100 protein-coding genes, 1 tRNA gene and 1 pseudogene (1 of these 102 cut by a window edge) are annotated in these 114,731 nt (G+C 65.5%); 47 read left to right on the top strand and 55 right to left on the bottom strand.

The window, feature by feature from the left end:
* Positions 1-56 carry the 5' portion of a cupin domain-containing protein gene (locus AB4118_RS01040; protein ID WP_441487970.1) on the bottom strand. It extends 373 nt beyond the left edge of the window, so the window shows 56 of its 429 coding nt (coding positions 1-56); it begins with the start codon at positions 54-56; the stop codon falls past the left edge of the window.
* 95 nt (positions 57-151) lie between these two features.
* Here AB4118_RS01040 and pdxR point away from each other — a divergent pair, with 95 nt between their 5' ends.
* The 4 genes and pseudogenes from pdxR to catB all read left to right on the top strand — a co-directional run bounded on the left by pdxR (position 152) and on the right by catB (position 5,095).
* The gene (pdxR, locus tag AB4118_RS01035) at positions 152-1,570 is read left to right on the top strand and encodes a MocR-like pyridoxine biosynthesis transcription factor PdxR (RefSeq protein ID WP_441487969.1); all 1,419 of its coding nucleotides are present in this window, start codon (positions 152-154) and stop codon (positions 1,568-1,570) included.
* Positions 1,571-1,779: 209 nt separating this feature from the next.
* On the top strand, positions 1,780-3,072 hold the full coding sequence (locus AB4118_RS01030; RefSeq protein WP_113517094.1) for an adenylosuccinate synthase: 1,293 nt from the start codon (positions 1,780-1,782) through the stop codon (positions 3,070-3,072).
* 31 nt (positions 3,073-3,103) lie between these two features.
* Complete coding sequence (locus tag AB4118_RS01025) at positions 3,104-4,330, top strand: histidine kinase (protein WP_441487968.1); 1,227 nt, start codon at positions 3,104-3,106, stop codon at positions 4,328-4,330.
* Positions 4,331-4,462: 132 nt separating this feature from the next.
* Positions 4,463-5,095 (top strand): annotated as a pseudogene (catB, locus tag AB4118_RS01020) (type B chloramphenicol O-acetyltransferase).
* 104 nt (positions 5,096-5,199) lie between these two features.
* Here the strand turns inward: catB and phbB are convergent.
* Genes phbB through AB4118_RS01005 form a run of 3 tightly spaced genes read right to left on the bottom strand, consistent with a single transcriptional unit; the run spans position 5,200 to position 7,359 of the window.
* The gene (gene phbB, locus AB4118_RS01015; RefSeq protein WP_441487967.1) at positions 5,200-5,922 is read right to left on the bottom strand and encodes an acetoacetyl-CoA reductase; all 723 of its coding nucleotides are present in this window, start codon (positions 5,920-5,922) and stop codon (positions 5,200-5,202) included.
* A gap of 33 nt (positions 5,923-5,955) precedes the next feature.
* Entirely contained in the window at positions 5,956-6,171 is a 216-nt protein-coding gene (locus AB4118_RS01010; RefSeq protein ID WP_441487966.1) for a DUF1737 domain-containing protein, read from the bottom strand.
* Positions 6,172-6,180: 9 nt separating this feature from the next.
* Positions 6,181-7,359, bottom strand: a complete 1,179-nt coding sequence (locus AB4118_RS01005; protein ID WP_441487965.1) for an acetyl-CoA C-acetyltransferase — start codon at positions 7,357-7,359, stop codon at positions 6,181-6,183.
* A 299-nt stretch (positions 7,360-7,658) separates the two neighbouring features.
* Here AB4118_RS01005 and phaR point away from each other — a divergent pair, with 299 nt between their 5' ends.
* Complete coding sequence (gene phaR, locus AB4118_RS01000; protein WP_441487964.1) at positions 7,659-8,255, top strand: polyhydroxyalkanoate synthesis repressor PhaR; 597 nt, start codon at positions 7,659-7,661, stop codon at positions 8,253-8,255.
* A 95-nt stretch (positions 8,256-8,350) separates the two neighbouring features.
* On the opposite strand, the gene AB4118_RS00995 is transcribed toward phaR, so the two are convergent.
* Positions 8,351-10,042 (bottom strand): EAL domain-containing protein, encoded by a 1,692-nt coding sequence (locus AB4118_RS00995; RefSeq protein WP_441487963.1) that lies wholly within the window; start codon positions 10,040-10,042, stop codon positions 8,351-8,353.
* A 177-nt stretch (positions 10,043-10,219) separates the two neighbouring features.
* Between AB4118_RS00995 and AB4118_RS00990 the strand changes: the two genes are divergently transcribed.
* The gene (locus AB4118_RS00990) at positions 10,220-10,423 is read left to right on the top strand and encodes a hypothetical protein (protein ID WP_441487962.1); all 204 of its coding nucleotides are present in this window, start codon (positions 10,220-10,222) and stop codon (positions 10,421-10,423) included.
* A gap of 196 nt (positions 10,424-10,619) precedes the next feature.
* Here the strand turns inward: AB4118_RS00990 and rpmF are convergent, their stop codons facing one another.
* Together rpmF and mtgA are read right to left on the bottom strand one after the other, a co-directional pair.
* Positions 10,620-10,805: a 50S ribosomal protein L32 gene (rpmF, locus tag AB4118_RS00985; RefSeq protein WP_043233137.1), complete on the bottom strand. Its 186-nt coding sequence runs from the start codon at positions 10,803-10,805 to the stop codon at positions 10,620-10,622.
* Positions 10,806-10,924: 119 nt separating this feature from the next.
* Positions 10,925-11,644 (bottom strand): monofunctional biosynthetic peptidoglycan transglycosylase, encoded by a 720-nt coding sequence (gene mtgA / locus AB4118_RS00980; protein WP_441487961.1) that lies wholly within the window; start codon positions 11,642-11,644, stop codon positions 10,925-10,927.
* Between the two features lie 80 nt (positions 11,645-11,724).
* Here mtgA and AB4118_RS00975 point away from each other — a divergent pair, with 80 nt between their 5' ends.
* Complete coding sequence (locus AB4118_RS00975; RefSeq protein ID WP_441487960.1) at positions 11,725-12,660, top strand: polyprenyl synthetase family protein; 936 nt, start codon at positions 11,725-11,727, stop codon at positions 12,658-12,660.
* Positions 12,661-12,989: 329 nt separating this feature from the next.
* Positions 12,990-14,102 carry a branched-chain amino acid ABC transporter substrate-binding protein gene (locus tag AB4118_RS00970; RefSeq protein ID WP_441488337.1) on the top strand — a complete coding sequence of 371 codons (1,113 nt, stop codon included), beginning with the start codon at positions 12,990-12,992 and terminating at the stop codon, positions 14,100-14,102.
* Between the two features lie 722 nt (positions 14,103-14,824).
* Here the strand turns inward: AB4118_RS00970 and AB4118_RS00965 are convergent.
* The 3 genes from AB4118_RS00965 to AB4118_RS00955 all read right to left on the bottom strand — a co-directional run bounded on the left by AB4118_RS00965 (position 14,825) and on the right by AB4118_RS00955 (position 19,311).
* Complete coding sequence (locus tag AB4118_RS00965) at positions 14,825-16,561, bottom strand: cache domain-containing protein (protein WP_441487959.1); 1,737 nt, start codon at positions 16,559-16,561, stop codon at positions 14,825-14,827.
* 33 nt (positions 16,562-16,594) lie between these two features.
* Positions 16,595-17,575: an ABC transporter substrate-binding protein gene (locus tag AB4118_RS00960; RefSeq protein WP_441488336.1), complete on the bottom strand. Its 981-nt coding sequence runs from the start codon at positions 17,573-17,575 to the stop codon at positions 16,595-16,597.
* Positions 17,576-17,820: 245 nt separating this feature from the next.
* Positions 17,821-19,311: an amidohydrolase family protein gene (locus tag AB4118_RS00955; protein WP_441487958.1), complete on the bottom strand. Its 1,491-nt coding sequence runs from the start codon at positions 19,309-19,311 to the stop codon at positions 17,821-17,823.
* A gap of 310 nt (positions 19,312-19,621) precedes the next feature.
* Here AB4118_RS00955 and AB4118_RS00950 point away from each other — a divergent pair, with 310 nt between their 5' ends.
* The 6 genes from AB4118_RS00950 (at position 19,622) to yddG (ending at position 26,774) form a co-directional block, all read left to right on the top strand.
* Complete coding sequence (locus AB4118_RS00950; RefSeq protein ID WP_441487957.1) at positions 19,622-20,644, top strand: amino acid ABC transporter substrate-binding protein; 1,023 nt, start codon at positions 19,622-19,624, stop codon at positions 20,642-20,644.
* An 85-nt stretch (positions 20,645-20,729) separates the two neighbouring features.
* On the top strand, positions 20,730-21,902 hold the full coding sequence (locus AB4118_RS00945) for an amino acid ABC transporter permease (protein WP_441487956.1): 1,173 nt from the start codon (positions 20,730-20,732) through the stop codon (positions 21,900-21,902).
* Between the two features lies 1 nt (position 21,903).
* Complete coding sequence (locus AB4118_RS00940; RefSeq protein ID WP_441487955.1) at positions 21,904-23,025, top strand: amino acid ABC transporter permease; 1,122 nt, start codon at positions 21,904-21,906, stop codon at positions 23,023-23,025.
* A 47-nt stretch (positions 23,026-23,072) separates the two neighbouring features.
* Positions 23,073-24,347 (top strand): NAD(P)/FAD-dependent oxidoreductase, encoded by a 1,275-nt coding sequence (locus AB4118_RS00935; protein WP_441488335.1) that lies wholly within the window; start codon positions 23,073-23,075, stop codon positions 24,345-24,347.
* 194 nt (positions 24,348-24,541) lie between these two features.
* Positions 24,542-25,753 (top strand): alpha/beta hydrolase, encoded by a 1,212-nt coding sequence (locus tag AB4118_RS00930; RefSeq protein WP_441487954.1) that lies wholly within the window; start codon positions 24,542-24,544, stop codon positions 25,751-25,753.
* A gap of 169 nt (positions 25,754-25,922) precedes the next feature.
* The gene (gene yddG / locus AB4118_RS00925; protein WP_441487953.1) at positions 25,923-26,774 is read left to right on the top strand and encodes an aromatic amino acid exporter YddG; all 852 of its coding nucleotides are present in this window, start codon (positions 25,923-25,925) and stop codon (positions 26,772-26,774) included.
* 6 nt (positions 26,775-26,780) lie between these two features.
* On the opposite strand, the gene AB4118_RS00920 is transcribed toward yddG, so the two are convergent.
* From AB4118_RS00920 to argH, 4 genes are all read right to left on the bottom strand, one after another.
* Positions 26,781-29,459, bottom strand: coding sequence for a TIGR02302 family protein (locus tag AB4118_RS00920; RefSeq protein ID WP_441487952.1), 2,679 nt, complete (start codon positions 29,457-29,459; stop codon positions 26,781-26,783).
* Between the two features lie 130 nt (positions 29,460-29,589).
* The gene (gene lysA, locus AB4118_RS00915; protein ID WP_441487951.1) at positions 29,590-30,882 is read right to left on the bottom strand and encodes a diaminopimelate decarboxylase; all 1,293 of its coding nucleotides are present in this window, start codon (positions 30,880-30,882) and stop codon (positions 29,590-29,592) included.
* A 7-nt stretch (positions 30,883-30,889) separates the two neighbouring features.
* The gene (gene lptM, locus AB4118_RS00910) at positions 30,890-31,150 is read right to left on the bottom strand and encodes an LPS translocon maturation chaperone LptM (RefSeq protein ID WP_441487950.1); all 261 of its coding nucleotides are present in this window, start codon (positions 31,148-31,150) and stop codon (positions 30,890-30,892) included.
* A 165-nt stretch (positions 31,151-31,315) separates the two neighbouring features.
* Positions 31,316-32,707: an argininosuccinate lyase gene (gene argH, locus AB4118_RS00905; protein WP_441487949.1), complete on the bottom strand. Its 1,392-nt coding sequence runs from the start codon at positions 32,705-32,707 to the stop codon at positions 31,316-31,318.
* A gap of 29 nt (positions 32,708-32,736) precedes the next feature.
* On the opposite strand from argH, the gene tlpA reads away from it, so the two are divergent.
* The 3 genes from tlpA to AB4118_RS00890 all read left to right on the top strand — a co-directional run bounded on the left by tlpA (position 32,737) and on the right by AB4118_RS00890 (position 35,481).
* The gene (gene tlpA / locus AB4118_RS00900; RefSeq protein WP_441487948.1) at positions 32,737-33,366 is read left to right on the top strand and encodes a thiol:disulfide interchange protein TlpA; all 630 of its coding nucleotides are present in this window, start codon (positions 32,737-32,739) and stop codon (positions 33,364-33,366) included.
* Between the two features lie 48 nt (positions 33,367-33,414).
* A complete protein-coding gene (locus AB4118_RS00895) occupies positions 33,415-35,145 on the top strand; it encodes a carbamoyltransferase family protein (RefSeq protein ID WP_441487947.1) in 1,731 nt (576 codons plus the stop codon).
* 87 nt (positions 35,146-35,232) lie between these two features.
* Positions 35,233-35,481, top strand: a complete 249-nt coding sequence (locus AB4118_RS00890; RefSeq protein ID WP_441487946.1) for a DUF1272 domain-containing protein — start codon at positions 35,233-35,235, stop codon at positions 35,479-35,481.
* A 39-nt stretch (positions 35,482-35,520) separates the two neighbouring features.
* On the opposite strand, the gene grxD is transcribed toward AB4118_RS00890, so the two are convergent.
* The 6 genes from grxD to AB4118_RS00860 all read right to left on the bottom strand — a co-directional run bounded on the left by grxD (position 35,521) and on the right by AB4118_RS00860 (position 41,757).
* Positions 35,521-35,856, bottom strand: a complete 336-nt coding sequence (grxD, locus tag AB4118_RS00885; RefSeq protein ID WP_043233156.1) for a Grx4 family monothiol glutaredoxin — start codon at positions 35,854-35,856, stop codon at positions 35,521-35,523.
* A 46-nt stretch (positions 35,857-35,902) separates the two neighbouring features.
* Complete coding sequence (locus AB4118_RS00880) at positions 35,903-36,139, bottom strand: BolA family protein (RefSeq protein ID WP_113518613.1); 237 nt, start codon at positions 36,137-36,139, stop codon at positions 35,903-35,905.
* Positions 36,140-36,151: 12 nt separating this feature from the next.
* A complete protein-coding gene (gene purL, locus AB4118_RS00875; RefSeq protein ID WP_441488334.1) occupies positions 36,152-38,359 on the bottom strand; it encodes a phosphoribosylformylglycinamidine synthase subunit PurL in 2,208 nt (735 codons plus the stop codon).
* 167 nt (positions 38,360-38,526) lie between these two features.
* A complete protein-coding gene (locus tag AB4118_RS00870) occupies positions 38,527-38,979 on the bottom strand; it encodes an acyl-CoA thioesterase (RefSeq protein ID WP_441487945.1) in 453 nt (150 codons plus the stop codon).
* A 16-nt stretch (positions 38,980-38,995) separates the two neighbouring features.
* A complete protein-coding gene (locus tag AB4118_RS00865) occupies positions 38,996-39,877 on the bottom strand; it encodes a methyltransferase domain-containing protein (protein WP_441487944.1) in 882 nt (293 codons plus the stop codon).
* Between the two features lie 26 nt (positions 39,878-39,903).
* Positions 39,904-41,757 carry a M3 family oligoendopeptidase gene (locus tag AB4118_RS00860; RefSeq protein WP_441487943.1) on the bottom strand — a complete coding sequence of 618 codons (1,854 nt, stop codon included), beginning with the start codon at positions 41,755-41,757 and terminating at the stop codon, positions 39,904-39,906.
* Between the two features lie 165 nt (positions 41,758-41,922).
* Here AB4118_RS00860 and AB4118_RS00855 point away from each other — a divergent pair, with 165 nt between their 5' ends.
* From AB4118_RS00855 to AB4118_RS00845, 3 genes are all read left to right on the top strand, one after another.
* Positions 41,923-43,416 (top strand): sigma-54-dependent transcriptional regulator, encoded by a 1,494-nt coding sequence (locus AB4118_RS00855; RefSeq protein WP_441487942.1) that lies wholly within the window; start codon positions 41,923-41,925, stop codon positions 43,414-43,416.
* 108 nt (positions 43,417-43,524) lie between these two features.
* The gene (locus AB4118_RS00850; RefSeq protein ID WP_441487941.1) at positions 43,525-45,450 is read left to right on the top strand and encodes a L,D-transpeptidase family protein; all 1,926 of its coding nucleotides are present in this window, start codon (positions 43,525-43,527) and stop codon (positions 45,448-45,450) included.
* A 200-nt stretch (positions 45,451-45,650) separates the two neighbouring features.
* Entirely contained in the window at positions 45,651-47,420 is a 1,770-nt protein-coding gene (locus AB4118_RS00845) for a peptidoglycan L,D-endopeptidase MepK (protein ID WP_441487940.1), read from the top strand.
* Between the two features lie 18 nt (positions 47,421-47,438).
* On the opposite strand, the gene AB4118_RS00840 is transcribed toward AB4118_RS00845, so the two are convergent.
* Positions 47,439-48,047 carry a glutathione S-transferase family protein gene (locus tag AB4118_RS00840; RefSeq protein ID WP_441487939.1) on the bottom strand — a complete coding sequence of 203 codons (609 nt, stop codon included), beginning with the start codon at positions 48,045-48,047 and terminating at the stop codon, positions 47,439-47,441.
* Positions 48,048-48,125: 78 nt separating this feature from the next.
* Positions 48,126-49,127, bottom strand: a complete 1,002-nt coding sequence (locus AB4118_RS00835) for a LysR family transcriptional regulator (protein WP_441487938.1) — start codon at positions 49,125-49,127, stop codon at positions 48,126-48,128.
* 116 nt (positions 49,128-49,243) lie between these two features.
* On the opposite strand from AB4118_RS00835, the gene AB4118_RS00830 reads away from it, so the two are divergent.
* The 7 genes from AB4118_RS00830 to AB4118_RS00800 all read left to right on the top strand — a co-directional run bounded on the left by AB4118_RS00830 (position 49,244) and on the right by AB4118_RS00800 (position 54,280).
* The gene (locus tag AB4118_RS00830) at positions 49,244-49,849 is read left to right on the top strand and encodes an FMN-dependent NADH-azoreductase (protein WP_441487937.1); all 606 of its coding nucleotides are present in this window, start codon (positions 49,244-49,246) and stop codon (positions 49,847-49,849) included.
* A 147-nt stretch (positions 49,850-49,996) separates the two neighbouring features.
* Entirely contained in the window at positions 49,997-51,178 is a 1,182-nt protein-coding gene (locus AB4118_RS00825; protein WP_441487936.1) for a S8 family serine peptidase, read from the top strand.
* Positions 51,179-51,225: 47 nt separating this feature from the next.
* A complete protein-coding gene (locus AB4118_RS00820; protein ID WP_441487935.1) occupies positions 51,226-51,795 on the top strand; it encodes an RNA polymerase sigma factor in 570 nt (189 codons plus the stop codon).
* Positions 51,792-52,043 carry an anti-sigma factor family protein gene (locus tag AB4118_RS00815; protein ID WP_441487934.1) on the top strand — a complete coding sequence of 84 codons (252 nt, stop codon included), beginning with the start codon at positions 51,792-51,794 and terminating at the stop codon, positions 52,041-52,043. The genes AB4118_RS00820 and AB4118_RS00815 overlap by 4 nt, the downstream gene beginning before the upstream one ends.
* Positions 52,040-52,603 (top strand): hypothetical protein, encoded by a 564-nt coding sequence (locus tag AB4118_RS00810; RefSeq protein ID WP_441487933.1) that lies wholly within the window; start codon positions 52,040-52,042, stop codon positions 52,601-52,603. The genes AB4118_RS00815 and AB4118_RS00810 overlap by 4 nt, the downstream gene beginning before the upstream one ends.
* A 151-nt stretch (positions 52,604-52,754) precedes the next feature.
* On the top strand, positions 52,755-53,195 hold the full coding sequence (locus AB4118_RS00805; protein WP_441487932.1) for an NlpC/P60 family protein: 441 nt from the start codon (positions 52,755-52,757) through the stop codon (positions 53,193-53,195).
* A 365-nt stretch (positions 53,196-53,560) separates the two neighbouring features.
* Positions 53,561-54,280: a response regulator gene (locus AB4118_RS00800; RefSeq protein WP_441487931.1), complete on the top strand. Its 720-nt coding sequence runs from the start codon at positions 53,561-53,563 to the stop codon at positions 54,278-54,280.
* Here the strand turns inward: AB4118_RS00800 and AB4118_RS00795 are convergent.
* Together AB4118_RS00795 and AB4118_RS00790 are read right to left on the bottom strand one after the other, a co-directional pair.
* Entirely contained in the window at positions 54,244-56,934 is a 2,691-nt protein-coding gene (locus AB4118_RS00795; RefSeq protein WP_441487930.1) for an ATP-binding protein, read from the bottom strand. The two genes, AB4118_RS00800 and AB4118_RS00795, sit on opposite strands and share 37 nt — an antisense overlap.
* Entirely contained in the window at positions 56,931-57,827 is an 897-nt protein-coding gene (locus tag AB4118_RS00790) for an ABC transporter substrate-binding protein (RefSeq protein ID WP_441487929.1), read from the bottom strand. Before AB4118_RS00790 ends, AB4118_RS00795 begins: the two co-directional genes overlap by 4 nt.
* 592 nt (positions 57,828-58,419) lie before the next feature.
* On the opposite strand from AB4118_RS00790, the gene AB4118_RS00785 reads away from it, so the two are divergent.
* On the top strand, positions 58,420-60,957 hold the full coding sequence (locus AB4118_RS00785) for a methyl-accepting chemotaxis protein (protein ID WP_441487928.1): 2,538 nt from the start codon (positions 58,420-58,422) through the stop codon (positions 60,955-60,957).
* 199 nt (positions 60,958-61,156) lie between these two features.
* Here the strand turns inward: AB4118_RS00785 and AB4118_RS00780 are convergent, their stop codons facing one another.
* The gene (locus tag AB4118_RS00780; protein ID WP_043233170.1) at positions 61,157-61,399 is read right to left on the bottom strand and encodes a DUF2312 domain-containing protein; all 243 of its coding nucleotides are present in this window, start codon (positions 61,397-61,399) and stop codon (positions 61,157-61,159) included.
* A gap of 110 nt (positions 61,400-61,509) precedes the next feature.
* On the bottom strand, positions 61,510-62,304 hold the full coding sequence (locus AB4118_RS00775) for an N-formylglutamate amidohydrolase (protein WP_441487927.1): 795 nt from the start codon (positions 62,302-62,304) through the stop codon (positions 61,510-61,512).
* Between the two features lie 173 nt (positions 62,305-62,477).
* Between AB4118_RS00775 and AB4118_RS00770 the strand changes: the two genes are divergently transcribed.
* From AB4118_RS00770 to pyk, 3 genes are read left to right on the top strand one after another with little or no spacing between them, the layout of a single operon-like run.
* On the top strand, positions 62,478-63,734 hold the full coding sequence (locus tag AB4118_RS00770; protein ID WP_441487926.1) for a glycerate kinase type-2 family protein: 1,257 nt from the start codon (positions 62,478-62,480) through the stop codon (positions 63,732-63,734).
* 6 nt (positions 63,735-63,740) lie between these two features.
* Positions 63,741-64,190, top strand: a complete 450-nt coding sequence (locus AB4118_RS00765; RefSeq protein ID WP_441487925.1) for a DUF1036 domain-containing protein — start codon at positions 63,741-63,743, stop codon at positions 64,188-64,190.
* A gap of 10 nt (positions 64,191-64,200) precedes the next feature.
* A complete protein-coding gene (gene pyk / locus AB4118_RS00760; protein ID WP_441487924.1) occupies positions 64,201-65,640 on the top strand; it encodes a pyruvate kinase in 1,440 nt (479 codons plus the stop codon).
* 100 nt (positions 65,641-65,740) lie between these two features.
* Here pyk and AB4118_RS00755 read toward each other — a convergent pair whose 3' ends face one another.
* From AB4118_RS00755 to AB4118_RS00740, 4 genes are all read right to left on the bottom strand, one after another.
* Entirely contained in the window at positions 65,741-66,709 is a 969-nt protein-coding gene (locus tag AB4118_RS00755; RefSeq protein ID WP_441487923.1) for an alpha/beta fold hydrolase, read from the bottom strand.
* A 53-nt stretch (positions 66,710-66,762) separates the two neighbouring features.
* Entirely contained in the window at positions 66,763-67,419 is a 657-nt protein-coding gene (locus AB4118_RS00750) for a tetratricopeptide repeat protein (protein ID WP_441487922.1), read from the bottom strand.
* A 147-nt stretch (positions 67,420-67,566) separates the two neighbouring features.
* Complete coding sequence (gene ykgO / locus AB4118_RS00745; RefSeq protein WP_038363015.1) at positions 67,567-67,692, bottom strand: type B 50S ribosomal protein L36; 126 nt, start codon at positions 67,690-67,692, stop codon at positions 67,567-67,569.
* A gap of 177 nt (positions 67,693-67,869) precedes the next feature.
* Positions 67,870-68,661, bottom strand: coding sequence for an MBL fold metallo-hydrolase (locus AB4118_RS00740; RefSeq protein ID WP_441487921.1), 792 nt, complete (start codon positions 68,659-68,661; stop codon positions 67,870-67,872).
* Between the two features lie 122 nt (positions 68,662-68,783).
* Here AB4118_RS00740 and AB4118_RS00735 point away from each other — a divergent pair, with 122 nt between their 5' ends.
* Both AB4118_RS00735 and AB4118_RS00730 read left to right on the top strand, forming a co-directional pair.
* On the top strand, positions 68,784-69,329 hold the full coding sequence (locus tag AB4118_RS00735) for a MarR family winged helix-turn-helix transcriptional regulator (protein WP_441487920.1): 546 nt from the start codon (positions 68,784-68,786) through the stop codon (positions 69,327-69,329).
* Between the two features lie 116 nt (positions 69,330-69,445).
* Positions 69,446-70,114, top strand: a complete 669-nt coding sequence (locus AB4118_RS00730; protein WP_441487919.1) for a hypothetical protein — start codon at positions 69,446-69,448, stop codon at positions 70,112-70,114.
* Positions 70,115-70,204: 90 nt separating this feature from the next.
* Here AB4118_RS00730 and sugE read toward each other — a convergent pair whose 3' ends face one another.
* Together sugE and AB4118_RS00720 are read right to left on the bottom strand one after the other, a co-directional pair.
* Positions 70,205-70,522 (bottom strand): quaternary ammonium compound efflux SMR transporter SugE, encoded by a 318-nt coding sequence (sugE, locus tag AB4118_RS00725; RefSeq protein ID WP_113511072.1) that lies wholly within the window; start codon positions 70,520-70,522, stop codon positions 70,205-70,207.
* 25 nt (positions 70,523-70,547) lie between these two features.
* A complete protein-coding gene (locus AB4118_RS00720) occupies positions 70,548-71,297 on the bottom strand; it encodes a F0F1 ATP synthase subunit A (RefSeq protein WP_441487918.1) in 750 nt (249 codons plus the stop codon).
* A 560-nt stretch (positions 71,298-71,857) separates the two neighbouring features.
* On the opposite strand from AB4118_RS00720, the gene tenA reads away from it, so the two are divergent.
* Together tenA and AB4118_RS00710 are read left to right on the top strand one after the other, a co-directional pair.
* The gene (tenA, locus tag AB4118_RS00715) at positions 71,858-72,526 is read left to right on the top strand and encodes a thiaminase II (protein ID WP_441487917.1); all 669 of its coding nucleotides are present in this window, start codon (positions 71,858-71,860) and stop codon (positions 72,524-72,526) included.
* Between the two features lie 169 nt (positions 72,527-72,695).
* The gene (locus AB4118_RS00710) at positions 72,696-73,829 is read left to right on the top strand and encodes a serine hydrolase domain-containing protein (protein ID WP_441487916.1); all 1,134 of its coding nucleotides are present in this window, start codon (positions 72,696-72,698) and stop codon (positions 73,827-73,829) included.
* Between the two features lie 254 nt (positions 73,830-74,083).
* On the opposite strand, the gene AB4118_RS00705 is transcribed toward AB4118_RS00710, so the two are convergent.
* Together AB4118_RS00705 and cpdR are read right to left on the bottom strand one after the other, a co-directional pair.
* A tRNA-Val gene (locus AB4118_RS00705) sits at positions 74,084-74,158 on the bottom strand.
* 131 nt (positions 74,159-74,289) lie between these two features.
* Positions 74,290-74,649, bottom strand: coding sequence for a cell cycle two-component system response regulator CpdR (gene cpdR / locus AB4118_RS00700; RefSeq protein ID WP_038363805.1), 360 nt, complete (start codon positions 74,647-74,649; stop codon positions 74,290-74,292).
* A 255-nt stretch (positions 74,650-74,904) separates the two neighbouring features.
* Here cpdR and AB4118_RS00695 point away from each other — a divergent pair, with 255 nt between their 5' ends.
* Entirely contained in the window at positions 74,905-75,825 is a 921-nt protein-coding gene (locus AB4118_RS00695; protein WP_441487915.1) for an N-formylglutamate amidohydrolase, read from the top strand.
* A gap of 340 nt (positions 75,826-76,165) precedes the next feature.
* Entirely contained in the window at positions 76,166-76,948 is a 783-nt protein-coding gene (gene hisN, locus AB4118_RS00690) for a histidinol-phosphatase (RefSeq protein WP_069879102.1), read from the top strand.
* Here hisN and AB4118_RS00685 read toward each other — a convergent pair.
* Positions 76,853-77,908 (bottom strand): alpha/beta hydrolase, encoded by a 1,056-nt coding sequence (locus AB4118_RS00685; protein ID WP_441487914.1) that lies wholly within the window; start codon positions 77,906-77,908, stop codon positions 76,853-76,855. The genes hisN and AB4118_RS00685 overlap by 96 nt on opposite strands.
* Before the next feature lie 193 nt (positions 77,909-78,101).
* Between AB4118_RS00685 and AB4118_RS00680 the strand changes: the two genes are divergently transcribed.
* Positions 78,102-78,569: an Hsp20 family protein gene (locus tag AB4118_RS00680; protein ID WP_441487913.1), complete on the top strand. Its 468-nt coding sequence runs from the start codon at positions 78,102-78,104 to the stop codon at positions 78,567-78,569.
* A gap of 84 nt (positions 78,570-78,653) precedes the next feature.
* Here the strand turns inward: AB4118_RS00680 and AB4118_RS00675 are convergent, their stop codons facing one another.
* Positions 78,654-79,604, bottom strand: coding sequence for a hypothetical protein (locus AB4118_RS00675; RefSeq protein ID WP_441487912.1), 951 nt, complete (start codon positions 79,602-79,604; stop codon positions 78,654-78,656).
* An 86-nt stretch (positions 79,605-79,690) separates the two neighbouring features.
* Positions 79,691-80,755 (bottom strand): threonine aldolase family protein, encoded by a 1,065-nt coding sequence (locus tag AB4118_RS00670; protein ID WP_441487911.1) that lies wholly within the window; start codon positions 80,753-80,755, stop codon positions 79,691-79,693.
* Between the two features lie 661 nt (positions 80,756-81,416).
* Between AB4118_RS00670 and gltB the strand changes: the two genes are divergently transcribed.
* Together gltB and AB4118_RS00660 are read left to right on the top strand one after the other, a co-directional pair.
* Positions 81,417-86,090: a glutamate synthase large subunit gene (gene gltB / locus AB4118_RS00665; protein WP_441488333.1), complete on the top strand. Its 4,674-nt coding sequence runs from the start codon at positions 81,417-81,419 to the stop codon at positions 86,088-86,090.
* A 23-nt stretch (positions 86,091-86,113) separates the two neighbouring features.
* On the top strand, positions 86,114-87,535 hold the full coding sequence (locus AB4118_RS00660) for a glutamate synthase subunit beta (RefSeq protein WP_069879097.1): 1,422 nt from the start codon (positions 86,114-86,116) through the stop codon (positions 87,533-87,535).
* 147 nt (positions 87,536-87,682) lie between these two features.
* On the opposite strand, the gene AB4118_RS00655 is transcribed toward AB4118_RS00660, so the two are convergent.
* The 3 genes from AB4118_RS00655 to galE form a co-directional block, all read right to left on the bottom strand.
* Positions 87,683-88,915, bottom strand: coding sequence for an SGNH/GDSL hydrolase family protein (locus AB4118_RS00655; protein WP_441487910.1), 1,233 nt, complete (start codon positions 88,913-88,915; stop codon positions 87,683-87,685).
* Positions 88,916-88,978: 63 nt separating this feature from the next.
* Positions 88,979-90,220 carry a lytic murein transglycosylase gene (locus AB4118_RS00650; RefSeq protein WP_441487909.1) on the bottom strand — a complete coding sequence of 414 codons (1,242 nt, stop codon included), beginning with the start codon at positions 90,218-90,220 and terminating at the stop codon, positions 88,979-88,981.
* An 88-nt stretch (positions 90,221-90,308) separates the two neighbouring features.
* On the bottom strand, positions 90,309-91,298 hold the full coding sequence (galE, locus tag AB4118_RS00645; protein ID WP_441487908.1) for a UDP-glucose 4-epimerase GalE: 990 nt from the start codon (positions 91,296-91,298) through the stop codon (positions 90,309-90,311).
* 219 nt (positions 91,299-91,517) lie between these two features.
* Here galE and galU point away from each other — a divergent pair, with 219 nt between their 5' ends.
* Entirely contained in the window at positions 91,518-92,396 is an 879-nt protein-coding gene (gene galU / locus AB4118_RS00640; RefSeq protein ID WP_441487907.1) for a UTP--glucose-1-phosphate uridylyltransferase GalU, read from the top strand.
* Positions 92,397-92,494: 98 nt separating this feature from the next.
* On the opposite strand, the gene AB4118_RS00635 is transcribed toward galU, so the two are convergent.
* Positions 92,495-94,039 (bottom strand): outer membrane beta-barrel protein, encoded by a 1,545-nt coding sequence (locus AB4118_RS00635; RefSeq protein ID WP_441487906.1) that lies wholly within the window; start codon positions 94,037-94,039, stop codon positions 92,495-92,497.
* 197 nt (positions 94,040-94,236) lie between these two features.
* Between AB4118_RS00635 and AB4118_RS00630 the strand changes: the two genes are divergently transcribed.
* The gene (locus AB4118_RS00630) at positions 94,237-95,211 is read left to right on the top strand and encodes a KpsF/GutQ family sugar-phosphate isomerase (RefSeq protein ID WP_441487905.1); all 975 of its coding nucleotides are present in this window, start codon (positions 94,237-94,239) and stop codon (positions 95,209-95,211) included.
* A 4-nt stretch (positions 95,212-95,215) separates the two neighbouring features.
* Here AB4118_RS00630 and AB4118_RS00625 read toward each other — a convergent pair whose 3' ends face one another.
* The gene (locus AB4118_RS00625; RefSeq protein ID WP_441487904.1) at positions 95,216-96,082 is read right to left on the bottom strand and encodes a LysR family transcriptional regulator; all 867 of its coding nucleotides are present in this window, start codon (positions 96,080-96,082) and stop codon (positions 95,216-95,218) included.
* 121 nt (positions 96,083-96,203) lie between these two features.
* Here AB4118_RS00625 and AB4118_RS00620 point away from each other — a divergent pair, with 121 nt between their 5' ends.
* Together AB4118_RS00620 and AB4118_RS00615 are read left to right on the top strand one after the other, a co-directional pair.
* Positions 96,204-96,878, top strand: a complete 675-nt coding sequence (locus AB4118_RS00620) for an FMN-dependent NADH-azoreductase (RefSeq protein ID WP_441487903.1) — start codon at positions 96,204-96,206, stop codon at positions 96,876-96,878.
* Positions 96,875-97,201 (top strand): DMT family transporter, encoded by a 327-nt coding sequence (locus tag AB4118_RS00615; RefSeq protein WP_441487902.1) that lies wholly within the window; start codon positions 96,875-96,877, stop codon positions 97,199-97,201. Before AB4118_RS00620 ends, AB4118_RS00615 begins: the two co-directional genes overlap by 4 nt.
* 13 nt (positions 97,202-97,214) lie before the next feature.
* On the opposite strand, the gene serA is transcribed toward AB4118_RS00615, so the two are convergent.
* From serA to AB4118_RS00595, 4 genes are all read right to left on the bottom strand, one after another.
* The gene (gene serA, locus AB4118_RS00610; RefSeq protein ID WP_441487901.1) at positions 97,215-98,471 is read right to left on the bottom strand and encodes a phosphoglycerate dehydrogenase; all 1,257 of its coding nucleotides are present in this window, start codon (positions 98,469-98,471) and stop codon (positions 97,215-97,217) included.
* Between the two features lie 97 nt (positions 98,472-98,568).
* Complete coding sequence (locus AB4118_RS00605) at positions 98,569-99,015, bottom strand: NfeD family protein (protein ID WP_441487900.1); 447 nt, start codon at positions 99,013-99,015, stop codon at positions 98,569-98,571.
* Positions 99,016-99,025: 10 nt separating this feature from the next.
* Positions 99,026-100,006, bottom strand: a complete 981-nt coding sequence (locus AB4118_RS00600; protein ID WP_441487899.1) for an SPFH domain-containing protein — start codon at positions 100,004-100,006, stop codon at positions 99,026-99,028.
* Between the two features lie 125 nt (positions 100,007-100,131).
* Positions 100,132-100,590, bottom strand: coding sequence for a MarR family winged helix-turn-helix transcriptional regulator (locus AB4118_RS00595; protein WP_441487898.1), 459 nt, complete (start codon positions 100,588-100,590; stop codon positions 100,132-100,134).
* An 84-nt stretch (positions 100,591-100,674) separates the two neighbouring features.
* On the opposite strand from AB4118_RS00595, the gene AB4118_RS00590 reads away from it, so the two are divergent.
* Entirely contained in the window at positions 100,675-101,571 is an 897-nt protein-coding gene (locus AB4118_RS00590) for an alpha/beta fold hydrolase (RefSeq protein WP_441487897.1), read from the top strand.
* 49 nt (positions 101,572-101,620) lie between these two features.
* On the opposite strand, the gene hemH is transcribed toward AB4118_RS00590, so the two are convergent.
* Entirely contained in the window at positions 101,621-102,685 is a 1,065-nt protein-coding gene (gene hemH, locus AB4118_RS00585) for a ferrochelatase (protein WP_441487896.1), read from the bottom strand.
* A 168-nt stretch (positions 102,686-102,853) separates the two neighbouring features.
* Between hemH and AB4118_RS00580 the strand changes: the two genes are divergently transcribed.
* Together AB4118_RS00580 and ung are read left to right on the top strand one after the other, a co-directional pair.
* Positions 102,854-104,374 carry a bifunctional metallophosphatase/5'-nucleotidase gene (locus AB4118_RS00580; RefSeq protein WP_441487895.1) on the top strand — a complete coding sequence of 507 codons (1,521 nt, stop codon included), beginning with the start codon at positions 102,854-102,856 and terminating at the stop codon, positions 104,372-104,374.
* Positions 104,371-105,072, top strand: coding sequence for a uracil-DNA glycosylase (ung, locus tag AB4118_RS00575; protein ID WP_441487894.1), 702 nt, complete (start codon positions 104,371-104,373; stop codon positions 105,070-105,072). Before AB4118_RS00580 ends, ung begins: the two co-directional genes overlap by 4 nt.
* A 144-nt stretch (positions 105,073-105,216) precedes the next feature.
* On the opposite strand, the gene AB4118_RS00570 is transcribed toward ung, so the two are convergent.
* The 8 genes from AB4118_RS00570 to AB4118_RS00535 all read right to left on the bottom strand — a co-directional run bounded on the left by AB4118_RS00570 (position 105,217) and on the right by AB4118_RS00535 (position 114,726).
* Positions 105,217-106,449, bottom strand: a complete 1,233-nt coding sequence (locus tag AB4118_RS00570; RefSeq protein ID WP_441487893.1) for a phenylacetate--CoA ligase family protein — start codon at positions 106,447-106,449, stop codon at positions 105,217-105,219.
* A gap of 26 nt (positions 106,450-106,475) precedes the next feature.
* A complete protein-coding gene (locus AB4118_RS00565; protein WP_441487892.1) occupies positions 106,476-107,156 on the bottom strand; it encodes a zinc metallopeptidase in 681 nt (226 codons plus the stop codon).
* 24 nt (positions 107,157-107,180) lie between these two features.
* Positions 107,181-108,026, bottom strand: coding sequence for an ABC transporter ATP-binding protein (locus AB4118_RS00560; protein WP_069879081.1), 846 nt, complete (start codon positions 108,024-108,026; stop codon positions 107,181-107,183).
* 150 nt (positions 108,027-108,176) lie between these two features.
* Positions 108,177-109,508, bottom strand: coding sequence for an ABC transporter substrate-binding protein (locus tag AB4118_RS00555; protein WP_441487891.1), 1,332 nt, complete (start codon positions 109,506-109,508; stop codon positions 108,177-108,179).
* Between the two features lie 118 nt (positions 109,509-109,626).
* A complete protein-coding gene (locus AB4118_RS00550; protein WP_441487890.1) occupies positions 109,627-110,706 on the bottom strand; it encodes a branched-chain amino acid ABC transporter permease in 1,080 nt (359 codons plus the stop codon).
* 12 nt (positions 110,707-110,718) lie between these two features.
* On the bottom strand, positions 110,719-111,633 hold the full coding sequence (locus AB4118_RS00545; RefSeq protein WP_441488332.1) for a branched-chain amino acid ABC transporter permease: 915 nt from the start codon (positions 111,631-111,633) through the stop codon (positions 110,719-110,721).
* Positions 111,634-111,973: 340 nt separating this feature from the next.
* Positions 111,974-112,792, bottom strand: coding sequence for an ABC transporter ATP-binding protein (locus tag AB4118_RS00540; RefSeq protein ID WP_441487889.1), 819 nt, complete (start codon positions 112,790-112,792; stop codon positions 111,974-111,976).
* On the bottom strand, positions 112,789-114,726 hold the full coding sequence (locus AB4118_RS00535) for an AMP-dependent synthetase/ligase (RefSeq protein ID WP_441488331.1): 1,938 nt from the start codon (positions 114,724-114,726) through the stop codon (positions 112,789-112,791). Before AB4118_RS00535 ends, AB4118_RS00540 begins: the two co-directional genes overlap by 4 nt.
* Positions 114,727-114,731: the final 5 nt, after the last annotated feature.

Below are 114,731 nucleotides of genomic sequence, written 5' to 3'. Positions count from 1 at the left end.
GGAAGGGCGAGCGCGGCAAGCAGGGCCGCGCCGGCTGCAGAGGCTCGAAAGCTCATCTCCGTTCTCCGTTCATTTCGATGGCAGGAGAATGCGCGCCGGATGATGCATGAGAAAGCACCAAGATCGACAGAAACGGCTATACCATGATGTGATGACCGCTCCGCTCCGCATCCAGATCGACCGCAGCGCCAAGGCGCCGCTCGCCTTGCAGATTCACGCCGCCATTCGCGATGCGATCCGGGAGGGCCAGCTCGCCGGCGGGGCGCGCCTACCGTCCTGGCGCGATCTTGCCGCGCAGCTTGGCATCGCCCGCGGAACCGTCAGGGCCGCCTATGAGAGGCTGAGCGACGAGCAGTGGATCCTGTCGCAGGGCGCCGCCGGAACGCACGTCGCGGACAGGATGCCGGTGCTGGCGGCAGCCGAGCAACCCAAAGACAGGCCGCCCTTTCCTGAGCTGTTCCCCGATTTCGAGAACGCACCGCTCGCCTTCCAGATGGGCGTTCCGGCGCAGGATGCCTTCCCCTTCACCCTCTGGTCGCGCGTGATGGTGCGCGCTGCCCGGAAGGCCGCCGTCGCGCCGGTCGGTTATCCCGATCCACGCGGGCATCCGGACCTGCGTCGCGAGATCGCCGCCTATCTCGCCATCGCGCGCGGCATTCGCTGCACGCCGGCCCAGGTCCTGGTCACCAACGGCTTTGCGGGTTCGCTCGGTCTCATCATCCGTACCTTGCGCCTCGAGGGTCGCTCAGCCTGGTTCGAAGAACCCGGCTTTCCCCTGACGCGCAGCGCCCTCCAGCTTGCAGGAATGACGACCATTCCGGTGCCGGTCGATGGCGAGGGCTTGTCGGTCACCGAGGGCATACGGCGCGCTCCGAAGGCGGCGCTGGCCGTCGTCACCCCGGGGCAGCAGGCTCCGCTCGGGGTGACGCTGTCGCTGGCACGCCGGCTGGCTCTGCTCGGCTGGGCCCGGCAAGCGGGGGCCTGGATCGTCGAGGACGATTATCTCAGCGAGTTGCAGCTCAAGGGACGCGCCGCGCCAGCGCTCGCCTCGCTCGATCAGGATGGCTGCGTCCTGCATGCGGGCAGCTTCAGCAAGACGATCAGCCCGGCGTTGCGGCTCGGCTTCCTGGTGGTTCCAGCCGCCGTCGCGGAGGCCTTCGGCACGATTGCCGCCTGTCTCGCGCCGGCTCCGTCCGCCGCGCTTCAGCATGCCGTGGCCAGCTTCCTGGCCGAGGGCCATTATCTGCGCCACCTGCGCCGCATGAAGCGGCTCTACAGCGCACGGCGCGAGTTGCTGCTCCAGCAGTTGCAGGAGACCGCAGAAGGGGCTTTCGCCATCCATGCCACCGGCGGCCTGTCCGTACGGATGGAGTTGCCGCCCGGCACTGATGATATCGACATCGCCTTGCGCGCCCTGCCCTTCGGGATCGCGCCGGTGCCGCTCTCGCCCTGGTATGCGGAGCCGCCCGAGCGCCGCGGCCTGTTGCTGGGCATCACCAATCTGGCGGAACGGCGGATTGCGGCCGATTGCGCCAGGCTGATCGAACTCGTGCGGCTCGATGGCAGGTGATCCGCGCGCGAGTGTCAGATGGTCGCAGGATCAGGCCCGATGCGCGCAACTCCGTGCGGACAGCCGCCTCTCCGGCACGCGGTCAATCTTGACCTTGCCGCAATGTTGGCCCATGAGGGCTTGCAAGGACTTGCCCCGAAACCCCGGCCTTGCGTCGGGGTTTTTCATGTGCGCGGCGCTTGCGGCAACGAGGCAGGGATACCAGTCCGATGGCGAATGTGGTGGTGGTCGGCGCCCAATGGGGTGACGAAGGCAAGGGCAAGATCGTCGACTGGCTGTCGAGCCAGGCCGATGTCGTGGTGCGCTTCCAGGGCGGTCACAATGCCGGCCATACGCTCGTCATCGACGGCGTCGTCTACAAGCTCTCGCTACTGCCGTCCGGCATCGTGCGCCCCGGCAAGCTTTCGGTCATCGGCAATGGCGTCGTGGTCGATCCCTGGCATCTCGTCGAGGAGATCGAGCGGCTGCGCGCCCAGGGCGTCGCGATCTCGCCCGAGAACCTGCGCGTCGCCGACAACGCGACCCTGATCCTGCCGCTGCACCGCGAGCTCGACCATTTCCGCGAGACCAGCAATGCCGGGCTGAAGATCGGCACGACCAAGCGTGGCATCGGCCCCGCCTATGAGGACAAGGTCGGCCGGCGTGCGATTCGCGTCATCGACCTCAAGGACCCCGCGATCCTGAAGGCCAAGATCGAGCGCCTGCTCGCCCATCACAACGCGCTGCGTCGCGGGCTCGGCATCGGCGAGGTCGATGCCTCCGAGCTGCTCGAGCAGCTGACCAAGGTCGCGCCGCAGGTCCTGCCCTATGCCGACACGGTCTGGGCGCTGCTCGATTCCGAGCGCCGCGCCGGCAAGCGCATCCTGTTCGAAGGCGCACAGGGCGCGCTGCTCGATGTCGACCACGGCACCTACCCGTTCGTGACCTCCTCCAACATCGTCGCCGGCCAGGCCGCGACCGGCTCCGGCTTGGGCCCCTCCGCGGTCGGCTATGTGCTCGGCATCGCCAAGGCCTACACGACCCGCGTCGGCGAAGGCCCCTTCCCGACCGAGCTCTTTGACGAGACCGGCGAACTGATCGGCCAGAAGGGCAAGGAATTCGGCGTCGTCACCGGGCGCAAGCGCCGCTGCGGCTGGTTCGACGCCTGCCTGGTGCGCCAGACCGTGAAGACCTCCGGCATCGACGGCATCGCGCTGACCAAGCTCGACATCCTCGACGGCTTCAAGGAGATCAAGGTCTGCATCGGCTATCGCCTCGACGGCGCCGTGCTCGAGCATCTGCCTGCCGGCCAGAGCGATCAGGCCCGCGTCGAGCCGATCTATGAGACGATCGAAGGCTGGGAAGGCTCGACCGCCAATGCCCGTTCATGGGCGGACCTGCCGGCCCAGGCGATCAAATATGTCCGCCGCATCGAGGAGCTGATCGGCGCCACTGTCGCCGTGCTCTCGACCAGCCCCGAGCGCGACGACACCATCCTCGTCCACAATCCTTTCGAGGGTTGACGGGCGAGCCCAACACGGACAATTGAGGCCAATGGCCGATTTCTATCCCATCCTGGCGCGCGCGATCGCCGGGCTGCCCGACAAGTCCCCGGAAGCGCGCCGCGCGGTCTATGACCGCGCCCGGACAGCTCTGGTCGCCCAGCTGCGGAGTCTCGACCCACCGGTCGGCGAGGCCGAGATCATGCGCGAGCGCTTGGCGCTCGACGAGGCGATGTCGCGTGTCGAGGCCGATTACGACGAGGCTGAGACCCAGCGCCCCGCCACGACGACGATCCGCCCCGCTCCGGAACCAGAGCCTGAGCCTGAGCCTGCTCTGCCGGCCGATATGGCCCATGAGGAGGTCGGGGCGAGCCCCGTCATCGACCCGTTCGAAAGCCGCCCGGTCGACAGCCAGGAGCCGGTCGACACGCAGCCGGTCCGCCCGCGCGTCGCTCCTCCGCGCGAACGCCGCGTCGATCCCGGTCATATCCGCACCGCGATCGTCGGCGGAGGCGTCGCGCTTGCGGTCGTCGCGATCGCGGCGACTGCCTTCTATGTCAACAAGGTCAATCCCTCCGACACGGCGGCGCAGCGCCCTCGGACCGAGGCGCAGGTCCAGCAGTCGCAGCCGGACAGCGCCGGCAAGCTGAACGACCGGGTCGGCGATGCCGGAGCGACAGGCGCAGGACCGGCCACACGGCCTGGTGGCGCGACAGCCTCACAAGGCAGCGAGATCGCCGTCGCCCAGCGCGCCATTCTCTACACCGAGGTGCCGGAAACCCCGCAGCAGCCGAAAGCCGTCAATGGCCGGGTCGTCTGGCGGCTCGACAGCGAGAGCGCCGGGCAGGGTCGCCCGGTCGAGACCATCGTGCGTGCGAGTGTCGAGGTACCGGATGCCGGCCTGAGCCTCGACTTCACCATCCGCCGCAATACCGACAGCGCCTTCCCGGCCTCGCATATCATTGGCCTGCGCTTCACGCGGACAGGTGATGCCACGACCGACGCGATCCGCGAGGTCGGCGTGCCGCAGCTCAAGACCGACGAGAACGAACGGGGCGCACCGCTCTCCGCCATCGCCTCCGCGCTCGGCGACAATCTCTTCGTGGCCGCGCTTTCGAATGTGCCGGTGGAAATCGACCGCAATATCGAGCTGATGCAGACGCGCAGCTGGATCGACATCCCGCTGCGTTTCGCGTCCGGACGACGCGGCATCATCACCTTCGAGAAGGGTGTCTCGGGCAGCCAGACGCTTGACGATGCCTTCGGACGCTGGCGCTAGGCACTGAAGAAGAGACGCGGGCACCGATCGGTAAAGCCCCGGAGCGGTTCCCGAATCTCCCTTCGATCGCTCCGGGTCATCTGCCCGCTTCAATCTCTCTGGATTTGCGCTGAACGACGGGAGCACGCCGGGATGGCGAACGCCTTTGAAAGCCCGTTCAAGGGCAGGCTTCTGTCGGAACAGGTGACCAACCCCAACATCATCGTCGGTCGGTACAGCTACTATTCCGGCTATTATCACGGGCATTCCTTCGACGACTGTGCCCGCTATCTGCGGCCCGACCTCGCCGATGTCGACAAGCTCATCATCGGCAGCTTCTGCTCGATCGGGACCGGCGCCTGCTTCATGATGGCCGGTAACTAGGGGCATCGGAACGACTGGGTCTCCAGCTTCCCCTTCTTCTACATGTCGGAAGAACCTGCATTCGCCGGTGCGCGCGACGCCTTCCGGCCGGCCGGCGACACCGTGGTCGGCAGCGATGTCTGGATCGGTGCGGAGGCGATGATCATGCCGGGCATCCGGATCGGCCATGGTGCCGTGATCGGCAGCCGCGCCCTCGTCACCAGGGATGTCGAGCCCTACTCGATCGTCGGCGGCAACCCGGCCAGGCCGATCCGCACGCGCTTCACCGAAGCCGACATCGCCATGCTGCTGGAGATGGCCTGGTGGGATTGGCCTCTGGAGCAGATCAAGGACGGCATGGATCTGTTCTGCTCCAACGACATCGCCGGGCTGTACCGGCGCTGGCAGGAAGCCTCAGCGTAAAGGCGCATCCCGCCTGCCCTCATCGCCAGGCCGAAGCCGCGTTTGCCGCGGGCGCCTCGACTTGAGGGCTGTCGGCGCGGCTCGCGCCGACAGCCCGAACACGCTCACGCCATATACTGCCCGCCATTGACCGCGAACGTCGCGCCGGTGGTGAAGGCACCGTGATCCGAGGCGAGGAAAGCGACCATCTGGGCGATCTCCTCGGGCTTGCCGAGCCGGCCGACGGGGATACCGGCAACGACACGCTTCAGCGCCTCCTCCGGCATGGCGGCAACCATGTCGGTGCCGATATAGCCGGGTGTGATCGCATTGACGGTGATGCCCTTGTTGGCGTTCTCCTGGGCAAGCGCCTTGACGAAGCCGATATCGCCCGCCTTGGCCGCGGAGTAGTTCACCTGGCCCATCTGGCCCTTCTGGCCGTTGATCGACGAGATCACGATGATGCGGCCAAAGCTGCGCCCGCGCATGCCCTCGATCACCGGCCGCGTCATATTGAAGAGCGAATCGAGATTGGTGCGGATGACGGCGGACCACTGGTCCTTGGTCATCTTGTGGAAGAAACCGTCGCGGGTGATGCCGGCATTGTTGACCAGAATGTCGACCGGCCCGTTCTCCGCCTCGACGCTTGCGATGCCGGCAGTGCATGCATCGTAATCGCCGACATCCCACTTATAGACCGGGATGCCGGTTTCCGCCTTGAACTTGGCCGCCGCCTCGTCATTGCCGGCATAGTTAGCCGCCACCTTGTAGCCTGCCGCCTGCAGGGTCCGGCTGATCGCTCCGCCGATACCCCGCGTCCCCCCCGTGACCAACGCGACCTTCGTCATCTGGTTGTCCCCTCTTCGTTTTGGTCTTTTGAGCTATTGTTCCGCGAGCTTCAGGTCGGGCGAATAGGGCCCGTCCACGTCCTTGATGATGGCCTGGCCGCAGATGACGCGCTGTTCCTTGGCGTCATAGGTCAGGGTCGGGGGGCCATAGAGCTCCCAGCCCCTGCTCAAGGCCTCCGAGACCCGATGACAGAAGGCTGCGTCATCGGGCCCCGTGAGATAGCGATAGAGCGTCGTCTGCTTCGCCATGGTGAAGGCTCAGCGTTCCACCGCCATGGCGACACCCATCCCGCCGCCGATACAGAGCGTGGCGAGCCCCTTCTTGGCGTCGCGCTTGGCCATTTCATGCAGGAGCGTGACCAGGACGCGCGCGCCGGAGGCGCCGATCGGATGGCCGATCGCGATCGCGCCGCCATTGACGTTGACGATATCGGGGTTCCAGCCGAGGTCCTTGTTGACCGCGAGCGCCTGCGCCGCGAAGGCCTCATTGGCCTCGACGAGGTCGAGATCGCCGATCTTCCAGCCGGCTTTCTCCAGTGCCTTGCGCGTCGCCGGGATCGGGCCCGTGCCCATGATGGCCGGGTCGACGCCGGCAGTGGCCCAGGAGGCGATGCGGGCGAGCGGGGTAAGACCGCGCCTGGCTGCTTCCTTGGCGGTCATCAGGACGAGAGCGGCAGCGCCGTCATTGAGGCCAGACGCGTTGCCGGCCGTCACCGTGCCGTCCTTCGAGAAGGCTGGCTTCAGCTTGGCCATGGCCTCCAGCGTCGCCCCGTGACGGGGATATTCGTCCTGATCGACGACGATATCGCCCTTGCGGGTCGAGACGGTGAAGGGAGCGATCTCGTCCTTGAGCCGGCCGGCTTTCTGCGCAGCCTCGGCCTTGTTCTGCGAGCCGACGGCGAACCTGTCCTGTTCCTCGCGGCTGATCTGCCATTTGGTCGCGACGTTCTCGGCAGTGGTGCCCATATGGTAGCCGTGGAAGGCGTCCCAGAGCCCGTCCTTGATCATCGTGTCGATGAATTTGGTGTCGCCCATCTTGGTGCCGTTACGCAGATGCGCGGCATGCTGCGACATCGACATCGATTCCTGGCCGCCGGCAACGATGATGTCGGCGTCGCCATTGACGATCTGCTGCAGGCCGATGGCGACCGCGCGCAGGCCCGAGCCGCAGAGTTGGTTGAGGCCCCAGGAGGTCGCTTCCTGCGGGATGCCGGCCTTCATCGCGGCCTGTCGGGCCGGATTCTGGCCCTGACCGGCGGTCAGGATCTGGCCCATGATGACTTCATTGACCTCACCGCCCTCGACCTTGGCGCGGGCTAGCGCCTCCTTGATCGCGGCAGCGCCGAGATCGTGTGCCGTCGTGTTGGCGAAAGCGCCGTTGAAGGCGCCGACCGCCGTGCGCGCTGCGCCGACGATTACGATGTCAGTATCGGCCATGGAGAGTTCCTCGCTGTTGTCGTGATGGCTCGCCAGGGACAGGCCACCAGGTTCGGCTCTCACCTTCGAAGGCTGCCGCGGCCGCGTCAAGCCGGCCAAGAGAGGGAGAGCGCGGATCGGGTGCCGGTGACCGTACTGCATCGCAGCACTGGCTCGCCCCTCCCGCCGTTCCGCTTGGTAAGATTGATTCAAAAACGTTCAAAAAACTTGCAGCATGCGGCTGACAGGTTATCGTTGCCGGGAGGATCGTTCCGCTGGACCTGAAATGTCAGGCCCGGATCAACGCGATGCAGGGTATGATGGCCAGCGAAAAAGAACCGACAGTCATCAAGAAATACGCCAATCGCAGGTTGTATCACACGGGCACGAGCTCCTACGTCACCCTCGAGGATCTGGCGGGCCTGGTCCGCGGCGGAGAGGACTTCGTGGTCTACGACGCCAAATCCGGCGAGGACATCACGCGCTCCGTGCTGGCCCAGATCATCTTCGACGAAGAGAGCAAGGACGGGCAGAATCTGCTGCCGATTACCTTCCTGCGCCAGTTGATCCGCTTCTACGGCGACAGCATGCAGGCATTGGTGCCGCGCTATCTCGAGTTCTCCATGGAGAATCTCACGAAGGACCAGAACCAGTTCCGCGACATGATGGGCAAGGCCTTTACCGGCGGCGCCTTTGGCGGCACCGGGCTGGACGCGATACAGGCCCAGACCCGCGCCAATATGGCGATGTTCACGGAAGCCTTCCGGCTGTTCAACCCCTTTGCTGCCGCGGCAACCTCCGGCCAGCCGAAGGGCGATGCAGCGCCAGCCGCCGGCAAAGGCGACGAACTCGGCGACCTGAAGCGGGAACTCTCCGAGATGCGCGACCGGCTGGACAAGCTCGCCAAGACGAAGTGAGCGGGCAATGCCCCAGGCCTGGGCTTGCCCCGGGCAGGTCCTGATCAAGAGTGTCTCGGACTGATCGCTTGCCCGAGACCGCTCCCTGCCTCGGCTCAGCCCACCGCCCGATGCAGCTCTGAGGGCACCGCAGGCTGCCAGAGTTCGGCCTTGCCGACGAGATGCCCCTGCAGATAGGTCACGCCCCAATCGGTGAGCATGGTCGCCTGCAACTCGTCATCGACCCATTCGGCGACGGTGTCGACCATGAGATGGCGGGCGAGGTCGATCAGCGTGCGGACGTAGAAGCGGTCATCGGTCGAACGTCGCAGGTTCTGCGTGAAGGCGCCGTCCAGCTTCAGGATGTCGATCGGGAAGGCGCGCAGATGCCGCAGCGAGGTGTGGCCGGCGCCGAAATCGTCGATCGCGATGCGTGCGCCCTGATCCTTGATCTTGCCGAGCAGGCGGGCCAGGCGGCGCGGATCCTCGATCGTCGCAGTCTCCGTGATCTCGACGATCAGCCGCCCGGCGAGGCCGCGGGATGAGCGGGTGCAGGCCAGGAAGGCGTCGAGCCATTCCGGATCGCCGAGCGAGCGCGGCGAGACGTTGATCGAGAGCGTCATGTTCGGATCGGCCGCGAGCATTTCGACGGCGAGCTCAAGCACGCGGTGATCGAAGAGCCGGACGAGCCCGCGCCGCTCGAGCAGCGGAATCAGCTCTGCCGCCGAGAAGAACAGCCCTTCCGATCCATGGCCGACCCGCAGCAGCGCTTCGTGGAAGGCAACCTCGCGCGTTCTGGCCTCCACGACGGATTGCAGCGCCAGCCGGACGCGGCGTTCGTTCAGTGCCGCGAGGGCCTGGATATCGAATCCGCTGTGGTCCGGCGCCGGCTCACGCAACTCGCGCTGACGTGCGATGACGACGGTATCGACCGCGCCCGCCTTGGCGCCGGCAAGGGCGTTCTCAGCGGCCGAGACCAGCGTACCGGCATGGCGCGAGAGATCCGGCGCGACGGCCGCCCCGACGCGCAGACGCACCAGCGCAATGCCGCGCCCGGTCTCGATCGCGGACTGTGCGACGGCCTTGATGAAGCGCCGCGCCGCCGGCTCGATCTGGTTCTGCGGACAGCCTGCGAGCAGGATGGCGAAGCGATTGCTGGAATAGCGCAGCAGATGGTCGCGTCGGCGCATCACCGAGCGCAGCCTTTCCTGGACCACGCCGATGATCTCATCGGTGGCCTCATGGCCGAAATCATCGTTGAGACGCGCGAGTTCGTCGATCGCCGCGATCAGCACGACGACCGGTCGCTCCGCCGCGAGATGCTCCTGCAGCGATGTTTCGAGGCGCTCGACCAGCGCTCCGCGGTCACAGACGTCGCGACTCTGCGCGGTAAGCTCGTCGGGCCGCACAGAGCGCTCGATGCGCAGCACGCCGCGCGCCATGGCAGGCTGGCCGTCGATGCCGACGAACCAGCGGCCGGCATCCTCGATCCACATCTTGCGGCCGCCGAGATCGGCTGCGTAGCGGGTGCGGTAGATCGCACCTTCGCCATGGTCCTGTCCGCCGGTCGAGAAGATCGCGTCGTAGCGACTGCGGCCGCTACCCGGCTCCACCAGCCCGGCGAAAGCGAGACCGCGGCTCATCGCAGCTACCGGAATCGGTCCCAGAACCTCGGCGGCGTTCGGACCCCAGTTCAGCGAATCGCTGGCGATGTCCCAGCTGTAGACCACCTCGCCGATCGAGGAGAGCAGGCTGCGCGGGTCGACGATCGTTTCGTCACGGGTACTCAGGATCGATGGCGCAGGCATCGGTGCAGGGCCTTAGAGGCGCAGGCCGCGGGACACCTTTGGCGTCGTGCCGTCCTGGCCGAACGAGATCGGGAGATGTTTCGAAACGATGCAGGTTTCTGGCTTAACGCCCGGTTAAGGCCGGCCCCTGGATTGCAACTTTCCCTCCAGCGCAACCCTAGCGTTCCGGAGTGGCACATGCGGGATCAGCAATACGGGGCGAGAAGCCACCTGGCGCTTCCCGAGGCATCGACGATGCTGCTGCTGCTGCAGATCGCGGCCAGTCACGCCGAAATCGGTCCGTTCGCGCGCCGGGCGCGCGAGACGCCGCAGGTCGCGGCGCGGCGCTACGAGGCCCAGGCACAGCACGCCGGAAGGAAGCGGCAGCGCCTGGTCGCGTGAGGCCAGACCCTCTGCCGAGGAGCCGCATGACAGCGGTGTCCCGATGGATCATCCGGAAGCCGCACCGGAGACATCCATCGAGACGCGATCACAGATCGCTCCTCGGCAGAGGGCCTGGCAGGCGCCGGCGGAAACTGGCCAAAGAAAAAGCCGGCCTCGCGGCCGGCTCCTAGACTCGCAAGCCTACAACCGGGGCTCAGGCCTCGGTCTTGGCCTTCAGCACCTGGCGACCGCGATACATGCCGCTCTTCAGATCGACATGGTGCGGACGGCGCAGTTCGCCGGAGTTCTTGTCTTCGATATAGGTGGGCTGCTTCAGCGCGTCGGCGGAGCGGCGCATGCCGCGCTTCGACGGCGAAGTCTTTCTCTTCGGAACGGCCATTGTACTCTCCATCGTGCCGCCGTCCGGAAGCGCAGGCCGCAGAGCCACGCCACCGCCACGACGACGGATCAATCTCGTGAGGCGATGGCCATACACGCTCGCAGAGGGGATGACTAGGCCTAATCGACATCTTTCATGCCGGAAGGCACGGCGCAATCCCCAAGCGATCCGAGCTGCGCCATACGGCGCTGGATTCGCCCGCTCGCCGATTGCAGGCCGCGGCTCGGCTTGGCGGGATTGCGCAGGATCGGATTCGGCAGCGCACCGGCGAGCCGTGCAGCCTCGCCAGTGTTCAGGCGGGCGGCAGGCTTGCGGAAATGGCGTTGGGCGGCGGCTTCCGCGCCGAAAACGCCATCGCCCCACTCGGCGACGTTGAGATAGACCTCGATGATCCGCTGTTTCGGCCAGGCGAAGTCGATCACGAGCGCGAGCGGAATCTCGAGCGCCTTGCGCAGATAGGAGCGCCCCGGCCAGAGAAAGACGTTCTTAGCCGTCTGCATGGTCAGCGTCGAAGCGCCGCGGCTCGGGCCATCCTCATCATCGAGCACGGCGTTGAGCTCGATCCAGTCGACGCCAGAATGGCTGCAGAAGCGCTGGTCCTCGGCGGCGATGACGGCGCGGATCAGCGAAGGCGAAATCTGCGTGAGCGGCACCCATTGCCGTTCCACCGGCTGAAAGCTCAGCCAGCGCGCGAGCATCAGCGTCGAGGGAGCGGGCATGAACCGAAAGATCAGCAGCCCGAGCGCCAGGACAACGGCGAGCCCGATGAGGATGCGAAAACACCACCCCAATGCGCGGCCGACAATTCCTCGCCGCCGCGTTTGCTCGTGACCCGCCATGACCGCCATGCCCCCGCAACTTGACGATCCCGCCCCCATCCGGCAAGCCCCCGCCACCGTTGCGAACGCGAGATCAGCGCATGAGTTCCGCCGCAGATGACGCCCTTCCGGCCCGTCTTTCACAGACGGCCGATGCGATCGAGGCCCTCCTCGACGGTCTGCTCCAGGCTGTTCCGGGAGCGGGCGAGATCGCGCGCCCCGAACGGCTGCTCGCGGCCATGCGCCATGGCGCGCTCGGCGGTGGCAAGCGCCTGCGGCCCTTCCTGACGGTCGAGACGGCACTGCTCTTCGGGGCCAGCGAAGCGCAGGCCTTGCGAGCCGGCGCAGCCGTCGAGCTGCTGCATTGCTATTCGCTCGTCCATGACGACCTGCCTTCGATGGATGATGACGATCTGCGCCGCGGACGACCGACGGTCCACAGGGCCTTCGACGAGGCAACCGCGATCCTGGCCGGGGATGCGCTGCAGACGCTCGCCTTCGAGGTCCTTGCCGACCCAGCCACCCACGAGTCGGGTGCGGTCCGCGCGGCGCTGGTGCTTTGCCTCGCCCGGGCGTCCGGGCTCGGCGGCATGGTCGGCGGCCAGATGTTCGATCTCGCGGCGGAGGGACGCTTCGACCCGGGCTCGAACGCGTTGGCCGAGAACGAAATTCGTCGACTGCAGGCGATGAAGACGGGGGCGCTGCTGGCGGCCAGCGTCGAGATCGGTGCGCGCCTCGGCGGCGCCGATGAGGCCGCCCTTGCCGCGCTTGGGCAATACGGCCGGGCAGTCGGCGCCACCTTCCAGGTGGCCGACGACGTCCTCGACGTCGAGGCGAGCCAGGAGCAGATGGGCAAGGCCACGGCCAAGGACCAGGACAAGGGCAAGGCGACCCTGATCAGTGCGCTCGGTCTCGCCGGCGCCAAGCGCGAGCGCGACCGGCTCTGCGAGGAGGCCGTCGCGGCCCTGTCGGGTTTTGGCGAGGAGGCCGCGATGCTGCGGGCTGCGGCATGGTTCGCAGCGACGCGGCAGAACTAGGGCCCGAGCTCCGCAGCGATGACATACACGCAGTTTTGCGTGGGGCGGCGGCATGCAGCTCCGCATTCGGCATGGACTCTGCGCCGCAGGACATGCCCACGGACGGAGGGCAGCCGCTCGCCCGGCCGACCCGGCAATTTTGACACCCACCCCACCTGGCGGGCGCAGTGCCGCAGGCAGGCCTGCTGCCCTATAAAACCCGCGAGCGATCTCTATGCACGTTTCGCCCCTGCCCGGCCTCCCCGCGCAGTGGCAGGGTATTCGACCGCTTCACCACGAAGGCTCGCATCCAGGACAGGAACTGCGAGCCAGTTGAGGAGAGGATTGTGATGAGCAAGTTCAAGTTCTTCGTCAGTGCGGCGTTTGCTGCCACGCTGCTCGCCTCGGCGCCGGCCGCACGGGCCGATATCGTCATCGGCCTCATCGCGCCACTGACGGGTCCGGTCGCTGCCTATGGCGACCAGGTGCGAAACGGCGCAGAGGCGGCGATCGACGCCATCAACAAGAAGGGCGGCGTGCTCGGCGAGAAGCTGGTGCTCAAGCTTGCCGATGATGCCGGTGATCCCAAGCAGGGCGTTTCGGCCGCCAATCTGCTGGTCGGGGACAAGGTGCGCTTCGTTGTCGGGCCGGTGACGTCGGGCGTCGCGATTCCCGCGTCCGATGTCTTTGCCGAGAACGGCGTGCTGATGGTCACGCCGACAGCTACGGCGCCGTCACTCACCACCCGTGGGCTGACCAATGTTCTGCGGACATGCGGCCGCGATGATCAGCAGGCCGAGGTCGCCGCCAACTATGTCCTGAAGAATCTCAGGGACAAGCGGATTGCGGTCATCCACGACAAGGGCACCTACGGCAAAGGCCTCGCGGATGCCTTCAAGAAGGGGATCAACGCCGGCGGCCTGAACGAGGCGCTCTACCTGTCGCTGACACCGGCCGAAAAGGATCTCTCGGCCATCACCACGCGTCTCAAGGCCGCCAATATCGACCTGATCTATTTCGGCGGCTACCATCCGGAAGGTGGTCTCCTCGCCCGGCAGCTTCGCGACGCCGGGCTCAAGGCCACCATCATCGGCGGCGAGGGGCTTTCCAACACGGAGTTCTGGGCGATCGCCAATGAGACGGCGGCAGGCGCACTCTTCACCAACGCGACAGATGCGCTGAAGAACCCCGACTCCGCGGAAGCGGTCAAAGTTCTCAAGGACAAGGGTATCCCGCCGGAAGCCTTCACGCTCAATGCCTATGCCGCGGTCGAAGTGCTGAAGGCCGGCATCGAGAAAGCCGGCAAGGCCACCAATGCCGCCGCAGTCGCGACAGCGCTGAAGTCCGGAGGGCCCATCACCACCGCCATCGGCAAGCTGGCCTATGACAAGAATGGCGATCTCAGCTCGCCGGCGTTCTCGATGTTCAAATGGGAGGGCGGCAAGATCGTCGCCGTGGAATAACGAGCAGGTTCGGGCGCGAAGACGGCAAACCCGTGCCTTCTTCGCGCCACCGCCTGACTTCCTCGTTGATCCCGATGCCCCTGCCAGCTCGACGCTCTGCGCCAGGCTCTTCCAGGGCCGGGGCCGCGCGCCGAACATTGCCTGCCTCAACCCATGATTGAAGGGGAGTGGGGAGTGGAGCTGGACAATCACAACAACCTCGGACTTCGTCGGCAGCAATGCGGGAGCATCCGCCTTGCGCTCGGTTCCGTCCTCCGGCAACAATGCCTCATGATCAGGACGCCATTTGCGACGCTACTCTGCGTCACCGCACTCACAGCATGCAGCCCGACGCCAGTGCGTCAGGTTATCGTGCCGGACAGCACGCCCGAGAAGCGCATCATGAGGTCGGGCAGCGACTTCGTCCTGCCTGACGGCACGCGCGTGACACCCGACCAAAGCGGCGGTTTCCAGCTGCCCAACGGCGATTATGTCCGGCGGGATCCACGCGGCGCATTGATACTGCCCACGGGCGCGCGCTGCGTCCCGGACCCAACCGGATATGTTTGTCCCTGATCAACGGCCATCGTCGCCGGCGCGCTATCAGGAGCCAATCTGCTCCACGAGCGGCGCCGCCGGCACCTAAGGCATCGGCCCGAAAGGTGGATTGCGGTTTTCGGGAAAGCCGATGCCATCCCGGATGGTTAGATCATCGGATCGGATACGATATCTGGTCCGATGATCTAATGTCCGATGCCGAAGACAACGGCGAAGACGGGAACGGGTTGGTCGAACCCTTTCAGACTCCGCGGATCCAGCTCAGCCAGCGGCACGCTGGAACCAACCGCGCGGGCCGCGACGCGATCGATCAGGATCTCGGAATCCCGGGCGCTCGCGCATAAGCGCGATGCCAGGTTCGTGACGTTGCCGATCGCAGCGTAATCGAGGCGGCCTTCCGAGCCGATCCGCCCGACCGTGGCCGGCCCCATGGCCAGCCCCACGCCAAAGCCAAGCTGGTGGCCCCGGCTGCGCCATCCGACCAGAAGTTTCTGCACGCTCATTTGCATGTCGCTCGCCATGGTGACGGCGCGCAGGGCCGGGTCAGGGCAGGAAACCGGCGCGTTGACCAGGACCATCGCTCCGTCCCCGGAAAAGCCCATCAGCGTCGCCCCATGCGCGCTGACCACCGCTTCGATGGCGCCGTAGTACTCGCCGAGCACGCCCATCACGGTTTCGGGCTCAGCCTGCGCCGAGAAGGCGGTGAAGCCGCGCAAATCGCAGAAGACCACGACGACCTCGACGCGTCGTCCGTCGAGCACGCCGTCATCCCCCGTACGGTCGACGAGTTCGGCCACTTGCGGCGCGAGAAAGCGCCGGAGCCGGCTGATGCGTTCGGAGCGTTCCTGGGACACGGCCAATTCACCGGCCATCTCATTGAACCGGGTGGCTAGCCGCTCGAACTCGTCGCCCGTGCCCAGGCTGATCCGGTGGTCGAACTGCCCTGCGCCGATCTGCGCGACGCCCTCCTCCAGGAGCCGTATCGGCCCGACCATGCGCTGCGTCAGCCAATAGGCAAGCACCGCCGCAAGGGCCGTTCCCGCAATGAGCAGCACCCCGGTGCGCCAAAGTGCGGCGTTGATCCGGCGGAATGCCTCAGTCACGGGCTGCTTTACGATGACGCTCCAATCGACGCCGGGGATCGGCGCCATGGCGGCCAGCACCGTGTTTCGCGCGATATCCTGCCCGGTGATCGCTTGGCCGGGGCGCGCCAGCATGGCGGCCCGCAAGGCCTGAAGCGGTTGCGTTGCGGCTTCGTCGGCACGCAGCACCAGGCTGATATCGGGATGAGCGACAAGGCGCCCCGGCTGGTCGAGCACGAACGCCTCGCCGGTTCGCCCCACCCTTATCGCCGAGATCACATCCCAGATGAACTTGAGATTGACCTCCGCGACCGCCACTCCGACCGCCGAGCGATTGCCGGCGACCGAGACCGTCATGAATGGTTCCGAGCCGCCATAGAACGTCACCGGCCCAAACCAGACCCGCCCCGAGCGGGCTCCCGCCACCGCCGGATTCGCCGAGTGGTCCTCGCCGCTCTCGACCCTGTTCAGGCCGATGCGCGACACGAACAGGCGTTCCTTGCCGGCAGCGTCGATGAGGCGGAGGCTGACCACGGCGGGGACCTGGCGCAACAGGCGCAAGGCGTCGAGCCTGCGCCGCTCGTCGGTATTCTCCGACCACGGCAATTGCACCATCCATCCAAGCTGATCGCGAATTCCTTCCATGAAATCCTGGATCTTCGCCGCCGCGCCTCGGGCTTCTGCATCGAGCAGGTCGTTCAGCCTGGCGCGCTGGTCGTGATAGCCGAACCAGGCTTCGCTCCCACCCGCGATCAGAAGCGGCAGGGCGACCGCCGCGAACAGGGCGAGAAAATACTTCCTGAACAGCGAGGTTCGGGGGACGTCGGGCGAATGGGACACCGTGCTAGCTCACGCGCCGGCTCACCGGCCGGGTCATTCGATCACCCCGTCGGCGCTGCTCAGCAGCGAAGGCGGGAATGATAGGCCCAGAGAATTGGCGGCCTTCAGGTTGATGAACATCTCGACCTTGGTCACGCGCTGGACCGGGAGTTCGGAGGGCTTTTCGCCCTTGATGATACGGCCGGCATAGGTGCCGGCGTGACGGTGCGATTGCTCGAAATCACCGCCATAGCTCATCAGCCCGCCGGCGATCGGAAAGTCACGGGATTGGGTGACAGCCGGCACCGCGTGCTCGACTGCGAGGACGGCAAGCCGCTGACTGCGATAGGCAAAATAGGGGTCGGAGGTGAAGACGAGACCGCCCGGCCGCATCTGAGACACGGTCCTGAACATGCCGTCGAATTCCTGTTCGGTGCTGGCCGTCAGGACACGAAGCTGCAGACCAAGACTGTCCGCCGCGACCTGAAGATTCTTCACTTGCGAGTTCGAAGTCGGGCTGGTCGGGTTGACGGCAACGGAAAGGCTCCCGGCACCAGGAAGCAGCTCGTGCATGAACTCCAGCCGCTTGCGCGAGACCTCCACGCTGAGGCTCGACACCCCCGTGAGATTGCCTCCCGGCCGGGACAGGCTGTCCACGACGCCCAGCGCAATGGGGTCTCCTCCCATCTCAAAGACGATCGGGATCGTCGTCGTCGCCGATTTTGCCGCGAGCGCGACCTCGGCGCCGCCCGGCGCCACGATCACCGTCACCTGACGATTGACGAGATCCATCGCGAGGGCGGGCAGTTGGCGATACTGGCCCTCCGCCCACCGATACTCGATCGCGAGATTGCGCCCCTCGACAAATCCGGCTTCCGCGAGGCCTTCACGAAAGGCCCGGAGGCGGCTCGCATAGGGCCCGGGGGATTCGGAGCCGAGATACCCGATGACCGGCATAGCCGGCTGTTGCGCGCGAGCCGGGAGGGTCCACGCCATCGCTGCACCGGCGAGCGCGACGAAATCGCGTCGCCTCATTCGGCCAGCGGCCTCGGCACAGACGGAGGGCATGAAACGCAACGCCGTCTCTCCTTCCAACCAACATCGCCAGTCGGCATGAAGCGCTCGATGTTACCTCAATCACTCGGCCGCAGCATAGCCGCGCGACCGACGCTGCAAAGCCGGTTGAGCGACATCGAGCCGCCCAACCGAACTCACCGCCGCCGGCATGGGATGGCGGCAAGTTCGCCCTCGCCTCCCTCCCCTCTGCGATGTCTGGGAAGCTAGCCGTCCGTGCGATCGGGATGCTTGATCTTATAGACGCGCGGCGTCAGCTCCTCGATTTCCCGTCCGGCCCAATCCCGCTCGCTCGCCGTCTTGATCACGTCCCGCTGCCCCTGGCGCAGCATCTCGATATCGTTTCCGATGTCGAAGTGGAGCACCTGCCCGTTGGCGACGACCTGTCGCCCATCCACGTAAACGTCTCGGATTGCCCGGTCATTTGCGGAATAGACGATGCTGCGGATCGGATCGTAGTCAGGCTGCATGTAAGGGTTCGTCATGTCGACGATCGAGAAATCGGCCTTGCAGCCGATGGCCAGGCGGCCGAGATCGGGCCTGCGAATGATGTCGGCGCCGACATTGGTGGCGGCACTGAAGGCATAGGATGTCGGCGCTGCGGTGAAGCTCCCCGCAACGATGCGCCCGGCGTAACAAGCCATCCGCAACTCATCCAGCATGTTGTGCGGAAAGCTGTCGGTGCCGATGCCGACCGGAACTCCCGCATCGACATAGCGGGCGAGCGTATTCAGCGCGATGCCCCGACGCGCGAAGACGACGGGGCAATGGGCGACCTGTGCGCCGCTCCGCACAAGCCGTTCGAAGTCGTTGCCCTGCGGCCAATGCAGCCATGGATGATCGTTGAGGAAGATGCAGTGCCCGATCACGGTGTCGGGACCAAGCGCACCGATCTTGTCGAGCCATTCAATCGGCGTGCAGCCGGTGCGACGCACGATCTCCTGGAATTCGACAATGCTCTGTGCGGCATGGATCTGGATCGGCTGGCCACGCTCGCGTGCGGCTTCAAGTGCACCGAGAATCTGCCCTTCGGTGCAGGTATCGATCTGCGCGGGCCCGAAATATCCGCTGATCCGGCCACTCGGATGCTTGTTTGCTTCGTCGGCCACCTTGATGGCCTCCAGCAGCAGCCGGTCCCCGCGTTCCGTATCCAGGTCATACTCGACGGAGTGGCCATTGCTCGTACGCCAGGCCCCCGAGCGATGCATCGCCCAGAGAACGGCGCGAATACCCGTGACCTCATAATCGCCAACCCAGTCTTCGCGGGGGGCGGCGAGATCGCAGATCGTGGTCACGCCGCTCCGCAGCAGTTCCGATGTCGCGACCCGGCAGGCATGACGGGCATATTTCGGACCGATGTTGAAGACCGGCATGAACTCGTAGAGCGAGCTTTGCCCCAGGCGCTTGCTCCCCAATTCCTCGAGCATGCCCTTCCAGCCCGGCTCATGGCCAGTATGGCTGTGAATGTCGACGAAGCCGGGCATGAGCATCACGCCGCGGCCGTCATGCTCGACATCCGCCGATCCGAGATAGCCCGGCCCGACATGGGTGATCTCATTGCCGGCGAAGGCGAAATCCGCATTCTGCAGATAGACATGGGAGGATGTGGAAGCGTCCCACGCGACGATCCAGTCGCAGTTCCGGATAACCGTCGTCCCAACCTGCCCGTTGCCGGCCTGTCCCTTGCCGTCATTCATCCCGTGATCCCCCCTCGAATGTGTTGCGGAACGGCATTCTGCGCCGTGCCTTGCAGAAAACGCATCAGCTCACTGCGGATTCACGAAAGCCATCGCGGTCCCTTGGTCTCGCATGTTCCGGGATGGCGTCCTTCACCGGTGCCTGACGCACGCTCTGCGATTGCAGCACTCCGATGGCAGTGTTGTGAACCGGGTCCCATCGCATGACGACTGTGCTGATCAGGACACTTGAAGTTGTTTTCCAGCACAAATAGGCTCGTTACTACACGCCGGAAAAAAGGCGGGCCTAGGGGAGTGAACAATGCCGAAAATGATCAATAAAATTGCTGCGCTCGGGATCGCCGCCGCCGCACTCGCCGTATTTGCGGGTCCGGCCTCGGCACAGGCGACGCTCGATGCCGTGAAGAAGCGTGGCAAGGTCCTTTGCGGTGTTTCGCCAAGTTCCGCGGGCTACTCCTATGCTGACGACAAGGGCGTGCGTCAGGGATTCGATACCGATGTTTGCCGGGCAGTGTCCTCTGCTGTGTTCGGCGCGCCCGACAAGGTCGAATTCGTCCCGCTCAACACCAATATCCGCTTCCAGGCCCTGCAGTCCGGCGAGATCGACGTGTTGTCGCGCCAGACGACCATGACCTTCTCGCGTGACAACTCGCTCGGGCTCGATTTCGCGCCGATCGTTTTCTATGACGGCCAAGGCTTGATGGTCTCGACCAAACTCGGCGTGAAGAGCGCGTCGGAGCTTTCACAGGCAGCGATCTGCCTGCTGCCCGGCACGACGACGCTCCAGAATCTCGAGGACTATTTCAAGCCGCGCAACATCAAATACGAGGCCGTGGTCTTCGAGGACAACAATGAGTGGCGCAACGCCTTCTTCTCAGGCCGCTGCGACGTCATCACCACCGACCGCTCCGACCTTGCTTCGGTCCGCGCCGTTGCGAATGATCCCAAGCAGTTCGTCATCCTGCCCGAAACGATCTCGAAGGAGCCGCTCGCACCCGTCGTTCGCCAGAACGACAGCAACTGGAAGGACATCGTCTCCTGGTCGGTCAATACGCTGATCGCGGCTGAGGAATACGGCATCACCCAGGCCAATGTCGACGAGCAGCTGAAGAGCAAGGATCCCGAGATCCAGCGCATGCTGGGCGTCAATGGCGATCTCGGCAAGATGCTGAATCTCGACAACAAATGGGCCTATAACATCATCAAGCAGAACGGCAATTACGGCGAAATCTTCGAGCGCAGCCTCGGCGAGAAGACCGCGCTTGGCCTGAGCCGTGGCCCCAACCAGCTCTGGAACAAGGGCGGTCTGCTCTATTCGCCACCGTTCCGGTGATCACAGCCAACGTGCGTTCCCTCGATTGAACTGAGACCGCCGGCAGCGCCCTGTTGCCGGCGGCACTCCAGACCGGAACAGCTCGATGGCTTCCTCTGCATCCAGTCCGGTGCGGCTGCTCTATGACGTGCGCGTGCGCGCCGTGCTCTATCAGGTCGTCGCCGTTGCGCTCGTCGTCGGTGTCGGGCTCTATCTGTTCGGCAATGTCTCGCGCAAGTTGGCGGAACAGAACATTGCGACCGGATTTGACTATCTCTCGCGCCCGGCCGGCTTCGTCATCAGCCAGTCCTTCATCCGCTATGATTCCGGCGATACCTACGCGCGCGCCCTGCTCGTCGGCATCTTCAACACGATCTGGGTGTCGATCTTCGCGGTCACCGTTTCGACGCTGCTCGGTCTGATCGTCGGCATAGCCCGGCTGTCGCGCAATCCACTTCTGGCCTTTCTGGCACTGATCTATGTCGAAGCGCTGCGCAATGTGCCGCTGCTTCTCTATCTATTCCTCTGGTATGCGCTCATCGTCGCGGTCTTCCCGCCTGTCCGCGAAGCCTGGCAGCCATTGCCCGAGGTCTTCCTCAGCAATGGCGGGCTGATCGTTCCGTCACTGCGTTGGTCTTCCGCGCATACTGGCGTCCTCGCGGCGGTGATCGCCGGCATCGTACTGGCATTCTTCGTGGCATCCAGGCTGCGCAGCAGGCGCGTCGCCTCCGGACAGAACCAGACGGGATGGCCGATCATCGTCGCCGCCCTTCTTGGTCCTCCACTGCTCGCGATCCTGCTGCTGCAGCCTGATTTCGTGATCAACTGGCCGGAAAAGGGCCGGTTCCGCATCACCGGCGGTGTTCAGGTCACCCCGGAATTCACGGCATTGCTGGTCGGGCTCGGCCTCTCGGCCTCGGCCGGAATCGCGGAGATCGTGCGCGCCGGCATCCTTTCGGTCGGGCGCGGCCAATGGGAAGCCGCGCGTGCCGTGGGTTTGCATGACCGTCAGACCATGCGGCTCGTCGTGCTGCCGCAGGCGCTACGCGTGATCGTGCCCCCGCTGACCAGTTCCTATCTGTCGACCTTCAAGAACTCATCGCTCGCCATTGCCATCGGCTACCCCGATCTCGTGATGGTTTCCAACACCACGATGAACCAGACGGGACAAGCGATCGAGGGCATCGCCATCTTCATGCTGGTCTATCTCAGCATGTCGATCACGATCTCCCTGTTCATGAACTGGTACAACGCCCGCGTCGCCCTGGTGGAGCGCTGAGATGGTCAGCGCCGCTGAAATGGAAACACTCAACCTCGCGCGGGCGGACCTGCCGCCGCCGCGCGGACGCGAATTGACCGCCCGGTTGAAGCCCTTTCTGGGCACGCCGATCAATGCCGTCATCACACTGGCCTGCCTGTGGCTGATCTATCGCCTGGTCACGGGAGCCTGGGGCTGGCTCGTGACGCGCGCGGTGCTCGAAGGCGGGCCGCAGGCGTGCAAGGTCGGGGCCGGGGCTTGCTGGCCGTTCCTGGCGGCGAAGCTGCGCTTCATGATCTTCGGCTTCTACCCCTATGACGAACACTGGCGGCCGGCCTTCGCCGTGATCCTGTTTCTCGGCGCCATGATCGTTTCGATGATCCCGCGCTTCTGGTCGCGGCGACTGCTTTGGCTCTGGCTGGCCGTACCGGTGATCTGCGGCGTGCTGATGTATGGCGGCGTGTTCGGCCTGCCTGTCGTCAGCACCACGAACTGGGGTGGCCTGCCGCTCTCCTTCATGCTGTCTTCGGTGGGCCTGGCGTTCGGTTTCCCACTGGGTGTCGTGCTGGCGTTGGCACGCAGCTCGAAGCTGCCGGCGATTCAGGTCATCGCCATCATCTTCATCGAGGTCGTCCGCGGCGTGCCGCTGGTTTCGATCCTGTTCATGGCCTCGGTGATGCTGCCGCTGTTCATGCCGGACGGGCTCACGGTCGACAAGCTGCTGAGGGCACAGGTCGCGATCATCATCTTCGCCGGAGCCTATATCGCGGAGACCGTCAGGGGCGGGTTACAGGCGGTCTCGAAGGGCCAGCACGAAGCCGCTGCGGCGCTCGGGCTCGGCTATTGGCTGTCGATGCGCAAGATCATCCTGCCGCAGGCACTGAAGATCGTGATTCCGCCGCTCGTCAATATCTTCATCGGCTTCTTCCAGGACACCACGCTGGTCACCATCATCGGCCTCCTCGATTTTCTCGATACGGTCCGCGCCTCGCTGCGCGACCCGAACTGGCAGGGGATCGCCGTCATCGAGGGATATGTGTTCGCCGCTCTGGTCTATGCCCTGTTCAGCTATGGCATGGGGTCCTATAGCCGGTTCCTTGAGCGTCGGCTCAAGACCGATCACGATCGCCGTCCGGCCCACTGACCGGACTGCCTCGCTCCTCCTGCGACAAGAGCCTTGCTGGGCACATGCTGACCTATCCCGATACCTTCTATGCCCGCACCGCCGCGACGACGAACAAGAGGGCCCCGCTGCAGGGCCGCATCGAGGTCGATACCTGCATCATTGGCGGCGGGCTCGCCGGGCTCACCTGCGCCTATGAATTGGCCCGGGCCGGACGCTCGGTCGCGGTGCTGGAAGCCGAGGCGGTCGGCTGGGGCGCATCGGGGCGCAATGGCGGCTTCGTCAGCCCCGGCTATGCCCGCAGCCATTCTTCGATCGCAAGCGCCATTGGTGAGACCAAGGCGAACGAACTCCATGGCCTCTCGATCGAGGGCATGCGCATCGTCTCCGACAACATTCGCGACCTCGCCATCGCCGGTGCCGATCCCCGGCCGGGCAGGATCAGCGTCGTGCGCTATGACAGTGGCCACAGTCTCGCTCGGGCTCGCGACCAGTTGGCGCTAGATCACGGCTACACCGTCGACTTCTGGCCGACCGAGCAGGTTCGCGAGGTGCTTCGTTCGCCGAAGTACCACCAGGCCCTGTTTGATCCCCATTCCTTCCACATCCATCCGCTGAACTACGTACGCGCCCTGGCAGACGCCATCGAAGCGTTGGGAGGGCGAATCATCGAGGGATCGCGCGTTGTCTCGGCCGAGCTCTCCGGTCCCGAGAAACGCCTGGTCACCGCATCGGGAGAGCTGCGCGCCCGGCAGGTCGTGATCGCCTGCGGCGGCTATACCGACAACCTCGTGCCGAAGCTGCGCTCGAGCCAGTTGCCGATCGCGACCTATGTGCTGACGACCGAGGCAGCGCCGGAGCTGATCGCCAAGGCCATCGGGACGCGCGCCGCGATCAGCGATGACCGTCGTGCCGGGGATTATTATCGCATCGTCGAGGACGGCCAGCGCCTGCTCTGGGGCGGCCGCATCACCACCCGCACCAGCGAGCCGCGCGATCTCGCCGCCCTGTTGCGCCGGACCATGATCTCGACCTATCCCGAGCTCGAAGCACTGAAGGTCGAGATCGCATGGTCGGGCCTGATGTCCTATGCGCGACACCTGATGCCGCAGATTGGCCAGCTCAGCCCGAATGTCTGGCACTGCCTCGGCTTTGGCGGACATGGGCTCAACACCACCGCGATCGGTGGCCGCGTCATTGCCGAGGCCATTCTCGGAACCAGCGATCGCCATCGCCTGTTCGCCCCCTTCGGCCTCGTCTGGAACGGCGGCGTATTCGGCACTGTCGCTGTCCAGGCGACCTATTGGCGCTATCAGATGATGGACTGGCTGCGCGAGCGTTGAGCGCGAGCGAGCGCATCCCCGGTCGCAAGCGACAGTTTTAGCGGGGGCAAGCACAGAGCTCGCAAGAATTGTGCGGCCGGAGCGCAGGCTCAACTGTATCCGGCCCCACAGAATAGGCCACCCGAAGCAAGCGCAGACCGCTTCTTTACGGCCCGGGCTGCGCGTCATACGCTCGGCGCGCCGGGGAGCCGTACATGACCTATTCGCAAGCGGGCGTGGGATACAGGATTCGTCGTTTGGGCCGGGGCTCGCTCCTGTCGCCTCGCATGCGTTACGCGGCAATCGTCGCTGCAATCATGGCCGCAGCGCTTGCGGGCGCCTGCGCCTCGCGGCCCGAAACGGGGTTCCTTGCCCCCGTTGCAGCAGTCGAGGCCGGGTCGACCTCTCACACCATACTGGTCGCCACCACCCGCCAGCGCGACGAGCGGCCAGGGACGCTCTTCAACGGCGAGCGTGCCATGCCGCTCGATTTCGCCAAGATCGAGGTCTCGGTTCCGCCAACGCACACACCTGGCGAAATCGAATGGGCCTCGACGGCTCCAGGCGATCCGAAGGCCAATTTCGTCGTGCGCCAGGCCGGCTATCTCGACGGAGAGCAGGCCTTCATCAGGGCGCTCAACGCCCAGCTCGCCTTGCGCCCACGCGGGAGCCGCAACGTTGTGCTCTTCATCCACGGCTACAACACCATGTTCGCGGAAGGGCTCTACCGCTTCGCCCAGGTCATGCACGATTCCCAAGCCCCCGCCGTACCTGTGCTGTTCACCTGGGCATCGCGCGGGGCGCTGACACAATATGTCTATGACTCGAACAGCGCGACGGCGGCACGCGACAACCTGGAACGGACGATCCGGCTGCTCCTGGCCAGCAACGCCGAAAAGGTCAATATCCTGGCCCATTCCATGGGCAACTGGGTGACTGTCGAAGCCCTGCGCCAGATCAAGATCTCAGGCGGGCTCGTCGGCGCCGAGAAGATCGATATTGTCATTCTTGCGGCGCCCGATATCGACATCGACGTCTTCAAGACTCAGATGCGGCGTTTCGGAAAGCCAAAGAAGCCGTTCTTCATCGTGTTGTCCAAGGACGACAAGGCGCTGGGTGCATCGAGTTTCATCGCAGGAGGCCAGGGCCGCGTTGGAGATGCCCAGAATGCGGAGGAGCTGGCGCAGCTTGGCGCCGTTGTCCTCGACATGACCGACGTCAAGGCCACCGATTCGAGCAATCACGGCAAGTTCGCGCAATTGGCGGAGATCGCGCCTCAATTGAAGAGCACGCTGGAGCGCGGTGTCGGCAGGCAGGCCCGCGCGTCGGAGAATGCGCGTGAGGCTCTGGGCGACTCGCTCGAAGCGATCGTCTCGGTGCCCCTCAAGATCCTGGGCGCACCGATCAAGATCATAACCGGACGGTAAGCCGGCAGCGCCAGAAGACCTGTTCGACGCGGCCGCGGGATCAGCGCGCCACGGCTTGCGAGCATGCAAGCCGCTTCCCTCACGTCGGTTGAGCGCTGCGATCAATGGGCAGCAAGCCGTCGATCTGATAACGCCAGCAGCGTCCCGCCCCCAAGCAGCTTTCCCGCCGATGACCTCTCGCACCGCGACCTTCACCGGATTTGGCGCCATCCTGCTCTGGTCGACGCTGGCTCTGTTCACGGCCATGTCCGGTCGCGTACCGCCGTTCCAGCTCGTCGGCATGACGTTTGCCATCGGCGGCATGCTGATCCTCTGCATCACCGCCGCACGTGGGCAACTGCGCAGGGTTCGGCCGACCTGGGGCTCTTTCGCGCTTGGCCTCTACGGCCCCTTCGGCGACACCGCGCTCTACTATGCCGCGGTCAAGACCGCGCCGGCGGCCGAGGCCAATCTGATCCACTATCTCTGGCCGTTGCTGATCGTGCTCTTCGCAGCGCTGCTGCCGGGCGGCACCCTGAAGCTCCGGCATCTGATCGGGGCGCTGATCGGGCTCGCCGCGACGGCGCTGCTGATCTCGGGCGGGCTCGACGCAGGCGGCGGGCTCTCGCTCGGACACGGACTTGCCGCGCTTGGCGCCTTCGTCTGGGCGAGCTACTCGGTTCTGTCGCGCCGGTTTGCCGAGGTGCCGTCCGAGAGCCTCGGCGTCACCCTGCTTGGCTGCGCTGTGGCCGCCCTTGCGTGCCACGCGGCCTTCGAGACGACACTCTGGGAGCTGACGACAGTTGAATGGGCCGGCGCGCTCGGGCTCGGCCTCGGCTCGATCGGGCTGGCCTTCATCTGCTGGGATATCGGCATGAAGCGCGGCGACGTCGCCTTCCTTGGTGTCGCCTCCTATGCCGCACCGGTGCTCTCCACGCTCATCCTCGTGATCGCGGGCTATGCGGCCGCGAGCTGGCTGCTCGCGGCATCCTGCGCGCTGATCGTGGCCGGGGCGCTGGTCGCGAGCTCCCGCAAGGCCTGAAAGCGCTCAGTTCCGCCGGAGCAACCGCTCGAGATAGTCGAGCTCTTCGAGGGGCCGCGACGGATCGCCGAGCCGACGCCGGAGCTCTTCGAGGATGCGCCGCGCCCGCTGCGTCGCACTTTCATCGGCCCCGGGCACGCGAACGCGGCCATCGGCCCAGTCGCGCTGACGCTGCGGCCGGCCGAGCGGATCGTCACGGCCTCGCTGCTGTGCAGAAGGCCGGCCGGCTGGTTGGCCATCCGGCTCGCCGAAGGCGCCTTCCGTACCGTCGCCGTCACCGGGCTGCCCCTGCATTTGCTGGGCAAGGTTCTGCCCGCCACGGCGCAAGGCATCGAGCGCCTTGCCTTGCGATTCGAGCGCACCCTCGCCCTGCCCCTGGCCGAGCTGGCCTTCGGCCTCGCGCATTGCGTCCTCGGCCTCGCCCAGCTCGCCGGACTCCGGGGCGCCCATGCCGCGCATCCGCCGCTGCAGATCCTGCAGGCGCTCGCGCAGAGCCTGCTGGCGCTGTGACAGCCCCTGCCCTTGGCCCTGCTGCTGGCCCTCGGCTCCCTGCTGCCCGTCCTCGCCCTCGCCGTCTTCGCCCTCCTGGCCGGGCTGCTGCTGTCCACGCTGCCCGCGCTGGCCCTGTTGGCCCTGCTGACGCTGTCCTTGGCCAGGGCGCGCCTGCTGCTGGCCAGGGCGTCGGCCCTGCTGCGCCCGGTTCTGACGCTGCTGTTCCTGCTGATAGGTTTCGTCGCGGAGGTTCTGCTGGTCGCGGGTCATCCGGTCGAGATCGCCGAGTGCCTGGTTCATCTCGCGCTGCCGCGGATCCTGCTGGCCGGGCCGCGCCATCTGGAGATTGTTGAGGAGATTGTTCAGCTCCTCCATCAGCCGCTGAGCCTCGGCCATGTCGCCGCGCCGGGAAAGCTCTTCGATCCGGTTCAGCATGTTCTGCAGGTCTCGCGGCGTCACCGAGCGGAAATTCTCCGGCAGTTGCGCCTGGTTCTGGTCGCCATTCTGCTGCTGGCGCTGCATCTGCTGGGCGAGCTCGCGCATGAACTTGTCGAGCGCCCGCCGCATATCTTCGGTCAGCTTGCGGATCTCTTCCTCGGACGCCCCGCGCTCCAGAGCCTGCTGCAGCCGTTCCTGGGCGGCGCGCAGATCGCGCTCCGCATCGGAGAGATCGCCATCCTCGAGCTGGAGCGCCATGCCCCACATCAGGTCGGCGACATCGCGCAACTGGTCGTCATTGGTGGCGCGCCGCAGCCTTTCGCCGATCATGCGCATGCCGAGATAGACGCCGGCCTCCTTCATGAAGCGTCCAGGCTCGATCAGCAGCGCATCCATGGCGAGCTGGACGTGCTTGCGCGCGTCGACATCCATGACGAGCTTGCGTCGCTGCTCGACCAGCGCCTTGGCGAGCGGCTTGGTGAAGGTGCGCTGCGGCAAGACGACCTCGACCGTCTCGCTGCGGCCCTCCTGCCCGGCTTCGTCGCGGGCAACGAGCACCATCTTGACCTTGGCACCGGCCCAGGGATGAGCCGAGAAATCGACCGTGTTCTTCAGTTCTTCCTCGCCGGACGGGGAGGACGGAACGCTGAGCGCCTGTTTCGGCGGCTCGACCAGCGAGCGCCCGCCCGATGGCGGCCCGGTCCGCGAGACGACGACCTCGGCCGAGGCAATGCCGTAATCGTCCTTGGCGCGGAACGTCAGCCCCAGCCCGCCCTGCACCCCGCTGACCGGTTTCGGCGGCTCGACGAAGCTGATCTGGGGCGGCTGGTCCGCAACCGCGGTCAGGGTCAGTGTCGCCTGAGGCGCGCCGCTGCCGGTGATCCTGAGCGTGCCATTGCCGGCCAGCATGTAGCGCTTTTCCAGCACGGCAACAGAGGCCGGCTCGACCGGCTTGCCATCCTTCGTCTGCGGCGGCGGCAATACGTCGAGCCGGCCCGTGGTCACGACATCCATGCCGCTCTTGCCGGCAATGCGAATCACCACAGTCGATTTTTCCGGCGCGGTGAAGGCGGTGCCGTGCAGCCGGGCGAAATCGATCAGGATCGGCGGCAAGCGGGTATAGGCGGGCGGATCGATCCAGGCATCGATCCTGGCGGCGGCAACCGGCGCCGACGGACCGCGCCAGTCGAAGGCAGCCGAGATACGGGGCCCAGCCTCGTGGCCAGCGACGAAAAAGGCGGTGACGGCCGCAAGCAGCGGCACGGCGCGAATGGCAAGCCGATCGCGCATGGCCATGCGTGGCCGCGGCGGGGTGACCCGCAAGCCGGCGATCTGCGCGCCCTGGCGCTCGACGTGAAGCTTCCACAGCGCCTGGGAAACCGGATCGTTCGAACCGACGGCGAGACTGTCCTCCAGCGCCGAGGCCGGGCGATGCGCCCCTTGCAGCGACTGGTCGAGCCGCGCCAGCGCATCGCGCCGCGACGGCAAGGGCGTGCGAACAACGTACCAGATGCTGGCAGCCAGCGCAGACAAGAAGAGCACGACGCCCATGGCGCGGCCCTGCCAGGGCAGGTGCGTCCACAGCCCGAGCCAGGACAGCGCCAGGAACGTGAGGATGACTATCGCGGGCAACCAGAGCCGGGGCCAGAGGCGCTCCCAGGCAAGCGAGGCGCGGGACACCGCAGCCAGCCTGCCAAGGCGCTGGCGGATGCCCCCGATCGGATCAAGCGCCATGCGGCGCTGCGCCTCTTTCATGCCGTCGCTCCGAGCCGCCCCCGCTCCGCGTGAACCCCACCAAGTAACAGCACGCTAACACGTGAATATGGCAAGGCCAGAGTGCAGCCCCGTCACACACAGGCCGCTCCGCGTTTCGTGAACCGCAGGCTCAGGCCAGCCAGGGCGGTGCACGATCCGTGCCGATCAGGTCTTCATAGCTCTGGCGCGGGCGCGTCACGGCAAATTCGGCCCCCTTGACCAGCACTTCGGCGACCAGCGGGCGCTGATTATAGGTCGAAGACATGCTGGCGCCATAGGCCCCCGCTGTCATGAAAGCGATCAGATCGTGCTGCTTCAGCTCCGGCAGCAGGCGATCGGTGGTGAAGGTGTCGCCCGATTCGCAGATCGGTCCGACCACGTCATAGGCAAGCTTGCGCATCTCGGCGGCAGGCTCGGCCACCGGCCAGATCTCGTGATAGGCCTCGTACATCGCCGGCCGCAGCAGGTCGTTCATCGCCGCATCGACGACGAGAAACTGCTTGGTGGGCCGCGAATTGAGATGCAACACCTGCGTCAGCAGGATGCCGGCATTGCCGACTATCAGGCGGCCAGGCTCGAAGCCAAGCTCGACATCGAGCCCCTTGGTGACGCGCCCGACCATGGCCGCGTAATCCTGGATCAGGCTCGGACCATGATCGAAATCCTTCGGGATCTCGTAGGGAATTCCAAGGCCTCCGCCGAGATCGAGCCGGTCGACCCGGTGCCCCTCCGCCCGCAGGCTGCCAACCAGGCCGACCATCTTGGCATAGGCCGCCTCAAAGGCCTCTGTCTCGCGGATCTGACTGCCGATATGAACCGCCAGCCCCATCATCCGGACGCCCGGCATATTGGCGGCGCGTGCGTAGAGCCGGCTCGCCTCCTCGAAGGAAACGCCGAACTTGTTGGCGGCAGAGCCGGTGGTGATCTTGGCGTGCCCGCCGGCGCCGACATCGGGATTGACGCGGAAGACAGCCTCCTGGCGCTTGCCGAGCCTTGCTGCCACCTTCGACAACAGGTCGAGCTCGCTCTCGGACTCGATGTTGATCTGGAAGATGCCGGCCCCGACAGCGAAGGCGAGTTCGCTCTCACTCTTGCCGACGCCGGAAAAGACGATCTTCTCGGGAGCGAAACCGGCGGCAAGCGCCTTGCGCACTTCACCTTCCGAGACGGTATCGGCCCCCGCACCAAGCGCGGCCAGCGTCTTCAGGACGCCGAGATTGCCGTTCGCCTTGACCGCATAGAAGACATGCGGCGCCGGGCCCGCGGGATCAATGCCGCGCATCGCACTCTCGAATAGCCTGTAGTGCCGCTCGATCGTCGCCGAGGAATAGACATAGACCGGCGTCCCGACCTCGGCCGCAATCCGGCGCAGATCGACATCCTCGGCGAAGAGCGCGCCGTCGCGATAGGCAAAGTGATGCATCGGGATCTCAGAGCAGGGGATCGAGCACGAAGCTCTTGTTCGGAATGGCGATGGCGCGGCTCGCTTTCGGCGGCTTGGCGATCGGCGAAGTCGTGGTCTCCGGCACGCGGTTCTCGACCGCGCCGATGTCCTCGTCAGGCAGGTCGAGGGCGTTGGTCGCGTTCGGCGGCGCTTCGAGCGGTCCCTTGCGGCCGCAGGCAGTCAAAGCGAGACCTAGCAGGCCGGCGACCACGATGGCGCGGCCGAGTTTCAGGCGGGGATGCGGCACGAACGGGAATCCTCGGGCAATATGTGGCGGGGACTGTAGCGAAAGGCGCGCGCGCTTGCGAGCCTTTGCAGCGACGGAGCGTCATTCCCAGGGCAGAGTGCAGGGCCGCCCCGGGAATCTCCTGCGGTCATGCCCGGGTCGTGCCCGGGCATTTCCCCCGAATTGTCACTGCTGCTCCTTGGCGAGCTGCCTCAGCCAGCGCTTGGCCTGACGACGGACATTGGCCGGCGCCGTGCCGCCATAACTGACACGGCTCTTCACCGACTGCTCGACGCCGAGCACGGCGAAGACAGCCTCGGTAATCTTCGGCTCGACGTCCTGCATCTCGGCGAGCGTCAGCTTCTCCAGCCCGACGCCCCTGGCAGAAGCGACGCCGACCAGCTTGCCGGTGACGTGATGCGCATCGCGGAACGGCATCTTCAGAACCCGGACCAGCCAGTCGGCAAGGTCGGTCGCGGTGGCGTAGCCGAGGCCCGCGGCCTTCTTCATCACCTTCAGGTCGGGCTCCATGTCGCGGACCATGCCCGACGTGGCGGCAAGGCACAGCGAGAGCGACTGCAGCGCGTCGAAAGTGCCTTCCTTGTCCTCCTGCATATCCTTGGAATAGGTGAGCGGCAGCCCCTTCATCATCGTCAGTAGCGCCTGAAGATGCCCGAAGACGCGTCCCGCCTTGCCGCGCACCAGCTCGGCGGCGTCGGGATTGCGCTTCTGCGGCATGATCGAGGAGCCGGTCGAGAACTTGTCCGAGAGCTTGACGAAGCCGAACTGGGGCGTCGCCCACAGCACGATCTCCTCAGCGAAACGCGAGAGATGCATGGCGCAGATCGAGGCCGCCGCGAGTGTCTCCAGTACGAAATCGCGATCCGAAACCGAATCCAGTGAATTGGCGGTCGGCCTGGCAAAGCCGAGCGCCTTGGCCGTGTGGAAACGATCGATCGGGAAGGAGGTGCCGGCAAGCGCCGCAGCGCCGAGCGGGCATTCGTTGAGGCGCTCGCGCGCATCGTGGACACGACCGCGGTCGCGCGCCAGCATCTCGACATAGGCGAGCATGTGATGCCCGAACGTCACCGGCTGCGCCGACTGCAGATGCGTGAAGCCCGGCATCACCGCGCCGGCATGGGCCTCGGCCTTCTCGGCAAGAGCCAGTTGCAGGTCCGCGATCTGCCGATCGAGCGTTTCGAGCGTATCGCGTACCCACAGGCGCATGTCGGTCGCGACCTGATCGTTGCGCGAGCGGGCCGTGTGCAGACGGCCCGCCGCAGCGCCGATCCGCTCCTTGAGATTGCTCTCGACATTCATGTGAATGTCTTCGAGCGCGCGCGAGAACGTGAACGTGCCGGCCTCGATCTCGGCCTCGATCGCCTTGAGCCCTGCGCTGATCACGTTCACATCTTCGCGGGTCAGGATGCCGGTCTCGCCCAGCATCGCCGCATGCGCCAGCGAACCCCGGATATCCTGGCGCCACAGGCGCTGGTCGAAGTCGATGGAGGCATTGATCTCCTCCATGATGGCATCCGGCCCCGTGGCGAAACGCCCTCCCCACATGCGATTGCTCACGACGCTCTTTCCTGCTTTTTGGACGCGCAATGACGTCTCGTTCAAAAACATTTGCCGCCTTCGGCGCTCTCGCCTTGATTGCACTCGGCGGCGTCGCGGCCTTCTACTCTGTCCAGGGCCGGGCCGGCAATTCGGGATCATGCTCGGCGGCGGCAGCGACCGCTGAAAAACTGCGACCGTTGGCACGCGGCGAACTTGCGGCCGTGGAGGTTGCAAAAGCACCGCAGCCCTTGCCAAACCTCGCCTTCAACGGCCCCGACGGCCAGCCGACAACATTGTCAGCCTTCAAGGGACGGACCGTCCTGGTCAATCTCTGGGCGACATGGTGCCTGCCCTGCCTGCATGAGATGCCGTCGCTGGACGCGCTGCAGGGCAAGCTCGGCGGCCAGGATTTCGCGGTGGTGGCGATCAATATCGACACCCGGAACCTCGAGAAGCCGAAGACCTGGCTTGCCGAGCGCAAGATCGACCAGCTCGGCTATTACGCCGATCCGGAGGCCAAGGTCTTCCAGGATCTGCGCTCGGCCAAAAAGATCGAAGGCATGCCGGTCAGCTTCCTGGTCGACCCGTCGGGCTGTGAACTCGCGATGCTCCAGGGCCCTGCCGACTGGGCCAGCCAGGACGCGCTCTCCTTCATTCGCACGGCGCTCGGACGCTGAGCCGCCGCGGTTTGCCTGATCGCGCGCTCTGCTCCATATCGTTGCGGCATGAGCTACACGATCGGCCTCGCGACCACCTTCCACGATCCTGCGATCGCGATCGTTGGCCCCGATGGCGAGGTGCTCTTCGCCGAGGCGACCGAGCGCTACTTGCAATATAAGCGCGCACCGAACTGCGAACCCGATTCCGCACCGCGGATGGAAAGCCTGCTCAAGCGCTACATCCCGGCAGGCGCTCCGGTACAGATCGCGACGAGCTGGAGCGGGGAGTTCACCGGGTTCCTCGAGCAGATGAGCCGGACCGGCGCCTTCACGATCAATGAACTGCTCAAGCTCTCCCCCGAGCTCAACCGCTCGCTGGTGCCGGAGCGCTCCGAGCGGGCCTTGATCGCCTCGCTGCATCTCGGCCAGCAGCGCGCCGGCCTAGGCACTCTGCTCGGGCTCGACCGCGCCTTCGGCAAGGCAAATGTCACCGGGATCAAGCGCTATGGCCACCATCTCGGTCACGCGGCCTATGCCTGTTGGTCGTCGCCCTTCCGCGATGCCGCCTGCCTCGTCGTCGACGGCATGGGCGAGACAGGGGCCTCGGCCATCCTTGCGTTGCGCGATGGCGAGATCAGCGAGGTGAAGCGTCACCGCGGGCGCGAGTCGATCGGCTTCTATTTCGGCCTCGTCACCGACCTGGCCGGCTTCGACCAGGCGAAGGGCGAGGAATGGAAGATCATGGGGCTCGCGCCCTATGGCAAGCAGGATGCCGGCTTGCTGGCGCTGCTGCGACGCCTCTATCGGATCGAGGAGAACAAGCTTTCCTTCGCGGATGCCGCAACCATACGCGCGGTCTCCGCCGAGATCCTGGCGCGGCGGCCCACTGATGCGCTCGACCAGGGCTGGGCCGACCTTGCCCGCTGCGGCCAGGATGTCTTCGCCGAGATGATGGCGGCTCTGCTGGCTGAAGCTGCCGCATTGGTGCCCTCCGAGAATCTGGTGCTGTCAGGCGGCTGCGCGCTCAACTCCTCGTTCAACGGCAAGATCGTCGGCCGCCACGGCTTCAGCCAGGTCTTCGTACCCTCCGCTCCCGCCGATGACGGCAATGCCATTGGGGCGGCCTGGCTCGCCCATGCCGAGGCGCATCCGGACTGGCGCGCGCCGAAGGGCCCGATGACGCCCTATCTCGGCTCGCGCGTCTCGACCGAGCCGCTGGAGCGCATGGCGGCCTGGGAGCCTCGCCTGAAGCGTCTCGCACCCAAGGAGGTTGCCCCGGTGACGGCCCGGCTGCTTGCCGAGGGCAAGCTTGTCGGCTGGGTCCAGGGCAAGGCCGAGTTCGGCCCACGTGCGCTCGGGAACCGCTCGATCCTTGCCGATCCTCGCCCGGCCAACGCCAAGGATCTGCTCAACGCCAAGGTCAAGTATCGCGAGGCCTTCCGCCCCTTCGCCCCGTCGATTCTCGCCGAACACGGCACGGACTGGTTCGAGAACTACCAGGACTCGCCCTATATGGAGCGTACGCTGGTCTGGAAGCCGCCGGTGCGCGGACGCGTCCCCGCCGTGGTTCATGAAGATGCGACTGGCCGGCTCCAGAGCGTCACGGCCGACCGCAACGAGCGCTATCACGCGCTGATCTCAGCCTTCCATGCCATCACCGGCGTTCCGGTGATCCTCAACACCTCTTTCAACATCATGGGTAAGCCCATTCTGCACACGGCAGAGGATGCGATCCTGATGTTCTATACCAGCGGCCTTGATGCGCTGGTCGTCGAGGACTGGCTTTTGGTGAAGTAATCGCCTGGGCTGATCGATCTCATCAGCAAGTGCTGGCGGCGCAGCATCGCCGGTCGCATGATCTCTCCGCCGTGTCTGGAGAATGCCATGCTGCAACTTCGCCCGAACTGTGAATGCTGCGACCGCGACCTGCTGCCCGAGGCGCGCGACGCGATGATCTGCACCTTCGAATGCACCTTCTGCGCCGACTGCACCGAGACGCGCTTCAACGGCGCCTGCCCGAATTGCGGCGGCGAACTGGTGCGCAGGCCGATCAGGCCCGCCGACAAGCTGGAAAAATACCCGCCCTCACAGGAACGGATCCGCAAGCCCCACCCGGAATGCGCCGCGGCCTGAAGGCTACGACGCAGCTCCGCGGACGGGTCCGGACGAGCCTCAGCTCGCCTGCTTGACGGTGATGCCCTTTTCTTCGAAGAGCGCCTGCAGCTCGCCGGCCTGGAACATCTCGCGGGTGATATCGCAACCGCCGATGAACTCGCCCTTGACGTAGAGCTGCGGGATGGTCGGCCAGTTGGAATAGGCCTTGATGCCCTCGCGGATCTCCTGGTCTTCCAGCACGTTCACGCCCTTGTAGGGCACGCCGAGATAACCGAGGATCTGGGCGACCTGCCCGGAGAAACCGCACATCGGGAACTGGGGCGTGCCCTTCATGAAGAGCACGACGTCGCTGGACTTCACTTCGGCGTCGATACGGGCGTTGACGTCGCTCATCGGTCTTCTCTCCTGAGGCGGGGTCAAGGCCCGCTGGTCATCTCTACTAATTCTGGGGAACCGTCGTCGTCAGCGCAAGGGCGTGCAGCACGCCGCCCATGCGGCCTTGCAGCGCGGCATAGACCATCTGGTGCTGCTGAACCCGGCTCTTGCCCTTGAAGGCAGCCGAGGTCACGGTCGCCGCGTAGTGGTCGCCATCGCCAGCGAGATCCTTGATCTCGATCACCGCGTCCGGCAGCGCCGCCTTGATCATCGCCTCGATATCGTGCGCGTCCATCGCCATGATCGTGTCTCCTTACGCGCCCTTGGCCGACATATAGGTCGGGAACCAGTCCTCATGCGCCTTGTCGAGCGCGGTCAGCGCCACCGGCGCCTCGCCCGGCAGCGCAAGAGCGTTTCCGCCAGTCCGGCCGATGAGAGCGGCAGGCACGCCGGCCGCCCTGGACTCGGTCAGCAGCCCCTCGACGGCACTCGACGGCACGGTGACGAGATACCGCGCCTGATCTTCACCGAACAGGACGGCATGGGCCGGCCCCGCGGGAAGCTGCGTCACGGTCGCGCCGACGCCGCCGGCAAGCGCCATCTCGGTCAGGGCAACCGCGAGGCCGCCATCCGACAGATCATGGCAGGCGCTGACGCGGCCGCCCGTGATCAGCGCGCGCACGAATTCGCCATTGCGGCGCTCGATCGCGAGATCGACCGGCGGCGGCGCGCCTTCTTCCCGGCCGCAGATGGTCGCGAGATAGGCCGACTGGCCGAGCCAGCCGGAGGTCTCGCCGATCAGGATGATGCTCTCGCCTTCGGCCTTGAAGCCGACAGTCGCATGCTTCGTCACATCGGCCAGAACACCGACGCCGCCGATCGTCGGGGTCGGCAGGATCGAGACGCCATTGGTCTCGTTGTAGAGCGAGACGTTGCCGGAGACGACCGGGAAGTCGAGCACCTTGCAGGCCTCGCCGATACCCTTGATGCAGCCGACAAGCTGGCCCATCACCTCAGGGCGCTCGGGATTGCCGAAATTCAGGTTGTCGGTGATGGCGAGCGGCGTCGCACCGACGGCGGTAAGGTTGCGCCACGCTTCGGCGACCGCCTGCTTGCCGCCCTCGAACGGGTCAGCTTCGCAATAACGGGGCGTCACGTCGGCGGTCATGGCAAGGCCCTTCGGCCCCTCCTCGATGCGAACGATGCCGGCATCGCCGCCGGGCGTGACCACCGAGTTTCCGAGGATCAGCGTGTCGTACTGCTCATAGACCCAGCGCTTCGAGCAGAGATCCGGCGAGCCGACGAGCTTCAGCAAGGCATCCGCGTTCGACATGGGTGGCTTCACCGCAGCCGCCTCGATGATCGCGAGCTTCGGTGTCTCGATCCAGGGCCGATCATATTCGGGAGCCTCGTCGCCGAGTTCCTTGATCGGCAGATCGGCCATGGTCTCACCCTGGTGCTTCACGACGAAGCGCAAGGTGTCGGTGGTCTTGCCGACCACAGCGAAATCCAGACCCCATTTCCTGAAGATCGCCTCGGCCGGCTCCTCATGACCCGGCTTGATCACCATGAGCATGCGCTCCTGGCTCTCCGAGAGCATCATCTCATAGGCGCTCATCTGGTCTTCGCGGCAGGGCACCGCGTCGAGATCGAGTTCGACGCCGAGGTCGCCCTTGGCGCCCATCTCGACGGCCGAGCAGGTCAGCCCGGCTGCGCCCATGTCCTGGATGGCGTCGACATGGCCCGCCGCCATGATCTCGAGGCAGGCTTCCAGCAGCAGCTTCTCGGCGAAGGGATCGCCGACCTGCACGGTCGGGCGGCGTTCCTCGCCGCCATCGCCGAAGGCGGCCGACGCCATGGTCGCGCCGTGGATGCCGTCGCGACCGGTCTTGGATCCGAGATAGACGATCGCCTTACCGACACCCGACGCCTTGGCGTAGAAAATCTCGTCGGTCTTGGCGAGGCCGACCGCCATCGCGTTGACCAGGATGTTGCCGTCATAGCGCGTGTGGAAGCCGACCGCGCCGCCGACCGTCGGGACGCCGAAGGAATTGCCGTAGCCGCCGATGCCGGCAACGACGCCCGAGACAAGATGCCGGGTCTTGGGATGCGAAGGATCGCCGAAGCGCAGCGCATTCAAGGCCGCGATCGGGCGTGCGCCCATGGTGAAGACGTCGCGCAGGATGCCCCCGACACCGGTCGTCGCGCCCTGATAGGGCTCGATGAACGAAGGGTGGTTGTGGCTCTCCATCTTGAAGACCACCGCAAGTCCGTCGCCGATATCGATGACACCGGCATTCTCGCCCGGGCCCTGGATCACCCAGGGCGCCTTGGTCGGCAGCGTCTTCAGATGGATCTTCGAGGATTTATAGGAGCAATGCTCGTTCCACATCGCCGAGACGATGCCGAGCTCCGTGATCGTCGGTTCGCGACCGATCAGGTGGAGGAAACGCTGATATTCGTCCGGCTTGAGGCCGTGCTCGGCCACGAGTTGCGGAGTGATCTTGATCTCGTTGGGAATCACGGCTCGCCTGGTCCCTGATCGCGGACGCCCGGCCCGCCTCTGATGCGCGGGGCATAACCTGCTTGTCCGCCGGAGACAACGCATTCCCGCCGATCAATGCCATGCAGGCGTGCATTCGCGCCTATTCCGCCCGCGAAAGCACCAACCGGTGTCCCGAACCAAGATCAGCCCGGCGCGTCCGATACGGCGAGCGCCTGGAGCGCATCGCGCAATCCGTCCGGGATCGGGGCCGGCTTCTGGCTGGCGCGCCCGACATAGACATGGGTGAAGCGGCCCTGCGCCGCCGCCTGCTCGCCACCGCGCCGGAAGATGCCGATCCGATAGGTCACCGAACTGCGGCCCAGTTTCTCGACCGCAATTCCAGCCTCGATCGTCTCGGGGAAGGCGACGCTTTCGAAATAGGTGCAGGCCGTCTCGACCACGAGGCCGACAATCTCGCTTCCGGCAAGATCGAGATGCCCCTGCTCGATCAGCCAGGCATTCACCGCCGTGTCGAACCAGGAGTAATAGACCACGTTGTTGACGTGACCATAGGCGTCATTATCGGCCCAACGCGTCGGAATCGCGCGAAACAGCCTGAAATGGGAGCGACCAAGCCGCGCCGCGCGTTCGCTCATCGGCTGCTGCTCCCTGTCATTGCCCCGGCTTCTCGCCTGTCCCGATCTCGGGCACGCCGAGCGCATCCGCCAGCCTCGCCTTGGCCGAGCCCGGCCTGAGCGGCTTCTGCTGACTCTCATGCGGCGCCCAGCCGGAAAGCCAGACGATCTCGAACGTGGCGCGCAACCGGCTGTCGGGATCGGCAAAACGCTCGGCATAGAGCGCAGCTGCACGCATCAGCGTGTCGCGACGGAGCGGCGCCTTGCGCCGGTCAGTCAGCGCATTGGCCCAGCCCATCGCGCGTAGATCACGCAGCAGGCCGAACAGGTCGCGATAGCGCACCGTGACGAGTTCGCTGTCGACCACCGGAAGTGCGAATCCCGCGCGCTGCAGCAGGCTGCCCATGTCACGCAGATCGGCGAAGGGCGCGACACGCGGGCTCACGCCGCCGGTCGTCTCGGCTTCTGCGGCAAGCAGGACTTCGCGCAATTCCTGAAGCGTGCGACCGCCCAGCAGGCAGCCGATGAAGAGGCCATCGGGCCTGAGAGCCTGCCTGATCTGAATCAGCGCGCCCGGCAGGTCGTTGACGCCGTGCAGGGCGAGCAGCGAGGCGGCAAGGTCGATCGAAGCCGCTGCGAGCGGTAGGCGCTCGAGATCGCCGACGACATCGCCCCTCGCCCCCTCGGTCTCCGCCATTCGCCAGAGCGCCTCGGCCTTGGCACGCAGCACGGGTGCTGCAACCGGCAGCGGCGTGCCGAGATCGGCCGCCAAGGTGAAGCGGCGCAGCACCGCAGCGAGCCTCTCGTCGAGATCCTCGCTGGCGCGGGCCAGCAGGAAATCGGGATAGCCTCCCGCCACCGCCCGTGCCTGGCGGCGGCGGACGAGATCACGATCGAAAACCACGGGACCCTCAGCCATGCCCGCGCTCCAGCGCTATTGCGGCCTCACGCCATTCCTTCCAGCTCGATGATCAGCCCCTCGATCATGGTGAGGCCGATCTGCCAGAAAGCGGGATCGCGCGCATCGAGACCAAACGGCTTCAGCAGCTCGGAATGGTGCTTGGTTCCACCGGCCGAGAGCAAGGCGAAATAGCGCTCCTGAAAGCCCCCGGCCGAGTTCTGATAGACGCCGTAAAGCGAGTTCACCAGGCAATCCCCGAAGGCATAGGCATAGACGTAGAAGGGCGAATGAATGAAATGCGGGATATAGGCCCAGAACGGCTCATAACCCGGTCCAAGCGTGATCGCCGGCCCGAGACTTTCCGCCTGCACGCTCATCCAGAGTTCGCAAAGCTGGTCCGCCGTCAGCTCGCCTGCCTTGCGCGCTTCATGCACCTTGCGCTCGAAGGAGTAGAACGCGATCTGGCGCACGACCGTATTGATCATGTCCTCGACCTTGGCCGCCAGCATCGCCTTGCGCTGCTTCGGATCGGTGGTTCCGTCGAGCAGCTTGCGGAACGTGAGCATCTCCCCGAAGACGCTCGCCGTCTCCGCCAGGGTCAGCGGTGTCGGCGCCATCAGCGCCCCGTTCGGCGCCGCCAGAACCTGATGCACGCCATGCCCGAGCTCATGGGCGAGTGTCATCACGTCGCGCGGCTTGCCCTGGTAGTTCAGCAGGACATAGGGGTGGACCGACGGCACGGTCGGGTGCGCGAAGGCGCCGGGCGCCTTGCCCGGCCGGGCGGGCGCATCAATCCAGCCCTCGTCAAAGAAGCGCCGGGCAATGCCGGCCATCTCGGGCGAAAAGGCGCCATAGGCGTCGAGAACGGTGTCGCGCGCCTCGGTCCAGGGAATCGTGCGCTGCTCGACCTTGGGCAACGGCGCGTTGCGGTCCCAGTAATCGAGGGCCTCGCGGCCAAACCAGCGGGCCTTCAGCTTGTAGTAGCGGTGCGACAGGCGCGGATAGGCCTCGCGCACGGCCGCAACGAGAGCATCGACGACCTCGCGCTCGACCCGATTCGCCAGGTGCCGCGAATCGGCGACATCCTCGAATTTGCGCCAGCGGTCGGAGATTTCCTTGTCCTTGGCGAGGGTGTTGGTGATCAGCGAGAACGTGCGCAGATTGCCGCGCAGCACCGTGCCCAGCGCTTCGGCCGCAGCCTTGCGCACCGCGCCGTCGGCATCCTGCAGCTTGTTCAGGGTGAGCTCGAGCGTCAGCTCCTCGCCATTCACCGTGAAGCGCAGCGAGGCGACGGTCTCGTCGAAGAGCCGGTTCCAGGCACCACGCCCAGTCACCGACTTCTCGTGGAACAGTTCCTCGATCCGGTCTTCGAGCTGGTGCGGCTTGTCCTTGGCGAGATCCTCGATCCAGGGTTGCCAATGGCTCAGCGGCGGCTCGGCCGCGATCTTGGCCAGCAGCGCCTCGTCGAGGCGGTTGAGTTCGAGCCCGAAGAACAGCAATTCGGTCGAGGCGGTCGTCATCCGGTCCTGGGTGTCGCCATAGAATTTGGCGCGCTTCGGATCGGTGGTGTCGCCGGAGTAGATGAGGCCGGCATAGGACATGATCTTGCCGAGCAGGTCTTCCAGCCGCTCGTAGGCACGCACGGCTTCAGCGAGTGTCGCGCTCGCGTCGTCACGGGCGGCGAGCTCCGCCAGCTTGCCGCGATAGAGTGCGGCGAAGCGCTGCGAGTCGGTCAGCGCGCGGTCGAGATCGGCGGTGAACTCGGGCGAATCCATCGACGCATAGAGATGGCTGAGATCCCATTCCGGCAGCTTGCCCAGCGCCTTCGCGGTCTTGGCGCTGCTCGCCGCGCTTTTTGCGACGTTGGCGGAGATCGTTCCGTCGAAAGCAATCGTCATGTCAAAGGCACCTCGCTGGCGAAACCATCCTTACCCATATGCGCGGACAAGGCCGCGCGATCAACGCCGCCGCCCGACGCCGGCGCTTAAGAGCGGCTTAACCGTTCTGGATGACAGTGCCCCGAAACGGAACACTGATTCTGCAGCGACCGGCATCGAGGCGACATGACAACCACCGTTCTCGTCGTTGATGACGATCCCGTTCAGCGCCGACTGCTCGACGCCATGCTCAAGCGCTTCGGCTACGACGTCGTCGTGACTGAGAGCGGCGACGAGGCGCTTGCCCTGCTTGGCAATGGCGAGACCGGAGCCTTCGACGCTGTGGTCCTCGACCTGGTCATGCCCAATCTCGATGGCATGGGCGTGCTCTCCCGGCTGCGTGAGCGCGGCATCGACACGCCGGTGATCGTGCAGACCGCGAACGGCTCGATCGAAACCGTGGTCTCGGCGATGCGCGCCGGCGCCGTCGACTTCGTGGTCAAGCCGGTCGGCGCCGAGCGGCTGCAGATATCGATCAAGAACGCGCTGAAGCTCGGCGCGCTCGAACATGAACTGCGCTATCTCAAGCGCCGCGCCTCGGGGCAGCTCGGCTTCCGCGACCTCGCCACCAAGAGCCCGGACATGGGCCGTGTCATCGGACTGGCCGAACGCGCCGCGAAATCGAACATCCCGATCCTGATCGAGGGCGAATCCGGCGTCGGCAAGGAGGTGCTGGCGCGCGCCATCCAGGGCTCCAGCGACCGCAAGGGCAAGCCCTTCGTCACGGTGAACTGCGGCGCAATCCCGCATAATCTCGTTGAATCCATCCTGTTCGGCCATGAGAAGGGCGCGTTCACCGGCGCCACCGAACGCCATATCGGCAAGTTCGTCGAAGCCAATGGCGGCACGCTCTTCCTCGACGAAGTCGGTGAATTGCCGCTCGATGCCCAGGTCAAGCTCCTGCGCGCGATCCAGGAGGGCGAGGTCGACCCTGTCGGCGGCAAGAAATCGGTGCGCGTCGACATCCGGATCATTTCAGCCACCAACAAAAGCCTGCTCGATCAGGTGAAGCGCGGCGAATTCCGCGAGGATCTCTACTATCGCCTGAATGTCTTCCCGATCACGCTGCCGCCACTGCGGCAGCGCTGGGAGGACATCGCCGATCTGGCCCGCGGCTTCCTCGTCCGGTTCGCTGCCGAAGAGGGCAAGAAGCTGCGAGCGATCTCGCCCGAGGCTCTCAACCTGATCAACGGCTATGACTGGCCGGGCAATGTCCGCCAGCTCGAGAATGCGATGTTCCGGGCGGTCGTGCTCGCGGATGGCGATGAGCTGACCGTCGCCGAATTCCCCCAGATCGCGGCGCAGATGGAAGGCTTCGAAGTCCGGATCCCGGCCGCGCCGACCGCAACCGCTCGCCCCGAGCCGCGCGACGAGGCGCCGCGCATCATTCAGGTGCCGGTGCGCGATCCCAATGCGCTCGATTTGGTCGCCGGCTCCGACATCCGCAGGCTCGAAGAGCTCGAGCGCGAGATCATCAAATTCGCCCTGGCGCATTATCGCGGACACATGTCCGAGGTCTCGCGCAAGCTCGGCATCGGTCGCTCGACGCTCTATCGCAAACTCAAGGATTACGGGCTGATCGAGGGCGATGACCCATCTGCGAACTCGGATGCGGCATAGGCGTTGTAGAGCTGAAAGATGCCCGCTGTTGCACCCCCGCATCTTGTCGAAACAGGCCGAGTCACGCAGGTATCGCGGATATCGGGCAGAGCTATAGGGAATTGGACCATGCGTCGTCGCCACTGGGCGAGCTTTGCTTCTGCATCGGTCCTGGCCTTGGCCCTTGGTACCGGATATGCGCTTGCGCAGGCTACCCTTGAGCCTCAACTCGGCATCCCTCTGCTCGAGCAGCCGGCACTGCTGATCCTGAATGGCGACAAGCCGCCCGAGAGCCTGACGCCGCCGGTCCTGCCGGAGGTTGTCGTCACGATCGAGACCGCCCCCAAGGCCGCGAACGCCGAGCCGGAGATGGTGACCGGCACGGTTGCCCCCTCGGCCCAGCCACAGGGCGGGCTTGCTCCGCTCGAGGTGCCCCCGACGCCTGCCACGACCCCCGGCGTCGACCTCGACGAGCCTGTGGTGCTCGACATCCCGGCCATCGATCTGCCGCCTTCCGACCCAGCGCTTGTCCCCGCCGCCAGGCCTGCGCCTCTGCGCTCCGCCGAACCCGTGATTGCGCCGCCGGACCTGCCCAAGGTCGTGGTCGAGCTTCCCGCCGGACCGGCGCTCGCCGCCGAAATCACCGAGCGCGCGCCGGAAGCGCTGGCATTGCCGCGCCTCGCGGAACGCGAGCGCAGCGAGATCCTCGCCGCCTATCAGGCTTTCGAGAACCGTCCCTTCTGGATCGACGGCAAGGGCTGGAGCGCGGCCGCCAAGCTGCTCGTGGCGCAGCTAAGCCGCGCCGGCGAGGATGGCCTGCGACCGACCGACTATCCGCTGCCCGTTTTCGAGGCCAGCGACAAGGGCAGCCTCGCCGAGGCCGATGTCCGGCTTTCCGCGCTCGCCGTGCTCTATGCCCGCGACGCGCGCGGCGCCCGCGTCGACCCGCGCCGGCTTTCCAAGCTGCTCACGCCGACACTGTATCTGCCCTCCGCCACCGAGGTTCTCTCCGAGATCGCGGCCGTTCCCGATCCGGGCAAGGTGCTGGCGGCCTACAACCCGCCGCATGAGGGCTATCGCCGCCTGAAGGCCAAGCTCGCCGAACTGCGCCACCACCAGGACGATACGCCCATGGTGCGCATTCCCGCCGGCCCTCCGCTCAAGCTCGGCATGCGCGACGAGCGCGTACACCTGATCCGCGCCCGGCTCGGCCTCGGCCCGTCCGATGAGGCTGTGTTCGATCGCTCGACCGCCACTGCAGTCGCCGAGTTCCAGAAACAGGCTGGCCTGCGCGCCAACGGCATCCTCAGCGCCCAGACGATTGCGGCCCTCGGCACGCCGGCGACCAACCGCGCCCAACAGGACATCGTCGCGCAGATGGAGCGCTGGCGCTGGCTGCCCGCCGATCTCGGCCAGACCCATATCATGGTCAATGTGCCGGAATTCCAGATGCGGGTAATCCGCGACGGCAAGGTGGTGCACCACGCCCGCACCATCGTCGGCAAGCCTGAATCGGCGACGCCGATTTTCTCGCACCGGATGGACCATGTCGTGGTCAACCCATCCTGGTTCGTGCCGCCATCGATCCTGAAGAAGGAATTCCTGCCCGGCCTCGCCGCCGATCCGGACTATGCCGCCAAGCGCGGCTATGTCGTGACCCGCCGCGGCAACAACATCTCGGTGCGCCAGCCGCCGGGCGAGCGCAACGCGCTCGGCTGGATCAAGTTCATGTTCCCGAACGACCATGCCGTCTACCTGCATGACACGCCGAACCGCCGGCTCTTCGCGACGGAACGCCGGGCCTACAGCCATGGCTGCGTGCGCGTCGACAATCCTTTCCTGCTTGCCGACCAGGTGCTCGGCCCGGAATGGACGACAGAGCGTCTGAAGCGTCTGATCGGCTCCGGTGAGCGCACCATCCGGCTGCCGCAGCCGCTGCAGATCCACCTTGTCTACAACACTCATGTCGTCCAGCCGGACGGCAAGTTGGTGACCTTCGACGATATCTACGGCTTCCACCGCATGGTGCGGCAGGCTCTGGAGCAGCGGGGCTGAGATCGTGGCGAAATGTGGATCGGGCACCTTTTCGCCACGATCCACAGCTAGCCAGCTTCGGTGGAAAGAATCGTAGCGTGCAGGTTACCTGCTTGTTAACCTGCTGTTAACGCATCTCCGCAACTGTTCGTTGACGTTTGCCGAGCTCCTTGCCGGCGCATCGAGACGGGTCGAGTAGCTTGAGCAGATCCTCAGCCACCATGCCGAGACGGCTTCTGCTGCGCGTTACGCCGGGTTTCCGTGGCGGACTGACGATGGCCATTGCATTCGCGGCCCTCGTCTGCGGCATCCGCGGCACGCAGAACGCCGTCGCCAATGGCGACACGCGCACGATCTCCATCCGGCATATGCACACCAAGGAAGAGATCACCGTAACCTTCAAGCGTGACGGACGTTATGTCGCCGAAGGCCTGGAGAAGCTCAACTGGGCCCTGCGCGACTGGCGCATCGACGAACCGATCAAGATGGACCCGCGCCTGTTCGACGTCGCCTGGGAGGTTCAGCGCACCGTCGGCTCCGAGCAGCCCTTCCACGTCGTCTCAGCCTATCGCTCGCCCGGTACCAATTCGATGCTGCGCCGACGCTCGCGCGGCGTCGCCAAGCACAGCCAGCACACGCTCGGCAAGGCGATGGACTTCTACCTGCCGGATACCCCGACAGCCAGGATTCGCGAAGCCGGCATGCGGCTGCAACGCGGCGGCGTCGGCTTCTATCCGGGCGCACATACGCCATTCGTCCATCTCGATGCCGGCTCGGTCCGCTCCTGGCCGCGCATGACGCGCGACCAGCTGGTGCGCCTCTTCCCGGACGAGAAGACCGTGCATCTGCCGGCCGATGGCCAGCCGCTTGCCGGATACGAGCTGGCCAAGGCCGATGTCCTGGCGCGCGGCGGTGCCGTGGCTGGTTATGCCGCCGCCGATCTCGATGAAGGCGCGGTGATCTCATCCGGTCGCAAGAGCCTGTGGGCCGCCCTCTTCGGCGGCGATGACGAGGAGGCCGATGCACGGCCACAGCGCGGGCGCGCCCCCGCGCCGAAGCCGCAGCCGGTCGTCATGGCCTATGCCCGCCAGAATTACGCCGACAGCAGCTCGGAGGATGGCGGCACGCGCTTCGGCGCATCGCTCGTCGCGGTCCCGGCTCCGGAGCCGGCTCCGCGCGTGACCCGCCCCATCCGTCAGGCCCCCGTCCCGGCCGAGCCGCCGGTTCAGGTCGCGGCGCTCGCACCAGGGCCCGCTCCCGAAGAAGTCAGGCCGAAGCTGATCGACGCGCCGCTTCCCATCGCACGCCCTGGCGGCCTCACTCCGCCGGCTGGGCAGCAGGGCGTTGTCCAGGTTGCTGCACTGCCGCAGCAAGGCGGAGCACTTGCCTTCGCACCTCAGCTTGCGCCCGGCGGCCGCCCCGGCGAGGAGCAGAAATTGATCTTGGCCTCGCTGCCGCCGCGCCGTCCCGGCGAAATGACGGCACTGGTCGAGACGGTCGTCGCCGGCAAGCCGATGGCCGCCCCGCTGCCGCCTTCGCGTCCGGTCGCCTTTGCGAACCTGGCCACGGCCTCGTTGCGCGGCAGCGATGCCGACCCGGTGCCGGCCGTCCAGCAGGAAGGCAGGCTGGTCACGATCACTCATCCGATGCCGCCGAGCCGGCCGCAACTCGGCAGCACCGTGATTGCCCGGACCGAGCGGAACAACGGTGGCAGCCCTGCACCCACGCCGATCGTTGCGCAATATGACGCCGACCGTTCGAACCTGGACTCGCTCTTCGCCGCCGTTAGCCGTCCCGCGCCCGAAGGTCGCAAGGTGACGGTTGCGACCGCACGCGCCAAGGCCGCCTCGGCCCCGCCACCCGGCTGGGTCCAGGGCCCCGGTCCGGCCGCCTCGCTCGGCTTCAGCCATGCCGATCCGAGCGACGCCAAGACCGGCAGCTTCAGCGGCCCTGCGGTGAGACCACTGCCGACGAACTTCGTCCAGAACTGAGCAGGCTGAACCGGGGGCTCACTCCCGGTCGATTGGCCAGGCCTTGAACACGGCCAGCTCCTCGCAGGCGCGCGCCTGAGCAGCAAGAGCCGGCCAGCGGCTCTCCTCGACATAGTCCGGGATCACGAAGCGGCAGAACCCCCAGGCGATGGCAGCTGCGATATCGGCAGGCTCGAGCTCCGGCCCCGAGCCCAGTTCACCGCGCTGGGCCGCCTGATCCAGCAGATCGAGCGCAGTGTGCAACTGCGTCACGATGCGCTCCTGCCAGGGTGCATAGCGCTGGGCTTCGGGACGCTTGCGCTCATATTCCACCGAGACGGCCTTGTCCGCCGCGACGATGCCAATGCCGGTCAGGCTGAGATCGCGGACCCGGGCAGTGTCTTCGATCGGTCGCAGGGAACGGCCGGCGACATCCTCGAAATGCTGGATGATCAGCAGCGACTCGCTGATTACTGTGCCATCCTCGCAAACCAGCGAGGGTGCCTTGATCAATGGATTGATCGCCCGGAACGCATCCATGTGGCGGAACACGGAGACCGAGCGATGCTCGAATTCGACCTCGAGCAAGGTTCCGGTAATGGCGGCGCGCCGCACATAGGGACTGTCCAGCATTCCAACGAGCAGCATCGCAATCTCCGTTTGTGAGCGCGTGCAGACTGGCCGCTCGTTCAGGGAATGCAACGCCAAATCATGTGATGCCGAAGATCACGCCAATTGATGTGCAGGCAGCCCGGCCTCCGACGCGACGGCATCATCGGAAACCGGCTCCGCGCCGAAGGACAATCCGCGCGCCTTCGCCGCCATCTGGCAGCGATCCCAGCTCGGCTCGCCTCCGAAATGCTCGACCAGGAGATCGATCAGAACGCGCACTTTGCCGGGAACATAGGCGCCTGGCGGGCGCACGACAAAGAGCCCCTGCTCCTTCATCGGATAGTCCAGCAACAAATGCTCGAGCGCGCCTCTGCTGATCGCGTCCGTGAGCATGAAGGTCGGCAGCACGGCGAGCCCGAGCCCCGCCTCCGCCCATTCCGCCAGGGTTTCGCCACTGTCCGAGCGCATCCGGCCGGTCGGCCTGACCGAAACCCAGCGCTTGCTCATCCGAAAGGTCCAGTCTGTCGTCGCTGTACCGGTATAGATGAGGCAGTCGTGCTCGGTCAGGTCGAGCGGCGAGATCGGGCGGCCCCTGCGATCGAGATAGCCCGGGCTTGCGACCACGGCTCCGTAGACCGGCGCGATGCGCCGCGCGACCAGGCTGGAATCCTTGAGCGTGCCGATCCGGATCGCCGCATCGAAACGTTCGCCGATCAGATCGACATAGCGGTCGCTGGCCTCGACATCGAGCTCTAGCTTGGGGTGACGATGCGCCAGCTCGGCGAGGACCGGCGCGACATGGCGTACGCCGAAGGTCAACGGCATCGACAGGCGCAGCCTCCCGGCAACGCCACCGGTCTGCTGCGCCACCGATTCACGCGCCTCCGCGAGATCCGCAAGGATGCGTTCGCCGCGCGCCTTGAACTCGATCCCGGCCTCCGTGGGGCTGATGCCGCGGGTCGTGCGGCTGAGCAGCCGGGTACCGAGATCGGCCTCGAGGCGAGCGATGCGACGGCTGACGATAGACTTCGACAGACCCAGCACCTTGCTCGCGCGCCCGAAGCCACCGGTCTCGACCACGGCGATGAAGCTGCGGATGTCATCGAGCTCCGACATGAGAGTGTTCCCCTGAGAGCAACAGTATGGTTCCCACTATGGGCGTTCTGGTGCGTGAAGTGAACCGCTATGTTGCACTGCATCGAGGCCATTCCCTCCGTTTCAGGATCGCAACCATGTCCAACCTTCTCGTTCTCAACAGCAGCGCCCTCGGCTCGGCTTCCGTTTCGAAGCAGCTCGTCCAGGATACCGTCACCCGACTCACCGCCCAGAACCCTGGCCTGAAGGTCGTCGAACGTGACATCGGCCTGGCCCCGGTTCCGCATCTGACCCTCGATTCCGCGACCGCCATTCGCGGCGGCGAGCCGGCCAATCCGGCTCAGGTAGAAGCCCGCACGCTGTCCGATGCGCTCGTAGAGGAACTGAAGGCGGCCGATATCATCGTGGTCGGCGCGCCGATGTACAATTTCGGCATCTCGTCGACGCTGAAGGCCTGGTTCGACTATGTGCTGCGCGCCGGCGTGACCTTCCGCTACTCCGAGTCTGGCCCGGAAGGCCTGATGACCGGCAAGCGTGCGATCGTGGTCGAGAGCCGCGGCGGTCTCTACAGCAGCGGCCCCGCCCAGATCATGGACTCGCAGGAGCCGCATCTGCGCACCCTGTTCGGGTTCATGGGCATCACCGATGTCACGTTCATTCGCGTCGAGAAGCTCGCTTTCGGTCCCGAGGCACGCGAGCAGGCGATCAACGCCGCCCAGGCCGAACTGAAGCTGGTTGCCTGAGCCTGATATTTCGCCAGGACAGGGCCGGCGTCAGGAAACTGACGCCGGCCCTGTCTATGCAGGGTCAACTCCGCCACGCCGGGAGGACTGAGCAACTGCTGCGCCGAGCCGAGGGAATAAGACGCGTTCTCGCTCGTTTCTCTCGACATGAGCAGCGTCCTCCCCCCTCCTCCCGTCGTGATCGCGCCGGTGCAGCCGTCCCGACATGTCGGTGCGCCTCTGGCGCCCCCCGGCGCGCCCGAGCGTCCACGGCGGGCGGGGCCGCCCACGCCACAAGCGTCTCCGCGCGAGCTTGTCGCCAGCGGGCTCGTCGAAGCCGATTTCGACAAGCTTCGCCGCGACGGCTTTCGGATCATGGCACAGCGGCAACTCGCCTTGCTGCCCGGTCTGTCGGCCCGGCTGCGCGTTCCGCGTGGCCTCTCAACCGCGCGTGCGCTGCAGCGGGTGCGCTCGCTCGCGCCTTCAGCGCTGGTCGATCTCAACCATCTCTATCGCAGTCTGGCTGCCCCCTGTTCCGAGGCACGCTGCTTCTCCCTGACGACGCCGGAAGCACGGATCGAGGGCACCTGTCGCGCCCATGGCACGATCGGCATGGTCGACACCGCAGTCGATGCCGAGCACCCGTTCCTGTCGCACAGCGGCATTGTCACCGAGGTGGTGCGAGCCCCGGACTACCGGCCAGCTCGCGACACGCACGGCACCGATATCGCGATCCTGCTGACCCGGAACGGACCGGGCCCGGCCGGGGCGCGGGTGATCGCGGTCGACGCCTTCCATCGGCGCGCGGGTGGCGCCAGTACAGACAGCCTCGACCTCGTAACGGCACTCGACCGTCTGGCGGAACGTTCCGTACCCGTAGTCAATCTCAGCCTCGCGGGGCCGGCCAACGCATTGCTCGACCATGCCGGCCGGGCGATGCAGCAGCGCGGCACAGTCCTAGTCGCCGCCGCCGGCAATGACGGGCCGGGCACCGAACCGCGTTATCCCGCGGCCTATCCATGGGCGGTCGCGGTGACGGCCATCGACCGCGAGCGCCAGGTCTTCGCCCGCGCGAATCGCGGCGCACATATCGCCTTTGCGGCCCCTGGCGTGCGTATCCAGATGCCCGACAAGGCCTTGCGCCCGGGTCGGCTGCGCTCGGGAACCTCCTATGCCGCGCCACTGGTCGCCCTCGCCTTCTCTCAGCGGCGCTCCGCCGATCAGGGCGCGACACCGCAGATGCTCGTGGCGGCACTGTCCAGCGAGGCGACCGATCTCGGGGATCCGGGCCGCGACCCTGTCTTTGGCTGGGGTCTGCTGGAATGCCGGCCGCAGCCCGCGCAGCCATAGGTCGATGCGCGATCTTGCCTGCTGATCCTGACGACAAGGATACGACTTTGGACATCGTCCAATCCCATATGACGGCCTCCACCGGAACGACGGCCGCGTCGGCAGGCACCGAGCCGCCCCTGTCGGCCTTCGCCAGCGAGCTTGTGGCCTTGCTGCCGAGACTGCGCCGGTTCACGCTCTCCCTGACCCGCTCGGCGAGCGAGGCCGACGATCTCGCCCAGGCAACTTGCGAGCGGGCCCTCAAGGCACAGGCGCTCTGGCAACCCGGTACCCGGCTCGATGCCTGGCTGTTCAGGATTGCACGCAACCTCTGGATCGACTCGCTCCGCAAGCGCCGTAGCGAAGGACAAAGCGAGGCTCTCGAAGACCATCTCGATCTCGCCGGGGAAGACGGCCGGCATGTCGGCGACGTCGCCTTGACCGTCGATTCCGTTCAACAGACGCTGGGAGCCATGCCGTCCGACCATCGCGAACTGCTGATGATGGTCTGTGTCGACGGAAAGAGCTACCGCGAAGCCTCGCAGCAGCTCTCGATCCCGCTCGGCACGGTCATGAGCCGGCTCTCGCGAGCCCGCCAGGGCCTCGCGGCGAAACTTGGAATGGACAAGACATCATGACGAGCGCGGTTTCGGACGAAATGTTGCTGGCCCTGGCCGACGGCGAACTCGAGAAGGCCACGGCCGATGCGCTGCATGCGCGGGTCATGGCCGAGCCAGAACTCGCCGAGCGCTTTGCCCTGTTCGTGGAAAGCCGGGCGCTGCTGGAGGACGCCGGCAGCTCCGATCAGGCCGTGCCGCCGCACCTGCTCGCAGCGATTCGCGCGCCGCCGACGGAGCCAGGCCAGGTCGGCATGGCCTGGCAGTGATCGAGGGCGGCGCCACACTCGCAGCGCCCGCCCCGGCCGTCTCCCCGCGCTCCCTCCCGCGCCGCCCGGGCTGGCAACTGCCTCTGGCAGCCTGCTTTGCGCTGCTTGTCGGCGGTATCGCCGGTTACCGGATCGGCTCGGAAACGCCTGGCAACCCGGACCCCAGCGGCGTCGCCCTGTTCCAATCGGCCCGCGCGGCTCTCGACACGGCGCTCGGCAGCTCGGCAAGTGGCAGCAGCACATCATGGTCGCACGGTGCTGCCGGCGGCAGCATCGCGCTGGTCTCGTCACATCGACTGGGAGACGGCACGCTCTGCCGCGAATATACGCTCGCCAGCGCCGCGCAGGGCGCAGATCGCTGGAAGGGCATCGATTGCCGCGTCGAGGGTCGCTGGCGCACCGAGCTTGTCATTGCCACCCCCTCGTCGGGGGGTGGGTATCGCCCTGCCAGCGGAGACAGCGCAGCGGACGCTTTCCTGCAGGACCGCAATGCGGAAAGCCCCCTCGCCCCGGCTGCGGAAGCAGAACTCCTGAACGCACTGGCTCGACCGAAACGCTGATCCTGCCTGCGCTTTGCCCCCCGAAAGGCCATAATGCCTGCCCTTTGGTGGCAACTCGCTGTCGTCCCGACCATGGAGAATGGAATGGCACCTCTTGCTCGACGCACCGCCCCCATCTCTCCCTTCCATTCGACAACGGGACCGACAGACCGTGACCGATCCAATCGACAGTTATGTCGACCGAGCCATCGCCTGGGCGACGGCACGTCTCGGCAATCCCGACTACGCCTTCCGCTGCCTTGCTTTCGTCGAGGATGCCTACGAGGCCGGCAACGCCATCGAGATCTTCGGCGGCAGTACTGCAAGGGAATCCGCGGACGAATATGGCGTCACCGAGCCACAGCCGGCTGCGGTGCCGCGCGGCGCCTTCGTTTTCTACGACATGACGGGAGAGCTCTTCGGCCGGCGCGCCAACTGGGGCCATGTCGGCCTTCACCTTGGCGACGGCCGGGTGGTGCATGCCTGGGACGAGGTGCGCATCGACGGCTATCTCGCCGTCCAGTCGCTTGAGGTGGCTTCCGGCTGGACCCAACCCCGCTATATCGGCTGGGCCGCGCCGGAGCGCCTGCTGCGCGGTCATCGCGTCAAATAGAGCGACCCGCGCAAGGGCCGCTGCGAGCAGTCGCCCTTGCGCACCCGAACGGCCATTCGCATGCATGTGATCAGCGTTTGGACATGTTTGCCCTCGGAAAGTGTCTCCCTTTGAAATAGGCCTTTGAACCGAGGATGCCGGCCATGCCATGGAAGAAGCACGAGTCCCAAAGGGCGCTGTCCGGCTGGCCAGGGCGACTTGCCGACTATCCGCAGGCAAACCGCCCCGCTTCTATTGGAAAGCGAACAGCCGTTCACAATCGGGGCTTTGGCAGGTTGCAGCGCGTCAGTCGCTGTTGGATCGTCCGCCCCATGATGTAGCACGGCCTCGTTGACGTTCGGATGGCCAGGGAAGACCAAGGACCGATGGATACGACACCCCGCGAGCGGCTCGTCATCGTCGAAGATGACCCCGTCACCCGCGCGGTCATCGCGGGATATTTCATCGACCAGGGGTTTCACGTCCAAGAGGCGGAGACCATCGCCCAGGCCAGGCGGACGATCCAGCGCTTCAAGCCGGAACTGATCTTCATCGACGTCGTCTTGCCTGATGGAGACGGGTTCGAGCTGGCAAAGGAGCTTCAATCGGTTTCCGACGCCGGAATCATCTTCGTGACGCGTCGCGATGCCGACATCGATCGGATCGTCGGCCTCGAGCTTGCCGGTGACCATTATGTCAACAAGCCCGTCGACCTGCGTGACCTTCTCGCCAGAACCCGCTCCCTGCTGCGGCGCCGCAAGATCGAGCGGGACATGGCCCGGCGCAGCACCACGGCCACCTTTCGCCCCTTCATCATGGATTTTCTGCGGCGTGAGCTCGCGACGATCAATGGCGACCCCATTCGCCTGACGCGAGGCGAGTTCGACTTGCTTGCAGCTCTCGTCGAAAGCGATGGCCGCCCCTTGAGTCGCGACTATCTGATCGAGGTCGTCAGCAATCGCTATACCGATGTCGACGCGCGAAGTGTGGATGCCTTGGTCGCGCGTCTGCGGAGGAAGCTGGGACATGGTGGAAAGCCGGGCATGATCGCGACCGTCAGCGGGATCGGCTACAAGCTCGGCGTGCCAGTCGAACGCAACACCTGACAGGCCGCTCCGGCTGCCGACCTGTCCCCGAACCCGTCCAGGGTCTCCAGCGCCTCGCTACGGTCGCGGTCCAGCGCTTCGATGGCGAGGATAAGCTCCTCGCAATCGGCGACCATTGCGTCGCGCTCCAGCGCACTGGCTTGTGCGAAGACACGCCCGAGGCCGACGGCCCCGGCGGAACTCGCGAGCTGGTGAGCCAATCGGCTAAGTTCGGCCCGGTCGACAGCCCGGAGCGCCGCCCGCATCCCCTTCAGGATTTTCTCGGATACGGTCGCGAAGAGCGCCACGAGTTGCCGCGTGCGCTCGCTTCCGATCAGTCGACTCTGGGTCTGGAAGAAGCTTGCGTCGACCGGCTGGTCCACTGAGAGGGACACGACCGGACCTTGGCCGCTGCGACTGCTCCCGCGCCCTATGACCTGTAGCAGCGCTACAGACGTAATGGGCTTGGACAGGATCGCCGTCAGCCCCGCTCCTCGCATCCGCCGCATCGTCTCCGGGGAGACATCGGCCGTCAGCGCGACGATCCGGGGTTGCGTGATGTTCGGCAGCTCGCGGACCGCAAGCGCGGTTTCGATTCCGTCGATTCCGCTCATGTGCATATCGAGCAGGACAATGTCGAAGGCGCGATTACGCAGCGTTGCCAGGGCAGCTTCGCCCGAGGCCACGGCCTGCACTTTGTGGCCGGCCTTCCCGACCATGACCCGGGCGACCTCTCGCGTCACAGGATCATCGTCGACCACGAGCACGCGTTGCAGCTGCGCCGTCGCCATAGGCCCGGACCGCGCGGCGGCCTTGGCCGCAACCATCGGCAAACGGACAATGAAGGTGCTGCCTTGCCCGCGACCGCTGACGACGGAAATCGTGCCGCCCATCAGTTCGCTCAGCTTGCTGCAAATCGCCAACCCGAGCCCGACCCCGCCATTGCGCCGGCCCGTGTCCGGGTCGACCTGCACAAAGTCGCGGAAGATGTGGCGTTGCATCGCCGGCTCGATGCCTATGCCGGTATCGCGGACCGTGAGCGTCAATTCTGAATTTTCCGCAGATGGACAAGGCTGGAGCTCAGCGCCGAATTCGATTCCGCCACGCTCCGTGAAACTGATCGCATTGCGCAAGAGATTGATCAGAATCCGGTGGATCTTGCCGGGATCGCCGTGCAACTGCAGGCCGCCGGCTGGGGGCAGACGCAGTGTCAGGACAAGTCCCTTCTGCTCGGCGAGGGGGCGCATCAGCGCCGCGGCGGCGTTCAGGAGCGCGCCCAACTCGAAATTGCGCAGATCCAGGCTTTCGGTTCCTGCCTCCAGCCGGGACAGGTCAAGCGTCGCATTGGCCAGATCGACCAGAGCCTCGCCCGAGGTCGCCGCCATGGCGACGAGGCGGCGATCGCGTTGGCTCAGGCGACCACGGTCGAGAAGCTCCAGAACCCCGAGTACGCCCGAGAGCGGCGTGCGGATATCGTGGCCGACAACCGCCAGAAACCGGGACTTTGCCCGCGTCGCCTCTTCTGCCGCCCGCTGTCCGGCCGAAGCAAGCTCGAGAGCGGCCTCCAGGGCCGCTGTACGCTCCGTGACCTTGTCCTCCAGAACCGCGCGGCTTTCCTCGAGGCGCTGAGCCATCAGGTTGAACTGCTCGCCGAGCTGCTGCAATTCATCGCCGGTGTTGATGCTGATCCGCTCGTCCAATTCGCCTCGGCCAATCCGCGCGGCGCCGTCGCCGAGGGCCTTGATCGGGGCGACAAGTTTCCGGCTCAAGATGATGCCGGCCAGCACGGCAGCGGACAGTGCGAGGACCAGAAGCACCAGCGAGCGCAGGAGCGACGCCTTGATCGATGCGAAAGCTTCACTCTCTGGCAGGTCGATCACCACCTTCCAGTCGAGGTCCGGGACCGAAGCCATCACGGACAGCACTTTCCGGCCTTCGATATCCGTCATCGAAAGTCCTGCACCGGTCACTCCGGCCGCCTCATGCGCACTCACCAGGCTGGCAAGATTGGTGTTCCTTAGTACGAAGCGCAGATCGGGATGCGCGATCAACCGCCCGGAACCCGTGACGATATACGCGCGACCGGTCTCACCGACCTTCAGCCGGGACACCAGATCACGGATGAAGACGAGGTTGACGGTCGCCTGTGCAACCGAGTGCGGAGATGCCGCTCGCTTGAGCAGCATCATATAGGGTTCCGAGCCGCGCCGGAATTGGACATCGCTGTAATAGCTGCCCTGCGCCAGGGCGGCCTGGAAACCCTGATCAGTCGACCAGTTGACGTCGCCACCGGTTTGGTCGCGGCTGACGCGCGAAAGCGAGAGTTGCTCGCGTCCCGCCGGATCGATCTGGCGTAATTCGAGAATGGCCGGAACCTGCCGCAGCAGCCGCAGGCCGTCGAGGCGGCGTTCCTCGGGTGGAGTGTTGCTCGCGCCGCTTTGGGAGATCCAGTCCAGGTGTTGCATGATCTCCGCCACGAAGGCGCCGATCCGCTGCGCTGCGGCCTGGGCCTGCTCCTGCTGAACGCGCACCACCAGCGCCCTCTGATCCGAGAAGGCGAAGAACGTTGCAATTGCCGTATTGAGCCCAAGCGCGAGGCAGATCGCGACGCCGACGAAAACCGCATATTTGCGGGTGAGAGCACCTCGCGGCCGAGAAGTCTCGCCCTGCGTCACGAAACGATCCGTGTCGCGCGAATCCGGAGCGAAAGCGGCACGCTCAATCCCAGAGATGCGGCGGCCATTTCGTTGATGACCAGTTCGAAGCTGCGCGAGAACTGCACCGGCAACTCGGCGACATTCGCACCACGCAAGATAAGGTCGCTATAGGATGCGATGAGGTCGCTCGCCTCGTCCCGCCCCCCCGTATACGACATCAGCCCGCCCTGGCGCGTGAAGGTGTCGAACGGATAGATGGCAGGAAGGCGATGCCGGGCGCTGGCCTTGGCACATTGCGCCGCGTGGCGGAACGTGAAGCTGTCGGGCAGGAACACCAGCCCGCCATCGCTGCCCTGTCCTGCGAAGTCCGCGATCGCACCCTCGATGCCGTTCGGGTCCATCACTGCCACCGGGCCAAGTGACAACCGCGCATGGGCAGCCGCCGCCCTCAGGCGCGCGAGATAGGTTTCACCTGCTGCAGGGGTCGTGCGCGGATTGAATACCACGCCGACCCTGCGTGTCTCGGGCGCAATCTCGGTCAACAATTCCAGCCATTTATCCGCCATGACCGGGTCGTTGTTGCTGAACCCCGTGGCATTACCCTCCGGCCGCTCCAGAGAACGCACGAAGCCGCTCCCGACCGGATCGGAGGCCGTGCCGAACAGCACCGGCATCGTCCGGGTCAAGGCGAGGACAGCAGCGGTTTCGGCACTGGAGCTGACGATGATGATATCGGGATTTTCCCGGACCAGCTCCGCCGCCGCTCGCGCAAGATCGGCTTCGCTCGAGCCCGAGAATCGCGTGCCCAAGCGCAGGTTCTGGCCCTCGATCCAGCCTCGCTCGGCAAGGCGTTGTCGGATTTCCTGCAACCTCGCCTGGACGATCGGGGTGTCCAGCGGGAGGCTGATCATGACCGCGATATGCTTGAGGCGTTCGGTCGCGCGCACCGGCTGCGCAAACGCAGTGACTCCGCACGACGCCAAACCGGCCAGAAAGGAACGACGACGCATGCGGGCAAGTCGGGGCAATGTGGAGGGCAAGGGCAGCTTCGCACGCAGCGCCGAAAGCGTCGAGAGCGAGTTCCACCACTTTCAACGAGGAGTGCACGCGTCAGGAGTGCGCACGTCTTGGCGCCAGAGCCGGAAGGCGAAGCGCTCTCGCGTGGAAGCGCGAAAGAGCGTGACAGCCATTGTGTCCGACCGCCCGCGCATCGAAGACCACTGCATGGTCGCCCAGCCGCGCCCCGCGAAGCGCGTGGGGTCCGATACGTCATTGCGCACATCGCCGCCGGCCCAAGAACCAAGCCTCTGACGCCCGACCTTCGGCATCCCTCGCCGCTTCGATAGAATTGGCGCCCGCGATATCCAAGATCAGTCGAGCGAGAAACACAGACACTCGGCTTCGCGCAATAGAGGTAATCTTAACGGAACTCGCCGAATGATCCGGCAATGGTCGACCATGGCCGCAATTTTCGCCGACTAAACTTCGTTCTGGATGCGCATCATGATGTTTCCGAGCTCCATTCGACGGTACCTGCTGGCGACGATGGCGGCAGTCTGCCTGCCAGGACTCGGTACGCTCGGCTACCTCGCCTACGATGCGGTCCGCGACGTGCGCACAAACCACCGGCTTTCCGGATTGGTCGAGGCTGACCGAGCCCTGTTGCTCACCGGCAATGCGATCCGTTCCGATCGTGGCAAGGCCCAGACAAGTCTGCAGGCAAACGACGATGCTGACACGACGATCCGCGCGATCGTGGAGACATCGCGAAACCAGATCGCAACGGCCGTAGCAAAACTCGGCGCCGCTGACCTGCCCGAGCATCGGGTTCTTGCCGAGGCCATTCTGCAGGCTGAAAAGGCCATGCAGGTGCGGATCCCCGATCTCAACGGGGAGGCGGCCAAGCCCCGGGCTCAGCGTAGCCTGGCCGCGACCATGCCTTGGTATAATGCAGTCGGAAACATCGAGGCCGCACTGACGAACGCCTCCGATGCGGCGTCGCTCGCGGTTCGGCTGGCCGATCCGGCACTCGCCGAACTCCAGGGTTTCAAGGCCACCGCCTGGCGGCTGCGCTCAAGTTACGGCACGCAGTGCTCCTTGCTGCGTGCTCCGCTTGGCTCCGGCCAGGTGCTGACACCGGTGCAGTGGAAGCAGCTTGGCGAATTGCGTGGCGCAAGCAATGCAGCCCAGGCCCAACTGAGGCAGCTTGCGACGCGTGTCGGTGTTTCGCCCGACCTCGCTCGCAAAGTTGAGGTCGCGACCAGCGAAGTCGCCACCGCAAACCAGACGATGGACCAGCTCCTCGGCAAGCTCGGCCAGGGTAGCGGCGCCGTCATTGGCGCCCAGGACTGGACAACCATGTGCAATGGTCCGTTCGCCGCCATTGTTGACGCGGTAACCCAATCGCTCGACGACATGCAGGCGACCACGGCGGCACAGACCAATCATGCCCTGACCCGGCTCGCCCTGATTGGTGGTCTGCTGGTCGCGCTGCTGGGCCTCTGCGCAGCGAGCTGGCGCGGCATCCAGAAGCGCATTGCGAACCCGTTGACTGGCATGAATGAAGCCCTTGTCCGGATGCAGGATGGTGAGGTTGATAGGGCCGTTCCCGCCGCCCCCTGCCCCGACGAGGTCGGTGCTCTGAGCAATGCGCTCGAGGCCTACCGCGAGAATCTCGTCAAGGTCCGTGCTCTCGAAGAGCAGGAACGCGAAGCAGCGACAATGCGCCTGGCGCGGGCGCAATCGATGGAGGCTGTGGTTTCGGATGTCGGCGAAGTGGTGTCGGCCGCTGCGGCGGGCGACTTCTCGGCCCGGCTGGAGATCCATGACGCCGACCCGCAGATGCAGAAGCTCGTGGCCGGAATCAACGAGATCAATGCGGTGGTCGACAGCGCGACCAGCGAATTCGCCAAGGCACTGTCTGCTGTGGCCGCGGGCGATCTGACTGTGCACGTCGACGCCGATTACCGTGGCAAGTTCGCGGAACTGAAGGGCGCGATCAACGAGACAGTCGACCGCCTCTCGACGACCGTGCGCACAATCCAGACAACCTCGGCCGAGGTTGAGCTGGCCGCACGCGAGATCAACCTAGGGGCCGATGATCTCTCCAAACGGACCGAGGAACAGGCGAGTTCGCTGGAGGAAACCGCCGCGACGACGGAGGAGTTGGCGGCCTCGGTGAAGGCTTCGGCTCAGGCCTCGCGCCAGGCAGCGTCGATCGCCAATGAGGCGATGGAGACGGCACAGTCTGGCGGCGCGATCGCGACCCGGGCGGTCGACGCCATGGCCCGCATCGAGAGTGCGTCGCAAAAGATCTCCGACATCATCAGGGTCATCGACGACATCGCCTTTCAGACCAACCTCCTCGCCTTGAACGCAGCGGTGGAAGCAGCCCGCGCCGGCGATGCCGGCAAGGGCTTCGCCGTCGTCGCCAGCGAGGTCCGCACGCTCGCGCAGCGCTCCGGCGAGGCGGCAAAGGACATCTCGGCCTTGATATCCTCTTCGAACACAGAGGTCGGAGATGGCGTCAAGCTGGTGCGCCAGGCGGGCGATGCGCTGACCCGGATCCTGGGAGCGTCGCAGAAAGTAGCAGTCACGATCGCCGACATCTCCTCGGCGGCAGGAGAGCAGGCCAACGGCATCGACGAAATGAGCCAGGCTGTGGCGCATCTCGATGAAATGACCCAGCAGAATGCGGCGCTAGCCGAACAGAGTGCTGCCTCGGCAGCTTCGCTGACCGGGCGCATCGCGCAGCTCAATGATCTCGTCGCGGCATTCAAGACCGGGCCTGAGACGGCGGCTCTGGCCGATCTGCAGCCTCAGGCGCCGGCAATCAAACTCTTCACCGCGCCGCCGCCGAAGCGTGCGGGCGACAAGGTCGCGATGGCCGCGAATTCCGGGTCGGAACCGGCTCGCCTGCGCAAGCTGGCCCAGGCCGCCTTCGTTCAGGCCAAAGCTCCCCCTTCAGAGCCCGCCAGACCGGCGCCCGCCCGCAAGGTCGCCAACAGCCGGGCCGGGGATACCGGTTGGGAAGAGTTCTGAGCGCGCCAAGCCGGGGCGGCGGGGAGAGCATCACCTCAGCGTCGCAACGCGTGGAGTGCGGCCTCACTCAGAGTTGAGACGCACGCGATCAGAAAGGGATCACCCCGGCCCGAGAGCCGGGGTGAATCCAACTGTGAAACAGTATTCAGTGAGCTGACGAGGTCGATGTGCAAATTATCGAGGCTCGCACAGGCAATGATCAGGCGCTCTCGCCAACGGCCTGAAGATAGAGCTCGAGGATGGCTTCCTCTTCCTGGCGCTCGTTCAGGTCGCGCTTGCGTAGCGCGACGACCTTGCGCAGCACCTTGACGTCATAGCCATTGCCCTTGGCCTCGGCATAGACCTCCTTGATGTCGTCGGCGATCGTCTTCTTCTCTTCCTCGAGGCGCTCGATGCGCTGCACGATGCTCTTGAGCTGATCGCCCTGAACCGGATCGTCCATTCCAAAACCCTTCTCTATAGATTTGGCCGCAGGGGTTCGCCCGGATCGGGGGCCGGCGTCAAGCGCGAACCGCCCTTTGGCACAAAGTGCTCAACAGTCCTGCTGTCGCATCAGGCGATCGCGACAGCATTCAGCGCCGCAACGCAGGGCCGCACGATGCGAGCAAGGCGCAGCCCCCATTCCCGCGCGGCCTCCGGCGTCGCGATCAGGTCTTGCCGGACCTCGATCAGCGCATCAGGCAGGCCACGACGGGTGGCATGTCGGTCGATCGTGTCGCCCGGCAGGCCGCCACGATAGGGCTCATTGTCCCCGACGACGAGATCACTCTCGGCCTGGAAGGCGGCGATCAGCGGCTGGGCCAGCACCCCTGCCCGATCCCACAGCACCCCGACATGCCAGGGACGCGCCACCGCTTTCCAATAGGGTGTGAAGGAGTGCACCGAAACGATCGCCGGCGGATGACCGGCGGCGACTGCCATCTCGACGGCGTGGTCGATCGCCGCGTCATAGGGGGCGTAATAGCGGGCGATCCGCGCTGCGATGCCGGCCTCGTCGATGCGGGCATTGCCGGGCACGATCGCACCATCAGACAGGCGCATGACCAGGGTGGGATCGTCGAGCCCGCGATTGGGATCGATCAGCAGCCGCGAGAAACTGGTCAGAATGGCCGGCGCGCCGGTCGCACGCGCCATGGCGCGCACCGCCTCGGCCGCACCGATATCATAGGCGATGTGGCGCTCGAGTTGTTCGGGCGGCAACCCGAGCGACGCAAGCTCGGGCGGGATCGCGTTGGAGGCGTGATCGCACAACAACAGCATACCCGTCGCGGGATCACCGGGAATGATCTCGACCTCGCCCGGGGCGAGCATTATGGCGGAATCCGCCATCGGAAAATCGGACCGCATCGGCGCTCCAAAAAGTATGATTAGATCGGCAAATGCCTGATGACGTCCGCCGGCCAGCGACATAGAAGAGCATACAACGAAAGTCGACCAAATCGACGTGACAGCGGGTGGAAGGCGGGGTGGACTTGCAGCAGGTGAGGAACGATTCGGCTGAGGCCCTGCGCATTGCGAGGATGATTTTCGATGCCGCCGTCGACCGCGCCCGCCCGTCCGGCTGCCTTCCCGCTCACCTGCCCGAACCACCCAGGAACGGCCGCCTGATCCTGCTCGCCGCCGGCAAGGCCGCCGGCAGCATGACCGCACTCGCGGAAGCGCATTATCTCGACTCCGGCCTGTCGCCCGAGCGCCTTGTCGGCCATGCCGTCGCCCGCCATGGCTACGAGACCGCGACGCGCCATGTTCCGATGGTCGCCGCCGGCCACCCGGTGCCGGACGAAGGCAGCATTCGCAGCGCCGAACGCGCGCTCGAACTCGCCCGCTCGGCAAGCGCGGATGATCTGGTGCTGGTGCTCCTCTCCGGCGGCGGCTCGGCCAACTGGGTCGCACCCGCAGGTGACCTGACGCTGGCGGAGAAGCAGGCAGTCAACAAGGCACTGCTGCGTTCCGGCGCGCCGATCGGCGAGATGAACATCGTCCGCAAGCGGCTCTCGCGCATCAAGGGCGGCCGTCTCGCACTGGCCGCCGCCCCGGCCCGGCTCGTGACGCTCGCAATCTCGGACGTCCCCGGCGACGAGCCGACCGTGATCGCCTCGGGCCCGACCGTCCCCGATCCGAGCAGCATGGCCGATGCGCGCACCATCGTCGCGCGCTATGGGCTCGACCTGCCGCCAGCGGCGCGCGCGCTGCTTGCCGACGACGCCAGCGAAACCCCGAAGCCTGGCGACCCCGCCTTCGTCAGGAGCGTATTCCAGATCATCGCCCGGCCTCAGGACGCGATTGCGGCGGCGGTCGCAAATGCACGGGACGCGGGATACGAGCCCATAGATCTCGGCGCCGATCTCGAAGGCGAGGCGCGCGAGGTTGCGGCCGACCATGCCGCGCTTGCCCTGCGCCTCAAGGCAGAGGCGCGGCGCGCCGCGATCATCTCCGGTGGCGAACTGACCGTGACCCTGCGCGGCAAGGGCCGCGGCGGCCCGAACCAGGAATATGCGTTGGCTCTGGCCATTGCGCTTGGCGGGGAGCCGGGCATCGTCGCGTTGTCCGGCGACACCGACGGCACCGATGGCGGCGGCGGCGAGGCGACCGACCCCGCTGGCGCGGTGATCGATGCGACAACATTGGCGCGAGCTGCGGAGCGCGGCCTCGTTCCTGCCCAATCGCTGGCCGACAACGATTCCACCGGCTTCTTCGAGGCCATTGGCGACCTGCTGCGGACGGGACCGACCTTGACCAATGTGAATGATTGCCGCGTCATCCTGATCGACCCTTAGAAGATCATGACGAGCCGATTCGACCGATCTCTCTTGCGCCTCGGCCTGCTGCTGGCCTGCCTTCTCGGAAGCGCGGCTCCCGCGCTCGCCGATCTGCGGATGTGCAACACCACGGGCAGTCGCGTCGGTGTCGCCATCGGCTATCGCGATGCGCAGGGCTGGGTCACCGAAGGCTGGTGGAACATCGCGCCGCGCGGCTGCGAGACCCTGCTGCGCGGCACGCTCGCGGCAAGGTTCTACTACGTGCACGCCATCGACTACGACAAGGGTGGCGAATGGACCGGCAAATCCATCATGTGCACGCGCAACAAGGAATTTACGATCCGAGGCATCGAGGACTGCCTCGCCCGCGGATATGACCGGTCCGGCTTCTTCGAGGTCGATACCGGCGAGCAGAAGAGCTGGACCATCCAGCTGACCGATTCCACCCCCGGCGCAACGCCGCCGCGACCATGAGGACATAAGAATGAGGCGCGAACGCCGGATCAAGATCATCGCTACGCTGGGTCCGGCTTCCGCCAGCGAGGAGATGTGCGCCAAACTGTTCGAAGCCGGCGTCGACGTCTTCCGGATCAATATGAGCCACACCCAGCGCGAGACGCTGCCGGAGCGGGTCGCCATGTTGCGTGGCCTGGAGGAGAAATTCCATCGCCCCGTCGGCATTCTCGCCGATCTGCAGGGACCGAAGCTGCGCGTCGGCCAGTTCGGTGGCGATGGTGGCGTGATGCTGGAAAAGGACGCGCGCTTCGTCCTCGATTCCGACCCTGCCCCCGGCGACGTGAAGCGCGTCTACCTGCCCCATCCCGAGATCCTGAGTGCGCTTGAGCCCGGCCACGCCCTCATCCTCGACGACGGCAAGATCCGTCTCGTCGTCGAGAAGGCGAGCCCCAAGCAGGCGGTGACCCGCGTCACGGTCGCTGGCAGGCTTTCATCGCGCAAGGGCGTCAGCCTGCCCGACACCACGATCCCGGTTTCGGCGATGACGGACAAGGACCGTTCCGACGCCGAAGCCGCAGCAGATGCCGGCGTCGACTGGATCGCGCTCTCCTTCGTCCAGCGCCCCGAGGACATGGCCGACCTGCGCAAGATCGTGCGCGGGCGGGCGCTCGCACTCGCCAAGATCGAAAAGCCGCAAGCGCTGCTCCGGCTTGAAGAGATCATCGAGGCGTCCGATGCGATCATGGTCGCGCGTGGTGATCTCGGCGTCGAGATGCCGCTGGAAAAGGTGCCGGGCACGCAGAAGCGCATCACCCGCATGGCACGGCGCATGGGCAAGCCCGTCGTCGTCGCAACGCAGATGCTGGAAAGCATGATCACCGCTCCGGTGCCGACCCGCGCCGAGGTCTCCGACGTCGCGACTGCCGTCTTCGAGGGGGCCGACGCCGTGATGCTCTCGGCCGAGAGCGCTGCCGGACAATATCCGATCGAGGCGGTGACGATGATGAACCGCATCGCCGAGGAGGTGGAGAGTGAATCGATCTACCGCTCGATCCTCGAATCGCAACGCGCTGAGCCCGAGGCCACGGGCGCGGATGCCATCGCCAAGGCGGCCCACGAGATCGCCGATACGCTGAATCTCAAGGCCATCACCGCCTGGACCTCCTCGGGCTCGACCGCCTTCCGTATCGCCCGCGAGCGGCCGAACTCGACCGTCATCGCGCTGACGCCCAATCGCGGGACGGCGCGGCGCCTCACCCTGGTCTGGGGTGTGCACGCGGTCGTGACCAAGGACGCCAGCGACATCGACGATATGGCCTTCCGCGCTTGCAAATTCGCGGTCCGCGAAGGCTATGCCGCGGTCGGAGACCGCATCATCGTGGTTGCCGGTGTCCCGTTCGGCACGCCGGGCGCGACCAACATGGTGCGTATCGCCTTCATCGCGAAGGAGCACGTCGCCAAGGCCTGACGCCCTTAGATCATCGGACCGGATATCGTATCCGATGATCTGACCCCTTGTGTTGCATCGGCTTTCCCGAAAACCGCAATCCACTTTTCGGGCCGATGCCTTAGCGCGCGAATGCGAGGCTCGAGCGCGGTCCGGCCAACTGGTCGATTGCCTCGACGACGATTTCGGGCGCCGCGTGATGCGGCATATGCCCGACGCCCGGCAGCAGCACGAAGCGCCCCTGCGGCGCCTCGCGTGCGATCGCGGCGGAATGGATCACCGGAGACACGATCGCGTCGCTGTCCCCGGTGATCGCCACCACCGGAATCCTGAGATCGCGGTAGCGCGGAGCCTGTGCGCTGACGAAGGCGTGGGTCGCGGCGACATCCCGGGCATTCGCCTCGAAGGTCGAAGGGCGCAGCAGCAGCCGGATTTCGCCTGCTGCGACATAGCCGGGCGTGACCGGCCGCGGCGCAAAGACACTCTCGACACCGGAGCGCAAAAGGGCATCGGACGCCGGCACGCCGATCAATCGCGTGAAGACCGGGCCGATCACAGGCCATGAGGCCGCGTGATAATACCAGGCAATGCCGCCAGGCCAGGGGTGGGTCACGCCGCCAAGCAGGACAAGTCCGCGCAATCGCTCGGGGTGATCCAGTGCGATCCGCGTTGCGAGCGCTCCGGCCAGCGAATGAGCGACCAGCACGAAGGGCTCCGACAGGATCTGATCGAGAGCCTTCATGATGACTGTCGCCTGCTGAGCGGGATCAGCCATGGCGTTCTCGTCGATCCGATCGCTCCAGCCATGGCCCGGCCGGTCGAGCGCGATCACCCGGTAATGGCCAAGCTCGGGTCCGAGCGTCGCCAGCAGGTCGGCATGATCTGACGAGGCTCCGTGGACGAGCACGACGGTGCCGCGCATCTCGCCCACCGGCTTGCGCTCGACATAGTGCAGCCTGCCTCCTGGAAGCGTCAGGAAGCTGCCCTTGGGGGGATGCTGTCGTTCTGCTTCGACGCCAAGCCACTCCGTCCTGGCGAGCAGGCCGGCAACAAGAAGGGCAGGAAGAATGAGCAAGGCGCGCGCGAGCATGATTTGCTTACGTCGCCGCATTCGCTTTGGTTTCACTGGTGAACCGCAAGGGCCTACGCGTCGCGGCCGTCGACTTCGGTCTTCAGCGAATCGACTGCGTCCTTGATGGCCTCGAATTGCGGATAGATCTCCTGCGCCCGCCGATAGGCGATCAGGGCACGCTTGTCGTCCCCCTGCTGCCGCAGGATGGTGCCGAGCCCCATCATCGCGCCGTAATGACGCGGCTCGCGCTTCAGCGCCTCTCCGATGTCGATCATCGAGCGCATCGAATCGCCCGCGAGGAAGAGCGCGTTGGCGCGCTGATTCCAGCCTTCAGCCCAGTCCGGCTCGAGACTGATGATGCGGTCGAGCAATTCGATCGCGAGATCGAGCTCCTTGGATCGCATCGCCTCCTGCGCCCGTGCCATCAGGAGATCCGCCGTATCCGACCCTGATCGCGCCCAGCGCCGCTGGATCAGATTGGCGATGCCCTTGGCCTCCTCCGGGCTCTTGGCGGCAGCAAGCCGCTCGAACAGCCGATCCAGCGTCGCAGCCGGGCTGCGCGAGGCACCGGGAGCCGGTGCCGCCGGATTATCCGTCGTGTCCGAATGCGGCACGGTGCCAGGCTGCGCTGGTGCGCTGTCCTGCCCCAGGGCAGCGCCTAGCCCGAACGGCAAGGCTGTCGCCAGGACAAGCGCAAGAGCAGCGGAAGGCAGACGAGGAATGCTCATGCCCACAAGATTAGGGGCTCGTGCGGTCGCGTCAAATCACGACGTGGCGAGAGGCTCATGCCAAAAAAGGTGGGCGCGCCGAGCGCGCCCACCTTCAAATCTGGAGTCAGCATCAAAACGTCGCGGCAGCGAAAGCCGCGCGCCAACTCAGCCCTGGCGCGCCTTGAAGCGCTTCTGGACCTTGTTGATGATGTAGACGCGGCCCTTGCGGCGAACCAGCTGGTTGTCGCGATGACGGGCGCGCAGCGACTTGAGCGAATTGCGGATCTTCATCGTCTCTACTCCGTCGATCCGCCTTTCGGACGAATCGGTCAAAAATTCACAGCTGCGACGCGGACCGGCGGGCGATCCTCATCGACCACTCGAACGGCGCGGCTGATGCGATGCCGGCTGTATACGGATTTTTCCGGCGATCGCAAGGGTCCAGCGTGCGAAAACCATCGAATACCCTCAGGCGATCGCGGCCAGATAACGCCGGAAGGAGCGTGCCAGCGCCGCTTTACCGTCGCCGGCGATGACCCTTCCCTCGAAGGCGCCATAGATCCTTGCGAAGGAAAAAGGCTCGAGAACCGCGGCGATCCGCCGGATCGTCGCCGCATTGACCGGAATCATGTTGGGATAGGAATAGAGCACGCTGACATAGCGGCGATCCTGCGCCACCTGCAGCACGTCGCCGCAATAGAGCGCGCCCTCCCCCTTGGCATGGTGCAGTACGGTCGCCCCAGCGAAATGGCCGCCGCAGCGCAACAGCGTCAAGGTCGGACCAAGCTTCAGGGCCTCGCCGTCCCAGAAGCGGATGGCAGGGTCCGGCTCGGTCACCCACTGCCGATCATCAGCGTGGAGATAGACCGGCACGCCGAGCGCGGCCGCCCATTCCGCCATCGCGGTGTAGTAATGCGGGTGCGAGATCGCGATGCCGATCACCGGCCCGCGCGCGCGGATCGCCTCGACCGCCTCGGGCGTCACAAGCCCGATGCAGTCCCATAGCAGGTTGCCCTCCTCCGCCTCGACCAGCAACGCCCGCTGATCGATCGCGAAGGCCGGTGCGATGCGCAGGCCAAGCACGCCATGGTCCTCGCTGCAGACGACGGAATGACCGAACGCGAGTTCGCCCGGCGTCAGCCATTCCTGGCCGTCCCAGCGCACGTATTGGCGCTCATCACGGCAGATCGGGCAAGCGTCGGGCGGGGTGGCCGTATCGGGAAATCGGGCGCCGCATTGGCGGCAGATGAAGCGCGGCATGAGCCTGTCTCCGGCTTGAACGAAGGCCGGCATCGAACGCCCCTGCATTCGGTGCCGCCAAACTATCTTCATATGAAGATACTAGCTCATCAATCTATCTTCATGTCAAGATACTCTGGCTGATGGAGAGTGCCTTGGCCGACGCTGACGAGACCCAGGATCATGTCGACCGGCTGCGCGCACAGTGGCAGCGCGAATTGCCTGATCTCGATACCGGCGCCATGGCCGTGCTGGGTCGGGCCTACCGCCTCTCCAACCTTGTTCGCCCAAGCATCGAGGCGACCTTCGCCGGATTTGGATTGGATCGCGGCGAATTCGATATCGTCTCCTCGCTCCGCCGCGCGGGCGCGCCGTTCCGCCTGACGCCGACTGAACTCTACACCAGCCTGATGATCGCCTCGGGCAGCCTCAGCCACCGCCTCGCTCGGCTTGAAAGGGCGGGCCTCGTCAGGCGCGTGCCGTCCGACACCGATGGAAGGAGTCTTGCCGTCGAGCTGACCGAGAGCGGACGCGCGAAGGTGGAGGCGGCTTTCCGCGCCGACATGAAAAGCGAAGCGACCTTTCTGACCCATCTCTCGCCGGAAGAACGCGGGGCCCTTGCCGCGCTGCTGCGTAAACTCAACCGGGCCATCGAGGATAATCCCGGGACGACGCAGGGGCACGGCTAGTTTCCGTCGCCCCCAAAGCCTTGTTGTTACCCGATTAACTTGTCACTCTGAGCCCCGGCGGACCGAGAAGTAGGGGAACCGAAGCACAGACCGATCCAGAACGAAGGGAGGACCACATGAAGCGCGTGACGTGTTTCACGCTTGTCGCTGCGGCTGGACTATTGGCATTTGCCCCCGGCTCGGCCCAGGCCCAGACGTCCGAAATGACCTTCTTTGTCACCAGTGCCGGATCCGCGAAGGGTGCCGATCTCGGCGGCCTCGCAGGCGCCGACGCCATCTGCCAGCGTCTTGCCCAGGCGGCGGGTGCAGGCAGCAAGACCTGGCGGGCCTATCTCTCCACGCAGGCGACTGGCGGCACCACAGCCGTCAACGCGCGAGACCGCATCGGCCCAGGGCCCTGGCGCAACGCCAAGGGAGCTGTGATCGCCACCAGCGTCGCTGACCTGCATGGCGGCGCGGCCGGCTTGACCAAACAGACCGCGCTCAACGAGAAGGGCGAGCCGGTCAATGGTCGCGGCGATACACCGAACCAGCACGATATGCTCACAGGCTCCCAGGCAGACGGCACCGCCTTCGGCCCCGGCGAGGACCGGACCTGCGGCAACTACACCAAGAGCGGTACGGAGGGCGCCGTCATGCTCGGCCACCATGACCGCAGCGGCCTGGACGAATCCCCACCGGCGAAGTCGTGGAACACCTCGCATGCGTCGCGGGGAGGCTGCAGCCAGGAAGCGCTGCGCGGCACGGGGGGAGCCGGCCTGTTCTACTGCTTCGCGACGAACTGAGCCGAACGATCAGCATCGACACATGCCCTGAAACAAGACGGCCACCCAACCGGGTGGCCGTTCGTCTGCGATGATCGCAGGCGAGCGTCATCAGGCCGTCGAAAGCTTGAGCCCGATCAGCCCGGCGACAATGAGACTGACGCTGGCGATCCGGAAGAAGGTGACGGCCTCTCCCATTACGAAAATGCCGACGAGGAAAGCTCCGACCGCACCGATTCCCGTCCAGATCGCGTAGGCCGTGCCCAGCGGCAGCGACTTCATCGCCACGGCCAGCAGGCCAAAGCTGATGATCATCGTCGCGATCGTGATCACGCTGGGCCCGAGCTTCGTGAAGCCCTCGGACTGTTTCATGGTCGACGCCCACACGACTTCGAAGACGCCTGCAAAGAGCAGATAGATCCAAGCCATTGCTGATACTCCGTCTCGTGCGGCCTCAATGGCTCGGGTGAAGGGCATCGTTGAGATACATGCAGGTGAGCATGGTGAAGATGTAGGCCTGCAGGATTGCCATCAGTACCTCCAGACCGGTGAGGGCGACCGTCATGATCAGCGGCAGCACCGCTCCAAGGATGCCAACCGCACCGAGACCGGTCATGCCGACGACAAAGCCGGCAAAGACCTTGAGCGCGATATGGCCGGCCAGCATGACCGCGAACAGGCGGATCGAATGGCTGATCGGTCGCGAGATATAGGAGACGACCTCGATCAGGACGATGATCGGCGCAAGGACGATGGGAACGCCCGACGGCAGGAACAGCCGCAGGAAGCCGAAGCCATGCTTCACGAGGCCATAGATCGTCACCGTGCAGAAGACGAGCATGGCAAGCGCGAAGGTCACGGAGATATGGCTCGTCACGGTGAACGCGAACGGCAACATTCCGATCAGATTGGCCAACAGGATGAAGATGAAGAGCGAAAAGACCAGCGGGAAGAAACGCATGCCATGCTCGCCTGCGATGCTTCTGAGCGTGTTCCGTACGAACTCGTAGAGAATTTCGCTCAGGGCCTGGGCACGGCCAGGGACAATCGCGCGGGCGCGGGTCGAGAACAGCAGAAAGCCGCTGGCGATGGCGACGATCGCGATCATGAAGGCGGATGAGTTGGTGAAGGCGATCTCCTGCCCAGCGACCTCCCCAAGGCTGAACAGCGTCTTGATTTCGAATTGCTCAATCGGGCCGGCCACGGCGAACCTCTTGCGTCATGTGGGTTGAAACGGGAACGGCCCCGCGATGCGTCGGCAGGCGCCAGGCCGTGCAGGCCAACGCTTCGACTGCGGGCGGGATACGGGACGAATCCGGACGGCGCGCATGGACGTGCCAGCGGGCGAAGCGGTTCGTCAGGTTTTGGGAAGAGGGCAGTTTCTGAGAAGAAGGCCCGGCTCGCTGATCAATCAGCAGCCTGCGGCCATGCCTGGGGCATGTCGGTTCCATTATCTCTCCCGAGACAATGGGGCCGTCCCCAGCGTTACAGATGGCACAGGTCGTCCAGTGCGGGCCGGTCTCTAGAGCGAAGTGAATTTCACGTCAACCGGACGGGCTGGCCTTCACATTGATGACGGACAGAAAGCCGCCGCGAGCGCTAACCGGTCCGAGCGCTTCCATCGCCGAAAACACCCTGAAGCTGTTCGAATTCGGGGGTAGAGCCGGAATTTGCAGCCTGACCCGCCAAAGCCTATCGGTTCCGGCGGCCTGATGCCGCATTTCGCGCATCCGGCTGGCACCGCCTGTGGAGACAACGCCTGAGATGGACATTTTCGATCGACTGAAGTCCGCAGCAAAGGCCGACTGGACGAGCTATGTCGACCACGCCTTCGTCCGGCAAATGGCGACTGGCATGCTGCCGCAGGCCGCCTTCCGTACCTATCTGGTGCAGGATTATCTCTTCCTGATCCAGTTCGCCCGCGCCTATGCGCTCGCAATCTACAAGGGCCGCACGCTTTCCGACATGCGGGCGGCCAAGGCCGGCCTGGCAGCCATCCTCGACGTCGAGATGGACCTCCATATCCGGCTCTGCGGCCGTTGGGGGCTGCACCCCACCGAGATCGAAGCAGCACCGGAGCATGCCGCGACGATTGCCTATACCCGGTTCGTGCTGGACTGCGGCGTCTCGGGCGACCTGCTCGACCTGCATGTCGCGCTCGCCCCTTGCGTGATCGGCTATGCCGAAATCGGGCGAAACCTTACTCCCGCGGGCCCAGAAGCACTCGGGGACCATCCCTATCGCGACTGGATCGGGGAATATGCCGGCGATGCCTATCAGGAAATCGCGATGGCAGCCCGGCGCCATCTCGACGATCTCGCCGCGCGGGCGATGACGGAACGGCGCTTTGCCGAACTCACGACCCTCTTTGCCAAGGCCTCCCGTCTCGAGGCGGATTTCTGGCAAATGGCGCTGAACGACGGCACCGCATAGCCGGGATCATCCACCGATCCGCCCCGACCACCTGCAGCCGGCCGGCGAGCTCTGCGCGCCCGGCATGCGGCGCAGGCCGGGATCACTCTCGACATGACGGCTGAGACCGGTCGGGTATGGTAGCGTTTCGCAATGATCGGCCCGCGAAATGCCTCCGAGGATCAGCCACGTGTCTCAGACCAATGATGCCTATGTACCGCCGGCCAATGGCGATTGGGAAACCATTCCACCGGCCGAAGCCGGCTTCGACGCCGCAAGGCTGCAGGCTGCCGTCGACTTCGCCAAGGCGCAGGAGAGCACCTGGCCGCGCAGCTTCTATTATCCCGACGGGCGCTATGTCGGCCTCGTCGAATGGAACGAGTCAGGCCCCTGGAGCGAGATCGTCGGCCCGGTCAGGGAGCGCGGCGGTCCGGCCGGCCTGATCCTCCGGGGCGGCCGCCTGGTTGCCGAGTGGGGCGACACGGCCCGCGCCGACATGACCTTCTCCATCGCGAAGAGCTATATCGCCGTGCTGGCGGGGCTTGCCGTCGCCGACGGACTGATTCGCGATGTCGACGAGCCGGTGGCGAAAACCGTCGACGGTCCCTGGTTCGAGGGCGCGCAGAATGCGACCATCACCTGGCGCCATCTCCTGCAGCAATCGAGCGAATGGCAGGGGGAAATCTTCGGCAAGTCGGACCAGGTCGATCATAACCGGCAGATCGGGCCGGGCGCCGACAACAGCCGCAAGGGCGAGCAGCGCGCCCTCAAGCCACCTGGCAGCCACTACGAGTACAATGACGTACGGGTGAACCTGCTGGCCTATTGCCTGCTGCAGCGCTTCCGCAAGCCGCTGCCCGAGGTCCTGCGCGAGCGCATCATGGACCCGATCGGGGCCTCGCAAGGCTGGGAGTGGCAGGGCTACCGCAATTCCTCGGTCGAGATCGACGGCCGGAGCGTGCAGTCCGTGCCCGGCGGCGGCCATTGGGGCGGCGGCCTCTTCGTCAGCGCGCGCGACCACGCCCGGCTGGGCCTGCTCGTAGGGCGCGGTGGCGCCTGGGCTGGCCGTGAGCTGCTATCGCCGGCCTGGATCGACGACATGCTGTCGCCTTCACCCACGCTCGAGAATTACGGCTATCTCTGGTGGCTCAACCGGGGCGCGGCGGCCCGGCCGAATGTTCCCGCCACGGCCGTCTTCGCGCTTGGTGCCGGCGTCAACGCAATCTGGCTCGATCCCACGCAGGATCTCGTTGCGGTGCTGCGCTGGATCGACAAATCCGCCCTCGACGGCTTCGTCGATCGCATGCTCGCAGCGGCCCGCTAGGCGGGTTTGCCGACGGCTGGTCGGCCCTGACCGGGCCCTGTGGACGGTGGAGCCGCAGGTCCCCGCCTGAGCCCGGCGGAGACCGGTTCAAAGCATGGGCGGCAGTGATTCGCGCCGTCCGCCCTCAAGGGATGGGCGGAGCCCCCTGCCGCGTATCAGACGGCATTCGGACATCGCGGCTGCCCTTGCCATTGAGGCACCAAACGCAAAAACCCGGATACCGCTCTTCAAAGCGATATCCGGGTTTTGTGAAATGGTGGGCGCGACAGGGATCGAACCTGTGACCCCTACGATGTCAACGTAGTGCTCTCCCGCTGAGCTACGCGCCCGTCATGCCGTGACGATAATCTGCCCTGGCAGTCGGAACAGGTTCGGCCTTGCGGCGTGTCCCTGTTGCGAGGTTGAGCGGGCTATAGCCGCTCATTTCGCGCCTTGCAAGACGCTTGATTGCAAAAAGCGCTCAGGCTGCGAGCAACTTCTCGACCTCGTTCACCAGCTCGCGCAGATGGAAGGGCTTGGACAGCACTTTTGCGTCCTTCGGCGTCTGGGAATCGGGGTTGAGCGCAACTGCAGCGAAACCTGTGATGAACATCACCTTGATGTCGGGATCGAGCTCGGTGGCGCGCCGCGCCAGCTCGATGCCGTCCATCTCCGGCATGACGATGTCGGTCAGCAGCAGTTCGAAGGGCTCTTCACGCAGGCGATTATATGCTGAAAGCCCATTATCGAACGACGCCACGTCGTAGCCCGCATTCTGCAGGGCCTTGACCAGAAAGCGGCGCATGTCGTTGTCGTCTTCAGCGAGAAGTATCTTGGTCATGGGCCTGCTTCGTCCGTCCCGTTCGGCCTATCGATAGAGGCCGCCCACCCCGGACAACCCCTTCTCTGTTTCGTCTCGCCCGATTCGGCATTCCGAGCCAACGCGCCGAAGCGTTATCGCCTGCCCGGAGCGCTTGGAACACTATCGCAGTATAACGCGCCAACATGGTAAACAAGGCGTGAACGCGATGTTCGATTCAGCGCCGAATTCAAGATCGCTTCATCCGCTCGGCAATGTGTGCTTCAGTCCTCGTGCATGACCATCTCGTCCGGTAATTTTTCTGCTGAAGCCGCCGACATCGTCGTCGAGATCGAGCGCCCCTTCAGCCTCTATCAGCCGCCGCTCCAGGTCGTGCCGGTGGTGGTCGACGTGCCGCATGCCGGCCGTCGCTACCCTCCCGGCTTCGTGGAGCGAGCACGATTGCCGCTGCGCTCGCTGCGCCGCTCCGAGGATGCCTATGTCGACCGGCTCTTCGCGCAGACGGTCGCCCTTGGTGCGCCGCTGCTTGTGGCCGAATTTCCGCGTGCCTTTCTCGATGTGAACCGCGAGCCCTATGAGCTCGACCCGCGCATGTTCGACGGCCGCCTGCCCGCCTTCGCCAATACCCGCTCGATGCGGGTCGCGGGGGGGCTCGGCACAATTCCACGCATCGTCGGAGACGCGCACGAGATTTATTTTGGCAAGATTCCGGTGGAGGAAGCACTCGCCAGGATCGACGAGCTTTATCGCCCCTACCATGCCGGGCTGCGCAGCCTGGTCCAGCGCACGCAAGGCGCCTTCGGCACCTGCATTCTGGTCGACGCCCACTCGATGCCCTCGACCGGGCTCGACCGCGACGGGCTCGCCAAGTCGGATGTGATTCTCGGTGACCGCTTCGGCACCAGCGCCGCCGGCTACATCATCGACATCGCCGAGGAAGCCTTTCGTCGGCGTGGGCTCAGCGTCACGCGCAACCGCCCCTATGCCGGTGGCTTCATCACCGAACATTACGGCGCTCCGGCCTCAGGCGTGCATGCCCTGCAGATCGAGATCAACCGGTCCCTCTACATGAACGAAGCGAACCTGGAGCCGCATACCGGTTTTGCAGAGTTGGAGCAGGCGATCGGCACCGCCATGGCGGAGTGCTTCGCGCATTGGAGCGGCTGGCTCGACGATTGGCGCGAAGCTGCGGAATAGCCTGTTTTCTCAGAGGCTTGCGATGACGGCATCGGCGCAGCGCAGAAAAAAGGGCCGCGCACTTTCGTGGCGGCCCAAGTCTAGGGAGGAAACGCCCAAGGAGGGCAAACGAAGGCTTGAGGTGATCGCCCCTTCGCAGTGCACAATATGACTGTGCAGCGCAAAAAAGCAAGCGCCTTTGTCGAAAATCTTATGAGCCATGCGCCGCACGCAATCCAAAACTGCTGATTTTCCGTCAGATTCCTTGTTTTCCGACGACGAGCGCCGCTAGAAGAACCGAGCGAGCAGGCTGGATCCTGCATTTTTGCTGCGCAGCATAGCGCAGCTCCGGAGAGCAAAGATGAGTGCGGTTGATTTCGGCGCCTTCGTCGCGGAACTCGCGACCCAATCCGGCCAGGCGATCCTGCCCTTCTTCCGCGCCAAGCATGCGACCGAGGACAAGTCCTGCGGCGGCGTGTTCGATCCCGTCACCGAGGCCGACCGCGCCGGCGAGAACGTGATGCGCCACCTGATCAAGCGCAATTTCCCCGAGCATGGCGTGCTCGGAGAGGAGTTCGGCACGGAGAACGGTGAGGCCGAATATGTCTGGGTGCTCGACCCGATCGATGGCACCCGTGCCTTCATCTCCGGCATCCCGGTCTGGGGCACGCTGATCGGCCTGACCCGCGAGGGCGTTCCGGTTTACGGCATGATGCACCAACCCTTCACCGGCGAGCGCTATTCCGGCGACGGCCGACAGGCACGCTATGAGGGTCCGGGCGGGCCACGGGTGCTGCGCACGCGCCAGAACGGCGAGCTGGCCACCGCGACGGTAATGACCACCAGCCCAAAACTGTTTCAAGGTGCCGAGCAGGAAGCCTATCTGCGCGTCGAAAGCGCGGTGCGCCTCGCCCGTTACGGCTGCGATTGCTATGCCTATTGCATGCTGGCCTCGGGCCATGTCGATCTCGTCATCGAGAGCGGGCTGAAACCCTATGACATCGTCGCTCTGATCCCGATCGTCGAAGGCGCCGGCGGAATCGTCACCTCATGGGATGGCGGCAGTGCCGCCAAGGGCGGACGCATCATCGCCGCCGCCAACAGGACGCTGCATCAGGCCGCCCTCGCCCTGCTCGCCGGCTGAGCCGGCCCCGGCGATCGCTTCGCCGGGAATGAATGCATCGAAGGCCGCCCAGAACTGCGCGCGGACGGCATCCGTTTCCATCAGGATCTCGTGACGCGCAGTCGGCAATATCAATGCCGAACCGGTCTTCAGCCGCGCCGCGAAGCGCTCGATTGCAGGCGTCGAGACCACCGGGTCGCGCCCGGCTGCGATCACCAGCGTCGGCACCCTGACCTCTAGAGGCGCCGAGGGAGCCGCCAGCCGGTTCATCAACCGGAACGCGGTCCTGACCCAGCCGACGGTCGGATCGCCGATGCTCAGCTGGCTCGCCGCAGCTGAAAGCGCGGCGTTCCGGGCATAGCGGACGGGGTCATTCGTCAGCCGATTGCCCTGGAATGGCTTGGTCGCGATCGCCGTGTCACCGCCGCCAGGCACGAAGGCGCTGCCGAGGCCGAGCCAGTACAGCACGCTTGCGAGATAGCTAGCCGCCCGTGGCCGCTCGACCATGGAGAGGCCGAGCATAGGCGCGAGCGCGACCAGTCGCGAGACCGGCAATGCGTTGCGCCGGGCGGCGTCGAGGCACAGCGCCGCCCCCATCGAATGCGCCAGAACGAAATAGGGACGCGGCAGCCGGGCCTGCATTTCCGCCATGGCAAGTGCGAGGTCGGTCTCGTAATGCCGCAGACGGCCGACATGCCCCTTGCGTTCACGCGAGACGAAGCGTTGCGAACCGCCTTGGCCGCGCCAGTCGAAGGCGAGAACGTGGAAACCGCGGCGGCGCAGCTCGGCGATCGTCTCGCTGTAGCGTTCGATGAACTCCGCGCGCCCCTGGATGATCACGACGGTACCACGCACTCGCTTTACTGTCGGGTGCCAGCTCGCGAAGCGGAGCCTGGCTCCGTCGCGCGCCAGGGCAAGCCAGACCTTGCCATGCCCGGGAACCGGGTAGTCGGGGAGGGAAAAAAGCTCGGCCTCGGCCATCAGGCGCTCCGAATCGCGGCGACAGTCCCGGGCGGATGCCCTCGGTTATGCCCGCTCGAGGCGGCTCTTGAAAAGCTGAAATCGCTCCCCAATTCCTGGTCACGTAGGCCGATACCGGCTGCGTGAACCTGAATGGGGCCTGTGCTCAAGACGAGGCAGGCTCGACCAAACGTCGCTTCTTCTGGAGGACATCATGCGTCACTTCGATCTTTCCCCGCTCTATCGCTCGACCGTTGGCTTCGATCGTCTGTTCAACCTGCTCGACCAGGCGACCAGCGCTGAAACCGCGCCGACCTATCCGCCCTACAATATCGAGCGCACTGCCGAGAACGCCTACCGCATCTCCATCGCGGTCGCCGGCTTCTCCGACAGCGACCTTGCCATCGAAAGCAAGGAAAACACCCTGACCGTACGCGGTGAGAAGCAGGTTTCCGAAAGCGCCGAGAAGCGCGAAGTCCTGCATCAGGGCATCGCCGCACGCGCCTTCGAACGCCGCTTCCAGCTCGCCGACTATGTCCAGGTGACCGGCGCGAGCCTCGAGAACGGCCTGCTCCATATCGATCTCGTCCGCGAGATTCCCGAGGCCAAGAAGCCGCGCCAGATCGCCATCGGCGGCAAACCCGCCAAGGTGCTCGAGGCCAAGGTTTCTAAGGCCGCGTAACACGCCCAGCCCAGGGCTGGCAGACAGAGGGCGCCCCCGGTTTCCGGGGGCGCCCTTTTCACGCCTGGAATTGGCGATCGTCTCTCAGTCGAGAGGCGCGACCGGAACGGCAGGCGTCGCCGGGCGCGGTGTGGAGGGCGCCGGATCCTCGATCTGGACCGGTGGCAGCTCGACCGGCGAAGCCTTGATCTCCGGCGATTCAGCCTTCGCAAGCGGCGGCTTGTGCTCGGGAGTCTCCGTTCCGCGAACATCGTCGGGGTTCACCAGCTTCGGCTTCTCCTCGCCGGATGGCGTGGTCGGGCCCGGCGTCGGCGCGACGGGTGTTGCCGGCGTGGACGGAGCCTCGGTTGCTGGCGCACGAGCCTGGGCAGGAGCCTGCTCGACAGGTTTTGCCTGTTCGGCTGGCGGTGTCGGCGCCGCCGGAGACGGGGGCATGACCGTTGCAGGCGCGCTCGCCTCGGCGGGAGGAGCTGGCGCCTTCTCCGGTTCAGGAGCCGGCATCGGTGCGGCCGGGGACGCCGGAACGACTTGGGCAGGCGCGTTCGCCTCAGCCGGAGCCTTGAGCGAATCGGGGCGCTCCGGCGGGAGCGGCAGCAACCGCGGTTGAGCCGGGGCATGCTCACGCGGATCGACGCGCGCGACATCCGGGGCGGGTCCCCTCATTCGTTCAGGAGTCTGCAGGTTCACCCGCCGGACGAGATCGCCGCTGAAACGATCGAAGATCAGCCGTACGCGCCGGCCATTCGCCATGCGCCCATCGACCACAAAATCGGACTCGGTGCGCGTGGTGCGGTCGACCTGGGCGAGTCTGTGCTCGCGGATGGCGATCTCGGCGATGCTCCGTGAAGACAACGGCGCAGGCGGCGGCGCATAGCGATAGCCGTAACCATAGCCATAAGCGCGACGCGGCACATATTCGTAGCCATAGTCGTAATAATACTGCGCGGCGGCTCCACCGGCCGAGCCCGCCAGCGCGCCGGCAACAGCCAGGCCGATCAGCGCGGCGCGCGAGCGCGCGGTCGAAACAGAAGCCATATCTCCATCCTTGTTAACGGACCGAACGGGGGCTTCAGTCTTCCTTAGGGATTACGGCACCCATGCGGCGTCAATCAGGGGATATTTCAGCGAGACGGCGCGTTCAGCAGCGAGATCAGCTGTTCGACATCCTCGGAGCGCGTCGCAAAGGACATCACGAACCGACCGACAATATCGCCCGATGCAAGCGCTGCATCGTCGGGAAGCGCGGTGTCGGACCAGGCGTGATAGCCGACCCCGGCCGCCTTCAGGCGCTCCTGCGTTGCAGCATCGAGGACGAGAAACGCCGTATTGGCCTCGCAGGGCCAGGCCAACCGCACCGAGCCGCCTCTCGCAACCGCCTCGGACAGCCGGGACGCCATCGCGTTGGCGTGGCGCGCCAGCGCCAGCCAATGGCCGCCGGCCAAGAGGCCCTCGAATTGTGCGCCGATCAGCCGGCCCTTGGAAAGAGTATGACCGGCCCGCTTGCGCCGCCATTTCATTTCAGCAGCCAAGGCCTGATCGAAGAAGACCACGGCCTCGGCTGCCCAGGCGCCATTCTTGGTGCCGCCAAAGGACAGGACGTCGACGCCCGCCTTCCAGGTGATCTCGGCTGGAGAGCAGCCCAGCGTGACCAGCGCATTGGCAAAGCGGGCGCCATCCATATGCAGCTTCAGGGCGCGTGGCTCGGCCGCCTGCTTCAGGGCCCGCACCTCGTCGGGACGATAGACCAACCCGCATTCGGTTGCCTGCGTGATCGAGACCGCCTGCGGCTGCACCTGATGCAGCGCGCCCTCGCGCATCCGCGCCAAGACCTTGGTCACGGACTCAGGCGTGATCTTGTTGCCGGTACCGGGCAGGCCGATGAGCTTGGCGCCGTCGCCGAAGAATTCCGGCGCGCCGCACTCGTCATCGGCGACGTGGCTTTCCTGATGGGTCAGGACCGCGCCCCAGGGGCGCGTCAGGCAGGCCAGCGCCAGCGCGTTCGCAGCCGTGCCGCTGGTCACCAGGAAAACCGAGACCTCATGCTCGAACAGCTCGGCAAAGAGCCGTTCGACGCGCTGGGTCCAGATATCGGTGCCATAGGCGGCCGCTGCGCCGTCATTGGCGGCCGCGATCGCGGCCATCACCGGGGCGCTCGCACCCGCCGTATTGTCGCTGATGAAGTTCATGAACGAGCGTTAGCGAGGCGGGCGCGCCCTGCCAAGCGCAAGGCCGGAATGACGCCTTGCACGGCGCGACTGAGCCCGGACCGGCCGCCGCCGGTATAAGCCCTTCGGACAAGAAGCGTGCGACCCAACTGTGCCTTTCATCCCGGAAATGTCGCCATCGAAACGCATATCGCAACAATATTTCCAATCCGCCCAAAATTCACGCTTGTGCCGACATTAGAATTCTGGCAAATTCGTCTCAATAGGACAGTGTTACTGTCCCATTTTTCACCGCGCTGACATGAGGCCGCGAGCCTGATGTCGGACGATCGCAACGGAGCGGAGCAATGACGAGGGGCACGGCCACGACCGCCACAGCCAACCGTAAACGCGCCGCCCGTAAAACGGCGGCGTAAACAGGCGCGACAGGGCTCTGGGAAGCCCGAGGCGCCTGCGGAGGACGCGGGCGCGGGATTAAAACAGCGCAAGCCCCCCTCTGACAGACGAACCTGGCCGGACTGGCTCCATCCTTGCTGCCTTGAAGGCCAGCAGGGGCCGGTGCGGACGGCGATGTAGACTGATGCGGGTCTCTCGGCGGAAGCGCGAGGGGTATGGCAAGCGGGGTTTGACGATGAGCGGAACCAGCAAGTCGGGTGTCTTCAGCAGCAAAGCTGTGACGACCATGACGGCCACCGAGCCGGTCCTGACGGTGCGCGATCCGGCCATGCCCGAACGCCAGGGCCTCTACGATCCGTCCTTCGAGAAGGATTCCTGCGGCGTCGGCTTCATCGCCGACATGAAGAACCGCAAGACCCATGCGATCGTCGAGCAGGGCCTGCAGATCCTGCACAATATCGACCATCGCGGCGCTGTCGGCGCCGACCCCAAGCTCGGCGATGGTTGCGGTATCCTCACCCAGATTCCGCATCGCTTCTTCCAAGAGGAATGCGCGAAGCTCGGCATCGCCCTGCCCGAGCCCGGCCACTACGCCATCGGCCAGTTCTTCATGCCGCAGGATGCCGGCGATCGCGCCGTCTGCGAGGAGATCGTCGCACAGACGGTCGAGGAGGAAGGCCTGGTCTTCCTCGGCTGGCGCGACGTACCGGTCGATAACAGCGACCTCGGCGAGGCGGTGAAGGAAACCGAGCCGACCCATCGCCAGCTTTTCGTTGGCCGTCCGGTCGAGATCACCGACGAGGATGATTTCGAGCGCAAGGTCTATGTCCTGCGCAAGTCTGTTTCGAACAAGGTCTACAAGCGCCAGGACCGCGCCACCGCGACCTATTACCCGGTCTCGATGTCGGCCCGCACCATCGTCTACAAGGGCATGGTGCTCGTCACGCAGCTCGGCTCCTATTTCAAGGACCTGACCGATCCGCGCTTCGAGAGCGCGATCGCGCTTGTCCACCAGCGCTTCGCCACCAACACGTTCCCGTCCTGGCGCCTTGCCCACCCCTACCGGATGGTGGCGCATAATGGCGAGATCAACACGCTGCGCGGAAACGTCAACTGGATGGCTGCTCGTCAGGCCTCGGTCGATTCCGAGCTGTTTGGCGCGGATATCTCGAAGCTCTGGCCGATTTCCTATGAGGGCCAGTCCGACACCGCCTGCTTCGACAACGCACTCGAATTCCTGGTCCAGGGCGGCTATTCGCTCGCCCATGCCATGATGATGCTCGTGCCCGAGGCCTGGGCCGGCAACCCGCTCATGGATGAAGAGCGCCGCGCCTTCTACGAATATCACGCCGCCTTGATGGAGCCTTGGGACGGCCCTGCCGCCATCGCCTTCACCGACGGCAAGCAGATCGGCGCGACGCTTGACCGCAACGGCCTGCGGCCCGCGCGCTATCTCGTCACCGATGACGGTCTCGTCGTGCTCGCTTCGGAATATGGCGTGCTGCCGATCCCGGAAGAGAAGATCGTCCAGAAGTGGCGTCTCCAGCCCGGCAAGATGCTGCTCATCGATCTCGATCAAGGCCGCATCATCGGCGATGACGAGATCAAGACCTCGCTCTGCCTCGCCAATCCCTACAAGGACTGGCTGAAGCGTACCCAGATCGTGCTGGAGGAGCTGCCGCCGGTCGAGGCGCGCGCCTCACGCACCGATGTCGCCCTGCTCGATCGTCAGCAGGCCTTCGGTTACACCCAGGAAGACACCAAGATCCTGATGGCGCCCATGGCCGTGACCGGCCAGGAGGCCGTCGGCTCGATGGGCACCGACACGCCGATCTCGGCGCTCTCCTCGAAGTCGAAGCTGCTCTACACCTATTTCAAGCAGAACTTCGCACAGGTCACGAATCCGCCGATCGACCCGATCCGCGAAGAGCTGGTGATGAGCCTGCTCTCCTTCATCGGGCCGCGGCCGAACATCCTCGACCTGGAGGGCACCTCGCGCCGCAAGCGCCTCGAAGTGCGCCAGCCGATCCTGACCAATGACGATCTCGAGAAGATCCGCTGCATCGGTCACTACGAGGACCGGTTCGACACCAAGACGATCGACATCACCTATCCCGCGCGCGAAGGCGCAGCCGGCATGGAAGGCGCTATCGCACGGCTCTGCGAACGGGCCGAGGCGGCCGTGCATGGCGGCTACAACATCATCATCCTCTCCGACCGGCAGGTGGGACCGGACCGCATCCCGATCCCGGCTCTGCTGGCGACGGCCGCTGTCCATCACCACCTGATCCGCAAGGGCCTGCGCACCTCGGTCGGTCTCGTTGTGGAATCCGGCGAGCCGCGCGAAATCCATCACTTCGCCTGTCTTGCCGGCTTCGGCGCCGAGGCGATCAACCCCTATCTCGCCTTCGAGACGCTCGAGGCGCTCTACGAGGCCGGCGAGTTCCCGCCGGAGGTCGACCGCTACGAGGTCGTCAAGCGCTTCATCAAGTCTGTCGGCAAGGGCCTGCTCAAGGTCATGTCCAAGATGGGCATCTCGACCTATCAGTCCTATTGCGGCGCGCAGATCTTCGACGCGATCGGCCTGAAGACCGAGACGATCAACAAGTACTTTGCCGGCACCGTGTCCTCGATCGAGGGCGTCGGCCTGCCTGAGCTCGCGGAAGAAACCGTGCGCCGTCATCGCGATGCTTTCGGCGACTCGCCGGTCTATCGCGATGCGCTCGATATCGGCGGCGAATACGCCTTCCGTATCCGCGGCGAGGACCATGCCTGGACGCCGGAGAACATCTCGCTGCTCCAGCATGCCGTCCGCGGCAATGCGCAGGACAAGTACAAGGCCTATGCCGAGCTGGTGAACGACCAGAGCCAGCGCTTCTCGACGATCCGCGGGCTGTTTCAGGTCAAGGATGCCGACGCGCTCGGCACCAAGCCGATCCCGCTCGATCAGGTCGAGTCGGCGGCCTCGATCGTGCGCCGTTTCTCCACCGGCGCCATGTCCTTTGGCTCGATCAGCCATGAGGCGCATTCGACGCTCGCCATCGCCATGAACACGATCGGCGGCAAGTCGAACACCGGCGAAGGCGGCGAGGAGCCAGAGCGCTTCGTCAAGCTGCCCGACGGCCGCTCGATGCGCTCGGCGATCAAGCAGGTCGCCTCCGGCCGCTTCGGCGTCACGGTCGAATACCTCGCCAATTCCGACATGATGCAGATCAAGATCTCGCAGGGCGCCAAGCCCGGCGAGGGCGGCCAGCTGCCCGGCCACAAGGTCGACGCGCGCATCGCCAAGGTCCGGCATTCGACCCCGGGCGTCGGCCTGATCTCGCCGCCGCCGCATCACGACATCTACTCGATCGAGGATCTGGCCCAGCTGATCTTCGACCTGAAGAACGTCAACCCGGCGGCCGATGTCTCGGTCAAGCTCGTCTCGGAGCTCGGCGTCGGCACGGTTGCGGCCGGCGTCGCCAAGGCGCGCGCCGACCACATCACCATCTCGGGCTATGAGGGCGGCACCGGCGCCTCGCCGCTGACCTCGATCAAGCATGCTGGATCACCCTGGGAGATCGGCCTCGCCGAGACCCATCAGGTCCTGGTGCTGAACAAGCTGCGCGGGCGTATCGCGCTGCAAGTCGATGGCGGGCTTCGCACCGGCCGCGACATCGTCATCGGTGCCCTGCTCGGCGCCGACGAGTTCGGCTTTGCCACCGCTCCGCTGATTGCGGCCGGCTGCATCATGATGCGCAAGTGCCACCTCAACACCTGCCCGGTCGGCGTCGCGACCCAGGATCCGGTGCTGCGCAAGCGCTTCAAGGGCGCGCCCGAGCACGTCATCAACTTCTTCTTCTTCCTCGCCGAGGACGTGCGCGAGATCATGGCGAGCCTCGGCGTCGCCAGGTTTGACGATCTCGTCGGCCGCTCCGACTGGCTCGACAAGAAGCAGGCGATCGACCACTGGAAGGCAAAGGGACTCGACTTCACCCGGATTTTCCACAAGCCGGAGGTGAAGGGCGAAGTCGCCATCCGCCATGTCGAGCGCCAGAAGCACCCGATCGACACCGTGCTCGACCGGACGCTGCTCGCCGAGGCTGCATCCGCCCTCGACAAGGGCGAGGCTGTGGTCATCACGAGCCCGATCCGCAACGTCGACCGCTCGACCGGTGCGATGCTCTCGGGCGAAGTCGCCAAGCGCTACGGCTATGCCGGCCTGCCGGCGGACACGATCACGGTGAAGCTCACCGGCACGGCCGGCCAGAGCTTTGGCGCCTGGGTCGCCAATGGCGTCACACTCGATCTCACGGGCCAGGCCAATGACTATGTCGGCAAGGGTCTCTCAGGCGGCAAGCTGATCATCCGGCCGTCGCCGGATGCGCAAACCATCGCCGAGAATTCGATCATCGTCGGCAACACCGTGCTCTACGGCGCAATCTCGGGCGAATGCTACTTCCGCGGCGTCGCCGGCGAGCGCTTCGCCGTGCGCAACTCCGGCGCGATCGCCGTGGTCGAGGGCACCGGCGATCATGGCTGCGAATACATGACCGGCGGCGTCGTCGTCGTGCTCGGCCAGACCGGCCGCAACTTCGCGGCCGGCATGTCGGGCGGTGTCGCCTATGTGCTCGACGAGGACAAGAGCTTCGCCAAGCGCTGCAACCTCTCCATGGTCGATCTCGAGCCGGTCACCGAGGAGGAGGAGCTGATGCAGCGCATCCACCACCATGGCGGCGACCTCGAGTTCAAGGGCCGGATCGACGTGATGGCCAACATGTCAGGCTACGACGCCGAGCGCCTGCACCAGCTCGTCGCCGATCATCACCGCTACACGGGCTCGCAGCGGGCCAAGGACATTCTCGAGAACTGGACGGAATACCTGCCCAAATTCGTCAAGGTCATGCCGGTCGAATACCGGCGTGCCCTCCTCGAAATCGAGCGGGCGCAAGCCGGCATGTCGGTCGCGGCCGAGTAACCCAATCAGGCGGATGTGAGACGATGGGCAAGGTAACCGGCTTCCTCGAGATCGACCGTCGCGACCGGAAGTACCTTCCGGCTTCGGACCGGATCAGGAACTACAAGGAATTCGTCATTCCGCTCGGCGCGGAGGCAACCCGCGACCAGGCGGCGCGCTGCATGAATTGCGGCATCCCGTATTGTCACAACGGCTGTCCGGTCAACAACCAGATCCCGGACTGGAACGACCTCGTCTACAACGACAAGTGGCGCGAGGCGCTGGACAACCTGCACTCGACCAACAACTTCCCGGAGTTCACCGGCCGCGTCTGCCCTGCCCCCTGCGAGGCGTCCTGCACGCTGAATCTCGAGGACACGCCGGTCACCATCAAATCGATCGAATGTGCGATCGTCGACAAGGGCTGGCAGGAGGGCTGGATCATCCCCCAGCTGCCGCGTGCCAAGACCGGCAGGAAGATCGCCATCATCGGCTCCGGTCCGGCGGGCCTCGCTGCGGCCCAGCAACTCGCCCGTGTCGGCCACGAGGTGCATCTCTATGAGCGCCAGGCGCGCGCCGGCGGCCTGCTGCGCTACGGCATTCCGGACTTCAAGATGGAGAAGTCCCATGTCGAGCGCCGTGTCCGCCAGATGGAGGCCGAAGGCGTCGTCTTCCACTACAATGCCAATGTCGGCGTCGATATCGACCCGGCCGAGTTGCTGGCGCGCTATGACGCCGTCGGCCTGACCGGTGGCGCCGAGAAGCCGCGTGATCTGCCGATCGAGGGTCGCGAGCTCGCTGGCATCCAGTTCGCCATGGATTTTCTGCCGCAGCAGAACCGTCGCGTCGGCGGCGAGGCAGCCAACGGCAATGGTGCCGAGATCCTGGCGACGGGCAAGCATGTCGTGGTCATCGGCGGCGGCGATACCGGGTCTGACTGCATCGGCACCTCGGTGCGCCAGGGTGCGCTCTCGGTGACTCAGATCGAGATCATGCCGCAGCCGCCGGAGAAGGAAAACAAGGCGCTGACCTGGCCGAACTGGCCGCTCAAGCTCCGAACCTCCTCCAGTCACGAGGAGGGGGCCGAGCGCGACTTCGCCATCACCACGCTGAAGTTCACCGGCGAGAATGGCCAGGTCCGCAGGCTGAACTGCGCCCGCGTCGACAATGCGCTGAAGCCGATCCCGGGCACCGAGTTCGACCTCAGGGCCGATCTCGTCCTGCTCGCCATGGGCTTCGTCTCGCCGGTCCGTGAAGGGTTGATCGAGAAGCTCGGCGTCACGCTCGACAAGCGCGGCAATGTCGAGGCGAACACGCTCGCCTACAAGACTTCGGTCGAGAAGGTGTTTGTCGCCGGCGATATGCGCCGCGGCCAGTCGCTGGTCGTCTGGGCGATCCGCGAGGGTCGCCAGATGGCCCATTCCATCGACAAGCACCTGATGGGCGAGACCATCCTGCCGCGATAGGGAGATCCCTTCTCCCGCTCGGGGGAGGACATGCCGCAGCGGACGGCGCATGAGGGGAGCAGGTGGCCCGAGTGGCCCCTCGCCCGCCTCGGCGCTGCGGGGCTCCCCTTCTCCCGAAGGGAAGCGGTATATTCGTGTCGGTTCCGGTCAGTTCCGGCGCGGCCAGCGGTAATCGTCGATGCGACCCGGCTTCGGTTCGCTCGCGACCCCCTCGCCGAACACGCGGTCGAGCTGGGTGGCGAGGTCGCCCCGTCCTCTCGCCTCCTGGATCGAGGCGAGCAGCGCCCGGTCCCCATTGGACGACACCCCTGTCAGCGGCATGATCGGACCTGCGAGCGGCTTTGCCTGCAGCAAGGGGCCAAGGCCGCCGAGGTCGGGCAATCCCTGGACCATACGGTCGATCAGGCGTTCGATGCCGCCGGCCTGCAGTTCCGGATTGCTTGGAGCCCCGGTCTCGGGCGCGACCGGAAGCGCGATCACGCCTTGTTCCGGACGCCCCTCGATCAGACGGCGGATCACCACATCGATGAAGTGAGCGGCCTTGCGTGCCCCCGCCTTGGTGAAATGAATGCCGTCGGCGGTGCGCAATCGCGTCGTCTGCCCGGATACATCGGGCCCCATCGCCCTATAGCGGTTCTCGGCATCGACATAACCGCCCCAGAGATCGATGTACTGGCCGCCGGCCCGCTCGACACGCTGCCGATAGACGTCGTTGAGAATGACATAGTCGGCGGTAAGGCGTGAATTCTGGACGGGCGGGAGACCGACCCAGAGCAAGGGAATGCGTTTCGCCGCAAAAGCCCCGGCGATGCCGTCGACCCGATCCCGATAGAGTTCCAGCCAACGCTCGCTCAGCGGCTCATGAAGGGTCTCGCCTTCACGGATCGCTTGCCGATCATTGAGCCCGAGCAGCATTACGGCGACGGTGATCTTCTGGTCGCTCGCCAGCAGATCGGTGACCGCCTTGGGCCAATCGTAGAAATCGGTGCGGACAAGACCGGATTCGAGTTTCGTCTTGCGCATCACCGCGACGTCGGGACGATCATTCAAGGCCTCGACGAGCCCGCCGACCACGAGATCGCCAAGCGAATCCCCCAGCACGACGATATGGTAGCTGACATCGACCTTGGGGATGACCGGATCGTCGCGTACGACCACTGGCGACGTCCTGCGTGCCTGGGCTGGCGCCACGCGCTGGCGCTGTGGCGCGGGCTGGGGCTGCGGCTGAAGTCGGCTGAAGGGAAAAACGAACCCGCGGCCACGCTGCAGCGTGGGATCACGCGTCAGCATCGTGTCGTTCTCGGCAAAGGAGGACGGCCCGCCGGTCAGCAGCAGGAGCAGGGCAGCCCCCAGAACCATCAGAAGTGAACGCAAACGCATGGCGCTCTCGGTCCTACCGGCCGACGGAGTTCGCCGGCATCATACCGCGGTCGGAGGCTGGAGTCAGCGCGCCCCACGCATGCGCGCGAGAAGCGCCGGCGTCGGGTAGCCATCGGCGATCTGGCCAGCGCTCAGCTGGTATTGGCGCACCGCCTCGCGTGTGCCGGTGCCGATGCGCCCGTCGGCATCATGATCATAGAAGCCAAGCACCTTCAGCCGCCGCTGCAGATCCTTGGTTCCTGCCATGTCCAGCCGCGGCGCCGAGACCGGCCATTCAGCCTGGATTGCCGGACGCCCTGCGATCCGGTCGCCGAGATGGCCGACCGCAAGCGCATAGGCGTCAGAGGAGTTGTATTTCTTGATGACGTCGAAATTCGCGGTCAGCAGCATGACGGGGCCGCGATAGCCGGCAGGAAAGAACAGCCGCGCCTCACCCGAGGATGGCAGCGCCCGCCCATCGGCCCGCCGCACCCCTGCCGCGTTGAAGGCAGAGAAACTTGCCTTGTTGATGCGGTGATCGAAATTCTCCGGGAGCCTCACTTCCATGCCCCAAGGCAGGCCCGGCACCCAGCCATAGCCCTTGAGGTAGTTGGCGGTCGAGGCCAGTGCGTCGCTGGTCGAAGCCCAGATATCGGCATGCCCGTCTCCGGTGAAGTCGACGGCGTATTTCATGTAGCTCGACGGCATGAACTGGGTGTGCCCCATCGCTCCCGCCCAGGAGCCGCGCAGCTCGCTGCGCTCGACATAGCCCTTTTCGATCAGCTCGAGCGCCGTCAGCAGTTCATCGCGGAAGAAGTCGCCGCGATAGCGGATATGGGCGAGCGTCGCGAGCGAGCGGATCGTGTCCTTGTCGCCCTTGAACGAACCGTAATTGGTTTCCATGCCCCAGACGCCGAGCACGACCTCCTTGGGCACGCCATAGCGGGCTTCGACCTGGGCGAGCGTACTTGCATTGTCGGCGGCAGCGTCACGCCCGCGTGCGACGCGCGTGCCACCGACAGCGTTGTTGAGATAGGTCCAGATCGGCGCCGAAAACTCCGATTGCTTCTTCGTCAGCGCGACGATCGAGGCATCCGGCGTCACCCCGCGAAAGGCCAGATCGAAGGTCTTGCGCGAGATGCCGCGCGCCTGCGCCTGCGGCCAGAGCCGCTGCAGGAAGGCATCGAAGGACGCCTGGCCCTGCCCGGCGGTCGCAGCATTCGTGCTGTGCGAGCGCGCCGAGGCGTTGATCGAGCCTGTCGTCTGAGCCAGCGCCGGGACGAGGCTGGCTGTGGCCACGGCGAGGACGAGGGACAGGCGGCGCATGGGCAAAAACCTTGCTAGGACAGGCTGGGCGTAAACGACTTCAGCAACAGCGCCCGAACAAGATTAACCATGGGTTAACGTAGCGCAATCACCGCGCGTTTCGGGTCCGCAGAACCTCTTCCCAGGCCAGGGCTTGCGTGACGATCTGCGTCAGATCGTCATGTTCGGGCTGCCACCCGAGTTCGGCGCGGATGCGGTCGGCCTTGGCAACCAGGGACGCCGGATCGCCGGCCCGGCGCGGCGAGAGCTTGACCGGGAAATCCGTCCCCGACACCTGCTTCACCACCTCGACCACCTCCTTCACCGAATAGCCACGACCATAGCCGCAGTTCAGTGTCAGGCTGGCGCCATCATCGCGCAAATGATCGAGCGCCGCCAGATGCGCCCGCGCCAGATCGGTGACGTGGATATAGTCGCGCACGCAGGTGCCATCCGGCGTCGGATAGTCCGTGCCGAAGATCTCGAGCCCGGCGCGCTGGCCGAGCGCCGCCTGGCTCGCGACCTTGATCAGATGGGTGGCGTTCGCCGCGGACTGCCCGGAACGGCCGCGCGGATCGGCCCCGGCCACGTTGAAATAGCGCAGTGCCACATAGGTCAGGCCGTGGGCACGCGCGACATCGCCGAGCATCCACTCGCTCATCAGCTTCGAGCGGCCATAGGGGTTGATCGGCGCAAGTCCGATTTCCTCGGGCACGGGGCTGACGGCCGGCTCACCATAGACTGCTGCCGTCGAGGAGAAGATCACGTGCTTGACGCCACCGCGCACCGCGCTCTCGAGCAGGGCGCGCGTCTTCACGGTGTTATTGAGATAGTAACCAAGCGGATCGGAAACCGAATCGGGCACCACGATCTTGGCTGCGAAATGCGCAATCTCGGTGATGCCATGCTCGGCGATGACGCGCTCGACCAGAGCCTGATCGCCCATATCGCCTTGTACGAATGTCGCTTCCGGGGGCACGGCCCACCAGAAGCCGGTCGAGAGATCGTCGAGCACGACGACCTTTTCGCCGCGATCGAGCAGCTCCAGCACCATATGGCTGCCGATATAGCCGGCGCCGCCCGAGACCAGAATCGTCATGTATCGTCTCCGATTGTCATCGCTCTGGCATAGGCCTTAAGCAAAAAGGATTGACGACGCATCAAGCGACGATTGGTATCAGGAACAGGCTGGCCCGCCTTTCGCCAGAATTGCGCGACAGCCTTGGCAACAGCTGGCATTGATCGGGGCACGCCGGCTTCCTACGCTTTGCCCTTCCGACGCAGGCGCACCACGCTCGGTGCGCGAAATGGGTTTTTCATGACGAAACGCATCCGCAAGGCCGTCCTTCCCGTCGCGGGCCTTGGTACCCGCTTCCTTCCCGCCACCAAGGCGGTCCCCAAGGAAATGCTGACCATCGTCGACCGTCCGGTCGTCCAGCATGTCGTCGACGAGGCCAGGGCAGCCGGCATCGAGCATTTCGTCTTCGTCACCGGCCGCAACAAGGGCGTGATCGAAGACCATTTTGATATCGCCTATGAGCTCGATGACACATTGGCCAAGCGCGGCAAGATGAAGGAACTGGAGGCGCTCAGGGCGGATCTGCCGCCGGCGGGCGCCGCGAGCTTCCTCCGTCAGCAGGCTCCGCTTGGCCTTGGCCACGCCGTCTGGTGCGCACGCGATGTCATCGGTGACGAGCCCTTCGCCTTGCTGCTGCCGGATATGCTCCATCACAGCCTCGGCAAGGGCTGCCTCGCCGAGATGATCGACGCCTTCGAGAAGCACGGCGGCAACCACATCGGCGTGGCGCCGGTGCCGGACGACCAGACCCATCAATACGGCATCGTCGGCGTCGAGGACGTGAAGGCCAAGGTCTCGAAGATCACGAAGATGGTCGAGAAGCCGGCAAAGGGAACGGCCCCCTCGAATCTGCACATCACCGGCCGCTACATCCTGCAGCCGACGATCTTCAATCTGCTGGCGAACCAGGAAACAGGCGCCGGCGGCGAAATCCAGCTCACCGATTCGATGATCGCACTATCCCGGCAGGAGCCCTTCTACGCCGTGCGCTTCGATGGGGACATCTACGACACCGGTTCGAAGCTCGGCTTCCTGACCGCCAACATCGCCTATGCGCTCCAGCGCGGCGACCTTGGCCCGCAACTGCGCGCGGAAATCGACCGGCTGCTCGAGGCGTAACCGTCGCACCGGGATTCCCGGGCCAGGCCCGATGCGGGCCCGGGAACCCGAGGTGATGAGAGGGCCGGCTCGGCGCCGGCCATCATGCCAAGCCTGGCTTAGAACTGCAGCCGCAGGCCGACCTGCGCGACATTGGCCGTGTAATCCGAGTTCGGCGCAGTCGAGTTCAGGCGTTCATGGGTGAAGCTCGCCCGCACCGCGAAGGTCCGCGTCAGCTTGTATTCGAGCCGGGCGCCGATCGCCGTATAATCTTCGCGCAGCCCCTGCCCCTCATAGGCGGTGCGGCCGAAGGTGGTGAAGCCGGTCACAGTCAGATTGCGGCGCAAGGCATGAGCCACCTCGAGGGTGGCCCGGCGCGCCCAGGTGCCGCTGCTGCCCGCGATCGTCGTATCGCCAAGCTCTGACGTGCCGCGCAGCGTCACCGTCGTCAAAGGGGTCGGCGTCCACAGGATCGCGGCATCGCCAACCATGCCGCGCAGGTTCCTCAGCCGGGGATCCTCATAGGCCCGGTCCTGATAGCCCACGGACACTTCGCCCGTGACCAGCCGGCTGATTTCGAAAGTGGAGCCGACACTGACGGTGTACCCGTTCGAAGAGCGCTCAAATCCATTAGAATCCACCCGCTGGTCATACTGGCGCGTGTCAATATCGCCCTGGATGAAAGGCCTGAGGCCCGGCGTCAGCTCATAGCCGGCTCGTAGCCGCAAGCCATAGTCCGTCTGGTTGCGGTCGGCCTGGCTCAGGGTTGCGCCGCTGATCAGCTTCGCGTTCTCGAAGTCCTGGCGGTCGACTGAACCCCGTAGCGTCAGCTGCAGACGGTTGATGTCATGCGTGACACCGGCCGAGCCGCCATAGAAATAGGTCAGCGGCCGGCCGACGACCGGCGCATTGAGGTCCGGCGAACCGGGACGCTGCGTATCGAGCCTGAGGCGGCTTTCCAGCAGGATGCGGGTATCGCGGGTCGCATCGAGCCGAAGATCAAGCGCCCCCTCGCCGTCCGGGCGCGAGGCTTCGCCATCGCGAAAATACTCGGAATAGGCGCCGCGCAGCCTGCCCCTCAACTGATGCACGTTCCAGTCCGACTGGATGCCAAGCTCGCCCTCGTAACGAGCGAAGCCTGAGCCCTTGTTCGGGCCGGAGACACGCTGCGGATTGCTGTCATAGCCAACGGAATTCGTCGTCGCCGGGGTCAGAATGACATTGCCAAGCCTGAGCCCCAGCGGCGCGTAGGGGTCTTCCTCGACGATCGAACGCCGCCGCAGCGGCGGCGGAGCCGCCGAGCCTGGTTGCGGCAATGTCGAAACGGCCGGTTGCGGCGCGCGGAACTGGCGCTGCGTGACGCCACGAAGGCCGGGCGCCAGTACCGGACGGCTGGCGCGCGGCGGCGCGCGGTTGGAAATCGTCGAAGGCTGGTTCTGGATCAAGGCAGCCGGATCGCGCACCGCCTCGGGAATCGGCGAGGTCGCACTCTGCTGTGTTTGATCCGGCGCCGCCTGGGCCTGGGCGACATAGGCGGGGAAGGTGCTGCGCAGGCTCGGGGCCCGTGCCTGCTGCGCCCATGCCGTGTCGATCGCAGGCCATGCCGCCGCAAGGCCTGCTGCTGCAGCGCCTGTCAAAAGCACGGTCGTGACGCGACGGGACACGAGGAGAGCGAACTCCGGAACAAGCCAAGGCGCGCCCGGATGGCACGCATGGTTAACGGAGTTAGAACGAAGAGGGTTAACGTGCCGTCAATGCAGCCCTGCTGCGAGGCTTGGCAGCCCTGCTGCGAGGTTTGGCAGTCCTGCTGCGAGGCTTGACGGTGGAAGTCCCTGCCCGGACTGTGCTAGACGCCCCAGCCATGACAGCCGATATCCGCGCCTCGGCGCTCCGCACCATCGCGACCGAGCGCACCGGGCTCGATACGCTTCACACCGCGCTCGCCAACGGCCTGGGCGAACCCTTTGCAGCCGCTGTGGAGTTGATCCGCGCTGCCGCCGGCCGTGTCGTCGTCACCGGCATGGGCAAATCGGGCCATGTCGGGCGTAAGCTCGCAGCGACCTTGGCTTCGACCGGGACCCCTGCCCTCTTCGTGCATCCGGCCGAAGCGAGCCATGGCGATCTCGGCATGGTCCAGCCGGAGGATGTCGTCATCGCCCTCTCCTGGTCCGGAGAGGCGGCGGAGCTGTCCGCCATCGTCGCCTATACCCGCCGTTTCCGCGTCGGCCTGATCGCGCTGACCGCCAATGCCGAGAGCGCGCTTGGCCGCGAGGCCGACATTGCCCTCGTGATCCCGAAGGCGGAAGAGGCCTGCCCGAACGGGCTCGCCCCCACGACCTCGACGACCATGCAGATCGCGCTCGGCGACGCGCTCGCGATTGCGCTGCTCGAGGCCCGTGGCTTTTCGCGCCAGGATTTCTTCGTCTACCACCCCGGCGGCAAGCTCGGCGCGCAGCTCAAGACTGTCGAGAGCATCATGCATCGTGGCGAGGGCCTGCCCCGCGTCGGCCTCGACACTGCGCTGCCGGATGTGATCGCGATGATCTCGGCCAAGGGTTTTGGCTGCGCGATTGTCACCGATCTCGACGGGCGCCTCGCCGGCATCGTCACCGATGGCGACCTGCGCCGCAAGCTCGGCTCCGGCGGGCCGAGCGCTTTGCGCGCCCGCGATGTGATGACCCCATCCCCGCGCCGCATCGCCCCCGATGCGCTGGCCGTCGAGGCACTCGAGATGGTCAACCGGTTGCGCATCACGGCATTGGTCGTCGCGGACGCTGAGGAACATCCGGTCGGCCTCGTGCATGTGCATGACCTGCTGACGCTCGGCGTCGCCTGAACCGTCAGGCCAATCGCTCGCGCAATGCCTTCGCCGCGTGCCGGGTGAAGGCCCGGACCCGCGCCGCATGACGCAGATCGGGATGGGTCAAAACCCAGATCTCGGATGCAAGCTCGGGAACCGGCTCGCTCAGGCGAGCCAGTCCGAGCGATGGCTCGTCGCCGAGATAGCTCGGCAAAAGTGCATGAGCCCCTGATCGCGCCGCAACGGCCGCCGCGAAGAACGAATCCACGCTTGCACCGACACGCTCCGTCGGAACGTGATCACGCAGCCAGCGCGCCGCCGGGGCATGCATCAGGGCCGGCGCAAGGCCGATCCATCGCCGAGTCGCCAGAAGCTCGGTCATGTCTCGCACACCTCCGTCGTCATTCGCCGAATAGGCTGCAAAGCCGAAGCGCGCGGCCCGCTGCCCGACCAGGGCTTCCGGCGGAGCATGCGTCGGCCTGATGGCAACATCGGCCTCGTTGCGCGCCATATCGGCCATCGCATTGGAGAATTGTAGCTCAACCGACATCTGCGGATGCGCGTCCGCGAAGCTGAGCACGATCGGCGCGACGATATAGGCCAGCGTATCGGCCGTCGTGACCTTCAGCGTGCCGCGGAGGCGGTTGTCCCGGCCCGCGACCGCCCGGTTCAGTTCATCCAGCCGCTGCTCGATATCGCCCGCGCGCTGGATGATCTCCTCCGCGAGCACCGTCGGGACATAGCCGTCCACCCCGCGTTCGAAGAGCGGATTGCCAAGCCGACGCTCCAGCGCCTCGAGCCTGCGATAGGCCGTCGCCGGATGGGTCTGGAGCATCTCGGCCACCTGCTTCATCCGGCCGGCGCGCGCGACCGCGAGGATCAGGGCGAGATCATCATGGGTGAGCATCGTCGTCGCATTCTTGCGAAATCATTTCGCATATCAAGCATTTGAAGTCGCATCAGCGCAATCCACCTTTCATGCAGTCGCGCTCCCGCTTGGAGCGTCTACGTTACGAGGTTTGCGTCACATGACACGGCTGCTCTTCATCCAGGCTTCCCCGCGCAAGGCGGATTCGGCCTCGTCTTCCAGCGCGCAGCACTTCCTTGCCGCCCTCCAGGCAAGGCTGCCCACACTCTCGGTCGAGACGCTCGACCTCTGGGCCGCGGAGCTGCCGGAATTCGACGGCGCCATGCTGGCGGCGAAATATGCCCGCCTCGCCAGGCGCGATCTCAACGCCCCGGAACAGGCGGCCTGGCGGGTCATCGAGGGAATGATCGCCCGTCTCGCCGGAGCCGATCTCGTGCTGATCGCGACGCCGATGTGGAATTTCGGTATCCCCTACAAGCTCAAGCACTGGATCGACCTCGTCACCCAGCCGGGGCTGAGCTTCTCCTTCGATCCTGCGACGGGATACACGCCGCTGCTGAGGTCGCGCCCGACGCTCGCCATCCTCGCAAGCGCTGGCGACTATAGCGAAGGGCCGAGCCGGGGTCGGCCCGATCTTGCGACGCCCTATCTCAAGGCAGCACTCGGCTTCATTGGCCTCAGCGACGCCATCGTGGTCGGCCAGGGGCCCACGATCGGTCCCGATCAGGAGGTCGCTGAAGGCCGCGCGCATGCGCATACCCGTCTTGAAGAGATCGCCGCCAGCTTTGCAGTCACGGTGGGAATTGGCACGGAACGGCTCAGGAGTGCGTCATGACAACGGGCTGGGCCTGGATCGCCCTCGTCGTCTCCGGCATCGTCGATGTCGCCTGGGCGCTCAGCATGAAGAAGGCCGACGGCTTTCGCGACCTGCACTGGGCGCTTGTCTCGGTGCTGCTTCTGGTCGTCTTCGTCGTGCTTCTGATCAAGGCGCTGGACGTGCTGCCGCTCGGCACGGCCTATGCGGTCTGGACAGGCATCGGCGCGCTCGGCTCGGTGCTCGTCGGCATCCTCGTCTTCGGCGAGCCGGCCACGATCGCCCGTCTCTTCTGGATCGCGCTGGTGCTCGTCGGCATCGTCGGGCTGAAGACGACGGCGTGAGCGGGTTACCCGCTCACTGCCTCTCGTAGAGCAACCGCGCCCGGATCGTGCCGTCGAGCGCCCTGATCTCGGCCAGGATGGCGTCCGCATCGGCACCGATGCGGTCGGCCTCCATCACGACATAGCCGATCTCGCCATCGGTCTGGTAGTTCTGGGCGGAGATATTGACCTCGCGCCGGGCGAAGATGTCGTTCAGCCGCCGCAGCATGCCGGGCTCGTTGCGCTGGACATGGATGAAGCGCGTCCCGATCGGACGCGGCGCCAGTTGCACCTGCGGGAAGTTCACCGCGCCGACAGTCGAACCGATATCGGAATAATCGACCAGCTTGCGCGCCACCTCGGCACCGATGCGCTCCTGTGCCTCCTCCGTCGAGCCTCCGACATGCGGCGTCAGGATGACATTGGGCAGGCCCTGCAGCGGCGAGACGAAGCGCTCGCTGTTCGAGGCAGGCTCCTTCGGGAACACATCGACGGCGGCCCCCGCAAGATGGCCGCTGCCCAGCGCCTCGGCCAGCGCATCGAGATCGACGACGGTGCCGCGCGAATTGTTGATGAGATAGCTGCCCTTGCGCATCGCGGCGATCTCGGCCTTGCCGATCATGCCATGGGTCGCGGGCGTCTCCGGCACATGCAGCGAGACCACGTCGCAGGAGCCGAGCAAGTGCTTCAGGCTGTCGACGGGTTCGGTATTGCCGTGACGCAGCCGGTCGGTGTGGTCGAAATAGAGCACCCGCATGCCCATCGCCTCGGCCAGTGTCGAGAGCTGGCTGCCGATATTGCCGTAGCCGATGATCCCGAGCGTCTTGCCGCGCACCTCGAAGCTGCCATTGGCCGACTTGTCCCAGCCGCCGTCATGCGCCGAACGCGACCGGTCGGGGATGCGCCGCAGCAGCATGACGATCTCGCCGATGGTGAGCTCGGCGACGCTGCGGGTATTCGAGAACGGCGCATTGAAAACGGGGACGCCACGCGCGCGGGCGGCCTGCAGGTCGACCTGATTGGTTCCAACCGAGAAGCAGCCGACGGCAAAGAGGCGGCTTGCGCGCTCGAAAACGTCGGCCGTGAGCTGCGAACGCGAGCGGATGCCGAGCACATGCACCTTCTCGACAGCCTTGAGCAGCTCATCGTGATCGAGTGCCTTGGGCAGCCGGATCATATTGGTATAGCCGGCCTGGACCATCAGATCGGCAGCGGAATCATTGATCCCTTCGAGCAGCAGGACACGGATCCGGTCCTTTGGCAGCGACAGGCGTTCGGTCTGGTCTGGCATGGTGCGCTTCGCTTGCGGTGGGAGTTCCCTATAGACCCCGCGCATCGATATGGGCAGCCCGATTTCGCATCAGCGAGATGAGCTGGCGGCGCAACGTTCAGGCTTTCTCGACCACCAGCGTCGCACCGTCGACCCGCACGACCCGCACTTCGGAGCCAGCCAGCAGCTCGGGCCCGGTGATTCGCCAGGAGGAGTCGCCGACGCGGATGCGGCCCTCGCCACCGGTCATGGTCGCATCGAGCCTGAAGACCTTGCCGATCAGCTGCCGCCCGCGGTCGTTCAGGCCCTGCGCCGCATCCGGTTCATCCGACTTGCGCCGGGTCAGGGCCCGGCCCGCAAGGACGCTGGCGACCGACAAAGCCGCGAAGATCAGCGCCGCGCCTTGCCAGCCCACCCCGGTCAGCCCAACCACGAGCCCGGTCAGCAGTGCAGCAAGGCCGAGCCAGATCAGGAAGACACCGGGTGCCAGCAACTCGCCGCCAATCAGGACGAGGCCGATCACGACCCAGCCCCAGCCTCCGATCGATCCAAACCAGTCCAGCATCGTCGTACCCTCAGGCGCTCGTCCGGCCGGAGGCGGGAACCGAGCCGGTGCGGCGCGCCTCGATCGCGTCCTCGCCGAAGACCGCGCGGGTGAGCTGCGCGATGCCGCCGACCGTGCCGGCCAGCGCCGCTGCTTCGATCGGCACGATCACCACCTTGCTGTTTGGCGCGCTGGCGATGGCCTTGAGCGCATCGGTATAGCGCTCGGCGATCAGGAAATTCGCGGCCTGGATATCACCACGGCTGATCGCCTCGCTGACCATGGCTGTCGCTGCCGCTTCGGCCTGGGCCAACCGTTCGCGTGCCTCGGCATCGCGCAACGCCGCTTCCTTGCGGCCCTCGGCTGCAAGGATCTGCGATTGCTTCTGCCCTTCCGCCTTGAGGATCTCGGCCTGCCGCAGGCCTTCCGCCTCCAGCACCGCCGCGCGCTTCTCACGCTCGGCCTTCATCTGCCGGTTCATCGCGCCGGCGATATCCGCGGGCGGCAGGATATCCCGGATCTCGATGCGGGTGACCTTGACGCCCCAGGGCGAAGCCGCGGCATCCATGACCCGCAGCAACCGCTCGTTGATCTCGTCGCGATGCGACAGCAACTGGTCGAGATCCATTGAGCCGACGACGGTGCGGATATTGGTCATGGTCAGCACCATCAGGGCCTGATCGAGCGACGAAACCTCATAGCAGGCCTTGGCTGCGTCGAGCACCTGATAGAAGGCGGCAGCGTCGATCCGGACGCCGGCATTGTCCTTGGTGATCGCCTCCTGGCTCGGAATGTCGAGCACCTGCTCCATGACATTCACCTTGTGGCCGACCCGGTCGATATAGGGCACGATCAGGCCGAGGCCCGCCCCGAGCGTACGCGAATAGCGGCCGAAGCGTTCGATCGTATAATTATAGCCCTGCGGAACAGTGCGAACCCCCAGCGCGATCGTCAGGATGACGAGCAGCACCAGAATCACGACAACGATGTCGAAACTGAAGATCTGATTCATTTGGCTCCGCCAGTCCGCCGGTCACGCTCTGGAGTTTCATGCTCCAGCGTTCAAAAGGGGCCCGAGGCCCCGATGCACGCAACCTGACGATTGCGACGACCATGTGCAAGCGGGGGCTGCATCGCTCAGCCTTCCAAGGCCTTTGAGACCCGCCGCATCAACTCGCCGACCATCGCGCATTCATCGTCGCTGAGCACGAGCATCATCGCCTCGATGCGCTGGACATGGATCGCCATCGCCTTGCGCGTCAGCACCTCGCCTTCCGGCGTCAGCCAGAGCCGGCGCACGCGGCGGTCAGCCTCGTCGCCACGACGCTCGATCAGCTCGCGCCGCTCCAGCTCCGGCAGCAGCATGCTCATCGCGCTGCGGCCGACGAGCAGCTTCTCCGCCAGCGCCTGCTGGGTCAGGCCCGGCACATGGAAGACATTCGCAAGAACGTCATAATGCGCGAGCTGAATGCCGAGCGGCGCAAGCGCCTCGCTGAACACCTTCTTCCAGAGCGCGTGCACGCGCGCGACCGCGATCCAGTTATGGAAGCGCGGCAGTTCCCAGGGCAGCACCTGCCTGTCCTCAGGCTGAGCCATGTCGGAGTTCGCCGAAATCGGCTCTTGCTTTTTGTTCATGGTTGAACATATTTGTTCAGCATTGAACGAACTAGAGGTCGCACCATGGCCGGTTCAGCACTCCGTATCATTCGACCGCTCATCCGCCTCTCCAGCTTCGTTGCACCGAAGACGGCCGGGCATCTTGCCTTCAAGGCCTTTTGTACGCCGCCACGGCGGCAACAGGGAACCGCGAAACGAAAGGCGGCCACCAAAGCCGCATCCGAACGGCTGGCCGGCGCGACACGCCACGCCATTCCCTACCCCTGTGGCTCGGTCACCGCCTATCTCTTCGAGCCGAAGGGGCAGAAGCCGTCCGGTTCCCCTTCGCCGTCCGTGATCCTCCTGCATGGCTGGACCAGCGAGGCGGCCTTCATGACCGCCTTCGTGGCGCCGCTGACCGCGGCCGGCTTCCGTGTCGTCGCCTATGATCTGCCCGCCCATGGCGACTCGACGGGCAGCGAGCTCAATATTCCGCTCGGTGTCGCCAGCCTCGCTGCCGTCGCGCGCGCCTTCGCACCGGTCCACGCCATCGTGACTCATTCCTTCGGCGGCGCGATCGCCATGGCTGCGCTCGCCCGCACCGTACCGGGGCAGCCGGCCGTCACGGCGAACCGGCTGGCGCTGATCGCTGCCCCCTCCTCGATCACCGAGATCACCCGCCAGTTCGGCACGACGATCGGTCTCGGCCGGCGCGGCCAGGCGGCGCTGGAACGACGCATCCATGTCGTAGCTGGCAACCCGGTCGAGGCCTTCGAGGGCCGTGACCAGCTCGCAGCGTTCGCCAAGCCGACGCTGGTGATCCATTGCCGCGACGATCGGGAACTGGGTTTTCACCATGCCGAGGCCTTGGCCGCAGCCGGGCCCGGCGTCACGCTCGAGCCCGTGAAGGGGCTCGGCCACCGCCGCATCCTGCAGGCGAAGGCAGTGGTCGAAAGCGTCAGCCGGTTCGTGGCCGGTTAGGCTTCTGCGCTGCGGCCGCAACGGCTGCCGCAGCCGGTGCGCGAAAGCGCTACACCCAGCCCATCAGCTCGCGGCGCACGACGGCCTCGAGCACCCTGATCCCCTCGTCGGAATCGTTCAGGCACGGTAAATAGGCGAACTGCTTGCCGCCATTGTGCAGGAAGATCTCGCGGTTCTCGACATCGAGCTCTTCCAGGGTTTCCAGGCAGTCCGCCGAGAAGCCCGGCGCAACGATGGCGAGCGATTTCGTGCCTGCTTCGGCCAGCGCCTTCACGGTCTCGTCGGTATAGGGCTGCAGCCACTCATCCGGCCCGAAGCGTGACTGGAAGGTCAGGCGGAAGCGCTCTTCCGGTAGGCCGAGTTCGTCGCGCAGCAGCCGCCAGGTCTTGACGCACTGGCAGTAATAAGGATCGCCCTTGAGCAGATATTCCTTCGGCATGCCGTGGAACGAACAGAGGATCACGTCCGGGTCGAAATCGAGCTTGGCGAGCGAGGCGCGCATCGAGGTGGCGAGCGCCGCGATATAGACGGGATCGTCGTGATAGGGCGGCGCGACCCTGACCGCGGGCTGCCAGCGCATCTGCATCAGCGCCCTAAAAGCCTGATCGCAGGCGGTTGCCGAGGTCGGCGCCGCATATTGCGGATAGAGCGGCACCATCAGGATGCGGTCGCAACCCTGGTCCTGCAGCGCCTTCAACCGGCTTTTCACATCGGGAAAGCCGTAACGCATCGCCCAGTCGAAGACGATGCGCTCGCCGGCATAGGATTTCAGCCGCTCCGCGAGCTGCTCGGTCTGCGAGCGCGTGATCGTCTTCAGCGGCCCCTCATCGCGCTCCTTGTTCCAGATCGAGGCATAGTCCTTGCCCTTCCGGCCCGGCCGCGTCGTCAGGATGATGAGGTTGAGCAGCGGCCACCAGACCCAGCGCGAGGTCTCGATCACCCTGCGGTCGGACAGGAATTCCTTGAGATAGGCCCGCATCGGCCAGTAACCCGTGCCTTCCGGGGTACCGAGATTCATCAGCAGCACGCCGATGCGCGAGCCACGCAACGGCCGATGGTCGGAGGGCAGCTTCACGGGGAGTGGGCCGGCGGCGGGCTTGGTCTTGACTGTCATCGATCCCGGACTTTCGTTTCTTCGTGATTTAGACGAGTTAGAGCATTCGTCCAGCCGCGAAGGCCCGGGGTGCGACATCGGCACCCCTGCATAATCGGCTAACCGTTTCCGCTGGTCAGCGGCACGCGGTTTGCTAATCTGGATTTCTTCTCAACAGGGCCTTGCTCCATGACCAAGCTGACCCGTCGCCGCGCTCTCGGCGTCCTTGCCGCCCCGGCCGCGCTTGCCGCCACCGCGCCGGTTGCCAGGGCGCAAGCTCCGGCCCCTGCCTTCACGCTGCTGCTGCTCAACGACATCTACAAGATGAGCGACGACAAGGGCCGCGGCGGCTTCGCCCGCGCCTCGGGCATCGCCAAGGCCGAACGGGCTCGCGGCATACCCGTGCTCTTCTGCCACGCGGGCGACTGCTACTCCCCCTCCCTGATGTCGGGCTTCGACCAGGGCGCCCATATCGTCACGATGCAGAACAAGATGGGCATCGACGTCTTCGTGCCCGGCAACCACGAGTTCGACTTCGGCAAGGACAATTACCTCAAGCTCACCGCCGCCCAGACCTACCCGACCTTTGCCGCGAACCTGCGTGACGCCGCCGGCAACGCGCTGCCCGGCCACAAGGACTCGCAGATCTTCGAGCTTGGCGGCATCAAGGTCGGCGTCATCGGCACCACCTATGATCCGACGCCGCAGCTCTCCAATCCCGGCGACCTGAAATTCTCCTCGACCATGGAGGCCTTGCGGCGCGAGGCGCGGGCGTTGAAGTCGCAGGGCGCCGATATCCTCGTCGGTGTGGTCCATGCCGACCGCGCCACGGATTTGACGATCGTGCGCTCGCGCGTCGTCGACATCCTGCTCACCGGGCACGACCACGATCTCGCCATCGCCTATGACGGCAAGGTCGTGATGGTGGAATCGAACGAGGAGGGCAATTACGTCACCGCCATCGATATCGCTGCGAAGGTGACCGGCGAGGGCGCCAATCGCCGTGTCGAGTGGACGCCGACATTTCGCGTCAACGATTCCCGCGCTGCAACGCCCGATCCGGAGGTTGCCGCGATCGTCAAAGGCTACGAGAGCGAGCTGTCGAAGGAACTCGACATCGAAATCGCGACGCTCGCCGCCCCGCTCGATTCCCGCACCAGCATGATCCGCACGCAGGAAACCGCGATCGGCAACCTGATCGCCGATGCGATCCGCGCTGCAACGGGCGCCCAACTCGCCATCACCAATGCCGGCGGCATCCGAGCCAACAAGCAATACGCCGCTGGCCATAAGGTCACCCGGCGCGACGTGCTGAGCGAGCTGCCCTTCGGCAACGCCACCGTGATGGTCGAGATCACCGGCAAGGACGTGAAGGACGCGATCGAGAACGGGCTGAGGGACGCACCGCAAGGCGCGGGGCGTTTCCCTGTGGTCTCGGGTCTCAGCTTCGAGGCCGATCTCAAGCAGCCGCAGGGCTCGCGCGTCACAGCTGTCACCGTCGACGGCAAGCCGATCGAGCCCACCGGCAAGTACACGGTCGCCTCCAACAATTTCATGCTGGAAGGCGGCGATGGCTACACTGCGCTCGGCCGCGGCCGGACGTTGCTCGGCCTGACCGACGGCAAGCTCATGGCGAACGAGGTCATGGTCTATCTGCGCCGACTCGGCACCGTCGACGCAAAGGTCGAGGGACGGGCCGTCCTGAAGTGAGCGGTTATGCGGCGGCGCTGACGCGCTTTCTGGCAAGTCGGGCAAGCAAGGACTGGCGCGAACTCGCTGTCTTCCGTCCTGGAGGCGCTGCAGAGCGGGCGGCCGCGGCTGCCGATGCCGAGCGCGCGGCCGGGCATGTCGTGGCGCCCGCACCTGAACGGCTGCTCGCAGCCCTGGCGGAAACGCCATTCGAGACAGTGCGGGCATTCGTGCTCGGCCAGGACCCCTATCCGACACCCGGCCATGCCAATGGCCTTGCCTTCTCCTATGTCGGCCCGCCGCCTCTGCCGCGTTCGCTGGTCAATATCTACAGGGAGCGGACGGAGGATCTCGGACAGGCCGCACCGGTGAGCGGCGACCTGTCATCCTGGGCCTCGCAGGGTGTGCTGTTGCTCAACACGGCCCTGACGGTGCGCGAAGGCGCGAGCAAGGCGGGCTCGCATCTCTCGCTCGGCTGGGGGGCGGTGACGGACGCGATTATCACCGCTGTCTCTACCTCGCGCCCGCATGTCGTTTTCCTGCTCTGGGGTGCTCTGGCCCAGGCCAAGCGCGGCCTGATCGACGAGCGCCGGCACCACGTGATCGCCAGCGCGCATCCATCGCCACTTTCGGCACGGCGAGGCTTCTTCGGGTCAAAGCCGTTCAGCCGGGCGAATGAATGGCTGGTGGCGAAGGGCGAGGCGCCGATCGCCTGGTGACGGGCGCGACGCCGTTGGATCGCTTCAACCTCCCGAGCCGACCGGCATGGCTACGGGAAGCGGAGCACAGCCTATCCTGCACGCAGACACTGGAAGCACGGACCGTCGCGTCGGCGGACGGGGATCGTGGACCTGGCGCCATTCCTATCCCACCGGCCGCTCGTCGGCGATGACCTTCCCGTCATTGGGCAATGCCCCGAGCGGCAGGATCTCCACCGCTCCCTTGAGCTTTGTCACCTGCTGCAGGGTCGAGGACATCGCATCGACAAGTCCGGCAGGCTCGGCATAGATCTCGGCCTTGAGCGTCATCGTGTCGAGCTCGTCGGCGCGGCCGATGACCAGCCTGAGCTTGGCGATCTCCGCGTGCCGCCTGGCGATCTCGGCGACCTGCTCTGGCCGCACGAACATGCCCTTGATCTTGGCGGTCTGGTCGGCGCGCCCCATCCAGCCCTTGATGCGCGTATTGCTCCGGCCGCACGCGCTCGCGCCCGGCAGCACAGCCGTGAGATCCCCGACGGCCAGCCTGATCTGCGGGTGATGCGGATCGAGATTGGTGACGACGATCTCGCCAACCTCGCCTTCGGCCACAGGATCGCCCGTACCCGGCCGCACGATCTCGACGATCAGGTTCTCGTTCAGAAGCATGCCTTCGCGCGCCGACGTCTCATAGGCGATGACGCCGATATCGGCGGTGGCATAGAGCTGATAGGCATCGATGCCGCGCTCCTTGACCCAAGCCTGCAGCGAGGGCGGGAAGGCAGCCCCCGACACCACCGCGCGCTTGATGCAGGAGATATCGACGCCACGCGCCTCGGCGGCCTCGATCAGGATCTTCAGGAAATCCGGCGTGCCGGCATAGGCCTGCGGCCGATAGGCCGAGATCACCTCCATCTGCTGCTCGGTATTGCCCGGGCCGGCCGGTATCACGGCGCATCCAAGCGCACGTGCGGCCGAATCCATGATGAATCCGCCCGGCGTCAGGTGGTAGCTGAAGGTATTGATGACGATATCGCCGCGACGGAAACCGGCCGCAAAGAGCCCGCGCGCCGCACCCCAAGGATCAACTCCCGTGCCCTCGGGCTCGAAAATCGGGCCGGGCGAGGTGAACAACCGGCCAAAGGACCCAGGCGATGCCGGCACGAAACCGCCGAAGGGCGGGGTGCCCCTGTGCAGTGCCGGCAGGTCGGCCTTGCGGAGCACCGGCAGCCGCGACAGCGCATTGCGATCGGTGATCGCTGCCGTGTTGAGCCCCTTCAGCCGCTCGGCATAGGCAGGCGCGGATAAGGCAGCCTCGAGCACGGGCCTCAGCCTCGCGAAGAGATCGGCCTCGCGCGCGTCGGAAGTGCGGATTTCGAGATCGTCGAGATGATCGCTCATCGCTTTTGTCCTTGCGGAGCTTTGGCTCAGCGGATGATGCGCAGGATGCGCAGGAAATTGAGGAGGCCGACGAGAGCGCCGGCCACATAGGTAAAGGCGGCCGCCCTCAGCACGCCGCGCGCTGCCGGTAGGTCGCGCCCGTCGAGATAGCCGTCTCTGGACAGGATCGGCAGCGCCTTGCCGAAGCTCGCGTCGAACTCCAGCGGCAGCGTCACGAGATGCACGACAAGACCGACGCCGAGCATTGCGATGGCGATGCCGGCCTGCATCAGTCCGATCGCAGGAACATGGGTGACGGCCATCACCAGAGGCGCAGTGAGCAGGATCGCCATCGCGACCTTGTCGAAGATGCCGAGGAAGCGCGCGAGCGCCGTACGCCAGGCAAAGAGCGAGCTGCCTTGCGCGTGCTGGATGGCATGCCCGACCTCATGCGCCGCCACTGCGACGGCCGTGATCGAGCGCCCATCGTGATTGTCAGGCGAGAGCCTGACCGCACGCGCATCGGGATCATAGTGATCGCCCGCCGCGGAGGCCTCGACCGTGACGGCATCAAGCGAGAATCGATCAAGCAGGTGCCGGGCGAGTTCGCCTCCGGTTCCCGGCAGATCCGGCCGGGCGGCCGCATGCTTGCGCATCTGGCCGCGCACCCAGGCCTGCGGCCCGAAGATCAGCGCGATCAGCAGCACTGCGAGCACGAGATAGAGCATCCGACCGCTTCCGCCTTGTCCGGATCACGAAAGCCAGCGCTTGCGGCGCTTGTAGCTCTTGACGTCGCGGAACGATTTCTTGTCGCCCTCGGCCACGCCCAGATAAAATTCCTTCACGTCCTCGTTTTCGCGCAGCATCTGCGCCTCGCCATCCATGACGACGCGGCCCGTCTCCATGATGTAGCCATAGGTTGCGTAGCGCAGCGCCATGTTGGTGTTCTGCTCGGCGACGAGGAAGGAAACGCCGTCCTCCGCATTGAGACGACGGACGATCTCGAAGATCTCCTCGACGATCTGCGGCGCCAGCCCCATCGACGGTTCATCGAGCAGGATCATCTTGGGCTTCGACATCATGGCGCGGCCGACCGCGCACATCTGCTGCTCGCCACCCGAGGTATAGCCGGCCTGCGAATTGCGCCGCTGCTTCAGGCGCGGGAACAGCTCATAGATCTTCTCGAGGTCGCGCTTGATCGCGGCATTGCCGTCGCGCCGGGTGAAGGCGCCGGTCAGCAGGTTCTCCTCGATCGAGAGATGGCCGAAGCAATGGCGGCCTTCCATGACCTGGATGCAGCCGCGCCGGACGAGTTCGTTCGGCGACATCCGATCGACCCGCTCGCCATCGAACACGATCGAGCCCTTGGTGACCTCGCCGCGCTCGGCCTTGAGCAGGTTCGAGATCGCCTTCAGCGTCGTCGTCTTGCCCGCGCCATTGGCGCCGAGGATTGCGACAATGCCCTTGCGCGGCACCTGCAGGGAGACGCCCTTGAGCACCAGGATGACGTGATCATAGATCACCTCGATATTGTTCAGCGACAGGATGGTGTCCGTCGCAGCGGCGGGGGCGGGCTTCTCGAGGGTGGCGGTCGACATTGCGTGCTCCTTCCCTCTCCTTGTGGGGAGAAGGTGATCCGGCACAGCCGGATCGGATGAGTGAAGGACGGACGAGGTCAGGCGCTGCCGCCCTCGTCCGTCTGCTTCGCAGGTGCCTCCTCCCCCAGAGGGGAGAAGGCTGCGCTCACATCAGGACGACTTCTCGCAGGACTCGGTCCGCTTCGGCCAGCCGGCGTTCTTCTCGGCATAGTCCTTGGCGGCGGCCTCGATCAGCGGACGCACCTCGTCCTTCAGCGGCTCGATCCAGTCCGAACCCTTGGTCCACTTGGTGCCGTCCCATTCGGCGACATACATCTTGCTATGGCCGGAATGGTCGCTGCAGGAGATCGTCGACGGGGTGCCGAAACCCTCCATGCCGATTTCCTTCAGGCGGGCCTCGGTGATGTTGAGGCCCTCGAGACCACGGCGCATGTCCTCGGCATTGACCACCTTCTTGCCGGTGAGCTTCTGCGCGTTGCGGATCGCCTCGACCACGAGCATCGAGTTGTAGACGCCGCGGTTATAGAGGTTCTCGCCGACCTTCTCCTTCGGCGCCAGGCTCTTACCCTTCTCCACGACATGTTTGATGATGTCCTGGATGACCGGGAAATTGGTGCCCGCCGCATTGAAGTTGAGCGACTTGTAGCCCTTTGCCTCGGCCCCGCCGGCCCGCGCATCATCGTCGCCGCCGGCCCACCAGACGCCGACCAGCTTGTTGATCGGGAAGCCGTTCTTGATGGCCTCCTTCACGGCCGTCGGGTTCATCGCGCCCCAGCCCTGGTTGTAGAGGTAGTCCGGGCGGTCACGCCGGATCGAGAGCCAGAGCGAGCCCTGGTTCTGCATGTCGGCTGCAGCGACCGGATACAGCTTGAGCTCGAAGCCGTATTTCTTGGCGAGGTTCTCAAGAACCGGGATCGGCTCCTTGCCGAAGGGCGCATCCAGATGGATCAGGCCGAGCTTCTTGCCCTTGAGCTTGTCCATGCCGCCGAACTCATTGGCCATGTGCTTGACCATGACCGAGGCGCCATCCCAATAGGTGAAGGGCGGGATGAAAACCCAGGGGAAGGTCGAGCCTTCGGCCGAAGCAGACAGGCCATAGGCCATCGACAGGATCGGGATCTTGTCGATATGGGCACGCGGGATCGCAGCCAGCGTCGCGCCGGTCGACCACGGGCTGTAGACGATCGTGTTCTTCGACTTCGCCTGCTCGTAGCACTCGATCGACTTCTTGGTGTCGTAGCCGGTCTCGCATTCCTCATAGATGACCTTGACGCCGTTCACGCCGCCGTCGCGCTCGTTGATCATCGCGATATAGTCGCGCATGCCGTCGCCGATCGGGATGCCGGAGCCCGAGAACGGTCCGGTGCGATAGGCATTGTTGGCGAAATAGACGCTGTCCTGCGCCGCCACCGGAGCGATCACCGCTCCCGCCGCGAGCAGCGCGCCGAGCGCCGCGCCCTTCATCAAACCAGTCTTCTTCATCTGTTCCCTCCGTGGTTGCATCGGGCGACCTTTTCACGGCCTGCCCGTTGTCTCCTGCCCTCCGCTTGACGATGGCGGCGGGTCGTATTCTTGGGCCCTCCCGGCCGAGGCACGCGCCTCAATAGGGGAAGGGCCACGTCCGCAACTTCTGCTTCGTGATCTGCCAGAGCCGCGCCAGGCCGTGCGGCTCGACGATCAGGAAGATGATGATCAGGGCGCCGACCAGCATGAAGGTGACATGCTCGGCAGCCGCGCCCGAGAGCGGCACGCCGAGCGCCGGCAGGCCGAATTTCAGGATGGTCGGCAGGCTCGCGATGAAAGCCGCGCCGAAGAAGGAGCCGATCAGCGAGCCCAGGCCCCCGATGATCACCATGAACAGGATGTTGAACGACAGGCGGATGTTGAAGACGTCCGCGGCTTCGCCGCCGCCATACCAGAGGAAGATCATCATCGCGCCGGCGACGCCGGCATAGAAGGACGACACTGCGAAGGCGAGCAGCTTGGCGTTCAGCAGCTTGATACCCATCAGTTCGGCCGCGATATCCATGTCGCGCACCGCCATCCAGGAGCGGCCGAGCCTGCCGTGCACCAGGTTCGAGGCGAACCAGGTCAGGACGACGACAAGACCGAGGCAGACGAAGTAGCGCGTTTCCGCCGAGGCCGAGGCACCCGTGACCGGGACGCCGAACAGGCTGCGCAGCGGCACCTCGATGGCCCCAGACGCATTGTAGTTGAACAGCCACGGCACGCGCACGAAGGCCCATTGCAGGAAGAACTGCGCGGCAAGCGTCGCGACCGCGAGATAGAAGCCCTTGATGCGCAGTGAGGGCAGCCCGAACAGCACGCCGATCGCGGCCGAAAACAGGCCGGAGACCAAGATCAGGACGATGATGTTCACGCCTGGAAAGAGGGTCGTCAGCTTGTAGCAGGCATAGGCGCCCACACCCATGAAGGCAGCCGTACCGAGCGAGATCAGCCCGGTATAGCCCGTGAGGATGTTGAGCCCGATCGCAGCCAGTGAGAAGACCAGGAACGGAATCATCACCGTCGCGATGAAGAAGTCGTTGCCGATCAACGGGATGCCGATGAGGGCGATGGCGAGGATGACCGCAATGCCGATCCGGTCCTGACGGAGCGGGAACACGGCCATGTCGGCGGCATAGGTGCTCTTGTATTGGCCGGCTTCGCGATAGAACACGGTTTCAGCCCTTCAAATTCGTTCGATGATCTTGTCGCCGAACAGGCCCTGCGGCCGGAACAGCAGGAAGCCGAGCGCGATGAAATAGGCGAGCCAGCTCTCGATGCCGCCGCCGATCAGCGGCCCCCAGTAGAACTCGCCGAGCTTCTCGCCGATGCCGATGATCAGCCCGCCGACAATGGCGCCCGGGATCGAGGTGAAGCCGCCGAGGATCAGCACCGGCAGCGCTTTCAGCGCCACGATCTCCAGCGCGAAGGACACGTCCGAACGCGCACCCCACATGATGCCGGTGATCAGTGCGACAATGCCGGCGGTGAACCAGACGATGACCCAGATCTGGTTCAGCGAGATGCCGACCGAGAGCGCCGCCTTGTGGCTGTCGGCGACCGCGCGCAGCGCCCGGCCGATGCGCGTGTATTGGAAGAACACGGCCAGCGCAGCGATCATGATCGAGGCGATGATCGCGGCCGCGATATCGATCTTCTGGAAGGAGACGAAGCCGCCGAGGATCTTCGCGTCGATCGCCCCCTTCGGCAGGTAGAGTTCGCTCGTGATCATCTGCTTCGGGTTGCCGCCGAAGACGGCCTCGCCGAACCCGATCAGGAAATAGGTGATGCCGAAAGTCGCCATGAACAGGATGATGTCGGGCTGGTTGACCAGCGGACGCAGCACCACCCGCTCGATGGTGAAGGCGAGCAGGAACATCACGCCGAGCGTCAGGATGACGGCCAGGAACGCCGGTACGCCCTTCTCATGCAGGCCGACCAGCGTTAGCGCCGCAAAGACGACCATGATGCCCTGGGCGAAGTTGAAGACGCCCGATGCCTTGAAGATCAGCACGAAGCCGAGCGCGATCAGCGCATAGAGCACGCCCGAAACGAGCCCTTCCCAGATCGTCTGAACCAGCAGGTCCGGAGCCGAAACCATTTGCTGGAACGGGTCGATCAACACCTTGTGCAGCGTGCCGGAGGAATCGAGCTGTGCACCGACGATCGCGGCAAGGATGATGCCCACAAGAATGAGGCCGGTCTTGATCCAGCCATTGCTGAGCAGGTTGGGCGCAGGCCGCGCAGCGACTTCGCTCATGGCTGGATGTCCTTGGTTGGCGATCGCGTCATGGCCGTCTCCAGATCCGGGCAAGGCCGACAGGCCCCGCGCACAGGACGGCGACGCTCGGGGTCGCAAGTGGAAGCTTCGATGATCCCGACATCAGCTGGCATCCCCTTCGAACTCCGCGTCTCGGATCCGTGCAGCATTGATGCCTCCCTCAATGCGCCACGCCGAGATAGGCATCGATTACCTTCTGATCCTGTTTGACCTCGTCGGGAGTGCCGTCGGCGATCTTGCGGCCGTATTCGAGCACGACGACACGGTCGGACAGGTCCATGACCACGCCCATGTCGTGCTCGATCAGCGCGATCGTCGTGCCGAACTGGTTGTTCACGTCGAGGATGAAGCGGCACATGTCCTCCTTCTCCTCGAGGTTCATGCCGGCCATCGGCTCGTCGAGCAGCAGGAGTTCCGGCTCCATCGCCAGCGCGCGGCCCAGCTCGACACGCTTCTGCAGCCCGTAGGGCAGCTTGCCGACCGGCAGCTTGCGGATGTGCTCGATCTGCAGGAAGTCGATGATGTCCTCGACCACCTTGCGGTGCTCGATCTCCTCGGCCATCGCCGGCCCCTGTCGCAAGGCCTGCCAGAAGAAGCCGCGCCGCATCTTCAGCGTGCGCCCGGTCATGATGTTGTCGAGCGTCGACATGCCCTTGAACAGCGCGACGTTCTGGAAGGTCCGCGCGATGCCGGCCGCAGCCGCCTGATGCGGCTTCATCCTGGTGCGGCGCACGCCCTTGTAGGTGATCTGGCCTTCCTGCGGATGATAGAAACCATTGATGCAATTCAGCATCGAGGTCTTGCCGGCCCCGTTGGGGCCGATGATGGCGCGCACCTCGCCCTTGCGGATGTCGAAGGAGACGCCGGAGATCGCCTTCACGCCGCCGAAGCGCAGCGAGACATTCTCGACCGAGAGCAGGATCTCGCCCTTCTTGGCGGGGATCGGCGTGCCGGTGACGTTCATGGGTTCCGCATTCATGCTGCCCTCGCCGCGCCAGGTCGCTCGGGCGCCGTTGCCGGGTAGGTCTTGGCGTCACGCACCTTGACCCTTGCGGAAATCACGCCCTTGCGGCCATCCTCGAAGGTGACTTCGGTAGAGATGTCGGCCTCACTCGAGCCGTCATAGAGCGCGTTCACCAGGGGCGCGTAGCGTTCGGCGATGAAGCCGCGCCGGACCTTCTGGGTCCGCGTCAGCTCGCCATCGTCGGCGTCGAGTTCCTTGTGCAGGATCAGGAAGCGCTTGACCTGGGCTCCGCCCATCGCCGGCTCGGACGCCAGCGACTTGTTCACCTCGTCGATATGTTTGGCGATCATGCCGTAGACGAGATCGTGGCCGGCCAGTTCCTGATAGGAGGCATAGACGACATTGTTGCGCTCGGCCCAGTTGCCGACGGCCGTCAGGTCGATATTGAGCGCAACCGTCGCGTAGTCGCGGCCTTGGCCGAAAGCGACCGCCTCCTTGATGTTCGGATAGAACTTGAGCTTGTTCTCGATGTATTTCGGCGGGAACAGCTCGCCGGAATTGAGTTTCCCGACATCCTTGGCCCGGTCGATGATTTTGAGATGGCCGGTCTCGTCGAAGAAACCGGCATCGCCGGAACGGACATAACCATCCGCGGTCATCGTCTCTGCCGTCTTCTCCGGATCCTTGTAATAGCCGCCGAAGATGGAGGGCGACCGGTAGAGGACCTCGCCATTCTCATCGAGTTTGATCTCGACCAGCGGCGCCGGGCGGCCGACGGTGTCGGCCCGAATTTCGCCATTGGGCTGCATGGTGATGTAGACCCCGGCCTCGGTCTGGCCGTAGAGCTGCTTCAGGTTGACGCCGATCGACCGGTAGAAGCGGAAGATCTCGGGGCCGATCGCCTCGCCGGCGGTGTAGCCGACCTTGATGCTGGTCAGGCCGAAACGATTGCGCAGCGGAGCGTAGATCAACGCGTCGCCGAGCTTGTAGAGCAGCCGCGCTCCGAGCGGGACCGGTTCGCCGTTCAGGATCTTCTCACCATGCTTCTTCGCCACGCCGAGGAAGAAATGGAACATCTTGCGCATCAACGGCCCGGCATCCTCCATGCGCACCATGGTGATGGTCAGCATGTTCTCGAAGACCCGCGGCGGCGCGAAAGCGTAGGTCGTGCCGACCTCGCGGCGATCATCGATCACCGTCTCCGGCCCTTCCGGGCAGTTGACGCAGAAGCCGGCGACGATCGCCTGCGCATAGGAGAAGACGTGGTCGCCGACCCAGGCGATCGGCAGATAGGCGATGACCTCGTCTTCCTCGTTCAGCCCGTCGAACTGGCAGCCGATCTCGGCCGCCGTGATGACATTGTAATGGCTGAGCATCACGCCCTTGGGGCGGCCGGTGGTACCCGAGGTGTAGAGGATGACAGCGAGGTCCGAGCCGGTCCCGGCCTCCATCTCGCGGTCGAGCCCGGCCGACGCTGCTGAATTCGCCTTCAGGGCCTTGGCCCCGGCCTCGATCACGCGACCAATGTCGTGCAGCTTGGCATGGTCGTAATCACGCAGGCCACGCGACTCGTCGTAGAGCATGTTCCTCAGGCGCGGCAGGCGGTCGGCGATCGAGAGCACCTTGTCGACCTGCTCCTGGTCCTGGACGCAGGCAAAGACCGCCTCGGCATGGTCGAGCACATAGGCCATCTCGTCAGCGACGGAATCGGCATAGACCGGCACCGGAATGGCGCCGAGCCACTGCGCCGCGCACATCGACCAGTAGAGGCGTGGCCGGTTGTAGCCGATGATCGCGACCTTCTCGCCGCGCTTGAGACCGAGTTCCTGCAATCCCTTGGCATAGGCACGAACCTGCTCGGCCATCTCGGCCCAGTTCCAGGATTGCCAGATGCCGAGATCCTTGTGCCGGTATGCCGTGCGGCTGCCGCGCTCGCGCGCATTGCGCATCAGCA

Origin of the sequence: Allobosea sp. 2RAB26 (genome assembly GCF_052115465.1) — a bacterium.
Taxonomy (GTDB): Bacteria; Pseudomonadota; Alphaproteobacteria; order Rhizobiales; family Beijerinckiaceae; genus Allobosea.
This window is presented reverse-complemented; position numbering and strand designations above follow the sequence as displayed.

Bases quoted from the DNA above. Each gene is read 5' to 3' on its own strand.
- mtgA (WP_441487961.1), bottom strand. From the start codon at position 11,644: ATGGCGGGTCACGAGCAAACGCGGCGGCGAGGAATTGTCGGCCGCGCA.
- AB4118_RS00825 (WP_441487936.1), top strand. From the start codon at position 49,997: ATGAGCAGCGTCCTCCCCCCTCCTCCCGTCGTGATCGCGCCGGTGCAG.
- AB4118_RS00955 (WP_441487958.1), bottom strand. From the start codon at position 19,311: ATGAATGACGGCAAGGGACAGGCCGGCAACGGGCAGGTTGGGACGACG.
- AB4118_RS00890 (WP_441487946.1), top strand. From the start codon at position 35,233: ATGCTGCAACTTCGCCCGAACTGTGAATGCTGCGACCGCGACCTGCTG.
- hemH (WP_441487896.1), bottom strand. From the start codon at position 102,685: ATGACAGTCAAGACCAAGCCCGCCGCCGGCCCACTCCCCGTGAAGCTG.
- rpmF (WP_043233137.1), bottom strand. From the start codon at position 10,805: ATGGCCGTTCCGAAGAGAAAGACTTCGCCGTCGAAGCGCGGCATGCGC.
- AB4118_RS00880 (WP_113518613.1), bottom strand. From the start codon at position 36,139: ATGGCGATGGACGCGCACGATATCGAGGCGATGATCAAGGCGGCGCTG.
- cpdR (WP_038363805.1), bottom strand. From the start codon at position 74,649: ATGACCAAGATACTTCTCGCTGAAGACGACAACGACATGCGCCGCTTT.
- AB4118_RS00615 (WP_441487902.1), top strand. From the start codon at position 96,875: ATGACAACGGGCTGGGCCTGGATCGCCCTCGTCGTCTCCGGCATCGTC.
- lysA (WP_441487951.1), bottom strand. From the start codon at position 30,882: ATGCATCACTTTGCCTATCGCGACGGCGCGCTCTTCGCCGAGGATGTC.
- yddG (WP_441487953.1), top strand. From the start codon at position 25,923: ATGACCTCTCGCACCGCGACCTTCACCGGATTTGGCGCCATCCTGCTC.
- AB4118_RS00595 (WP_441487898.1), bottom strand. From the start codon at position 100,590: ATGGCTCAGCCTGAGGACAGGCAGGTGCTGCCCTGGGAACTGCCGCGC.
- AB4118_RS00600 (WP_441487899.1), bottom strand. From the start codon at position 100,006: ATGAATCAGATCTTCAGTTTCGACATCGTTGTCGTGATTCTGGTGCTG.
- AB4118_RS00940 (WP_441487955.1), top strand. From the start codon at position 21,904: ATGGTCAGCGCCGCTGAAATGGAAACACTCAACCTCGCGCGGGCGGAC.
- AB4118_RS00680 (WP_441487913.1), top strand. From the start codon at position 78,102: ATGCGTCACTTCGATCTTTCCCCGCTCTATCGCTCGACCGTTGGCTTC.
- AB4118_RS00620 (WP_441487903.1), top strand. From the start codon at position 96,204: ATGACACGGCTGCTCTTCATCCAGGCTTCCCCGCGCAAGGCGGATTCG.
- AB4118_RS00970 (WP_441488337.1), top strand. From the start codon at position 12,990: ATGAGCAAGTTCAAGTTCTTCGTCAGTGCGGCGTTTGCTGCCACGCTG.
- AB4118_RS00535 (WP_441488331.1), bottom strand. From the start codon at position 114,726: ATGCGCAATGCGCGCGAGCGCGGCAGCCGCACGGCATACCGGCACAAG.
- AB4118_RS00785 (WP_441487928.1), top strand. From the start codon at position 58,420: ATGATGTTTCCGAGCTCCATTCGACGGTACCTGCTGGCGACGATGGCG.
- serA (WP_441487901.1), bottom strand. From the start codon at position 98,471: ATGCCAGACCAGACCGAACGCCTGTCGCTGCCAAAGGACCGGATCCGT.
- AB4118_RS00750 (WP_441487922.1), bottom strand. From the start codon at position 67,419: ATGAGCATTCCTCGTCTGCCTTCCGCTGCTCTTGCGCTTGTCCTGGCG.
- AB4118_RS00860 (WP_441487943.1), bottom strand. From the start codon at position 41,757: ATGACGATTGCTTTCGACGGAACGATCTCCGCCAACGTCGCAAAAAGC.
- AB4118_RS00670 (WP_441487911.1), bottom strand. From the start codon at position 80,755: ATGAACTTCATCAGCGACAATACGGCGGGTGCGAGCGCCCCGGTGATG.
- ykgO (WP_038363015.1), bottom strand. From the start codon at position 67,692: ATGAAGATCCGCAATTCGCTCAAGTCGCTGCGCGCCCGTCATCGCGAC.
- AB4118_RS00850 (WP_441487941.1), top strand. From the start codon at position 43,525: ATGCGTCGTCGCCACTGGGCGAGCTTTGCTTCTGCATCGGTCCTGGCC.
- AB4118_RS00755 (WP_441487923.1), bottom strand. From the start codon at position 66,709: ATGCTCGCGCGCGCCTTGCTCATTCTTCCTGCCCTTCTTGTTGCCGGC.
- galE (WP_441487908.1), bottom strand. From the start codon at position 91,298: ATGACGATTCTGGTCTCGGGCGGCGCCGGCTATATCGGCAGCCATATG.
- AB4118_RS00830 (WP_441487937.1), top strand. From the start codon at position 49,244: ATGTCCAACCTTCTCGTTCTCAACAGCAGCGCCCTCGGCTCGGCTTCC.
- AB4118_RS00960 (WP_441488336.1), bottom strand. From the start codon at position 17,575: ATGAGGCGACGCGATTTCGTCGCGCTCGCCGGTGCAGCGATGGCGTGG.
- AB4118_RS00995 (WP_441487963.1), bottom strand. From the start codon at position 10,042: ATGCCTGCGCCATCGATCCTGAGTACCCGTGACGAAACGATCGTCGAC.
- AB4118_RS00655 (WP_441487910.1), bottom strand. From the start codon at position 88,915: ATGCGTTTGCGTTCACTTCTGATGGTTCTGGGGGCTGCCCTGCTCCTG.
- AB4118_RS00945 (WP_441487956.1), top strand. From the start codon at position 20,730: ATGGCTTCCTCTGCATCCAGTCCGGTGCGGCTGCTCTATGACGTGCGC.
- AB4118_RS01025 (WP_441487968.1), top strand. From the start codon at position 3,104: ATGGCCGATTTCTATCCCATCCTGGCGCGCGCGATCGCCGGGCTGCCC.
- AB4118_RS00650 (WP_441487909.1), bottom strand. From the start codon at position 90,220: ATGCGCCGCCTGTCCCTCGTCCTCGCCGTGGCCACAGCCAGCCTCGTC.
- AB4118_RS00815 (WP_441487934.1), top strand. From the start codon at position 51,792: ATGACGAGCGCGGTTTCGGACGAAATGTTGCTGGCCCTGGCCGACGGC.
- AB4118_RS00835 (WP_441487938.1), bottom strand. From the start codon at position 49,127: ATGTCGGAGCTCGATGACATCCGCAGCTTCATCGCCGTGGTCGAGACC.
- AB4118_RS00770 (WP_441487926.1), top strand. From the start codon at position 62,478: ATGATTTTCGATGCCGCCGTCGACCGCGCCCGCCCGTCCGGCTGCCTT.
- AB4118_RS01010 (WP_441487966.1), bottom strand. From the start codon at position 6,171: ATGGCGAAGCAGACGACGCTCTATCGCTATCTCACGGGGCCCGATGAC.
- AB4118_RS01005 (WP_441487965.1), bottom strand. From the start codon at position 7,359: ATGGCCGATACTGACATCGTAATCGTCGGCGCAGCGCGCACGGCGGTC.
- tenA (WP_441487917.1), top strand. From the start codon at position 71,858: ATGGACATTTTCGATCGACTGAAGTCCGCAGCAAAGGCCGACTGGACG.
- phaR (WP_441487964.1), top strand. From the start codon at position 7,659: ATGGCCAGCGAAAAAGAACCGACAGTCATCAAGAAATACGCCAATCGC.
- AB4118_RS00560 (WP_069879081.1), bottom strand. From the start codon at position 108,026: ATGTCGACCGCCACCCTCGAGAAGCCCGCCCCCGCCGCTGCGACGGAC.
- sugE (WP_113511072.1), bottom strand. From the start codon at position 70,522: ATGGCTTGGATCTATCTGCTCTTTGCAGGCGTCTTCGAAGTCGTGTGG.
- AB4118_RS00800 (WP_441487931.1), top strand. From the start codon at position 53,561: ATGGATACGACACCCCGCGAGCGGCTCGTCATCGTCGAAGATGACCCC.
- AB4118_RS00735 (WP_441487920.1), top strand. From the start codon at position 68,784: ATGGAGAGTGCCTTGGCCGACGCTGACGAGACCCAGGATCATGTCGAC.
- AB4118_RS00780 (WP_043233170.1), bottom strand. From the start codon at position 61,399: ATGGACGATCCGGTTCAGGGCGATCAGCTCAAGAGCATCGTGCAGCGC.
- AB4118_RS00580 (WP_441487895.1), top strand. From the start codon at position 102,854: ATGACCAAGCTGACCCGTCGCCGCGCTCTCGGCGTCCTTGCCGCCCCG.
- pdxR (WP_441487969.1), top strand. From the start codon at position 152: ATGACCGCTCCGCTCCGCATCCAGATCGACCGCAGCGCCAAGGCGCCG.
- AB4118_RS00570 (WP_441487893.1), bottom strand. From the start codon at position 106,449: ATGAGCGATCATCTCGACGATCTCGAAATCCGCACTTCCGACGCGCGC.
- AB4118_RS00605 (WP_441487900.1), bottom strand. From the start codon at position 99,015: ATGCTGGACTGGTTTGGATCGATCGGAGGCTGGGGCTGGGTCGTGATC.
- AB4118_RS00990 (WP_441487962.1), top strand. From the start codon at position 10,220: ATGCGGGATCAGCAATACGGGGCGAGAAGCCACCTGGCGCTTCCCGAG.
- AB4118_RS00625 (WP_441487904.1), bottom strand. From the start codon at position 96,082: ATGCTCACCCATGATGATCTCGCCCTGATCCTCGCGGTCGCGCGCGCC.
- AB4118_RS00660 (WP_069879097.1), top strand. From the start codon at position 86,114: ATGGGCAAGGTAACCGGCTTCCTCGAGATCGACCGTCGCGACCGGAAG.
- AB4118_RS00540 (WP_441487889.1), bottom strand. From the start codon at position 112,792: ATGAATGCGGAACCCATGAACGTCACCGGCACGCCGATCCCCGCCAAG.
- AB4118_RS00950 (WP_441487957.1), top strand. From the start codon at position 19,622: ATGATCAATAAAATTGCTGCGCTCGGGATCGCCGCCGCCGCACTCGCC.
- AB4118_RS00630 (WP_441487905.1), top strand. From the start codon at position 94,237: ATGACAGCCGATATCCGCGCCTCGGCGCTCCGCACCATCGCGACCGAG.
- AB4118_RS00975 (WP_441487960.1), top strand. From the start codon at position 11,725: ATGAGTTCCGCCGCAGATGACGCCCTTCCGGCCCGTCTTTCACAGACG.
- AB4118_RS00895 (WP_441487947.1), top strand. From the start codon at position 33,415: ATGAGCTACACGATCGGCCTCGCGACCACCTTCCACGATCCTGCGATC.
- phbB (WP_441487967.1), bottom strand. From the start codon at position 5,922: ATGACGAAGGTCGCGTTGGTCACGGGGGGGACGCGGGGTATCGGCGGA.
- gltB (WP_441488333.1), top strand. From the start codon at position 81,417: ATGACGGCCACCGAGCCGGTCCTGACGGTGCGCGATCCGGCCATGCCC.
- AB4118_RS00675 (WP_441487912.1), bottom strand. From the start codon at position 79,604: ATGGCTTCTGTTTCGACCGCGCGCTCGCGCGCCGCGCTGATCGGCCTG.
- AB4118_RS01030 (WP_113517094.1), top strand. From the start codon at position 1,780: ATGGCGAATGTGGTGGTGGTCGGCGCCCAATGGGGTGACGAAGGCAAG.
- AB4118_RS00775 (WP_441487927.1), bottom strand. From the start codon at position 62,304: ATGCGGTCCGATTTTCCGATGGCGGATTCCGCCATAATGCTCGCCCCG.
- AB4118_RS00865 (WP_441487944.1), bottom strand. From the start codon at position 39,877: ATGGCTGAGGGTCCCGTGGTTTTCGATCGTGATCTCGTCCGCCGCCGC.
- AB4118_RS00740 (WP_441487921.1), bottom strand. From the start codon at position 68,661: ATGCCGCGCTTCATCTGCCGCCAATGCGGCGCCCGATTTCCCGATACG.
- tlpA (WP_441487948.1), top strand. From the start codon at position 32,737: ATGACGTCTCGTTCAAAAACATTTGCCGCCTTCGGCGCTCTCGCCTTG.
- AB4118_RS00920 (WP_441487952.1), bottom strand. From the start codon at position 29,459: ATGAAAGAGGCGCAGCGCCGCATGGCGCTTGATCCGATCGGGGGCATC.
- AB4118_RS00870 (WP_441487945.1), bottom strand. From the start codon at position 38,979: ATGAGCGAACGCGCGGCGCGGCTTGGTCGCTCCCATTTCAGGCTGTTT.
- hisN (WP_069879102.1), top strand. From the start codon at position 76,166: ATGAGTGCGGTTGATTTCGGCGCCTTCGTCGCGGAACTCGCGACCCAA.
- AB4118_RS00765 (WP_441487925.1), top strand. From the start codon at position 63,741: ATGACGAGCCGATTCGACCGATCTCTCTTGCGCCTCGGCCTGCTGCTG.
- AB4118_RS00545 (WP_441488332.1), bottom strand. From the start codon at position 111,633: ATGGTTTCGGCTCCGGACCTGCTGGTTCAGACGATCTGGGAAGGGCTC.
- AB4118_RS00695 (WP_441487915.1), top strand. From the start codon at position 74,905: ATGACCATCTCGTCCGGTAATTTTTCTGCTGAAGCCGCCGACATCGTC.
- AB4118_RS00590 (WP_441487897.1), top strand. From the start codon at position 100,675: ATGGCCGGTTCAGCACTCCGTATCATTCGACCGCTCATCCGCCTCTCC.
- AB4118_RS00840 (WP_441487939.1), bottom strand. From the start codon at position 48,047: ATGCTGCTCGTTGGAATGCTGGACAGTCCCTATGTGCGGCGCGCCGCC.
- AB4118_RS00790 (WP_441487929.1), bottom strand. From the start codon at position 57,827: ATGATCAGCCTCCCGCTGGACACCCCGATCGTCCAGGCGAGGTTGCAG.
- AB4118_RS00855 (WP_441487942.1), top strand. From the start codon at position 41,923: ATGACAACCACCGTTCTCGTCGTTGATGACGATCCCGTTCAGCGCCGA.
- AB4118_RS00730 (WP_441487919.1), top strand. From the start codon at position 69,446: ATGAAGCGCGTGACGTGTTTCACGCTTGTCGCTGCGGCTGGACTATTG.
- AB4118_RS00555 (WP_441487891.1), bottom strand. From the start codon at position 109,508: ATGAAGAAGACTGGTTTGATGAAGGGCGCGGCGCTCGGCGCGCTGCTC.
- AB4118_RS00930 (WP_441487954.1), top strand. From the start codon at position 24,542: ATGACCTATTCGCAAGCGGGCGTGGGATACAGGATTCGTCGTTTGGGC.
- AB4118_RS00845 (WP_441487940.1), top strand. From the start codon at position 45,651: ATGCCGAGACGGCTTCTGCTGCGCGTTACGCCGGGTTTCCGTGGCGGA.
- AB4118_RS00685 (WP_441487914.1), bottom strand. From the start codon at position 77,908: ATGGCCGAGGCCGAGCTTTTTTCCCTCCCCGACTACCCGGTTCCCGGG.
- pyk (WP_441487924.1), top strand. From the start codon at position 64,201: ATGAGGCGCGAACGCCGGATCAAGATCATCGCTACGCTGGGTCCGGCT.
- AB4118_RS00565 (WP_441487892.1), bottom strand. From the start codon at position 107,156: ATGCTCTATCTCGTGCTCGCAGTGCTGCTGATCGCGCTGATCTTCGGG.
- galU (WP_441487907.1), top strand. From the start codon at position 91,518: ATGACGAAACGCATCCGCAAGGCCGTCCTTCCCGTCGCGGGCCTTGGT.
- grxD (WP_043233156.1), bottom strand. From the start codon at position 35,856: ATGAGCGACGTCAACGCCCGTATCGACGCCGAAGTGAAGTCCAGCGAC.